Origin of the sequence: Bradyrhizobium sp. SZCCHNR2028 (assembly GCF_032380995.1) — a bacterium.
Taxonomy (GTDB): Bacteria; Pseudomonadota; Alphaproteobacteria; order Rhizobiales; family Xanthobacteraceae; genus Bradyrhizobium.
Genome location: NZ_JAUHJF010000014.1, coordinates 1 through 113,867 on the forward strand (window position 1 = coordinate 1; position 113,867 = coordinate 113,867).

The following is a 113,867-nucleotide window of genomic DNA, read 5'->3' on the forward strand; positions in this document are numbered from 1 at the left end:
TGAACGGCCGATTCGTCATGCCCCCAAATCTTACCGTGAACACTGAGTTCTTGCCCAGCCTCGTCGGGCAAATCAGGGTCGATGCGCCCGCACGATGGTCCGTTCATGGCCTTCGATCGCCTGCAGACGACGTGTGCGGAAACGCTTGTTTTGGGCGAGGCTTCAACGCATTGCCCCGGTCCGGCCCGCCGGGCCGAAAAATTCTTCTTTCTCTTTTTCAGAATTCATGATTGTCTACGCGCATCCCGCCTCATGAAGAGGGGCGTATCGCGGTCGTCACGACACGTGGAGGCGGGGAGTGATGGGCGAGCCGGTTTGCAGCGTGGTCATTCGCGCAGACGAACAACACCGGCTCGTACGGTCAAGTCGCGTGGTCCTGATACTCCGATGCCGGTATCAAGCCTGCGCCGGCGCTGACAGCGCCGCGTGGGTGACGGTGACCAACAAGCCCGGCGCACCGGGGAGAACGCGAAGCAGCCGTGAAAACCATCGCGCAGGGAGGGCCGGATCGTTCCGGCTGGACCTGTGGTACCTGCCGCCTGCATTTTTTGAGCAGGCGGGCCACGGGCCTCAGTCGAGGTCCGGCCTTCCCTGCCCCCTCTCGTTTGAAGAGGGTGAGACCACTGTATCACTCGGACGCCTGGGGCGCCGCGAGGCTATGGACGCACATCCCCATATGTCGCTCAGAATTGTTGATCACGACGGCGCAACAGGCGCGGTGCCCACCCTTCCCTGGAGGGGGCCTGGAGGGGGGATGGAGGGGGAGCGCCTCGGCGTCCCCCGCATCCGGTCTCGAGTCTTACTTGTTCGCCGCGCGGGCGCGCGACTTGGCGGCCGCCTTGGCGCGGATCCGCGAGATCTGGCCGCGCGGCAGGGTGACGAAGATCTCGCCGATCCAATCCAGCTTGACGCCGACGATCGGCTTGGCGTTGAAGCTCTTCAAATTGACCACGGACGGCGATTTGCCGCGCTCGATCGTCTTCAGGTAGCGCTCGCCGGACTTGAGGCGCACCACCGCCTCCTCGCCGTAGAAGCTCGACAGCGGGTGGCGCTGCTCGCGGTAGACGACGATCACGTCGCCATTCTCATATTTCGGCAGCATCGAATCACCGGAGACCTCGAAGGCGATGGTCTCCTCGGAGATCGGGAAGGGCAGGGCGACCTCGCCGAGGCCCTCGACCGGCACCTGCTCGTAATCCGGCTCGATCACCGAGCCGGCGCCGACCCGTCCCATGACGGGGACCGAATTGAGCTCGAGATACTCCGTAATGAGCGGAATCTCGGCCGCCTTGATCAGGCGCTGGCCGCCGAGGATCTCGGAGACCGCCCCCGGCCGCACGCCCATGGCGCGGGCCAACCCTCCTTTCGTCTTTCCTGGCTTCTCGAGTGCACGCTCGATCATGGCGACGTCCAACATGGCTTTGACCTCTTTTGCGAATCTCGGAAGGGATTATATGTTTCGAATAATCAGAACTCAAGCTTGACTTTTTGTTCGGAATATCGGAAGATTTGGCCGTCGGGTGGAGCCGGCGGGTCCGGCGGCCCCGACCCAGAAGGAAGAGCGAGAATGCAATCCACCGATTGGCCAGACCAACATTCCAAAATGCTGTGCGAGCTTCATGCCCAGGGGCGGTCCTATGCCGAGATCGCGCGCGCCCTCAATGCGCAGTTCGGAACCGCCTATACGCGGAACGCGACGCTTGGCCGCGGCAAGCGGATCGGGCTGGTGGCGCCGGGCGGGCCGAAAGCCGCTCGATCCGAGCCCCGGCCGATGTCCGCAGCGACCCGAACCCGGCGGCGAAGCCCGGACGCGGCGGCGTGGCCGATACCGTCCCCGCCGAAGCCTGCCGCGCCGGTCAGGCTGCGCTGCGTCGGCCTCAGCCCGCGCCTGCTGTCCCTCGACCAGCTCGAACGCAACGATTGCCGCTACCCTTATGGAGGCGACCGGGACGACGATCCCATCACTTTCTGCGGTCATCCGCGCCAGCCCGGCTCCTGCTACTGCACGCCGCATTACCATCTCACGCGGCTTCCGCCCGAGGAGACCGCCGTGCGCTCCGCCGGCCCTTTGATCCTGCGGCTGGTCGCCGCCGCGTAGAGCGCGGCAAACCCGACCCGAACTGACCCCATCTATTTTCCGGAGACGAGACATGGCGCGCCCCAGACGCAGCAAGCCCCATCGCATGTCCAAGACCCACGACCGGAGAGCTCACGACCTGCCGCGAAATGCAGACGTGATTCCCGTAGAGATCGACGATCCGCTGGCGCTCGAGCCCGGCGAAAAGATCGTCGCGTTGCGATCGGTCCGCAGCGACCCGCTCGGCCGGCTGCACGCGCACAAACAGCTGGATGACGCCCAATACCGGGCCGGACGGGCGTTCCAGAATGATTGGGAGCGGGCCGAGCGGGGCCCGCAGGCGATCGATCCCTCGCGCGAGCACGTCGACGGCGCCCGTGGGCGCGAGCCGGTCACCGAAGGCCAGAGGCAGGCGGTGCTGCGGCTCAACCGCGCCGAGCGCGAGCTCGGCGCCGACGGGGGGGCGATCACCCATGACGTGCTGGTGCACGGCCTGACCATGGAGCAGGTCGGACACAAGCGGGGGCTCGCCAGCCAGCGCTGGAATGATTATTTCGCCCGGCGCTTCAAGGAGTGCCTGGACCGGCTGGCCGTGGTCTACGGGTTTTCCACCGACAGGATCGCCAGGAAATGCGATGGGGCCGTGCGATCGGGCCGTCGGGGCGAGAGCTAACGGCCGGCACGACCGGCGCTCGTACCGTCGTCGACGGGGTACGAGCGCCGGTCGGACAATCGTTTTCCCTCAGGGATGCGGCGTCACGACATAAGTGGTGCTGTAGGGCTCGACGCGCAGCGAGGCATGCGACAGCAAACCGATCTTGGCCGAAGGCGTCATCTGCAGCTCGCCGTTCGCGCCGCGATGAACGTTGTACTGCCAGGCCGCGAGGTCGCCTTTCTGCGCCAGTGCGCGCGCAACGGCGCTGGCATCGCTGCCGCCGATCGTCGCCAACTCGTCGCTATTGAGACCGATGACGATCTCGTCCTTGACGGTCACCACCTTGAACAGCGAGGTCGCGCTGTCGCCGGCCTTCGCCATCGAGGCAGCGAGCGACAGTGTGGCGAGGGTGATGAAGATCGGGCGTGTCAGTCTGGAAGGCATGAGGACTCCTGTTGCCGATGGCATGATGGACGGCGTCGGTGTGCAGCCATTGGTTCCCGACGGGCGGCCATCGGTTCGCAGAAATCGATGCGGCGGTGGGTTGAACCAGGGGGCGTGACGTCGCGTCTAAGCGCGATTGCGGGATGCGTACGTGCCGCCGGATGGCCGGGTTGGTCCTGAGTTGACACAGGTCAAGCTGCACGCCCGGACATGTTGTATCTGGGAACGAGTGAAGTGAAGGGTGATGCCATGTTCAGCGGGAAATATCGATCTCCTTCGGCCGGTGGAAAAATCGCGATTGCGGCCGTCGCGGCCATCGCCGTGGTGGCGAGCGCGCCGGCGCCAGCCCATGCGGGGGCGGCGGGTCCGGCCAACAACAAGTCGGCGGTCGCGACGGCGACAGCCGGCGATTTGACCGATCTCAGCGCTCGCCGGCGCTATCGCCGCGTCTACAGGGGCAATCCAGCCGCCGGCTTGGCCATCATGGGGGCAATGATCGGTACTATCGGCGCAATCGCCGCGCATCAGCACGACGACTACTATTACTATGGGCCCGGCTATTATCCCGGACCCGGCTATTACGGGCCGCCGCGGGTGTACTACGCACCGCGGCCATATTATGTTCGCCCGTATTACGGCCCGCCCGGTTACTACTACAGTCCGTACTGACGTGACGCGGCGCTCCGTCCATGTTGCGGTGTCGGCTCAGAAGCCGCCGGCGCTGAAACGGAGTGGCTGCACGACGTCGTACGCCGCCTTGCTGATCGGGACCGCATAGTCGACCGTGAGCGGTCCGAATGGCGATGCCCAGGTCATGCCGACGCCGACCGAGGAGCGCAGCACGTTCCTGTTCGCCACCTGGACATTCTGGGTCGGGCCGCGATAGCCGAACACGGTTCCTGCGTCGACGAAGGCCGATGCACGCAGGCCGTATTCCTGCGGCAATCCAGGAATGTTGCCCTGCAGCTCCGCCGTGGTCGCCCAAAACAGGCTGCCGCCGACATTGTCCATCGTCGATCCTGGCGTCAGATCGCGCGGCCCAAAGCCGCCCGGCGCGAAGCCGCGCACCATGGTGGGACCGCCGAAGAAGCTGTTGAGCAGCGGCGCCTGCTGGCCGCCCCATCCGGTGATATAGCCGCCTTGCGCGCGCACCATGCCGGTCAGGTCGCTGTTGATGGACCGATAGTAGCGGACGTCGCCCGTGGTCCGCAAAAAGCGAACGTCGCCGCCGAGGCCGGCGAGATCCTGCGTCAACTGTGAACGAATGCCGCTGGTCGGCACCTTGTTGTTGTCGAGCGAGCTGTAGGTGACGGTATTGCCGAGCGAGGACACCGTCTGCCGTCCGGCTGCGACCGCCTGGCGGACCGGGAGGGACACCGCTGCCGGCGAGATCCCCGGCGCGAGCACCACCCTTTGGTCGTAGAGCGAATAGCGCCACAGCATGGCAGTCTGCTCGCTGACCGGCATGCCCAGGGTGAGGGCACCGCCATAGGTGTTGCTGCCGAACGATTGGAATGTGCTGACCATGCTCTGTCGAGCGAACAGCTCCATGCCAGGTGTCGTTCGACCGAGGGCGTAGGGCGAGGTGAAGGACAGGCTGGCGCCGCGCGCGAACTGGCCGTAGGTGAAGGTGGCCTGCGCAGTGTTGCCGGTGCCGAGCACGTTGCGGTCACCGATCTTCACCTCGGCGAGCAATCCGTCCGTGGACGAATAGCCGCCCGAGACGTTGAAGTCGCCGGTCGCCTGATCGACTGCCTCGACATCCAGCACCACGCGATCCCTGGCCGAGCCCGGCCGCGTCGAGATCTTGACGGTCTTGAAGTAGTTGAGGTTGCGCAGGCGACGTTCGGCGCGGTCGATCAGCGTCCTGTTGTAGGCATCGCCTTCGCTGACGTCGAACTCGCGCCGGATCACGTCGTCGTGCGTGCGCGTGTTGCCGTGGATCTCGATGCGCTCGACATAGCTGCGTCGTCCCTGCTCGATCTGGAAGTTGACGTCGGCCAGCCGATCCGGCGCATGCCGATTGATCCTGGGCTCGACCTGCGCAAACGGAAAGCCGAGCTTGCCAAGTTCAGCCGCCAGGAGTTCGGAGATCTTGTCGATCTTGCTCTGGTCGAACGTGTCGCCCTGCTGCACCAGCAAGGATGTGCGCAGGCGGTCGCAGGCCAGCCCCTGCACGTTGCAGGAGACGTCGACTGCGGCGAATTTATAGAGTCCGCCTTCCTCGATCGCAAAGGTGAGGTTGTAGCCGCTATTTGCCGCGTCATAGTCGACGCTCACATTGGAAACCTCGGCATCGGCGTAGCCGTGGTTACGATAATATTGTCGCAGCAGCTCGCGGTCCTCGTTGACGCGATCTGCGTCGTAGACGTTGCCGCCAGTCACGAAGCTCAGCACGTTGGTGGCCGAGGTCTTGATCACCGCGTGCAATTGTCGGGCGCCATAGGCGCGATTGCCTGTGAAGTTGATCGCCCTGACCGGCGTCTTCTTGCCTTCGGTGATGGTGAAGACGAGATCGACGCGGTCGTTGCCGCGATCGATGATCTCCGGGACGACGCGGATGTCGTCGCGTCCAGCGCGATGGTACGTCTGGATGATGCGGGCGACGTCGCCCTGGACGGTTGCGCGCTGCAGGCCGGCTCGCGGCTTTGATAGCACCGCGCCCGTGAGCTCCGCATCCTTCACCTTCTTGTTACCTTCGAAGGCGACGCGATCGAGCACTTTTGCTTCCGAGACACGGACCACGGTCCGTCCGTCGGCGCGGCTGATCTTCGCGTCGTCGAACAGCCCGGTCGCAACCAGCGCCTTCAGGCCGGCGTCGAGCGCGGCGGCGTCGTAGCGCCCGTTGGCGTCAGTGTGGAAATAGGATCGCACGGTGTCGGCATCGACGCGCCGATTGCCCTGTACTACAAGGGCTTCGGCCGCCACGGCCGGCGGCGCGGACGTCACCACCAACAGCGTCGCAACGATCAATGCGACATGTCGCGATCTGCTGTCTCCACGGTGACGGCTGTCTCGGGCGGTCAACATGCGCGCATCTGCCTGCTCGTCATGCCGGGATGCAAGAGCCGGTGGGCGGCCAAATCATGTCGAAGCCGTGGAGACTTGGCGGCCTGCGATCACGCCTGCGAAGGGCGACCGGCAGGGAATCGAGCGCGGCCGCAGAATCGACGCAGAGTCGATTCAAACGGCGTGCAGCATCGTCCTCATCCGTACGCGCCAGCAGATGCTGATGCGGCGAACGTTTGTCGGGAGCAGACCATGCGCGCGATCGCCTTGGCCCTCATCGCTTGCACTTTCGTTCAATCAGCCCTTGCTGCTGCGGTCGTCCCAGAGATCGACCCACGCGCGTCGCTCGGTGTCGTCCAGAATTGGATCTACAACTATCGCACCAAACCCGACTACGCCCATGTGCCGGCGGCGGTGCGGGTGCTGTTTCACTCGCAGACGTTCAAGGAGCCGGAGAACGCGGGCATCTATCTCGGCTTCATTGCGGGGGCGATCGGCTCCAATCCGGCCAAGGCGGAACAACTGGTCAACAGCTTCTTTCCCGTGCCTCCCGAGGAGGAGTGGGTGGTCGTGCGGGCCATCGCCTATTCGGGTCTGCCGGACTGGCGCAATCTCATGCGCAAGGTCGCGCCGAAGATGCCGGGCCGCCGCGTGATGATCGACGGTTATCTCAGCGGCGCACAGCCGACCTTGATGGACATCCCATTGGAGGAATCGAAGCCTGGCGTGATGGACAAGCTGCGTGGCGCATTGACGCAGAATCCGTTCAAGAAGGAGGAACGCAAGCTCGACACGCGGCTCAGCTACGCGACCCACCAGGATCTGCTCGACATCCTCTGGGGTTATTACTTCGCGACCGGCTCGCGCGTGCCGATCCAGCGCATCGTGCAGATGCTGCCATGGTCGAAGAGCCGCGACACGATCGACAAGCTGACCATCGGTAGCATGGCGCGCTATACGCTTGCCAGCTACTCGGTGCGCGATGCCAGCCTGCGCGACTATCTCCGGGAGGAGCTGGCGCGGCAGTCGAGACCGGTCAAGGAGCCGCTCAGGGAGGTGGTTGAGGCCGCCGATACGGTGCAGCTCGGCGCCGTCCGCAAGGATGCCGTCGCCGCGGTCGAGGAGCTGAAGACCAAGGGCTCTGACGCCCGCCGCAACATGGATTTCTGGGGACAGCTCGGCGTCGGTGCCCTTGCGCTCGGCTGCGTCTCGGCTGCGGCGCTGGGGCAGGTCGCCGTCGGCATCCCCTGCGTGATCGGCGGCTCGGCCTCGCAGGGCCTGCTCTCGTTCTGGGAGAAGCAGCAATAGGCCGTCGGTGACGCAGCGGTGGCGTTCGTTGGCGACCGAGGGAAGGGGAGAGCCGGTCGAGCGGAGCGGCGGGGGGCTGACACTCAGGGCGCTCTTGATGCCGAAGCGGCCTGATCGCGCGCCAAACATACACACTCAAGGGTTGTTCGGCTTTTCGTTTCCTCTACGAAAAGTAGAAAAAGTAGTCGGCGCGCAGTCTCTGCTGGCACGCCTATGAAAAAATCAGGACAGGCTGGCCTTCACTGCAGCCGGATAAACCGGCTCACGGTGAACCTCCGCGCCAGATTCGTCGACGACGACGATGGACAGCCTGCGGTCGGTGATGCGCGGGTCGTGCCGGAGTCGCCGGGCCAAATCCCGGCTGTGCTCGATCGCCCCCGCACTCGTCGCAAATTCCAGGCCGGTCCGGTCTCTGGTCGGAATGCCATCCTTCATATCGAAATAATAAGTGCGCATGGTCTTCCTGCAGCCGCTGTGTGGCGGGAGTGGGCACGGAGCCCGAGCGGGATCCGCAACCCATTCTTCCCCCAAAGCAAACTATAGAAGACCTCTAATGTGGAGGACAAGCTTACCGCTGCCGTAATCCCCGCGCATTGTTCGGTAAACGACCGTTTCCACTGGTATCGTCAGCCAGAAACTGCCAGAAGACCCAAATTGTGACGCCGAAATCAACCCACCGGTCAGTTCGGCTTGCTGCGAGAGTTGTTCCCTGGCATACTTTCAACCTCATCGGGTTCCGCACGGTCGATTTCCAGGCGGGCCATCCTGAGGATCAGGGTCGCAGTCGTCAGACCGAGACTTTCAGCCTCGATTGCTGCAGTATCTACCTTGCGTGCAAGGCCTTCACGTTTGCTAAGGACTGGCATTACCGTTTCCTGCCAAAGGTGCGAGATGAAGAATTCAACATTCATCGCGGAGCTGCACACGAAGCTCGGAGCCCCATCGAGCGAAGCCGTGGAAAGCCTTCGTCTGCTGAAGGCGTTCCTGAAGCTGGCTCCGGGCCAGCGCATCGAGGTGATCGAGATAGTCGAGCGGTTGACCGCAGACGCCCTTTCGGAGACCGACCGCCCTCTGTCCTGACCTCATCCCTCCCGATTGCATGCAATGGTTGCGGGTGGCCGCGTGGCGATCGCGTAGATTGCATCATCCAGCGCTTCCGATTCGTGCAGCGTCCCGGCCGGCAACAGGATCTTGTCGCCGGCGGTACAGATGCGCTCGCCGCCTTCCCAACGAAACGTGAGCCGTCCCTTGATCACGACGAGGATTTCGTCGACGGGGTGGGTATGGAAGGCGTGAACCTTGCCGGCTGCATCGTGCTGCAGCTCGATGCAGCCCTGCGTCGGCAACAGCGCCAGGATGTCGGGATCGATCGCGAAGCTGGTCTTGGTTCCAGCGATGATCTGGGTCATGCAGCCTGCTCCTTGTCTGTAATGGACGATGGCTTGGTCTGCGCCAGCTTGTGGAAGGGACAGGCCGGCGGCGGCTGGTTGTCGTCGTAGAGGAAGTACTGTTTGAACTCCCGGCCCTCCGGATTGCCGTAGCGTCCGAGCTGGGGCGAAGGCGCCGTCGTGTCGAACGGGACCAGCCGTTTGCGCACCTCGCCGAAGGCCTTGGCCGCCGCCTCGTCCGTGCCGAGCATCCGTTCGAACACCCAGCGCGGCTGGAAGGTCAGCATGAATGCGCTCGATCGGCGGCTTTGCCGCATCACATGTGCGGGCGTGCTGCAGACGACGAAGATCGGCTCCCCGGCGAACGAGAACTCCCACATCGGATGATCGACGGTCTCGGGAATTTCGGCGGGCCACGGCTGGCTGTCGACGCGCGCCAACTGATCGAGGATGTGCCAGAATTTCTTGTAGTAGGAGTCGATGGTCTGGACCGGGCGCGGGCGCGTGAACAGCACCAGCGAGGTGTTGGGCCCGTGCGAGCGGCTCTCCGAGACGAACAGGGCGAGCTGCTGGCCGAGCACGTCGATGTCGATGGGGTCGAGAAACAGATAACGAAGCTGATCGTGACGATAGCCCGCGACGCCGAATACGCACGGAAAGGGTCTTGCTTCGCTGCTCATCTGAGCCTCGAATTCCGAAAACAGGACGCTCTGCCAGGTGCCGGCCTGATGGCCGGATCGGACTTCGTCCCTTCTCAAATACAAACGCGACATACTGACCCTCTCTGTTCTTATGCTTAAGTACGAAGTATCAATTCGCGCCTCATCATCAGCGGCCCAAGGAGTCCAGGAAGCGACATCAGGAGAAGAATCTCGATCAGGGCTGCGTAGCCGGAATCGCTGGCGGCACTGCGCAGGCTTGATCCGATGTCGGGGTCGAGGCCGCTTGCAGTCACCATGGCAAAGGCGATCGCCGGCTGAGCCAGCCCGGCAAAAATGCCGGCGGCTGTCGTATTGATCGATGCGCCGACGCCGATGCGCTCCGCCGTGTAGAGATGCTTCGTGCTTTTCAGGATCAGCGGCACGGTGCCCCCGGCCACCAGACCGAGCACGGCGAACACCGCGCCGACATAGAAGAAGCCGAAGCTGTGCGCCAGTGCCGGCAACAGCATCACGACGAGCAGCATGCGCAGCAGGGTGATGGAAATCAGGGCTGCATTGAGCGACTGCATCCGATCGGCGGCATGGCCGAGAAAGATCGATCCGATGGCGTTGCCGACCATGAAGGCGAGCAGAGGGCCGCCGGCCGCTGACGGCGAGATGCCGAAATAATGCGCGACCATCGGGATGCCCCACACCCCGGCGAGCGTGGTCACGACCGCGAAATGCGCAGCGAAGCTCATGGCGCAGCCCCAGGTCGCGGCCGATCCGAGCGCATGCCAGCTTGTGACGAGGACGCTCTTCAGCGTCCGGCTGGTGTAGTTCGCAGGTGCGGATTTCAAGGTCGCGGACGCGCAGGCCAAGTTCGCGACGCCGACGCAGGCGATGAAGAGAAAACAGGCGCGCCAGCCGAAGCCGCTGACCGCAGCGGCGAGCGGGGTCGTGGCGAGGACGCCGCCGACATAGCCCGACACCTGGGAGATGCCGGACATCAGGCCAAAACGCTGGTCGGAAAAGTTCTGCGCGACGAGCTTCAGCAGCGCCGTGAACACCAGCGCGTCGCCGCACGCCACGACCACGCGTGCGACGAAGACGTCGAACAGGGTAGGCGACAGCGCGAAGGCGGCGCTGCCGAGCACCGACGCCGTCATGCTGCACAGGACGACGCGCTTCACACCGTAGCGGTCGACCAGAACGCCCGCGGGGATCTGCATCAAGGTGTAGCCCCAGAAGTAGCTGGAGGCGAGCATCGCGACGCCGGAGGCGTCGGTGCCGAAGTCGCGCATGAAGTCGAGGCCCACGGTCTGCGGCGACATCCGCTGCAGGAAGGCGACGGCGTAGGCAAACGCGACCGTTCCCCACGCAACATAGGCGCGATCGAAGAACCGGACCGGAGAGGACGCGACCGCTTGTTGTCCGAGCGCCGCCATCACACCCTCGCATAGCCGACGGAGAACAGGGCGTCGGCGGAATCCGGGATGATCCGCGACATCGCGGTCTCGACCAGCGAGGCCCTGCCGTGATAGTCTTGTCTGATGTGCTGGATGTGTCCGTAGGCGCCGCGCATGATCATGCGGGGCACCTCGAGCGGCTTGCCCGGATAGATCGTCGCGCACATCTCGACGCAGGCGGCCTGCAACTCCGCATCCGGCGCCTCATCGAGCAGCGACGGCGCGACCCTCTCGCAGATCTTGGCGTTGGCAGCCCACACGATCGGGTTGCGCGTACGCCATCCGTAAAGAATTTCTTCGCCGGGCGTGGCCGACCCAGGATGCTTGAGGATCTGCGACGTAAAGAACCCATACAGGCCACGACCCTGATGTGCGGGTAGTACTTCGGTCCCACTGCGATAGATGGCCAGCCGCTGCGCGATGGTCATCACGCGATAGACCGAGAACGCGACCAGTCCGATGTGATCGTAGACTAGAACAAGGCCGTATTTGCTGTTGAATGGCGATGAAGCCGCGGTCCAATGGGGTTCGATTGCTTTCCAGTTAATGGCAATGATCGAATTCATCGCATCCATGATCGGCTGCCGATCAGGCAGCTCGATCTCCGACGCGTCGGAAAAGCTGTAGACGGTGTAGTCGTCCCATGGCGAGGCGATCGTCTTGTATCGGCCGTCCAGGTTGCGCGACATCACGTGAGCTCCAGCACTGCAAGGTCGAGCTATACAGGCGGTCCTCCGATGGCTTAAAGGACAATATGCCCTCGAATCCTGCCAACTCTCCCCGGCGTGCTGCGGTGCGTCGAGATGGTGCCGAAAGGCGGCTCGCCATCTTTGCCTTTCCCGGAGTGACGCTGCTCGACGTTTCCGGCCCGGCGCAGGTGTTCGCCGAGCTCAGCGAGATCGAGCTGCCGGGGCCGGGCTATGCGCTCAGCTACGTGTCCAAGGAGGGCGGACTGGTGCCGACCGATGTCGGCCTGATGATCGACACCGCGCCGCTCTCGTCCGTGAAGCCGGAGGAGGTCGACACGCTGTTGATCCCCGGGGGGCCGGGCATCTGGAAGCTGCGGCAGGACGAGACGGTGATGCGGTGGATCGGCGAGGTGCTCCCGGGCGCCCGGCGGATCGCATCCGTCTGCCTCGGCGCCTTTGCGCTGGCCTGGGTCGGCGCGCTGGAGGGCAGGCGGGCCGCGACGCATTGGCGCTACTGCCCCCGCCTGCAGGACAGTTTTCCGAACGTGAAGGTCGAGCCCGACGCGATCTTCGTGCAGGACGGCCGGGTCTGGTCATCCGCAGGCGTGAGCGCCGGCATCGATCTGGCGCTGGCGATGATCGAGGAGGATTTCGGTCATACGATCGCGCTCGACGTGGCGCGCCGGCTCGTCGTCTTCCTGAAGCGTCCTGGCGGCCAGAGTCAGTTTTCGACCGTCCTGGCGGCGCAGGCGTCCGACGTCGAGGGTCGGTTCAGTGCGCTGCATGCCTGGATCATCGAGAACATCGCGAGCGACCTGCGCGTCGAGGCGCTGGCCGCGAGAGCCGGCATGACGCCGCGCACCTTTGCCCGCACCTATGTCAGCCGCACCGGGATGACCCCGGCACAGGGAGTCGAGGCGCTCAGGGTCGAGACGGCGCGCCTCCTACTCGAAAGCCGCCAGGTCGAAAACGTGGTCGAAGTCGCCAAACGGGCGGGCTTTGGCGACGACGAGCGCATGCGGCGGGCGTTCCTGCGGCATCTCGGCGTGTCGCCATCGGAGTATCGGCGCCGCTTCTCGGGCTGAGCGGCGCTTGCCGCAACCGGGGCTGACAAGATTCGCCGGAGTCGACGCCTTTTTCTTTGCTTTCGGGTTAGTCTCGCCGTTCGCGTTGAGGCCAGAGCGGCCAGGCCTTATGCGATCGCTCAAAGGCTTCCGTAAAAGGCCACGTGTATAACGCTGAAAATTTGATGCAGGTCCGCCTCTGCGGACGGGAAAGGCCAATGACCAACATCGTTCCCTTTCGCACAAGGACACTCTCTCCTCAGGCCGCCTTTGCGACGGCTGAAGAGAAGGCCGCGGTTGTGGTGGCCGGTGCCGGCCACATGGACACCGTGCGAGCCGGTGCATTCGGTGTCAGGGAGGATGCGAGAAGAACTGTCCTCCTCCTCGATCTTGCCCTGCAGCATGCGCGAGAGCTCTCAGGCCTCGTTACGGACCGAGCGCGCGCGGCGGACCTATGATCGTCACCTCGCTTCGATCGAATACGCGCTGCAGATTACGCGCCAACGTATGGCCGCACTCTGACAGGCGCTGGCAGCTTTCTTCCGCATCTATTTGTACGGCGACGCAGGGAGTCGGATGTGGTAGTTGGATCTGTCGTGGAGGACGCAACGATGACCCAAACCAAACTGGAAGTGCCCGCTGAACTGCGGGACCTGGCCGAAAAGACCATCTCGCAGGCGGAAAAGGCGTTCGAGATGTTCTTCGACGCAGCCGGAAAATCGATCGGCACGGTTCCCGGACCTGCCGCCGACATGTCCAAGCAGGCGCTCACTCTCACCGAGCAGAACATCAAGACGGCTTTCGAACACGCTCGAAAGCTCGTTCACGCCACCGAGCTCGAGGAGGCGATGCGGATCCAGTCCGAGTTCCTGCGCAGCCAGTTCACCAACGCCGGTGAGCACATGAAGACGATCACGTCGAGCATCATGTCCGCCGCGAGCAAGGCTACTGAACCCAAGAGCTGAAGCGCGAGCCTCGCCGTCGCAGGAGCGACGGTCTGCATGGACGAACTCGGCGGCAGCGCTGCCGCCGAATGGACGCGGGCGGACGAGACGGGCGAAAGAGCCCAGCCCTATTTTCGCAGGCTGCCGATATAGGCGGCGATGTCGGCCGCCTCCAGCCGGTTGAGCGGAAAGCTTGGCATCTTCGGATGCGGGTCGAGCAGGAAAAACGCGACCTTCTCTGGCGTGAAATCCGTTTTCTGAGCAATCTGAGCGAACGTGGGAACGTCCGCGCTGGCCTGCTTCTGCGTCCCTTCGATGAGGTGGCATGAGGCGCACCAGCGACGGGCCAGATCCCCGCCGTGATCCGGATCGGCGGCCCATGCCGGTGTCGACGCCGCAGCCGCGATCGCGATCGCCATAACTCTCATCACCGAGGCGTGCATCAAGGAGCTCCTGATCATTGTCTGTTGAGTGGTGGCATACCTCGCCGGAGTGACGGCGGGTGGCTCACGAAGGAATGTTTCGCCCCTGGAGCGGAGCGATCTTGGCGGCTCCGCCTCGCAGGCACGCGCGGCGCGTCGATGAATCTCGACGTCAATTACAGCATGATTTGGGAAAATGGGACAGGTCGATCCGGCTGACGATTGCCTTCAGGAGCGCGCCGGCGCGGCGCAGCCAAGACATATCGGCCGAGCGAGACACATCGGTCGAGGCGGTGATCGTCAGCTCTTCCGCAACGTAGGACATGTCGAGCCCTCCCTGTCGCTCAGCATCTTTCCGCTCAGCCTGTTGACGAGGTGCGTACCGCCGCATGCTGGGCATGCGGCGGCCTCATAGGCATCGAACTGGTCGGCAAGAGCCGGTGCGGCCAAGCCGATCTGAACGTTCGATCCCGTCTGGGAGCAGCGAAAAATGAGAGTTTCCATCGCCTGAACATGACAAATGCCGGCATCGATGCCTTGATCTGTCTCAACAGGCGATGACCGGTCCGGCGCGCCGGACCGCCGGAGAGAGAGAAAGTCAGGTCAGGCCATGCGATGCGGCCTTCGCCATCTCGATCCGTTCGGCGACATTCACCGTGGACACGGAACCCGTTTGGGCCGCACGGAGCGCCGCATCGATCTTCGACTTCACGCGCCGGGCCGCGAGCGCGGCGAGTCTGGTCTGGGTGCGTCCGGTCTTGATCTGATCGCCGAACTCGTACCGCCATTCCCACATGTCCGGTTCAGCAGTCGCCACGACCGTATATTGGACACCTCGGTGGATCACGGAACCCCCCTGTCAACATTTCCACTGCAAGTCAACGTCTAAGCAATCTACAATCAATCCGGGCAAATACGGGACTGGAACAATTGCCAGTCCGACGGTGGTGAGATGCTTAACACCACCATGCCGACAATGTTCCACGGGCACCCGGTTTCCGTGCACACTTTTCGAGTACGGATATCGGCCGTGCACAATCGGCTGAAATGACGGGGGCAGCCTGAAGACGCAGACGGGGGGCTGCGCTCAATGGCCAACCTCGAAATCTGCCGGAAGGGTGGACGACGCGTGCGGCGGATTCGAGTTCCGATCGATGACCGGCAGGAGATATTAAGGCACAACATGCATGCCGGAGTCGATGTTGGTCGGCCATCCCGAGACGAGGTCCATCTTGTTTGCCGATGATCAAGAGCTGGCGAGGACGGATAGCGTGGCAGCCGGCAACGGCAACGGAGCTCGTGACCTCCGGGTCGACGCGTTCCGGGGGCTCGCCCTCTGGTTCATCTTCATCGATCATGTTCCGGACAATTCGCTGGCGTGGCTGACGCTGCGCAACTACGGCTTCAGCGACACCTCCGAGGTGTTCGTCTTCGTCTCCGGCTACACCTGCATGCTCGCCTATGGCGGAGCGCTGCCGAAGCAGGGCTGGGCGACCACGGTGGTGCGGGCGCTGCGGCGCGCCTGGGAGATCTATGCGGCGTTCCTGGTGCTGCTGCTCGCCTATGCGGCGCTGGTCTGGGTGATCGGCGGCGGCACGCGCTTCGTCGACGAGACCAACACCGGCTTCTTCTTTCGCGAGCCCGGGCCCACGCTGGTGCATGTGGCGCTGCTGCAATTCGCGCCCGTCAACACCGACATCCTGCTGACGTTTGCAATCCTGCACATCTGCTTTCCCGTCATCCTGTGGCTGATGATCACCAGCGCGACGTTGACGCTGGTGCTTTCATTCCTGCTCTACATGATGGTTCAGCTGTTCAGCTGGCAGGCGCCGGCGTGGCCGAGCGGCGAGCTGTATTTCAATCCGTTCGCCTGGCAGTTCCTGTTCGTGATCGGCGCCTGGTACGGCTGTGCCGGCGCCACACGCCTGCGTCCGCTCCTCGACTCGCGAACGCTGTTGATCGTGGCGATCGGCTATCTCGCGTTCAGCCTGTTGATGGCGCTCAGCTGGGAGTTCAAGAGTCTCGAGAACCTGATCCCGTCGGCCATCAGCGGCCTGATCTATCCGATCTACAAGAGCCACCTGGCGCCGGTGCGGTTGTTGCACTTCCTGGCGCTTGCCTTCGTGGTGTCGCGGCTGGCTCCGCGGGACTGGAAGGGGCCAATCCGTCCGCTGATGACGGCCATGATCAGGTGCGGCGAGAACTCGCTCCCGATCTATTGCCAGGGTGTGCTGCTGGCCTTCCTCGGCCAGGTCGTGCTGACCGACGTGGCGAGCGGGTTGGCGATGCAGCTGCTGATCAGTGTCGCCGGGATTGCGATCATGACCATCGCGGCCACGCTGCTGACATGGGAATCGCAGCTCGACCGGCGCGGGCCGCGGCTGTTCTGACCGCCGTTCCTCAACGCCGGCGTGCGACGGTGACCCCGAGCAGGAAGGCGACGAACAGGCTCGCGAGCGGCGCCTCGCGGGTGATCGCGCTGATGGTCGACAGGGCGGTCCCGGGCCGCCGCGCGTCCCTTGCCGCTTCGCTCAGCCGGTCCACGGCCGCACTCAGGGTACCCACCACTTCGCCGAGTGCATGCGACATGTCCGTCGCGGTGTCGAGCGCGCGTTCGGCGACGCCCGGCTGCGGAGGTGTTTCGAACGTTTCGCTGCTCACTGTCGTTGCCTTCTTGCCGCGGCTCGTCGGATTGGCACCCTCGTGCCGACGCGATTCGGCCGAGGGGCGCATGTAACGCTCGTGGGAAATGCCGGCTGATGCGATTGGTTCCCTGGGACCGAGACGCATCGCCGGCGAAGCGCGCGGTGCAAAATCGCGCTACGCTGGGCGCCCGGCCGTCGATGAAAGGATTCCGTCTTGGCTTCTCCAGACCTTAAGGCGCCACATCGCATCGCCGTCCTTGGTGCTCCGATCGATCTCGGCGCGTCGGTCCGCGGCACGCTGATGGGGCCTGCTGCGCTGCGCACCGCAGGTCTCATCACTGTGCTGGAAAGCCTCGGGCTCGACGTCACCGACTACGGCGATGTCGGCATCGCCGACATGACGGAGCCCGGTGACGAGCCGCCGGTGAAGGCCAAGCACTATCGCCAGATCCAGCGCTGGTCGCGGGTGCTGGCGCGTCGCAGTCACGAGCTGGCGCAGACCGGCGCCATCCCGATGTTTCTCGGCGGCGACCATTCGCTGTCGATGGGGTCGGTGAACGGGATCGCGCGCCATTGCCGCGAGATCGGGCGGGAGCTGTTCGTGCTCTGGCTCGACGCACATGCCGACTACAACACGCCCGAAACCACCATCACAGCGAACATGCACGGCATGTCCGCCGCGTTCCTGTGTGGCGAGCCGGGTCTCGACGGCCTGCTCGGCGACGAGGCGCGCACGCCCATCACTCCAGATCAGTTGCAGCTGTTCGGCATCCGCTCGATCGACAGGGCGGAAAAGGAGCTGCTGCGTCTCCGTCGTATCAGCATCGCCGACATGCGCGCCATCGACGAGTTCGGCGTCGGCGTACTGACGCGCCGGATCCTCGACAAGGTTCGTGCGCGGAACGGCGTCCTGCATGTGAGCTTCGATGTCGACTTCCTCGATCCCGAGGTGGCCCCCGGCGTCGGCACGACCGTACCTGGCGGCGCGACCTATCGCGAGGCTCATCTCATCATGGAGATGCTGCACGATTCCGGGCTGGTGCGTTCGGTCGATATCGTCGAGCTCAACCCGTTCCTGGACGAGCGCGGCAAGACCGCGCGGGTCGCAGTCGAACTGATCGCCAGCCTGTTCGGCCAGCAGATTACCGATCGGCCAACGCCCACGAACGCGATCGTGCCGGACCAATAGGCGGATGCCTCCTCGCTCGCCGCTGGTGAGCTCGAGGCATCCGAGGGCGTCGAGCTCAGTAGCGGGCGTCGTACATCTTCGACTCGACGAAGCCGAGCAGATCGTTCGGCGCCGGCCCCGTGGCGAGCCCGTTCTGATAGGCAACGCCGGCCACCGCGGCGCCGATCTGGGCAGACACCTCGCGGATGCGCGGCAGCGCCGGATACAGGCTGCCCTGCTCGAGATCGGCGCCGGTGACGCAGTTCGCCAGGGTGTGCGCGGCAGCCATGAACATCTCGTTCGTCACCAGCCGCGCGCCGCTGGCGATGACGCCAAGGCCGACACCGGGGAAGATGTAGGAGTTGTTGCCCTGGCGCGGCACGAAGGTCTTGCCGTCGAGCTTGACCGGATCGTAGGGGCTGCCGCAGGCGAACAGCGCGCGGCCCTGGGTGTAGCGATAGGCCGACTCCGCCGAGCATTCCGCCTTCGAGGTCGGATTTGAGAGCGCAAAGATGATGGGGCGCTCGTTCAGCTCGGCCATGGCCTGCAGCACTTCCGGCGTGAAGGCGCCGCCGACCGCTGCCACGCCGATGATCGCCGTCGGCTTGAGCGTCCTGATCGCGGTGAGGAAGTCTGCGATCGGGGCCTGGTCGTGCGCATAGCGCAGCTTGTGGCCGTGCAAGTTCTCTCGCCCCTTGATGACGAGGCCGCGCGAGTCCGTCAGCCAGTTGCGCCGCAGCGCCTCGGCTTCGGACAGGCCCTCGGCCATCATGGCGGAGACGACGAGATCCGCGATGCCGGTGGCCGCCTCGCCGGCGCCGAGGAACAGCACGGTCTGGTCGCGCAGTTTGCCGCCAGTGATACGCTGCGCCGAGAACAGGCCGGCGAGCGCCACGGCTGCGGTGCCCTGGATGTCGTCGTTGAAGACGCAGGTGTCGTCGCGATATTTGTGCAGCAGCTTGAACGCGGCGTGGTTGGCGAAATCCTCGAACTGGATCAGCACGCCGGGGAAGGCGGCGCGCGCGGCCTTCATGAACTCGTCGACGAACGTGTCATAAGCTTCGCCCGTAAGGCGCTTCTGGCGCAGCCCAATGTAGTAGGGGTCGGCCAGAAGCTCTTCGTTGTTGGTGCCGACATCGAGCATGACCGGCAGGCACTCCTCCGGATGAATGCCGGCGCACGCCGAGTACAGCGACAGCTTGCCGACCGGAATGCCCATGCCGTTGGCGCCGAGATCGCCGAGCCCGAGAATGCGCTCACCGTCGGTGACGACGATCAGCTTGGCGCGATACGGCCAGTTGGCGAGGATCTCCGCGATCCGGCCGCGGTCATTGGCCGAGATGAACAGGCCGCGCGGACGCTGGAAGATCAGGCCGAATTTCTGGCAGGCGAGGCCGACGGTCGGCGTGTAGATCAGCGGCTGGATCTCGTCGATGTTGTCGCAGACCACCCGGAAGAACAGCGCTTCGTTGCGGTCGTGCAGTGCATTCAGTGCCACGTACTTCTCGAGGTCGCTGGACAGGCTGCGAAGATTGACTAGGATCCGCTCGGCCTGGGCCTGCATCGGCATCACGCCGGCGGGCAGGAAGCCGCGCAGGCCGAGCGCATCGCGCTCCTGCTCGGTGAAGCCGGTGCCCTTGTTGAGCAGCGGATCGCGCAGCAGCGCGAGTCCGCGCGGAGAATAGGGGGATAGCGTCGGTGCGCTCATGCGTTGCGGTTGGGTCAAGGCAGTCTCCGAGGTCCTTTGTTCGAGCACCGCCATACCGGAGCGCGCCCAGCGTTGATCGGCATCAATCGCGGCGGGATGGCGGGAACGGACTGTTAACACAGTTTACGTCCCGCGTTGCACCAATGACATTGTGCAACTGCGTTGCAGCCGACGCAGAGGGAAACGCGATGGTCGCTAGGCGCGGCCCGTGACGAATGACCACAGCAGGGCCAGCACGGCGATGGCCATGATACCTGTCCCGATCCATCCCAGGGCGATCAGCCAGGACCGTCCGCGGAAGCGGCCCATCAGCCCGGCATTGGACACGATCACCATCATCATCGCCATGATCGGCACGGCGGCGATGCCGTTGAGCACGGCGCTCCACACCAGCATGTGGATCGGGTCGATGCCGGTGAAGCCGAGCCCGAAGCCGATGATCGTGGCGGCAGCAATGATGCTGTAGAAGCCGACCGCCTCGTCCGGCTTGGCCTCCAGGGTCGCGTGCCAGCCGAAGGTCTCGGCGACGGCGTATGCCGCCGAGCCCGCCAGCACCGGGATCGCCAGCATGCCGGTCCCGATGATGCCGAGCGCGAACAACAGGAAGGTGAGGTCGCCCGCGAGCGGGCGCAGGGCTTCGGCCGCCTGCGTCGCCGAGTCGATCCTGGTGATGCCATGCGCGTGCAGCACCGTGGCGGTCGTCACGATGATGAAGAACGCGATTGCGTTCGAGAAGATCATGCCGATCGTGGTGTCGATCCTGATCCGTCGGAGGTCGGGGTGGTCCTTCTTCGACAGCTCGCGCAAGGGACGGTCGACCTTGCCCTGGTTCATCTCCTCGACCTCCTGCGAGGCCTGCCAGAAGAACAGGTAAGGGCTGATGGTGGTGCCGAGGACGGCCACCACCGTCAGCAGATAGTCGGCCTCCATCGAGGGGCTGGGCCATACCGCAGCGAGCAGCGCCGTGCTCCAGGGCACTTCGACCATCAAGGCGGTCGCGACGTAGGCGAACAGGCTGAGGGTCAGCACCTTGATGAAAGGTGCGTAGCGGCGATAGGGCAGGAATACCTGGAGCAGCGTTGACCCGGCGGCGAAGATCAGCGCGTGCTCATGGTTGAGACCGCCGATCACCAGCGACAGCGCCTCCGCCATCGCCGCGATGTCGGCTGCGATGTTGAAGGTGTTGGCGCCGACCAGGAGGGCGACGAGGCCGAAGACGATCCCGCGTGGCGCAAGCGCGGTGATGTTGGCCGCCAGCCCTTTGCCGGTGACACGGCCGATGCGCGCGCTCACCAGCTGGATCGCGATCATGAAAGGCGCGGTCAGAAAGACCGTCCACAACAGCCCGTAACCGAACTGCGCGCCGGCCTGGGAGTACGTCGCTATTCCCGACGGATCGTCGTCGGCGGCACCGGTCACGAGACCTGGACCCAACACCCGGAATACGCTCCAGGGCGACCGTTTCGGTTTGTTCGGTTCGGATGCAACGGTCGTGGCCATGGCAGCGCTCCCCCGGCGGTGTATGTCTCTCGAAGTCGCACGCCCTCTTTTCGTTCCCGGCTCCGGAACCGGAGGGGAGTACCAGCGTTCCAGATCACGTCGGATTTCGACCAAGGGGGACGCGTGCCGGACCAGCGGCAAACAGGGCATGATCAGGAGCTCGGCATGGCCGAGCGCGAGAGGCTTTTCGCCGGAGGCAGTGAGCTGGCCGGACTGATGTTGCGGTTCGATTGGGAGAGCACCTCGATCGGAACGCCGGAGCATTGGCCGCAGAGCCTGAAGACGGCCGTCAGGCTCATGCTGACATCCCAACAGCCGATCTGGATCGGTTGGGGAAGGGAGCTGATCTATCTCTACAATGATGCTTACAAGACCATCATCGGCGGTAAGCATCCCTGGGCTCTCGGTCGCCCGACGTCCGCGGTCTGGCACGAGATCTGGGAGGACATCGGTCCGCTGCTGGCAAAGGCCGGCGGCGGTGACCAGGGCACCTATGTCGAGGCGCAGCTCCTGATCATGGAGCGCAACGGCTTTCCCGAGGAGACCTACTACACGTTCTCCTACAGTCCCATACCGGACGACGATGGATCGCCCGGAGGAATCTTCTGCGCCAACACCGATGACACCCAGCGCGTGATCAGCGAGCGCCAGCTCTCGCTGCTGCGCGAGCTCGCAAATGCCGGGGCCGGGGCCCGCAGCATCGACCAGGCCTGCGCAAGCTGCGCGGACGCCTTGGCGCGGGAGTCGCGCGACCTTCCTTTCGCGATGATCTACATGACCGACCCGGACGGCGAGGCGGCGCGGCTGGAGGCCTTGACCGGCATCGACCGCGATCATCCCGCCGTTCAGCCGAGGCTGAGAATTCAGCCGGAAGGAACGTGGCCTCTGGCTGAAGCGCTGAGGCTGCAGGATGCGGTGCTGGTTCGCGATCTTCCGCGGCGGTTCGGCCTCAGCTTTCCGACCGGCGGATGGCGTCAGCCGCCACAGCACGCCGTTGTGCTTCCGCTGCCCGCGTCGGGGGAGGCCGGATGGGGCGGCTTCGTCATCGCAGGTCTCAATCCGTTCCGCCTCTACGACGAGAGCTATGCCCGCTTCCTGAACCTCGTCGCGGGGCAGATTGCAGCGGCCGTCAGCAATGGCGGGGCCTATCAGGCAGAGCGGCGCCGCGCGGAAGCGCTGGCCGAAATCGACCGCGCCAAGACGACGTTCTTTTCCAACATCAGCCACGAGTTTCGTACGCCGCTGACGCTGATGTTGAGCCCGCTGGAAGACCTGCTCGGCCGCGACGAGGCCCAACTCACCTCCGAAGCGCGATCAGTCCTCAGCCTGATCCACCGCAACGGCATTCGCCTGCTGAAGCTCGTGAACACGCTGCTCGACTTTTCGCGCATCGAGGCCGGCCGCATGACCGCGCACTTCGAGCCGATCGATCTTGCGGTCTTCACTGCCGAGCTCGTGTCCAACTTCCGTTCGGCGACGGATCCTGCCGGCCTGCGTCTCATCATCGCCCCCACGCCCCTGTCCGAGCCAGTGTATGTCGACCGCGACATGTGGGAGAAGATCGTTCTCAATCTGGTGTCGAACGCGTTCAAGTTCACCTTCGAAGGTGAAATCGCGGTGTCGATCGGCTTGTCCACCGACCGCAATCATGCCGAGCTCAAGGTTCGCGACACCGGCACCGGCATCCCGCCCAGTGAGCTGCCGCACCTGTTCGAACGGTTTCGTCGCATCGAAGGCGCGCGCGGCCGATCCTTCGAGGGCAGCGGCATCGGTCTCGCTCTCGTTCAGGAACTGGTGAGGCTTCACGGCGGGGAGATCGCTGTAGACAGCGCGCTCGGCCGCGGCTCGGTCTTCACCGTGCGAATTCCGCTTGGCTCGGCGCATCTGCCAGCGGACCAGATCGGACCTTCCCATGTCCTGACCGTTACCAACGTGCGGGCCGAGGCCTACATCGAGGAGGCGCTCGGGTGGCTGAACGGCGGTGTGCCGTTCGAGCTTCCTCACCCGTCATCATCCGACGACCTCGGAGTCCGCTCCGCGACGGCATCGGCCCGTGATCGCGTGGTGCTCGCTGACGACAATCCCGACATGCGCGACTACGTCCGCCGTCTGCTCGGCGAGGATTATGACGTGGAGGCGGTCAGCGACGGCATGGCGGCCCTCGAGGCGGTCCGACGGCGCCGCCCCGATCTGGTGCTGACCGACGTCATGATGCCGGGGCTCGACGGCTTCGGCCTGCTGAAAGCGCTGCGTAGCGATGCGCAGCTTCGCGACATTCCTGTGGTCATGCTGTCGGCGCGCGCCGGCGAGGAGGCCAAGGTCGAGGGGCTTGATGCCGGGGCGAGCGACTATCTCACCAAGCCGTTCAGCGCGCGCGAGCTGCTGGCGCGGGTGCGTGCCAATATCGATCTGTCGCGGGTGCGGCACGAGGCCGAGACCACGCTGCGTGAGCTGAACGAGCGCCTGGAGACGCAGGTCTCCGAGCGTACCGCGGAGCTGCAGGCCAAGGAGGCGCGGTTGCGGACGATCTTCGAGGCGAGCTACACGTTCCAAGCTCTGCTCTCGTCCGATGGGACGCTTCTGGATGCCAATGCGACCTCGCTCGAAGCGATCGCTGCGCCCCTGCACGAGGTCGCAGGGCTGCCATTCTGGGAGACGCCGTGGTTTGCGGGGACGCCCGGCACGCCCGAGCTGATCAGATCCCTGGTCGACGCCGTCGCTCGCGGCGACGGGGCCCGCCAGGAGTTGCAGCTCGAGCTGCCGGTCGGCGGCTCACGGTGGTTCGACTTCCAGATGCGGCCGGTGCGGGACGAGACCGGACAGGTGGTCGCCATCGTGCCCGAGGCGGTCGAGTTGACCGAACGGCGCAAGGCGGAGGAGGCGTTCCGCCAGGCCCAGAAGATGGAGGCGATCGGCCAGCTCACCGGCGGCGTCGCGCACGACTTCAACAATCTCCTGACCGTGATCCGGTCCTCGGCCGACCTGTTGCGCCGGCGCCAGCTGTCCCCGGAGCGCATGCGGCGCTACGTGGATGCGATCTCGGACACGGCGGATCGCGCCGCCAAGCTCACCGGACAGTTGCTCGCCTTCGCGCGGCGGACGCCGATGGAGCGCCGCGTCTTCGATGCCGCGGGGCATATCGAGCAGATCGAAGAGATGCTGCAGACCGTGCTCGGTGCGCCGGCCGCGATCGAGCTCGACCTGCAAGCGCGGCCGCTTCCGGTCGATGTCGACATCAACCAGTTCGACACGGCCCTCGTCAATCTCGTTGCCAATGCGCGGGACGCGATGGAAGGCCGGGGCGTCCTGACCATTCGCGGTCAGCTGCTGCCGCAGGACGGCCAGCCCGGGCGGCCGCAATTCGTCTCGATCGCCGTCAGCGACACTGGATGCGGCATTGCGCCCGATCAGATCGACCGCATCTTCGAGCCGTTCTTCACGACCAAGGGAGTCGGGCGCGGCACGGGTCTCGGCCTGTCCCAGGTCTACGGCTTCGTGCACCAGTCCGGCGGACGGGTGTTGGCGGAGAGCGAGGTCGGCAAGGGGACGACGCTGACCCTGCTGCTGCCGCGCACGCACAAGCCGTTGGAGCTGCGCGAGCGGACCGAGCACACTCCGGACATGGTCGTCGCGCGCTGGAACGTGCTGGTCGTCGAGGACAACCCGGAGATCGGCGAATTCTCGACCCAGCTGCTCGAGGATCTCGGCTATCGAACCGTGCTGGCGCGCAGCGCAAACGATGCGCTGCGCTTGATCGACGCGAATCCCGGTGGCTTCGATCTCGTGCTCAGCGACGTCGTGATGCCCGGAATGGACGGAGTCACGCTCGGCCGGGAAATCCGTCGCCGGCTCCCGATGATTCCGATCGTGCTCAACAGCGGCTACAGCCACGCCCTCGCCGACGGCGACCGCCACGGTTTCAGTCTCATCCAGAAGCCCTACTCGGTCGATGAGCTCTCGCGCGTGCTGCGTCAGGTCATGGCCGCACGCGAGGAAGGCGCCAAGTCGGCGTCGTCCTGACGACGCGCGCCGCGGCTTTCCCCTGACGTCGGCATCGCGCTCGTGATCCGCACTTGAAGGATGGTGCCCGGGCGGCGTATTTTCGGGCGCTGGGGGAGGTCTCATGGCAGACGTGGAATCGTTGCCGCGCGGGCGTTGCGTGCCGCGGCGCTCATTTGCTCTGGCCGCGTGTGCGGCGCTGGTCGTCTGCAGCAGCGCGTTTGCCAAGGACGATGATGCGGACGAGCCCGCATCGGGTCTCGCCAATGTCTACATCGACTTCCGGACGAACTATGCCTACGTGCCAGGGGGCACGTTGTCGACCGGCCTGGGCGACACGTCCCTGTTCGGAACCCTCTCGCAGCTCGCGACCTTGCGCAAGCTGCTTGACCGGCCGGCTTTGCCCGGACGGCCGCAACTTTCGGCCCCGACCAACCAGGGCCTTGGCGTCGACGTTCCGCTCACCGTCGATCTCGGCGACGCCTTGTCGCTTTGGGCCGGGTTCACCGGAAGCACCTCCTACAACGGCCTGTCCGGCTGGGCCGACGTGGCCATCACCAGCTGGTTCCTCGGCTTCCAGGCCGACGTCTATCAGCAGAACGGCGGCACGCTTCCGACGCTGACCTTGCAGTCGACGCTGACACGGTCGGTGCCGGACTCGCCATTGGCGACCACCTCGTTCAACACCGTCATCGAAGCCAAATACGCGCTCGATCCGGATGAGACGCGCGGCTGGCTCGCGGGCGTTCAATACACCCATGTCGAGGTCGATTCCGCGCTCGCGCATGTCGGGAGCACGACCGCCGGCTATATCGGCGGCTTCTACCAGTGGGAGAACAACTGGAAGGTCTCCGCGCGCGTCGGCATCCAGTCGTTCGGTGGCGCGCAGCTGCTCGCCATCACGCCGATCGCGTCCTACACGCAGCCGCTGGTCAGGCTCGATCTCGATCGCATGGATGACGATGACAACCGGCTGTTCGGCATCACCGCGCAAATCGCCTGGGCGCCGAAGCCGGTCTATCAGCTGACGGTGAGAACGCCACTCTACGCGATCAAGAACTGACGGGGTGATCGAAGCTGCGCGCCGGCCCGTCTCAGCGCATGCTCACGAACTTGGCCCAGAGGCCGGCGAGCAACGCGCCGGTCATCATGTAGTGCGGCTTGTCGCAGAACAGGCTGCCATATTGACAGACATCGGCGCCGACCGATCCCAGCTGGTGCTGACCCGCCGCGTAGAACAGGGCGGACAAGCCGGCCAGTACGACCGCAACGACATACATCGGAAGACCTCCTCCACCGGCCGCGCCCGACGGGCTGAAGTAGCATTGCCGATCGGCGCAACTATCTGCGCTTGACACGTCGGGCAAATCAGGCGCATTTTGACATCGTCGAAGAAACCATAAAGCCCGCGCCGCGAACTCGGCAGCGGGCTTTTTATTGGCTCGGCCCGGATTTGGAGCGGCGGTTATCGAAATCGCAAAGCCTGACCGCCGCATTTCGATCAAATTTGACATGTCGGGCAAATCACCGGCATAGTGTCATTATCGAATTTTCCGAACAAGATGATGCCGCGTTGTCCGCGGGCATTTTGACTTGAGCAGCGCAGCCCGGCATCGGCTGTCGACCACGATCGTCGGCTATTCATCGCGCGTCGTGCAGCGCGCAGACAACTTCGAACATCCGGATACTCGCCGGCCCGCGCGAACGGGCCGGTGCGTGGGCGTGGCGACCGTCGCTTCGCCCGCAGCGGTCCCTTGCTTGAGCCGAGGGATAGGGTTCGCGCCTGAAACGATCGCGCTTTCGGCTGCGATCTGCCGCGCTTTTCCTTCGCCCAGGAGAGAGGAAGATGACCGCCTACCTCATTGCGCTCGCCCTGATCGGCCTGGTGATGGTCGCAGCCGCCGATGCGATCTCGTGACGATCACCACCCTCGCATTCATCACCCATGATATCAGGGACGTGACCATGTCGAAGACGATCACCGAAATTCGCTCGATGGCCCGCAGCCACACCAAGACGGCGATCAACACGCTGGTTGGCGTGATGCGCTCACCGAAGGCGACACATGCCGCGCGCGTATCCGCCGCCAACGCCATCCTCGACCGCGGTTGGGGGAAGGCGCCTCAGGCGCTGCAGAACAGCGAGGACGGCGCCCTCGAGCTGATCCACCGCATCGAACGTGTCATCGTGCATCCGGATGAGCACGATGGGGAGCAGGTGGATGAGTGATCCCGGTGGTGGGTGAGGCGTGAGCGCCTCGCAGGATCGGGAGATCGGCTTTCAATTGGCGTGGCAGCTTGGTGTTCTCTCCCCGGCTCCTGGGACGGTGGCGAAATCAGATCGAGACATGCCGGCCGGAGACAATGAGCCGAGACGGACTCAGCGCCCAAACAGCCGCAAAAATCAGAGCCGGCGGACTTGACGTCGACGCTCGTTTGTTCGATCTTTGTTCTCGGTCTGGACGTCGTTCCTTGGGCAATCGCAATCTGGATATCTTCGGGTCATCAACATGATTGCATCAGCACGGTCACGGCCGGCGCGAGTCGTGAGTGTCTTGAAGCGGCTGCTTGCTCTCTGGCTGTTGCTCTTCGGATTATCGTGCCGCGCGGCTGTCGCAAGCGATGTCCTCATCAGCTATGCGGTTGAAGCCAAGGGAGAGACGGATAGCGGCAATCTCAACGATTGCGACGAGGTCGGCGTATGCCGCTTCCACGCTGCCGGTCTAGACGTTGAAGTCGTCCTCTATACAGAAGCAGGCGTTGCCATGCTGGAGATGATTGTCAAAGGACCGCCTGGCTGCTGTTATACCTTCGAGGCCAAAGAGCAATTTCGAGCGACCATTAAACCCGGCCTGACGCGGTTGGAGATCTACCAGCGCATGTGGTCACCGCACGATGATTTCGTCAGGACCCCGTTCTCCTGGAATCGACGGATTGGAACCATCTATCTCGCGTTCTCACAAAAGCGCTCCGCGAAGTAATCGGGCGCGTCATGATTAGGAAGGATTGGACATGGCCAGCGGACGAGATTTCGTAGAGCGGGCGCCACTGCCTCCGCCAGGGGCTCCGAAAATCGAGGAGGGTGACCGATCTCGTGTGTTCGGAGCAATTGGAAAACAGATCGACGGCATCGTGAACGGACCTGGGTCCTATTATCCTGAGGGGCACAAGAAGATCCGTCAATTGTCAATCCTGCCGGCGCAGGTTTTTTGTGGACCTCCGGGGTCGGTCAGGTCTTGGAAGCTCACGTTGCCTCGGGTCCCAAATCAACGGACCTCTGTTGACTGTGCCCCTGAGTTTCGCCGTGGTGTATTTGTTTGGCTGGGGAATGAGCGCATTTGGGAAAGTCTGGTCGCAGGCCACGCGCGACGCTGAGCGGGCCGACCGGGAGTAGGTCCGTCGCTTCTGTGTGTGCCTGATTGGATAATCGTGCGCTTACGCTGCTGAAGCGGCTCCAACCGAATGCAAGGCTCCGGCTGCATTTCGCGGCGTGTTGGGTCCGTCCTCCTTCGCCGCCGATCAAGTCGACGGAACACCTTTGGTCCGATCACTCACCTTGCCCCGCTTTGCTGGAGAAATCCGATGGCATCACGCTATTCTCAGCTGGCCGAGCCGTCGACTGGTACCCAAGATGGGTCAAGTCTCTGGGAACGCCTTAGATGGCCGGAGCATGGCCAAGGATTGCGCCTGCAGTAATAGTTCGAAAGCTCATCCGGAGGTAGACATGCGGCTGAATAGAGGTGGTCTTATCGCGTGCGCCGTCTACACGCTGTGCGCAGCCGGCCTTGTCGGCTCGGCATCCGTCACCGATGTTAAGACGAGCGTGATGCTGTCCTCTCTTGCGGTGTTTCCTGCCGGGATTTTCTGGTCCGTCTGGGCCGCGGTGTCCGGCTCGGAGCGTTTTCCTTTTTCCGTCGATTCCTGGTTGAATAGTTTACTCGCCTATTACCTCGAGTCGCTCTTGCTCATCTACCTGATCGGTTGGGCTGCGAGTGCGCGGACAGCGGCAGGAGCGCGCCTCCGCAACAAGGAAGTCCGGTTGCCTGATCGTCCTGACGTCGATTGATCGATTTCGTCTGGACGGCCGCAGCCATTGATCTGCCTCCAAGCGGAAAGCTGTAGTTCATTCGCACCATCTGGGCACGGGCGACACTCGTTGCGCGGGGGTAAGCCCGCGCGAAGGAGAAGCTCATACAAGGTCAACGCATATGGCATCTCGATACTCGCTGACCGTTCAAATCAATCCTGGTTTTCCGGGACATGCTGCAGTCGTCGTCAACGAGCCTGGGCGACAGACGTTTGCCGGGTTCGGACCAAGCACCCATGGGGTTCCGTTGAGCCACGGGAAATTTGACGTTCATACGCTCCGTCCGGGCGAAACTCCTCCGCCTGATTTCTCCAGCGTCGTCGACGATGGTCAGTACCGCTCGTTTACCGTTCCCATCACGCCAGAACAGGCGGCAAGCGCGCTGAACGAAATCGGTCGGATCCGAAACGCGGGCGAAACTTACAACGGTCTCAAAAGTTACAGCCCGAACGTTTGCACAACGATCGTGAATCGGATTATGGGGGCTGCCGGTCTGGGCGGGAACAGTCTCCCACGCGTGCTGCCGTCGCAAAGCGGCGAGTACCTCGCGAATATCGAGAGAGAGCTGTCCTCCAACAGGAAAGCGAATGTGACCTTCGATGGCGGCGGTTTCGCCAATCGGATTCCCGACGCGCTTCGTGACATCCAGAGCGATTATGCATTTGTCGGTGGTGGCTACGATACACCGTCGGAGCGAACCGGCCGCCTCCCTAGGCAAGCGTCGAACCTGTACGAGACAGTGCCGCCACCCGACGATGCGGTGGGAATGGACCGCGGGTCCGGCCGATATCTGCGGAGTCGTCGGGCGGACTCGGCGACTGCAACGATGTTCGACAGCGGCACGAATCCCATACCGTACATCCCGCGAGTCCTGCTGGGACCACAGGCGACGCGGTCAGGACGTATCTCTGGATCGCCGGACGAATCCGGGCCGGCCGAGCTGGGCTCTTCATATCGGCAGCTGTGGCCGCAGCCCGACGAAGGGGACACCACGCCGAGTGATTTCAACGATTGGTACACGCGCTGGGTCAAGCCGCTCCGGGAGCCATAGCTGGCAACCGAGACGGGGCCGCGGACGCGAGGTGAACGGCCGGTAAGAGCAGGTGATCATTGTCCACCCTCAAGATCCCCACCGCGAAAGTGTTTGAGCCGCTGCTCGCGCCCGCCCGCTACAAGGGCGCGTTCGGCGGGCGCGGCTCGGGCAAGTCGCACTTTTTTGGCGAGCTTCTGGTCGAGACCTGCCAGGCCGAGCGCGGCACGCTCGCCGTCTGCATTCGCGAGGCACAGCGTACCCTGGCGCAATCATCCAAGCGGCTGATCGAGGACAAGATCGCGGCGCTCGGCCTCGGCCAGGGCTTCCGGTCGTTCAGCGACCGCATCGCGGCTCCCGGCGACGGGCTCATCATCTTTCGGGGCATGCAGGATCACACCGCAGAGTCGATCAAGTCACTGGAAGGATTTCGCATCGCCTGGATCGACGAGGCACAGACCTTGAGTGCGCGTTCGCTGTCGCTGCTGCGGCCCACCATACGTGCGCCTCGCTCGGAGCTGTGGGCGAGTTGGAATCCGCGCCGCAAGTCGGATGCCGTGGACGATTTTCTGCGCAGTCGCAAACCGGAAGGCGCCGCCGTGGTCAAGGCGAGCTGGCGCGACAATCCGTGGTTTCCGGCGGTGCTGGAGGAAGAGCGGCAGCTCGACCTCGCGCTCTATCCGGACCGCTACGAGCATATCTGGGAGGGGGACTACGTGCGCGCGTTCGAAGGTGCTTATTTTGCCGATCTGCTGGCGCAGGCGAAACGCGAGGGACGGATCGGCAAGGTGTCCGCGGACCCGCTGTTGCCGTTGCGGGCGTTCGTCGACATCGGCGGGGCCGGCGCCACGGCGGACGCCTTCACGATCTGGATCGTGCAATGGGTCGGCAACGAGATTCGCGTGCTCGACTATTACGAGTCGGTCGGCCAGGTGCTGGCGTTTCACGTCAACTGGCTGCGCGCGCGGGGCTATCAGAACGCGATCCTGTACCTTCCGCACGATGGACTCGCGACCAATGCAGTGACCGGCAAGCGCTACGCCGATCATCTGCGCGAGGCCGGCTTTGCGGTCGAGCCGCCGATCACGAACCAGGGCCGGGGCGCGGCGATGATGCGGATCGAGGCGCTGCGCCGGCTCGGTCCGGAGCTCTGGTTCAACGAGACGACAACCGAAGCCGGGCGCGAGGCGCTCGGCTTCTATCACGAGCGCAAGGACGAGACCCGCAACGTCGGGCTCGGCCCCGAGCATGACTGGTCGTCGCACGCGGCTGACGCGCTGGGCCTGATGGCGATCTGCCACGAGGCGCCGGGGCGGGTGGCGAGCTTCCATCGTCCGATCCGATATCAAGATGCCGGGTGGAGCTAGCGCTCTTGACAACGACAGGGCATTCTGATGTTCTTTTTTTGTTCCGACGTGTTTACAATGGAAGCTGCAGCGCAAGTGGCTCTGTCCGTTACGGGTGTTGTCGCCCGCGACATCAGAAAGTTGGCGATCGCGAGATCGGCCTTGGGTGTCGGCGATCGGCCGGCTCGCCGTCGTGCGACAGGTCTGAACGGACGGCGCAAGGGAGCGTGTCAGTGAGACTGAACAAGGGAGGGCTGATCGTCTCGGCCATCTACATCGTCCACTTCCTGGTGTTCAGCTGCTTTTCCTACTTCGCCGGCTTGAAAGCCAGCGTCTTGCTCGCCGAATTCGCGGTGCTTCCGGCGGGATTGATCCTGGGCTCGATTTGGCCGCTGCTCGGTCTTCATGATCCGCCATTCGACGCGGACTCATGGATGAACAGCTATGTGTTCTATTTTCCCGTGAGCCTGTTCATCTCCTACATGGTGGGCTGGGCTCTGCATGCCTTCTGGCGGCTTCTTGCCAGATACGTCGCTCCTCGGCTGGACCGGCTGGACGAGCGCCTGGTCAGGCGCTTCCATCGCGACTAGCGCTGCGCGTTGATGTTCGGACAGCGTTCGTCAGAGCGAACATCAGAAGCCCGTACGAGCAACATCTGACGCAAAGTCCGCGTCGCATCCAACATCGTCAAACGAGACGCGAGGTGCCGAGACCAAATGAGCTGTCCGTGGAGGACGGCGGTGACGTCGCCACGCTGTCTGAAACAAATGATCGAGGCCGAGAGCATCACACGTCTGGCGTGATCGACATTGACAACCACGAGGTGTTGTAGTTCGTTGTTTGTTCCCGGCGCTGCCGCTGGATTGGAGCCGCCGCTCGACGTCCCGAGCAGACTCCGGGCGCCGTCATTCTCGGAAAGTAGCGACTGATGCCGACGAGATGGGACCAGCACCGCATCGCCTCCTTCTCACTCATCGTTGGCTGTGTATCCCAGATCATCTGGGTGACGCTGACCGATATTCTTGTCTACATTGCCAGCCCTCACGGACTCCCCTTGGATTATCCGGAGTTCGTGGTGCACGTCATCTGGCTCGCCCCGATCCCGGCCTTGTGGATTCTCCGTCGCTCGCCCTCCGCGACCATCCTGTACGCGCTGTCATTGTCCGCGATACTGGCGTCGCGACTTTACGAATACCTGCAGGTGGCGATGTATGGCCCTTCAGTTTTGCGAAAAATGACCGAGGCCGATCTCGCGGCCACCGTGATCGGTGGCCTTTCTCTTGCTGTCATTTTCTTCTGGTCAGCACATTTGCTGACGAACCTCGTTTTCATTGCCGTACAGCGGATTGTCGGAGTACTCAAAAATGGCTAAGGGCTATTCTATCACGTTGGTCGTCGGTCCCGGGTTTCCCGGCCATGCGGCGATTGCCGTCAGATCTCCAATCCAGATTCTACGCTCTCGCCCCGCAGATCAGATGTCGTCCGCGACAGGCATGCCTGCACCGATCGGGACCGTGCCGAATTAGCAGCCTCAGATGAATCGATTGCTGTCCTTCGATGATCTGTTCGGAAGCCGGGCATCGATGAGGAATGCGACCGCGCCGCTCTCGCCCTATCAGCAATTCTCGCCGATCCCGGAGCTTGCAGGTTTGCTCGGTGCGCGCGAGCGCGAGGCAATGCCGGACTATCCTTCGAGCTTCCCGCGTATGGAGAATTGACGCCGGGTTTGGAGGAGTGGGCTTCGCTTCGGCGCCAGCGCTCGCCATGGGATTCGGCGCGCTGATCGCTGCGGCTTTGAACGGCGTAGCAGCCCAATGGATGGTCAGGCCGACTTGTCTCCGTCTGTCTCGCGGAGAGATGGCGCCTGAGGCGGGTTGCCGAACACTGCTGAAAAAAATCTGGCGAGGTGAATCGCCAGGAATGATGCGATGCCGGCCAGGATTCCCTTGTCTCCAAACAGGAAATACCAGGCGCCGCACATGAATGCGAGAATGAGGACATTGACCATCATGGATGTCAAACAGCCTCGCACGGCGCTCTTTTGAGTGTCTGCCAGCTGATTGTCTGTCGGCGTCATGGGACTCGTCAGGTGCTCGCGTGAACGACGAATTCAAGGGAGTATATGATGGCTGCCGAAAAACTCATTGCCAAGCTCATCAACATGATTGCGCAGAGTCAAGCGAAGAAGGAGACGCTATCGCGATATGCCGCGCCGCGTCGAGATGATGTTCTCCACGATGGGATGGTCGGATCGGGAGAAACCTGGGGCGGAATCCTGGGCGCAACATTGGGAGGAATAGGGGGAGAGATGGTCGGTGGTCTGCCCGGAGCCGTCGCGGGGTCCGTGGCGCTCGGAACGGGTGGATCGCTGGCCGGCGGGTGGGCAGCCCATGGCGCTTACCGTGAGGGGCAGCTCATCCGAGAGATCCTGTCGAACCCCCAGGACTGGACCGTAGATGCGGCAGGCGCAATCGTGCCGGTGATGCCGCCCGCGGATCGCGATGCCGCACCTCGGCAAGGCGCGGCCCGGCCATCACGGATGGTCGACAATTCAAGTTCACTGCCCTGGTGGGCGCAGCCGGATTTGGAGACTCGATCCGCCAGCGGTGCGGCCGCCGGTCGTCCCGGCAGCTTTCCCGGTCTGATCGCGGGCACCAGCAACACCAGCGCGATGGATCCGGCAAGCCTGCAATCGCCGGCAGGCGGCCTGCTTGGGATGATCCAGGACTACATGCGCACGCATCCGGTCGACGATCGTGCTGCGGTTTCCGCGTGGCCTCCCCGATGAGCCTCGGTCTCGCACAAGGGTTCCGAAACCTGACAATTGCGTTCTCAACGACGTGGATCTGACCATGCCAAAAATGTCGAACTCCGATCTCAAGACGATGCTCGCTGCCGAAAAGGCCGATGCGCTCGCCGCCATCTCGGCGGCACGGCTGGCAGAGGAGCGGGCCGATGCGATGGACTACTATCTCGGCAACATGAAGAAGGACATGCCGGCGCAGGAGGGACGCTCGCGGGCCGTCTCGACCGATGTCGCCGATACGGTCGAAGGCCTGATGCCGCACCTGATGGACATCTTCGCCGGCTCCGACGAGGTCGTGCGGTTCGAGCCCGTCGGGCCGGAGGACGAGGCCGCCGCAGCGCAGGAGACGGACTACGTCAATCACGTCTTTATGCAGCAGAACCCCGGCTTCATGATCCTGTATTCCTTCATCAAGGATGCTCTTCTCTCGAAGGTCGGCATCGTCAAGGTGTGGTGGGAAGAGCGCGAGGAGGAGAGCCGCGAAACCTATTACGACCTCACCGAGGATCAATTCGCGCTGCTGGCGCAGTCGGTGATGGACTCGGACGGCGCGATGCGGATCGTCGCGCATTCGAGGCGATCAGGACTCAGTCCGAAGCCTCTTCCGTGACTCCGACCTGGAGCGGCTCCTGACTTCGTCCGGAAGAGAGGGGCAAGGCGTCGCGCACGCGGCAAAAATACGAACGCTCAAGGTTAGCAGCGCGTTCGGTCCGACGGCACGCAAGTCGGTCGAAGTGGTGTCTGCGATACTGAACACCGAGAAGCCAATCACACCTTCCGTGTTCGTTCAAAGGAGCGTCGACTTCTTCGTTTGGATGCTCAGCTCAGCGCGCCCAAGATCATCACGATGAGAAAGCCCACGGTCAGCCATACCCATATTACTCGCTCGTGCCGGATCGCGAGCTTCAGGCGTTCTCGACCTGGCTCTGTTAGTTTCGCAGGATCCATTGCCGAGAAGCGAAACCCGAAAAACAGCCATGTTTTATAATAGCCCGGCTTCATGTAGCGCATGTCTGAGGCGCTTGGCGCGATGTGATTGTGAATGACGCGAAGATCATTCAGCCATAGTGCCCACAGCGGCAGGCCCGCGACCGTCCAAACGAGAAGAATGCCGATTGTCGGGTAGGACATGTTTGCAGCGCCGGCAAGGGTATCGATCACGGCCGATCGATTCATTCCAGTTGATGAAGGTAATCTAATGTCGGTGAATGAGAAAGGCAATCTGCGCCCGGACGGGATCTCTCTCGAGCTGCCGTGGTTCGGGCTCGGAGGGACGTACTATTGGAATCCGGGGGCGCCGACCGCGCCGAGTTTCACTTTGACAGGAGGTTTGGGTAAGGGAGGGGGCGGGTTGCACCTCATCCACCTCAGAAAAGGTATGTCATCCGAAGATACTCTTAGGTTCGGTGCGTCAGTTAACGTGCCGTCGTTCAGTGTCAACGCGAGCATTCCGGACGAAGCCGGCATTCCTCTGCCTTGGAAAGCAAAAGTGTCTTCGATCGGAGTAGGAGCCGCCATTCCCGGCGTTGGCATGAACTATACGGCCACGCCGGCGCAGATCGCCGCTTTCATCAGGAAATACGTTCTGAACCCAGTCATGGGTTCGGAAGATCAGCCTTCGGCGCCTGGCCGCATTGCCCAGAGCGCGCCGGTCCGATTGGAGCCCGGCGCTGAACGACCGATACCTTATGCTGGACCGTGGTCCGGCAGGGAGCCATTTGGTCCAGGGATCTCTCCGTGGTGGTCCGACTACATCGGCGGGCGTCGCGAGCCGTCAGCTCGCATCTTTTCGGGCAGCCACGCCGATCGTGCATTTTCCGACGGTGCCACGCCCGTTCCTTACATCGGAGACGGGTGGGCAACTCCCGGAGGTCCTTCGGACATGACTGCTTCCGTTATGGGGGGTGGCTCGGGAGCCGGCGGACAGGTGGGGTCTTCCGGCGGCCTTCTCGGCATGATCCAGGATTATCTCCTGACCGACGCGGCTCGAAGCGGCAGCCGTTAGACGCTCCGATTTGTCTCTCCATAACCGAACGAGCCTATCGCCATGAACATACCTCTTCAGTGCGCGCCGCTGCAACCGGTGCCGCAACCGATCACGCACGACGTTACCATCGTCACCACACGAAAACTCGCCCATGCGCGGGTGATGGGCGTGCCGCCGGAGGAGTTCGGGATCGAGCGCGGCGCGCGCTCGATCCGTGACTGCAACTACTGTTTCCACGAGATCGTCACCAAGACCGAGGCCCAGCTGATTGCCGAAGGGTTCGACCCTGCGCAGATCAAGTCGCTCGGCGACTACACCGGGACGACGCAGGTCGAAACGCTCGCGCGCGATACGGTCGACGAGCATTCGCGGGCATCGTCGAGCGCGGCCAATTCAGGCACCAGGCTCGTGCGCATCACCGAGCACTACGTTCGGATCGACTATGAAGGCGACGGCCGACCGTGCCTGTACCAGATCATCACCGGCGGGGACCAGAGTGAGATCCTGCGCAAGGACGGCCAGGACTGCATCTCGCCGTTCGATGCGATCCCGTTCGCCGCGACCACGCCGGTGCCGATGACGCACCGCTTCTTTGGCCGTTCGATCGCAGACCTGGTGATGCCGCTGCAGCGCGAGAAGACCGCGCTGAAGCGCGGTGCGCTGGACAATCTCTATCTGCACAACAATCCGCGCGTCGAGGTGGCCGAGCAGAACGCGGGGCCGAACACGCTGGACGATCTTCTGGTCTCGCGTCCCGGCGGCGTCGTTCGAACAAAGACCGCAGGCGGCCTGAACTGGCAGGTGGTGCCCGACATTACCAGTTCGATCTACCCGATGCTGCAATACATCGATGCCGAGCTCGAGAGCCGTTCGGGGCTATCGAAGCAGGCGCAGGGCATCGATGCCAATGCGCTGCAAAATCAATCGGCGACGGCGGTGGCGCAGGTTTTCTCCGCCTCGCAGATGCGCATCAAGCTGATCGCGCGGATCATGGCTGAAGGGGTCCGCGACATGTTCGGTCTGCTGCATGCCACCATCCGTAAGCACGGTCAGCAGCGCCAGACCGTGCGGCTGCGTAATGCCTGGGTCCAAATCGATCCGCGCAGCTGGAAGACGCGCGACGACATGACGATCGAGGTTGGGCTCGGCTCCGGCGGCAAGGCGCAGCAGTTCGCGCAGACCATGGCGATCGCCAACGTGCAGAAGGAGCTGGCGATGGCCGGCAAGATCAACCTGGTCGGCGATCGCGAACTCTACAACACGGCGGCCGAGCTGACACGGATCATGGGGCACAAGAATCCCGGACGCTTCTTCAACGATCCGGCCGCGGTGGATCCGCAGACCGGACGGCTGCTGCACCCGCCGCAGGCGCCGCAGCAGCCGCCGCCGGACCCGAAGCTGCTTGCGGCGCAGGCGCGGGTGCAGACCGAGCAGGCGATCGCCGCGCACAAGGCGCAATTGGCGCAGCAGCAGGCTCACAACGACCTCATCCATCAGCAGGTCAAGGTGCAGGCCGAAATCGAGCTGGCCAAGATCAGGGCCGGGCTGGACGCGAAGATTGCGTTGCTCGACGCGCACCTCAAGACGGTGGAAGAGGTGCAGAAGCGCGAGCAGGCGCAGGTTGCTCACGAGATGAAGATCGCCGAAATGGCGATCGGCATGGCCGCACCGTCGGGCCGGGCCGAAAGGGAGACGCATGGCAAGATGGAGCGGCGCGATGATTGATGAGAGCCTCCTGCAACAGACCGCCGCGCGCGGCACCCGCGCCAAAGCGCTGCTCGACGACCAACTGCTTGCCGGCGCGTTCGATGCGCTCGAGGCGAGCTACAGCTCCGCCTGGCGGCAGACGCTGATCGACGACGTTGCCGGCCGCGAGAAGCTGTTTCTCGCCATCAACATCGTCGGCAAGGTGCGCGACCATCTCGGCGCGATGGTCGCCCATGGCAAGCTGGCGCAAGCGGAGCTGAAGGAGCTGGCGCAAACGGCGGAGCGCAGGAAACGGTTCGGTCTGCTGTGAGCCGTCTCGACATCTCTGCGAGAACAATCAAAAGGCGTATTGACTTGTTCATTGTTTGTTCTAAGATCGACAAGAGAGATTTTCGGCCCAGTTTCGCAGGAATCGTCGGCTTGCGCTCGTTGAAGCGGAGGGCAGATTTCGCACGTCTCGAAGCTGATTGGCTTGAGGACGACGCTCTTGTCGACACCAGCGACTAACAGCGGGGGAAAAGAGGGAATGTGGATCCGAGCTGCGAGATGCATTCTGTCGCGTGACTTATTACATCCATTTTCGATAGGTGCGCTCGTTGTCAGGTTGGGCACGGTGACAGGAGTGGTGGTTGGCATCCTTTCTGTCGTGGGCTCCGTATCGAGCGAAGCTGTTGCACAGAAGGCTTCTTCTACCAAGTTGAGCCTCGTATGGAGTTCGTCTCTCCCCGGCATTCCCCAGTTCTGTTCCGGGGCGGAGCCGGCCGTTGTTTATATGGAGTATGATCCTGCGCGAAAGACGACCTCGATCTTCAAGAGCACCTTGAGAGGCGAGGAGAAGCTTCTCGCCGAGGTTCCCGGCAATGCCGACGTGAGATCGTTGTCCTGCTCGCAGAATGGCCGGACGATCGTCGCCTACGACTCCGACCCGCCGATGCTCTTCCTATTGCGAGACTCGCAACTGGCGACGTATCGGCTGTCGGGCTATCGACCATTCGCGAGGGCGGGCCTGTACTCTTTCTTGTCGCCGGATGGACAAAGCATCAAGCTTCCGGAAAAGCCGGTCCTGGTCAGTGGTCCGGATCTCATGGCCGACATTTCCGTGTTTCCCGACGAGCGACATAACGTGTTCTTCATGGAAGGGCACGTCTATGTCGATGATGCGATCAGCATCCAGAAATACGTTCCGGCGGATGGCGGTTGGACCAAAGCGGGTCATGAGATCAAGCTGCCCAAGGACTTCAGCTCGACGGAGATCGTCCGGTGCGGCGACCATGAAGTTGCGTCTCTAGTCGGGGTCGAGACATCCCGCTACATGGTGCTCGGTGACCGCTCCAGCCCACAGGACTGGCTGGCCGATATCGGTGTTCGAAGGCTGTTTCGAAGATACAACGAGCCGTTCCTGATCAGTGGTGACTACGGAACCTGCGCGTTTCCTCTGCTCGATCATAAGCGCTGGCACACGACACTCGGAATTGCGCGCATCGAGAGTGCCGGCGTGCGAACATTCTCGCTACCGTATCCAGAATTCCGGATTGCCAACGACAACCTCTCCTTCAGCAAGGACGGCTGTTACCTGCTGCTTCAGGGAACATGGTCGGGAGGGGTAGTTCCGGGAAACACACATCTTCTGGCCGTCCAGAGTCCAGAATGCAAACGATGAGAAGCGACAATGCCAAGATATGAGTACCCAGGTTATGGCCCATCTGGCGATGGCTGGTTGACGAAGCGCCCCGGCACCAAGGGGGGATATCACGGGGGTACGGACAATCCGGCCCAACCAAATACTCCCGTGTATGCCGAATACAGCGGCAAGATCTTCAGAAGTGGCGTGATCGCCGGCTATGGCCGAGCGGTTGTTGTCGAGTCGGTCGCGCCGGACGGAACGACGTTTCGCGCTCTCTATGGCCATTTGGGGCCGGGAGACTTGCCGGAGCCCGGCACTCCGGTTGCAGCAGGACAGCCAATCCCGGGCGCTGTGATCGGAACCAAGGATTACGTGCAGTCGATGGGCGGTTTGTCGACTGGCCCTCATCTGCATCGAGAGATCATCTCTGGAAACGTACGTCTCAATGCCGACGGTCCGTTTGGGATATACTCAAGCGAGGTCGACCACAAAGCCGATCCTGATACGTTCGACATCAGTCATCCATTTTTTCCTTATGAGCAGCAAGGTCAGCAATCGGCGCCTCGGCCAAGGTCGAAGAACGATGCATCGAAGCGAGCGCCTGGAAGTCGCACAATTGTTATCTCGCCTCCGATCGCCCCGTCGGACTCTCTCATGCCAGGCATGCCGATCCCCGGCGCAGAGGGGCCAACTTCCATCGGTGGTCCGGGTGGACCGCAGCCGGTTGTCCCACCACGTTCGTCGTTGCCATCGACGCATTCGCGGGGATCGTGGAAAAATGGTGGCGTGCTAGGGCCACTCGATCTCGGTCCAGAGCCGCTGGCGGCAGCCGGCCTTCCTCTGCCTTGGGGGACGCCGCCGGCAGACCTTTCGCCTGTGCAACAGCAAGTCGTACGTTACTTCACCGCTCCGTTTTCGCCCGCCGGAGCAGAAGACGCTGGACAGCCCATAGACGGGCGCGCGCCCCTCTCGCCGGTAGGCAGTTCCGGAGAGCTGTTGTCTGGAGCCCAGCCGGAGCAAACCTACCCGGTAAGGCGGCTGATAGGCCGTATTGCCCGACAGTGAGTGAATTTCATGTCTTGGATGTATCGGCCACTTCCGAACAAGCTCAACATGAGAGTTGGCAACGCTGGTGGCCAACGCATGTACCAGAGGCCGGTTGATCGGTTCGATCCAGGAGAACCGGTCGGAAGGACGGCATAGTCGGGGGCGCCGGTTGAAACGTCGATCCGCGTCGACAGCGGGGATGGATCACTGATGATGCAGGGCTTGTTGACAACAATGCTACGTTCGATAGGAGGCTCGTCGCCGGTCATTTTGGCATGCGGGATGCTGAATCTGTCTCGATTGGTCGTCCCCGTCCTTCTCCTTTTGTACCCTCACAATCTCGCGGCCCAGAACGTAACGCTGGATCCAGAAGCTTATCGTCGCGCCGTCGACTATTGTCGTGGCGACGTGCCGCAGCCGACGGCGATCAGCCCTGACCGGACGATCGTCTGCTTCAGCGACCAGACCGACCGCGATGTCGACATGTCCACGGTCAATCCAAGATACCACGTCTTCTTCAAGACGAAGATCATCTATGAATCCTATCCCGAAAGCCAAGACGAGGTCGACGCGCTCGTCGCGCGGGTCGTCTCGGGCGGGTGATCCATGATCCGTGATCGGATCAGGCGGCCATCAACTGATCAACAAGAATACGGAAGCGCGGCGTCAAGCCTATCGTTGCTTACTTGTGGAGTCACGAAATGAAGGACCTGTTTGAGATTCTAAAGATGATGCCGTCGGTTCGTGGTTGGATTTCCATCGAAAATGGCCCGGCCATCAATGGGCTCGGAGAGATTCCAGCGATCAATCAATTTACGGACGGTGACAAGTCAGGGCTTCGATCGTGGTTTCCGTCCGCTCCCCTTGGCCCGCTGCCAGCCGGGCGCGATCCGTTTGGACCGATACCGCATGCGCCAAACAACCAGGGGTCGCCGACTAAAATTGAGCCGCTGATGGTTCCCGATCAGCCGGGGCTTCCGCAATGGATTCCGTCCGGCCCGATGGCCGCTTCCAGCCGGACCCAAACCCTTCGGGCCGGTCCCCGACAGACCACGCATCGAGCGGTGGCCGATCGATGTAGATCCTCCGTCTCGTCCTCCCGAATGGATGTTCGGTCCACCTGAGCTTGCCGAAGCGCTGACACAGTCAGCTTTGCGTCATGCGGCAAGACACGGTGATGTGTTCAATTATCCTGATCCACGCTCGAAGGCCGTCGAGGCGCTCTCATCAGAACTCGCGGCACGTCGACAAGTCGTCCCTACGAGGCGACTTGTCAGTCGTCTGGCAAAGTAGCGCTGCTCGCGGGCAAGAAACGTGACGCCCAGGGACATCGTGAACGTATCGACGCGGGCAGCGCCGGAGTCTGATTTCGATTGAGCTCGCAACAATCGTCATTGACACGTCGGGCAAATCAGCTCCATAAAGGCAACATCGCAAGACTTGCACGAGCCCGCGCCGGACACACCGTCGCGGGCTTTTTCGTGAGCCGTGACTTGGTCCGGCTCACGGCCAATGTGCCGTGCTGTTGGTCGTCACCGCGCCAAACAAGGTGCGGTTTATGACAGGCGGTTCTGCCGACCCCGTTCATCACGGGCGCCACGGCATCGACGTCTCGCAGAAGCCGAACCGGGAGTGATCTCTCGCGCCATCGCGCCAGCGGGACCTGAAAGTGTCAGACCATCTCCAGATCTGCGCAGCGTCGATCGGCGCAACGCGCGGTCGTGACCTCCAAGCGGCGGCACGATCGCGGCGAACGCCGCGTGCCGTGCAAGCCAACATCAAGGATCATCGATGACCACACCCACGTCCACTTTCGTCACCTACCAGGCGGTCGGCAACCGCGAAGATCTCAGCGACATGATCTATCGCATCGATCCGGTCGACACGCCGTTCATGAGCGGCGTCGACAAGGAGAAGGCGACCGCCGTCAATCACGAATGGCAGACCCAGGCGCTGGCGCCCGCCGACGGCACCAATGCCCAGCTCGAAGGCGACGACCCCAACACCAATGTGACCACGCCGACCGTTCGTCTCGGCAACCAGTGCCAGATCTCCTACAAGGTCGCCCGCGTCTCCGGCACCCAGCAGGCGGTCGACCATGCCGGCCGCGACAACGAGCTCGCCTATCAGGAAATGCTGAAAGGCCTCGAGCTCAAGCGCGATCTCGAGACCATTCTTTGCGGTACCAACCAGGCCAAGCTGATCGGCAATACGACGACGCCGCGCAAGACGGCTTCGATCCTGTCATGGATCGTCTCCAACACGTCGAAGGGCAGCGCCGGCGGCGCGGCCGATCCGGCCGCGGCCGATGGCTCTGGCACGCGGACGGACGGCACCCAGATCGCCTTCACCGAGGCGCGGCTGAAGACGGTGCTGTCGTCAATCTGGATCAACGGCGGCAAGCCGGGCACGATCCTGACCGGCGCGTTCAACAAGCAGGTGTTTTCGACCTTCACCGGCCGCTCGACGGCGATCGAGGAGGCGAAGTCGAAGAAGATCGTGGCCTCCGTCGATGCCTATGAATCCGATTTCGGCAAGCTCAAGGTGGTCGCCAGCCGCTTCCAGCGTGCGCGTGACGTGCTCGTGCTCGAGATGGACAAGTGGGCCGTGGCCTATCTCAACGGTCGCAACATGATCTCGATCCCGCTCGCCAAGACCGGCGATTCCGATCGACGCCAGATCCTCGCCGAATACGCGTTGGTCGCGCGCAACGAGAAGGCCAGCGGCGGCATCTTCGACAACACCACCGCATAGCCCGATCTATCATCACCCTGATCTGCAGGCGGCTCTCGGGCCGCCTGTTTCTTTTGGAGGTTCATTCATGCCGCTTCCCGACAATCGTCCCCTGAACACGGCCGATCTGACGGCCTACACGCCTTCCTGCGGCGCGAATCCTGTCGCCGCCTATGTCCGCGCGCCGTTCCGCGGTCGGCTGCTCAAGGTGGCCGGTATCCTCGGCGGCGCCATCACCACGGCCGACGGCACCGTCACCGTCACCGTAAACGCCGCGCCGGTCGCAAGCTTCACTGTGCCGCAATCAGGCTCCGCGGCGGGGCAGCTGTTCTCAGTCGTTCCGGCCTCGCCGGTCTACCTCAACGAGGACGATGTCGTCGCACTGACACCCTCCGGCGCGTCGGGAACCTCAGTGCCGATGCATTTTTCGCTTGCAGTCAGGGGAGCCTGAGATGTCGTTCTTTCCCAAACAGCCATCATCCCGGATCGGCAGCACGCAGACCATCGCCTATGACGGCAGCGTCGGGGCCACCAACAAGTTCGGTCCGGGCACGTTCCAGCTTCGGCTCGCCGCGAGTTCGGCCTGCTGCTACCGGATCGGCGACGGCGCTCAGGCCGCGACCACGGCCGACGTCTTTCTCCCCGCCAACACGGTCGAATACGTCACCGTGACACCCGGACAGAACATCGCGGCCATCAAGGCCGCCAGCAACGGCCTGGTCACGGCGACGGCCGGCACGCTGTGGGTCACGGAGCTGTCGTGATGGATGGGCTGACCATTCGCCCGCATCTCGATCGCGATGGCTCTGGTCTCGTGATCGAGCATCTCCAGGATGTCGCGCCCATCCTGGAGTGGAACAGCGAAGCGCGCCGCGACGAGCAGCACAGCGACTGGGGCCGCCACGTCGCGCGCATTCCGAACGTCATCTACGTCAAATGGCTGAACGAGGAATATGCCAGGGGCAACACCCGGCTTCGCCTGTTCACGTCCGAGTTCGACGCGATCGTGCAGACGAAGCTGAATGATCCGGATTGGGCCTATCTGCGCACCGACAAGCCTGCGCTGCAGAGCGGATGGAGGGCGAAGACGTCATGCCGCTGATCTCGAACTATTCATCGTTGCAGTCCGCAGTGACCGAATACCTGGCGCGCGACCAGGACACGACCTTGGTGGCTCGGATACCGAGCTTCATCCAGCTCGCCGAAGCCAAGTTCAACCGGCAGCTGTTCGTGCGGCAGATGGAACAGCGGGCGATTGCGGTCGTCGATCTCGGCGCCAGAGAGCCGGAGTTCATCGCGTTGCCGTCCGACTTTCAGTCGATGCGGCGGATACGGCTGACCAGCGTGCGCGGCCAGCCTGCGCTGGAGTTCAGGTCCGGAGTGCAACTCGACGAGTATCGCTCTCGTGTCTCGGACGTCGCGGGCCAGCCGCGTTACTTCTCGGTTTTCGGCGACCAGATCGAGCTCGCGCCGCGGCCTGACGCGGCCTACACGATCGAGATGGTCTACCGACGGACCATTCCGCCGCTGGCATCGAACGATTCAAACTGGCTGCTCACGCTGGCACCCGATCTCTATCTTTACGGCGCTCTCCTCGAGTCGGCGCCGTATCTCAAAGAGGACGGGCGGATTCAGACCTGGGGTCTCGGCTTCACCAGCGCTCTCGCCGATCTCAATGCTCTTGGCCTGACGTCGACCTTCAACGCCGGTCCGATGACGATGCGGCTCTCCGGCCAGGTCGTCTGAGACGCTGTCCAACACAGAGGATCACATGGCTGCCTTCAACAAATTCAATTGTTTCGTTCAGGATGTCGCACATGCCCTGCACGACATGCTCACCGGGACATCGCATGTCTACAGGATCTATCTCACCAGCACGGCGCCGGTCGCAACCAATACCGTCTACAACACGCCGGCCGACCTGGCGACGGGGAATGGCTACACGGCAGGTGGCGTCTCGATCGGCGCGATCACCGGCGGACAGACCTCCGGCACCTTCCGCTTCATCGGCGGCAGCGATCCGTCGTGGACCGCGGCCGGCGGCTCGATCGGGCCTTTTCAGTATGCCGTGCTCTACAACGCGACATCGGCGACCAAGCCACTGATCGGCTGGTGGGACTACGGCACCTCGATCACGCTTACCAACGGCAACACGTTCACGGTCGACCTCGACCAGGTGAACGGCATCCTGACGATCACCTGACATGGCAGCTTTTCTCGACATATGCAGGTTCCTGCCGGCCGCCGGCGGCACGACGGACTGGACCTATGCCGCGGCCGTCCAGGGCTATCAGAGCCCAGTCGCGGCCGGCGCGGTCAATGGCCGGCTCTACAAATACAGGGCCGAGAGTGCCGACCTGACGCAATGGGAAGTCGGCGAGGGCGCCTACACCTCGTCCACTGGCACACTGGCTCGGACGTCGATCCTGTTCACCTCGGCCGGCACGACAGCGAAGGTCAATTTTGCCGCCGCGCCGCAGGTCGCCATCGTCGCGCTGAAGGAGGATCTCGTTTCGATCGAGGAGGCGAACGCCTTCACCAGCACGCAGCAGGCGCAGGCGCGGAGCAATATCGCCGCGGCAGCAGCGCCCGGCAACTGGACGCGCACCGTCCTGGCTTCAGGATCCGGCACCTACAATCTCAAAGCCGGATGCAAGGCGCTGCTGGTCCGCATGGTCGGTGGCGGGGGCGGTGGGGGCGGCGGGGGCACGACGGGAGCCACATTTGGTGGTGTCGGCGGTGACACGACGTTCGGCTCGTCGTTCCTGACTGCCTCGGGAGGAGCAAACGGCGGCCCGTACGGCAACGCTTACGCGAGTGGTGGAGGCGCGGCGGGCGGTGACCTCAATATCAGAGGTAGTCACAGCACGCCGACCGATGGTGCGGGCGGTTCGACAGGCGCGGTGCTTCAAGGAAGGAATGGCGCTAACTCTGCATTCGGCGGCTGTGGAGCAGGCGGATGGATTGGCTCTGCAGGAAGTGCCGCGGCGACAAATAGCGGCAGCGGCGGCGGAGGAGGCGGAGGCACTGACGGCGGTTCGGGCGGGCGCGGTGCTGCCGGCGGCGGCGCCGGAGGATACGTGGAGAAGTACATTGCCGCTCCGGCCGCGACATACGCGTATTCGGTCGGCGCAGCGGGCAGCGGCGGTTCTGCGGGGGCGAACGGCACGACTGGCGGCGCCGGTGGCTCCGGCATCATCATCATCGACGAGTACTACTGATGTCACTGCTCGGATTCGACGCCGTCGGTAGTCTGGCGATCGCGCAACTCCCGCGCGGCTCCGCAACGAATACGATCTTCCTCGCGAGTCCGGCCGCCGTCACGCTTGCAGGTCGAGCAACCAGCTTCCAGTCTGCGCTCACTCAGATCACCGCGGCGCTCGTCTATGCCGGCGGCTCGGCGGTTGCGCGCATCGGTCTTCTCAGTGCGCAGAACGGCTGGCTGACGGCGGGCACTACGGTCCTGTATTCGTTCGGTGCTTTCGCCGCCCGCGGCGATTTCGTCGCGGCGGGGAACTCCATCACGACGGTCGGCAAGACGCAGGCCGCGGGGCGGACTCATATCGTCAGCGGCCAATCATCGGCCTTCGTCGGCGCAATGACCGGCGACAAGTCCTCATATCAGCTCGTCGGATACGACGTCGGCTACGGTCGCGGCTTCGAGGCCTGGTATCCTCTCGGCACCGGGACAATCGGCTGGAGCGGCAGCAGCGCTCCTGAGCAGTCCTGGTCGCCGCAGCCAAGTATAGCCGACCATTGGCTGGGTGTCCCGGCATTGCCATTTTCGTGGAATGCGGTGTCTCCATCGACGCCGCCCTGGACGAGCGATTGATGTCCTCGTCGTGGCCATCATCTGTTCGAGCCTGATGCGCGCGGCCGTTTGAAGGCCCGGGCACCATCGACGTTGTCGATCTTTTCTGTTTCCTCTTGACCGCGGCGGAGGTCCGCCGGCGGCAATCGATGATTGGAGGTGACATGCCTCTTCTTGCCTTTGGCGAATATCGGCCCGACGTGAGCGACTACGAAGGTCAGGCTACCCGGAACATTCAGAACGTCGTGCCACGTGGCGACGGCTATGGCCCCTTTCCAGCCTTCTCGGCCTACACATCGGCTCTGCCGGAGCCGTGTCGCGGTGCGTTCTACGCCTTGAAATCGGACGGCACCGTCGTGACCTTCGCCGCGACCGCGACGAAGCTCTACCGCCTCAACAACACGGACTTCACCTGGCTGGATGTCTCGAGGGGCGGCGCCAGCTATTCGCAGCTCTCCGCGGCAGCGCAGTGGCAGTTCGCACAGACCGGTAATCTCGTGTTCGCCACGCAGGCGAATGCGCTGCTGCAGGTGTTCGATCTGACGTCGTCGACCGCGTTCGACAATGCCCTGGGCTCGCCGCCGCAGGCCGCCTATATCAGCGTGGTCGGACGCTTCCTGGTGCTCTCCGGCCTGCTGTCGACGCCCTATCGCATCCAATGGTCGGGTCTCAACAACTTCAATTCGGCGACGTCCTGGGATGGCCTCACGGCAGGGTCCGATCATCAGGACTTTCCGGACGGCGGCATCGTCCGCGGCGTTGCCGGCGGGGAAGCCGGGATCATCTTCCAGGATCAGGCGATCCGGCGCATGTCCTACGTCCCGGGATCGCCGATCATCTTCCAGATCGATCGCATCACCCAGGACAAGGGTCTCTATGCGCCGTACTCGATCATCCGTGCCGGCGAGCGGATCTTCTTCTATGCCGGCCAGGGCTTTCACAAGATCGAGCCCGGCGGCCTGCCGCAGCCGATCGGCCGCGAGAAGGTCGACCGCACATTCCTTGCCGATCTCGACAAGGGCAATCTGCAATTGCTGATCGGGGCGGCAGATCCGCGCTCGACGCGGGTGTTCTGGTCCTACAGGTCGATTTCCGGCGCGATCGGCACCTATGACAAGCTGTTGGGCTACGATTTCCTGCTCGACCGCTTCTTTTCGATCGCGGCAACCGGCGAATACCTGCTCGGCATGTCGCAGACGGGCCTCACGCTCGAGAATCTCGACAGCATCTCGTCGTCGATCGACGCGATGACCTTGAGCCTCGACGCCTACGCGACGGCCGTCCAGCCGGAGATCGCGCAGTTCTCCGCAAATCACGTGCTGGGCTTCTTCCGTGGCAACAATCTCGAGGCGACGATGGAGAGCGCCGAGCAGGGTACTGACGAGAACCGCATCATGATCCGCGGCTTTCGGCCGGTGACCGATGCGACGACGCTGTTCGGATCGGTCTCCTCGCGTGACAAGCCATCGGCTGCCGCTGTCGCGGGGACAGAGGTCTCGGTCAACACGCGGACGGGTCGCTGCGACCTTCGCAAGGACACGCGCTATGCCCGCTTCAAGGTCCGGATTCCGGCCGACGCGTCATGGAGCTTCTGTGCAGGCGTCGTGCCTGACCTCACCCCGAGCGGCACGCTATGACAGCCTACGTCCCCGGCATCACGGAAACCGATCTCAAGAAGATCATCCTGGCGCTGCAGCAGCTCGCCGCCGGGCGATCCAACGCTGTCGGCAGCGTCACCCTATTGCCGGGGGTCGCGACCACCGTGGTTGCCGACATGAACTGCTCTGCCGCGTCGACCCCGATTCTGACGGCGGCGAGCCCCGGCGCCGCGGTGGAGCTCGGCAACGGCACCATCCATGTCAGCGCCGTGACCAACGGATCGTTCACGCTCACGCACGCCAACAGCGCGGCGGCGCGGACGTTTCTCTATGCATTGCTCGGCTGAACTCGCCTGCGTCGATCCCGGTCAGGTTGGACTTATCTGGCCCAAGGTCGCGCCGCGGCTGCGGCGGGCGATCCTGCGGACCGGTCTGTCTGCCTTCGCCGATGTGGAGCGCGACGTTCTCGACGGCCGCGCGCTGTTGTGGCTGGCGCTGAGCCAGGAGGGCGACATAATCGCGATCGATGCGGTGGCCACGACACGGCTCGAACTGACGGACGCCGGCAAAGTGTGCGTCATCGTCGCCTGTGAGGGCAGGGGGCGATACCGTTGGCTCCCGCTGATCGGCGGCATCGAAACTTACGCGAAGACAGAAAGCTGTCGCGGCATGCGCATCTACGGCCGTAAAGGCTGGCTGCGCGCGCTCGCCGACTATCGGCACACGCATGTGATTATCCAGAAGGAGTTGAGGTGACAATCAGCGTTGATGGTCTCGATAGCGCTTTTCATACGCTGATCAGACAAGATGATCCTATCACGGATAAAATCAGCTCTGCCCCCGGCACGCGCAAAGGCGACCTTTGCACTTGACAGGATGTTCTTGATATGTTCCTTTTTAATTCAGAGGGCATGTTGCGTCCCCAAATTGCGCAGTTGCCGGACAAAACGCATGTTTTATCAGACAAGTGCAGATCGCACCAAAACAGCAAGAGTCTTAGCAGGCTTTGTGCAGTCGGGAGCAAAAGCCGCTCTCGTGGCGCTGGCACTCACGATGAGAATGGACTCGACTCGTGCCGAGCAGATTGACTTCAGCCCTTATCGCGCTGCTGCAGAATACTGCGCTCGCGAAGTCGCGGGTCCGCTGGCACTTTCGCCGGATCAGCGGATTCTTTGCTTTGACGGCCATCTCTATGCCCATCAGGATCTGTCGCTCGTCGACGAATTGCAAGTCGGCGGACTAGTCGTTATCCGCAGTTTTGGTGGTGACGACGTTGCAATGATGGAGCTTGCGGAGCGCCTACGTGGTCGGAATGCGACCGTCGTAGTTCGTAGCTACTGCTTGCTTGGGTGCGCCAGTTATATCGTGGTTGCCTCCGGGATGACGATTATACTGAAAGATGCGTTGGTTGCATGGGGACCTTTGGTGGTGGACGGATTCTGCTTAGGTCTTCGGAATGCACTCGACGAAGGTCTGCCACGCCTTGACATCGGCCCCTGTGGGAAACCGCTTCTGCGGACGCCAGGTCCAATCTATGAACTGAGGCTGGGATTCATGAGCGTACGGCGCGTCAATGATAATTTCGAGGAACCGCCGGAGAGTACATTTATCAGGAGAGCTCTAAGGAATATCGATTGGAAAAGGGCGACCGAGACAACTGGTCTGATGTGGACATGGCATCCTCGCTATCAACAAAGTTCAGTCAAGACCAAGATCGTTTACGAACGCTATCCCGATAGCCAGGAGGAAGTTGCGGCTCTTGCCGAGCGATTGCGGCTCCGTGCTCGAGTTGTTTACGATCCATGAGGGCTCTTTCCGAAATGTCAGCCGAGCTGTTCTGACACCCGAAAAAGCCTTGATAGTTGACGGCGCGCTGACGTGGCGCGCTTTTTTTTACCTCGGGGAATGAAGATATGGTGGGAAATCCAAGAGAGAAATCAAGTGATTGGCCAAATATAGTGCGTGAGGGGATCGAGCCAGAAGTATTGCGTGTGCCTGATTGGAGACGTTATCTTGATGGCAGAGATTATACCCGTCCTTTCCAGGGTATTCCGCTGCCAGGGTCGAGGACGCCAAGCTCGCCACCAAGATTGCCCTCCTGGTTCGAAGATCCATCACAGCCGGGCCTGCCGCCATCGTTGAAATATCCGGCACCCGGCAATCCTAGCCCGGGTTTTCCTCCTATTCCGGCACCAGTTCCCGCACCGTCACCCATCCCTGGAAGGCCGATCCGCGACTGGCTGTTTGATTATCTGCTCGGAAACAATCTTCTGGACCAACGGCCATTTCAGCAGACCTCACAGTCGGCATTGAGAAAAGATGCCAGTCGCACCGGACTTGATCCGGACATGAGACTTGCTGCCGCACAGCAGGCCGATCAGGGTCATCCGACCCGGGCATCGCAAACGGGTTCAAGCGAAGAACCATCGAAGCCGCAGAAGCGCTTCTTGAGATCGCGCGTTGAGTAACGTTGATCTGCACGAGGACGACTGAACTCTCCGTGTGCCGCTGCCTCCTCCGGACGGATCGCAGACTTGCTCACGGCGACGCCTTGTTCGAGGACTGCGATCTTGCAGTTGCGCCAACTCTTAGCATTGTCAAATCAAGGAACGTGCCCAATGGGCGGACAATCATCCAGCACCCAGACTCAACAATCCCAGACGCAGCCGTGGCAGCCGGCGCAGCCGATGTTGCAGAACATCCTGTCTCAGGTCGGCAACGGCCTGAACAATACCGTGCTGACCAGCGCCGAGACCGGCGCGCTCGATACGCTCAAGCAGAATGCGGCGTTGGGCAATCCCTATGCCGGCGGTATCGGGGCCTATGCGCAGTCGCTGCTCAATGGCGGCAACGCACAGGCGCAGGCGCCGGCTGCCCAGGCCAATCTGCAGACGTTGCAGGGCCAGCTGACGCCCTACGCCAATGGCAGCATGATCGGCAACAATCCTGCGCTGGCGGCGCAACTGGCGCAGCTCCAGAACGACGTCGGCACCTCCATCAACGGCCAGTTCGCGGCCGCCGGACGCGATTTCAGCGGCGCCAACCAGATGGCGTATGGCCGCGGCGTGGCGGCGGCGGAAGCGCCTGTGATCGCGGCCCAGTACAATCAGGACGTCCAGAACCAGCTGAGCGCGGCCAATGCGCTGTACGGCGCCGGCAACACGACGGCCAACATGCTGGGCGGCATGCAGCAGCAGTACCTCGCCAACCAGGGGCAGGGGCTGACGGCGTCACAGGCCGCGCTCGATGCGCAGAATTATGGCGCCAATGCCACGTTGGCGGAGGAGGCGCAGCGTCGCGGCATCCCGGTGCAGGCGCTCGGACTGCTGGCGCAGATCGGAACGCCGATCGCACAGCTCGGTCAGCAGACCAACGGCACCATGACGGGAACACAGGAGATGTCCGGTGCCGACCAGTTTGCGAAGATCGCCGGCGGCATCGGCAGTCTTCTCCAGCCGTTCAGCGGCGCGTTCGGCAAGAAGTAGTTCGGTGCAGCGTCTCGAGGGAGCGGTCGTGAATGTCAGATGAATCAGAGCATCTCGTGACGGGTGCAGCATTCGAGCTGGAGAATGCCGGCTATCGGCCGATGCCGGATCCGGAGGAGCGGCCGGAGCGCGAGGCGCTCGGCGGCGACGTTGCGTCGCTGCGCGACGCTGCCGAGCAGCGCACCGATCCCCGTCCGCCGGTGATGGTCCGGGAGTATGTCGACGAAGCCGGCAACCTGGTCGATCGCGGCGAGTCGGTCACGCTCGAACGCGCGGCGCGTGATCACGCGCGCGTCCGGGCCGCTGAGGTGGGTGAGGCATCTCGCGGGACGCCGGATTCCGATTCGAGCGACCACTTGGGTTCGCCGGCAAATGGTGAGCCCGACGGTTTCGAGTCGGCTTCGGGCGAAGCCGAGTCCACTGCCGAGACCGGCTCGACGCAGCACGATGCTTCGTCGCGGCTTGCGCCGGAGTTGGAGAAAGCCCTGCAGCATCCGCAGGTGCTGCAGGCGATCGAGGAGAAGATCGGCGAAGCAGAGCAGGCCCGCCAATCCTACCGAGAAGGCCTGGCATCGGCCGTCCAGATTGCCCAGGCGAGCTTCCTCAGCCAGTTTCCTGAATTTGCCGGCATGTCTGCCGGGCGAGTCCCCGCCGCGCTCGAACGGATGTCGCGCGAGGATCCCGGAAGGTTCGGGCGCATCCAGGCGGCTGTCGCGATGTCGGATCAGTTGTTGGCACAGCAGGCCGAGGCGCAGCGCCAGCACGCCGAAGTGGCTCAGCGGAGCTTCCAGTCCTTCGCGCAGGAGCAGGACGACCGGCTCGAGGGCCTGCTGAAGAGCGAGCCGCGCGCCATGCGCCAGGCCGTTGCCGCAGAGATCGTGGCGTCGGCAAAGGAGAGCGGGATTCCGGCGTCCGAACTCAACCGGCTGTTCCAGACCGAGCCGTTGATGCGCCATGCCACGTTCCAGCGGATGATGTACGACGCCGCGCGATATCGACTGATGATGCGGGCAAAGGATGCTGCGGTGACGAAGGCTGTCCCGCCCGTGGTGCGGCCAGGCGTGTCGGTCTCGTCGGGGGAGCGGGGACGGACGGATCTGCGGGCGCTCAACGCCCGCCTGACATCGTCGGGTGATCTGAAGGACGCGGTTGCCCTCTATCAGGCCCGCATGTCCAGGCGGCCGTGAGGCCGGTCGATGACAAACCCCGTTCTGGCTGCGCTTGCCGAGGCGCGCAGGCAGCGCGCTCCGCTGTTCGCACGCTGGTGTGAGCGGGAGCACGAGACGTTCTGCCCGGCCTCGCCGGCGGCGGTCGCCCGCTTCGCCCGCGAGCACGCCGGCATGGGTGCCGAGCAGGTCTGGGAGGCGATTCTCGACATCTCCAGAACTCACGCCTCGTTGGGGCTGGCTGATCCCACAGTGGCAGAGCCGGTCGCGATCGTCCTCGACGACATCGCGAACCTATCGCCCCCGCAATCCTGGCCGGGTCCCTGGAAGGAGCGCTTCAGGCTTTTGCCGCACGATCTGAAGCGCTTCATCGCGGACCACGAGACGAGGCGCGAGAAGAGCTTGAGACGCACGCAGCACGCTCTCGCGCATGCAAACAAGATACTCGCACGGCTCCGATCCGCGGAGCGTACGATGAAGGAGGATCAGACCGATGAAGCAGAATCGCAGCAATCCGACCATCGAAGACAGGATTCAGGAGCTTCGGGGTGAGATCGAGCGCGTCGTGCAGACTCGTGTCGACGCGATCGCAAGAGAGAGCCCCGGAGTGCCCAAGGGGGTGATCCGCAATCTGCTGATCGCCAGGACGCCGTCCTGTGCCTGCGAGCAATATTTGACGCTTCGGCGAGAAACTTAGCCATGCACACGTGATCGATCATCGGGCACGAGCCACGATGCGCCCGCATCGACGAGCCAGAACCAAGTCCCCGGCAGCCCCGCGTGGCTGCCATTTTCATGTGAGGAGCAGAATGACACTCTATCGATGGTCGCAGACCGCCTCGGCCGATGCCACGGCCGATCCGACGATCAACTGGTCCGAAGGACAGGTCCCGTCGAGCATCAACGATTCCGCTCGGGCCATGATGGCTGCGACCGCAAAATATCGCGACGACATCGCGGGGGCGATCGCAACGAGCGGCACGAGCACCGCCTACGCCGTAACGAGCAACCAACAATTCGATTCGCTGCCGCATCTCAACGGCCAGATCATCGCGTTCACGCCGCACGTCACCAACTCCGGCACGTGCACTTTAAACGTCGATAACCTTGGTACGAAAGCACTGAGATCCGCACCGAATATCGAGCTGCCGGCTGGCACAATCATCCAGGGCACTCCATATGTGGCCGTTTACAACAACAGTGATGGCGCCTTCTACTTGCATGGGTTCTTCGGTAACCCTTACAATATCCCGATAGGAGCGAGCCTAGAGTTTTGGGGCTCCAGCGCGCCCAACAGCTCATTCGTTTTTCCATATGGGCAATCGATTAGCCGCACGACTTATTCCGTCTTGTTCTCACTTATGGGAACATCGTTTGGAACGGGGGACGGATCGACGACATTCAATCTTCCCGATCTACGAGGGCGCGTGACGGCGTGCGTGGATAACATGGGCGGAACGACGGCTAATCGTCTTGCAAGTGGCGGTCTTGCCAGCGTACGCCACAGCATCGGCGGATTTGGCGGCGAAGACGCGCACATCCTCGTCAATAATGAAATGCCGAGCCATACTCACGGCGTGAGCGATCCCGGTCATAGTCACACGGTTCAGAGTTATGCACCCGGTGGCAATGTCAACGCTGTTGCAGGCAACTTCGCAAGTTTGGCTAACTTGACAACAAGTTCTGTATCTACCGGAATTAGTATTCAGAACGCAGGCGGTGGAGCGGCGCACAACATCATGCAGCCAACGATTTTGTGCAATCGCATCCTGCGGGTGATCTAATCGTACGCCAGACGATACCTGCGCGCTTTTGGCAGATAAAGGAAGTGATTGGTTTGAATATCGGTGCACTGAGAATTCGCGAGAACGAACGCAGTCGCGGCGAGCACGACAGTCTGTGGAGGATGAAATCATGCTCAATAGCAACTGGCTTGCTTCCGAAAGCGCTGGTCCACCATCGTTTGAGGTCGGTCGACGAATGGTAGAAAACGTCCGTTTCGAGCTGATTCAGCATAAAGTCGGCCCACGCACGAGCTGATTTGCCCTCGCGATAATAGCCGAAGCCCAACCGATGACAGATCACGAGATAGACCTTGGCTAGGTCACGGTGCATTCGATGTACGAAATAGACACCTACATGACCTTCAAACCACGCCGCCTTCGATGGGAATAGAGCAATAAACACTCCACCTGGTTTTAGGACGCGTGCGATCTCCGCCAGGGCAGCTGGCGGATCAGCCACGTGTTCAAAAACTTGGTTCGAGACTACCACGTCGAAAAACGCATCGTCGAACTGGATGCGCGTCCCATCAAGCGGCTGAAAATGGCTAGGACGTTCCGAAGCAGGAGCATCACGGTCGACCCCGAAGAACTCATACCCCATCGAGCGGCCAAAGGTCACTACCTCTCCGCGGCCACAGCCGTAGTCCAGGACTTTCGGGCTAGCGGTTCCTGAGGCTGAGACCGCGCGATCAAACACATAACGATAATTCGGGTTCATAGGTCTCATCTCAAAGCTGTAGTGCGTACCGGGAGACAATCACGCAACCCGTTCAATCGCAAGATTACCCGATCAAATTTTTCGGATCTCAGAATGGCCGACATCAGAACGCTAACCACGACAAACGCCAAAAAATGGCAGGTCGCAAGGCTTACCCGCAACATCGACGCTACGGCCCAACGCCTCATTGCTGCCAAAGCTCGGTATCAGGCCGTTTCGAGGCGTACCGGCGTCCCCTGGCCGATCATCGCCGTCATCCACGAGCGCGAATCGTCGCAGAGCTGGGCCCGGTCGCTGGCGCAGGGGGATCCCTGGGACCGAGTGTCCGTCCACGTGCCTGCGGGACGAGGACCGTTCGCCTCGTGGGAGGACGCCGCAGTCGACGCGCTCGTCAATTGCGCGCCGCATGCGGCGCGGTGGCGGGACTGGTCGATTGGCGGCGCGTTGACGCTTCTCGAGCAGTATAATGGGCTGGGCTACGCGCGCCGGGGCGTGCCGTCTCCCTATGTCTGGGCCGGGACCGATCAATATCGTGCCGGCAAGTATGTCCGTGACGGAGTCTACGATCCCCAGGCGGTCGACCGGCAGCCGGGTTGCGCCGGGCTGCTCAAGACCATGATGCAGATCGATGCGACCATCAGCTTCCCGACCGGCCTTGTGGAGACGGAGCGGCCGCCCGACACCTGGCCTCCGGCGCCGACTCCCGCATCCATCAGGCATCCGGCAAAGGGCTCCATTGGGGCCCTTTTTGCTGCCCTGGTGAAACGCCTTCTGGGCAATCGCTGACCGGCGCAGCCTCGTGCTCCTGGCCGGCGTACCGACGGACGGTCGATCTCGGCCAAGACACAACGATCTGCGGGGCACCGAGCGCGGCTCGCGAGAGCCGGCGGCGCGTCTGCGCAATTTTTTGGAAAGGATTCATCATGTGGACGAAAGTCAAGGCTGCGTGTCGTCATTCGCTGACGATCGCCTGGGGTTACGTGCTGGCGGTCGTCGGGTTTCTGATGTCGATCGTCGACAACGTCAGCGACGCTCTCGGGGACCCGAGCCTGAAGGATCAGATCAGCGCCGCCGTCGGCGATACCCGTGCCGTCGGCCGGATTTTTCTCGCGATCTCGCTGATCACGATTCTCGCACGGCTGCGTTCGCTCAAGAGGGCATCGTGACATGTGGATGAGCATTCTGGGCTTTCTGGGCGGGCCCGTGATCAAGGGGCTGATCGACGCCTACCAGACGAAGCTGAGGGCGGGCAACGCGGATGCCAAGATCGCGGCAGACCTCGCGGCGACGGAGATCGCCGCGCAGGTCTCGGAAAGCGATGCGCAGCTTCGGCTGCGTGCGGCGGAAATCGGCTGCTGGTACGAGCCGGACAAGCTCATCGGCTACTGCGTCTCGATCTACTTTGCCAAGCTGCTGGTGTGGGACAAAGTGCTCGGGCTCGGCTCGACGGATCCGCTCGCGGGCTTCGCGTCGACGACCGCGAATCTCGTCATCTCCTTCTATTTTGCCAAACGCGGCTTCGAAAATGTAGCGAGGATCATCAGGCGATGAACATCAGCCATGACGAAATCACGGCCGTCGTCGCCGAGACCCTGGCCAAGCAGAGCCAGCTTCAGCGCGACGAGATCGATGCCGTCGTGATGAGAGCGATCGCGACCATTCTCACCTCGTTCGGCATCGAGGAGGAGGATCGGAAGGAGCTGAGAGCCGATTTCCAGCACCTGCGGCGCTGGCGCAAGAGCGTGGAGCAGGCCCAGAGCTATACGTTCAAGGCCGTCATCACGGTCATCGCGACCGGTCTGATCGGTGCGATCTGGCTCGGCATCAAAGTCGTGCTCGGAAGGTGATGCCGTGCCAGCCTGGATCTTGCGGCGAGGCCGCCGCTTCCGCATCAGAGAGGTCGACGCTTGCGAGCCTGACGTCCTCGACACCTTGAAGGAGCTCCATGCGCGCACATTCCTCGATTGCGCACCTCTGCCCGATTTCGAGAGCGGACAATGGTGGATATCGACCGAGCTCGGACGGCCCGTCGCCTTTGCCGGAATGATGCCGTCATCCCTCGGCAAGGGCATAGCCTATCTTTCGAGGGTTGGCGTTCTCCAAGAGCGGTGTGGTTACGGCCTGCAGCGACGGCTGATGCGTGTGATCGAGCAGCGCGCGCGTCGCTCGGGCCTGGATTGCATCGTTTCGGATACGACTTGCAACATCGTATCCGCGAACAATTTCATTCGGTGTGGATATGTGTTGTTCCAACCGGTCCGGCCCTGGGCCTGGGTGAACTCGCTCTATTGGCGCAAGATGATCGGGCGGTGAGCTGTCGATCGATGCCTCATGCAGATTGCATTGCGCTGCAGCAGAATTGGGCCGGCTCGACAGCTCCGACCCGGGCTTTTTTTGCGGCTGCCGTTGAGTTAACCATGCATTGTCGGACGTTGGAGACAATGCCACGCCGGGCAGTCAATGGAAGATCGCTTCAGACGATCAGAGCAGCGGGAAGGACTCTGGGATGCCGGCCGAGGTCACCCTGCCAGAGCGTGCGCCACGGCCGCCTGACGCGCCAACCGCGCTGGCTGGTCTGCTGGTGATCGATTTCACGCGGGTCGTCGCAGGGCCGGCGTGCACACAGACGCTGGCCGATTTCGGCGCCGAGGTGATCAAGATCGAGCAGCCGCTCACGGGAGACGATACCCGCGCATACGAGCACGCCGAGCTCGGCGGAGAGAGCGCAGCGTTCCTCAGTCTCAATCGGAACAAGCGCGGCATGGTGTTGGATCTCACGATACCGCAGGCCAGAGACGCCGCGCGTGCGCTGATCGCCAAGGCCGACATCGTCGTGGAGAATTTCTCGTCGTCCGTCATGGAGAGGTTCGGGCTGGACTATCAGACACTGTCCAGCACCAATCCCGGGCTGATCTATTGCTCGATCTCGGCCTACGGACGCTCCGGTCCATTCGCGTGGCGATCAGGGTTCGATCCAATCACCCAGGCGGAAAGCGGGTTCATGTCCCTCAACGGTTTCGCCGATGGTCCGCCGGTGCGGACCGGTCCTCCGATCGTTGATCTGGCCACCGGCATGTCCGCCTGCAATGCCATCCTATTGGCACTCGCCGCCCGGCAGCGGCTCGGTCGCGGGCAGCACGTCGAGGTGGCGCTGTTTGACATCGCCTTGGCGATGACCGGCTTCTCCGGAATGGCGTATTTGATGAACGGCGTGAACCCCACGCGGACGGGCAATTCGCCGAACGACTCTCCGACGGTCGGCGTCTTTGAAGCGTCAGATGGTCCGCTCTACATCGCATGTGCCAACGATCGGCTCTACCGCCGGCTGGCTACGGAGGTGCTTGGTCGTCCGGATCTCCTGAGCGATCCCCGCTTCGCCACGCGAAGGGCGAGATGGGTCAACCGTACGCAACTGCGCGGCCTCATCGCCGACATCCTCGCCACGGAACGGATGGATGTCTGGACCTCTCGGATGAACCAGGCTGGAGTTCCGGTTGGACACGTTCGTACGGTCGAGCAGGCGTTCAACGCGGCCGAGGTCCGGATGCGCGACCGCACCTGTCGTATTCCGCACCCGACGGCAGGCTCGATACCCAACATCGAGCCGGCAATCGCCATGAAGCTCACGCCGACCGTCGAGCCGACGGCGGCGCCGCGGCTCGGTGAGCACACGACCGCGATCCTGCGCCACAGGCTTGGGTACACTGAGCAGGAGATCGAAGCCCTGCGTCGGGCGGGGGCGTTCGGACGCAACAATCCGGGAACCTAGGGCATCGTCACTGGTGCCGGACACGAGGCAGGAAGAGCGGCAGCGTCCTCAGCAGCCATCAGCCGGCTTTGGCCATCTCGTCGTCTTCCGGTGAGTTCAGGTACATGCCCGACATGGTGTCAACCCAGCACAGATGATCATGCACCTTCTTGACACCAGAGATGTTCTCGGTGGCAACGATTGCCGCCTGCCGCGAGCGCTCTTCGGTAATGACGCCGCTCAGATGAACGATGCCGTCCTTGACGATGACGGACAATCCGAACGGGCACCAGTCGTTCTTCTCGAGAGCGTCGATCACACGGTTGCGGATGTGATCGTCATCCGCCGTCGGATCCGGGACCTGCCGCCCGAGCGCGGCGACCGCTTGCAGCAGGTTCGCCCGTGACACGATGCCGATGACCCGGTCTCCCTTGACCACGGGCAACCGCTTCACGTGGTTCTTTTCCATCAGTTCCACGATCTCCGCCAGCGCGGCGTCTTCGGTGATCGTCAGGGGAGACTTGGTCATTACCTCTGACACTTTGCGACCATGCTCGTGGACGAAGTCGGCGGCCGACTTCCCGGGCCCGAGAATGAAGCGCAGCCAACGGCCGCGCTTACGCCCTGTGCCGATCTCGGATCGGCGGATGAAATCGCCTTCCGAGACGACGCCCACGAGCTTTCCGCCGGAATCGACCACGGGAAGGCCGCTGACGTGCCGTTGAAGCATGATATTTGCCGCATCCACGATGGAAGTGTCAGGGGTGACGGTGATGACGGGACGGGTCATGATCTGGTGGGCGCGCATGGCGAACTCCAATGTCAAAGGCTGAGAAAACGTAATCCGCCGCCACGGTCTTGAATTGACGCAGGTCAAAGGAGGTGCCGCCGCGTCATTGACGCAGCTCAAGGTCCTGGCATTGAATTGCAGCTATAAGGCATTTTGATCTAGCGAGAGGAGAAGGTGCCCATGTCCGAGTTCTCCGGGACCAAGGTCCTGGCCGACGAAACGGCCGAACTGTCCGAACGTGTCGCTCTCTCCAACAAGCACGCACTCGAGCTGCTCGTTGGTTCCCAGCAGATCGTCATGGAGGAGGTTCTGTTTGCCAGCAACGAAGTGCTGGATCGCGCGCGTACGGAGACGCATCTGCTGGCTGAGTTTGTGTCGAAGCTGGCTGGCGTGCATTCCGTGAAGGGAATCCAGGCGATGGTCCAGGAATGTGGACGGCATCAGATTGATTTCGTCAGGCGGGATTGCGATCGACTCTTCAAGCACGGGCAGCGCCTGATTGATGCTAGCGTGAATCTCATGGGGCAACGGTGGCGAAACTGAAGAGTGCGGGGGCGTCGCGTCCCGATCGACGGGAACGCGAGGGAACGATCGTTAACGACCGGAGCAGTGCCGTTGTCTCTGCAGAGACCTCTTTGAAGCCGGAGGGTGCGCTCGCCGCACCCGACGCAAAGTTGCTCTCCCGAGAAGCCGACGCGACCTCCGGGGAGCTTCGACGCGAGGATCACGAGCTGGACAGGGCCTTCAGCGCGATGCTGGCTCGGCTCACCGGTGGAATTTCCCCGGCCGCTCTATCAATGGCGTATCTGGATTGGGCTTGTCATCTGGCCGCTGCACCTCAGCGTCAGATCGAAATCGTCCGAGATGCTTGGCACGGCGCTAAGCAGGTCGCTGAACGGTCATTGCAGTTTGCAGACCCGAATCGCAGTCCTTGGGACCTGATCAAACCGCAGGCCAACGATCATCGCTTTTCCAAGCCGCAATGGGCGACGCACCCGTTCAACTTGTTCGCCCAGGCGTTTTTGCTCGGGGAAGATTGGTGGCACAAGGCGACGACCGGCATTCGTGGTGTCGACCCTGCCAACGAAGCCGTCGTCGACTTTTCAATTCGTCAACTGCTCGACATCTTCGCGCCATCGAACTTTGCAGCGACCAACCCGGAAGTGTTGGAGAAGACGTTTCAAAGCGGTGGCGAGAACCTGATCTTCGGCTGGCAGAACTGGCTCGCCGATCTCATGCAGGTGATGCAGCCGGGGAAGATACCGATCAATGGCGAGTTCGTCGTCGGCAAGACCGTCGCGGCCGCGCCGGGCAAGGTTGTGCTTCGCAATCAGTTGATCGAGCTGATTCAATACGCGCCGACGACCGAGAAGGTGAGACCAGAGCCGGTCCTGATCGTACCGGCTTGGATCATGAAATATTACATCCTGGATCTGTCGCCGCACAATTCGCTGGTCCGATACCTGACCGACCAGGGCTTTACGGTTTTCATGATCTCCTGGCGAAACCCCGGAGCGGAAGACCGGGATCTTGCGTTTGACGACTACCGCTCGCTGGGCGTCATGGCTGCCCTGGACATGATCGGAAGGATCATTCCGAATACGCTGGTCCATGCCGCAGGCTATTGTCTCGGGGGAACGCTTCTTTCGATCACGGCGGCGGCCATGGCACGCGATGGCGACCAGCGCCTGAAGACAATCACGCTGTTTGCGGCCCAGACCGATTTCACGGAAGCGGGAGAGCTGACGCTCTTCATCAATGAAAGCCAGGTCGCCTTTCTCGAAGACATGATGTGGGAGCGTGGATATCTCGACACCACCCAGATGGCGGGCGCATTTCAATTGCTGCGCTCCAACGATCTGATCTGGTCTCGTGTCTCGCGCGACTATCTTCTCGGCGAGCGCGCAAACCCGAGCGACTTGATGGCATGGAACGCAGATGCGACGCGGCTACCGTATCGGATGCACTCCGAATATCTGCGCAAGCTGTTCCTGAACAACGATCTCGCCGAGGGGCGGTATCGGGTCGAAGGGAAGCCTGTTTCGCTCTCGGATATCCACACGCCGATGTTCGTCGTCGGGACGCTGCGTGATCACGTTGCGCCTTGGAAGTCGACGTACAAGGTCCACTACGAGGTTGATGCTGACGTCACTTTCGTGCTCGCCAGCGGCGGCCATAATGCCGGCATCGTGGCGCCGCCGGGCGAGCAGGGGCACTCCCATCAGTTGCGAACCAAGGCTGCCGACGCTCCATATCTCGGACCCGACGAGTGGCAGGGCACATCGCCAAAGCTGGAGGGATCGTGGTGGCCGGCCTGGACAGAGTGGCTCGGACAGCAATCGGGAGCGCCGGGCGCACCGCCGCAACTCGGGACAGATCGTTCGAATGATCTCGGAGACGCGCCGGGCGACTACGTGCACACGTGATCGCCGCGCGTTGCGGCCAGGGGGCCATCCCACCGGACTCAGGCGCTGATCCGGAGCAATGAAAGGCTTCGCTCCAATGTCGTCTCAGCCGTGCCTGACGCATCGACCTGGAGCCAATCCAGAGCGCCGATGTCGTAGCGTTCCTGATCCTCGGTAACTCCGATCGTTGCATCGGACGCATCGGCGACTCGATGGTGAATTCGCTCCTGCCGGCTGCGCAAATCTGCGACGAGGAAGAGGCCGGCAAAGGGCGCCTTCAGCCGCTTCGCGAGATCATGGATCTCCTGTCGTTCATCCGGACGTGCAAACACGGCGTCGACGATCACCGTGAAGCCTTGTGAGAGCACGCGGCCGGCCAGCGTCGTCAACTCTCGATAGACCCGAGCACTCGATTCCGGCGTATAGGCCGCAGCTGGGAGGCGTTCGGTTTCCTTCACGCCAGACAGTTGCTTGCGCAGCACGTCGCTGCGCAACACGATTGCTCCCGGTGGAGGCACCAAGAGAGGAGCGAGAGCCCGGGCGAGCGCAGATTTTCCCGTTCCCGACAGGCCTCCGACCGCGATCATCCTCGGCTCTGCCGGCCGGATCAGGCTGCGTGCAAGTTGAAAGTAGCTCTCTGCGGTCTCGATCGTTGCGGAGCGATCAGCGTCCGAGTGTTCGGCATCACCGCGGTCGCGCCTTGCGACAAAGACTTGCGCACGGATGGCGGCCCGGATCGCCATGAACAGAGGCAGAGCAGCCAATCCTCCGGTCTGGTCAGGCGCTGCGGTCGAGAGGTAGCGGTTCAAGAGACGGTTGGCGGCGACCGGCTGCTCGAAGTGCAAGAGGTCCATCAGTGGAAAGGCGAGATCGTAGAGGACGTCGATCGTGGCTATCCGGTCGTCGAACTCGATGGCGTCGAACAGCACCGGCTTGTCGTCAATGAGGACGATGTTGGCCAGATGGAGGTCGCCATGGCAGCGTTTCACGTGCCCCTCATTTGCACGTTGCTCGAGCAGGGGCCGGAGACGCGCGAAGGCCGAGTGGCAAAGGACGCGGAGTTCTTCGACCTCCGTTTCGCCAAATCGCGAGACTGTCCGAAAGCTGGCGACGAATGCGTCGATCCAAATCGGAATGGACTCCGTCCATCCATGGGAGGAGCTCCGAACGGCGACTGCATGCGACGCTGCGATCGTCTCTGCCAGACGCTCGCCCAATCCGGCGTCCAGCTGCTGGCGGCGAGAAAGATGATCAAGCGTCTGGCTGTCATCGAAGCGACGCATCTCGACGGCATATTCGACCGGAGTGCCGGATCCACCGACATCGAATGACCCGTCTGGCGCCTTGGTGATGGCGACGACACGCAGATAGATGTCCGGAGCAAACGGGTGATTGATCTCGATTTCCTTTGCGCACGCGGCCTTGCGCTGATCGAGCGTCGAATAGTCCAAAAATGGCAGCCGAACGGCGCGCTTGATCTTCAGGGCGCGGTCACCGATCAGAAACACGGAAGCCGCGTGCGTGTCGATCCGGCGGACACCTGGATGTCGGGTGGTATTGCCCAAGAAGGAGAAGACCAGTTCCTGATCGGATGGTGATGCCATGGGCGGTGTTGCCACGTTCACTTCAAAAGTCCGGGATAAGCACCGCCGCGCCGACGACGTCACCCCGCCTCAGGCGGGCCAGAACGTCATTTGCGTCGGACAGCGGATAGGGCGTCGTATGGGTCCGTATTTGAGCCTGCTGCGCGACCCGCAGGAAATCGAGACCGTCTTGTCGCGTCAGGTTGGCGACAGACACCACCTGGCGTTCCCCCCAGAGGAGGGAATACGGGAACGTCGGAATGTCGCTCATATGAATACCTGCGCAGACCACCCGGCCACCCTTCCGAACAGCCTGCAGAGCGGCCGGAACAAGCTCGCCAGCCGGCGCGTAGATGATGGCCGCGTCCAGAGCAACATCGGGACGCTGGCCCGCCGCTCCGGCCCATGTGGCGCCAAGTTGGCGCGCGAAATCCTGCGCAGCTTGGTCGTGCTCGCGGGTGAACGCATAGATCTGGCGCCCCTGCCAGCGGGCCACCTGGGCAACGATGTGACCGGCCGCGCCGAATCCGTAGATGCCAAGCCTCTCGGCTTTCCCTGCCATGACCAGAGACCGCCAGCCGATCAGGCCGGCGCACAGCAACGGAGCGATGGCAATGTCATCCTCCAAACCGTCGAGCGGGAATGCGAAATTTGCGTCCACGACGGCGTGGGTTGCATAGCCGCCGTTGCGTGTGTAGCCGGTAAACGTGGGCTGGTCGCAGAGATTTTCCATACCTCGTGCGCAGAACATGCAATGGCCGCACGTATGCCCCAGCCATGGAATTCCGACGCGCGCGCCGAGCTTGTGCGTCGTCACACCAGGACCAATCTGGTCGACATGACCGACGATCTCGTGTCCGGGGACGATCGGATACCGAATGTCGGGAAGCTCACCGTCGTACACATGCAGGTCAGTGCGACACACGCCGCATGCCCTGACCTTGACGCGGATCTCACCGGGACCAGGATCGGGGTCCGCGAGCGTCTCGGGCTGCAGAGGCGCTCCAGGCTTTCGCAGAACCATCGCTCGCATCGGAGAGCCTCCCGGACGAAGTTGCAGGGTAATAAGATAATCAGCCCGGCAATCGTTTGATGCTCATCAAGGACTTGGTACGAATACTGCGGCCTACCGAGCAGAGCCGGCAGGTGCAGTCAGGGAACGGAGCGGTATCGCCTCCGTGACTATGCTGGGATGATAAGTCGCGCTAGACCCGCTGCGGATTGAAACTAAGATCAATCCTCGGGATTCACCCGCCTTTCACCAACTGATGTTGGACGTGCAAATGTCGACCTACCGATTGCGGAACCTGCTTTTGCCACGCTCCATCGCTCTGATCGGAGGGAGTCCGCGACCGAACTCGGTAGGGAAGGCCATTCTCGACAATATCGTCAAGGCGCGGTTCGAGGGCAAGCTTGGCCTGGTCAATTCTCGCTATCGGGAGATATCCAATATCGCAGCCGTTGGCAGTCTCGCCGAACTGGCGTTCGTGCCGGAACTGGTGGTGATCACGACGCCCCCCCCTTCGATCCCGGCTCTCATCGATCGCGCAGGCGCGTTGGGGACGGCAGGAGCTCTGATCATTACCTCGGGTCTGGGACACGGAGAGGGGTCGCTTGCCGACCAGACCGAGAAGGCAGCGCAGAAATACGGCATGCGTCTCATTGGACCGAACTGTCTCGGCATCATGATGCCGACCATCAAGCTCAATGCGAGCTTTTCGGCGCACATGCCGGTTGTAGGCAGCCTGGCGCTCATTTCACAGTCCGGCGCTATCGCGGCGGGGATGGTAGATTGGGCTGCTCAGCGCGGTGTTGGGTTTTCCGGAATCGTCTCGATCGGCGACCAGTTGGACGTCGATCTCGCAGATCTTCTGGACCATTTCGCGTTGGACGGTGGGACCCGCGCGATCCTGCTCTACATCGAAGCCGTCAAGGACGCTCGAAAGTTCATGTCCGCGGCGCGAGCGGCGGCAAGGGTCAAGCCGGTTGTGGTGGTGAAATCGGGCCGCGGTGCCGTCGGTGCGCGAGCTGCGGCGACACATACGGGCGCGCTGGCGGGAGCGGATGCCGTCTACGACGCGGCTTTTCGCCGGGCCGGCGTTCTGCGGGTCTCCGATCTGCGCGAGCTGTTCGACTGCGCCGAAACGCTGGGGCGGGTGGAGTCGCCCATGGGCAAGAGGCTCGCCATTCTCACGAATGGCGGCGGGATCGGCGTGCTCGCCGTGGATCGACTGGTCGAGCTCGGAGGCGTGCCTGCCGCACTTTCGCCGGTCGTCCACGACAAACTCGATGCCATCCTGCCGCCGACCTGGTCCGGATCCAACCCGGTCGACATCGTCGGCGATGCCGATGCCACACGCTACACGCTCGCGCTCGAGGCGCTGCTCGCCGATCAAGCCAACGATGCAGTTCTCGTCATGAACGTTCAGACCGCGATTGCATCCGCGAGCGCCATTGCCACGGCTGTCACCGAGTTCGTCAGGACCTATCGAAAGCAGCACCAGCGCTGGGCAAAGCCGGTTCTGGCGGCATGGGTCGGTGCGGAGCAGCCGGTCATCGAAACCTTGAGCGGGGCAGGAATTCCGAACTACCCAACCGAGGATGATGCCGTTCGTGGCTTCATGCATCTCGTTCGTCATCGGGAGGTGGTCGAATCGCTTGCCGCTGTCCCGCCGGCCATGCCGAGCTCTTTTGCGCCCGACGTCGAGGCAGCCCGCAAAATTGTAGCGACGGCCCTCGCCGACGGGAGAACTTGGCTCGATCCGGTCGAGATCAGTCGCCTGCTGGAGGCCTACGATATTGCGATGGTGCCGACGTTCGCGGCGTCTTCGGTCGACGAGGCGGTCGGCTATGCGGAGCAGTTGTTCGCTCAGGGCACAACTGTCGTGCTCAAGATTTTGTCGAGAGACATCATTCACAAGTCCGACGTCGGCGGTGTCGTGCTCAATCTGACCACGGCCGAGGCCGTGCGTAACGCGGCGAACGAGATCATGGCCCGCGCGAGGGCCGTTCGGCCCGACGCACGGATTTCCGGCGTGATCGTGCAAGCCATGATCGTCCGCGCCAAGGCGCGCGAGCTGATCATGGGCATTGCCGACGATCCAACCTTCGGAACCGTGATCGTGTTCGGCAGGGGCGGTACCGCCGTCGAGATCATCAACGACAAAGCGCTCGGTCTGCCTCCGCTCGATCTCCATCTGGCGCGCAACCTCATCGAGCGGACGCGCGTCTCACGATTGCTGCACGCCTATCGTGATGTCCCGGCAGTCAAGCCCGATGCAGTCGCACTGGTGCTGGTCAAGCTTGCGCAGCTTGCAGCAGACGTTCCCGAGATTCGCGAGCTCGATATCAATCCGCTGCTCGCGGACGAGAGCGGCGTCATGGCCGTCGATGCGCGCGTCGCCGTCGGCAGGGTTCCGCCGAAATTCAAAGGCTCTGGTCCGTCGAATTTCGCCGTTCGGCCGTATCCGAGCCAATGGGAACGGCATCTCCAGGTCAAGGACGGCTGGCGAATCCTTGCGCGACCGATCCGACCCGAGGATGAGCCAACCATTCATGAGTTCCTCAAGCATGTCACCGCGGAAGACCTGCGTCTTCGATTCTTTGCCCCCATGAAGGAGTTCACGCACGAGTTCATCGCGCGCCTGACACAGCTCGACTATGCGCGCGCGATGGCTTTTGTGGCTCTCGATGAAGCGACCAACGAGCTGGTCGGCGTCGTGAGGATTCACTCCGACTCGGTTTACGAGAGCGGGGAGTACGCGATCCTGTTGCGGTCGGATCTCAAGGGACGCGGACTCGGCTGGGCGTTGATGCAGCTGATCATCGAATACGCCAAGGCCGAAGGCCTGAAGATGATTTCCGGCGACGTGCTGCAGGAGAATGTCGTCATGCTGGAGATGTGCAGGAACCTCGGTTTCGAGGTCAAAACCGATCCGACCGAACGCGACCTCTGCAACGTCAAGCTCAGGCTTTGAGCTCAGGCTTCGATTGCCTCTCACCTGATTCAGCAGGATGGGTTCAAGTCGCACGGCGGTCGTTGGGCGGCGGGCTCGCTGCCTCGCCTTCGGAGCCGCCATGCGAGCGGAGAGTTCTGATGATCATCGTCGCAATGGGAACGATGAGCAGTGGAATGAGGCTGTTGAGCGGATGGTTGACCACGCTCGAGATCTGGGCTTGCAAAGCTCGTGCTTCCAACTGCAGCGAGTCCATGGACGAGGAGTGAATCTCGTTGGCTAGTTCGAGTTCCCTGCCGGACGGTGCACGGGATGCGATGATCAGCAGGATCGCCGCAATCGCGACATTGCAGGCTCCGAGTGCTGCGGCTGCCACCACCGCGGAGGTGATCTGGACCAATGCAAGATAGGCCGCCAGCTCGAACATCAGGAGGCCAAAGACGGCAATCAGCGCCGCAAAGGCCCGGAGGCCGAGCCCGACGAGCAGGTGCCGGAGCCTGATGTCGGCAATGACCCGGTCCGTCCGCCAGAGAAGGCGCAAATGTTTAACGACATTCTCGGTATCCACTTAAGTTCTCCGCAGTAGGAGGCCAACGGCAAGACCGAGGGCGAAGGCCGAAGCTGTCGCCACGATCGGACGGTCCCTGATCATCCGCTCCACCTGAACGTCTGTCTCACTTAGACGCATGTCCAGCGCCTCGATCGCTGCAGCGAGCATTCCGGCGGCTGGTTGCGCGTCCGGGTTGCCACGCGGCGCCCCCGTGCCCCGCAGCAGCTGGCTTAGCTCACGCGTCAGGCTGTCCAACTCGGTCCTGAGCGTCGTCGGGTCGATAGCCATGTTTTGTCCTCGCGCCAAAATCACTGTAGAACGCAGTCCGGCGCGATGCTTGATTTCGCTCAACCCGTTGCGCTGACGGCATTGACGCAGATCAAGCGAGGCAGATCGGCCGGATCTAGGAACGGGTGTGCCTCGGCACGCCGACTGAGGGAGACATCCAATTGCGTGCTCATCCGGGACTGACGGCCGCGACGACGGAGGATGTGCTTGAGCTTCGTCCGAGCGGATCATGGGTGTCCCTCAACGTGGCGGAGCTCGAGAGTTTGACCAGCTCTGCCGGCACCAGGGTCAACAGCGCGAAAGCCGTGAAGCTTGATCTCGGTGCCGTGAGCGAGATCGATACCGTCGGTGCCTGGTTGCTCGAGAAGCTCAGCCGCCGTGCCGCCGCTGGCGGTCGTCGGGTCGAGATGACCGGGGTGGCAGAAAACTACATCGGCCTGGTCGAGGAGGTCCGGCAGGTCAATCGACGAGCGGTCGAGCCGGCACCGAGACTGGATCCGGTCCTCGCCAAACTCACGGACCTCGGTCGTTCGAGTCTGGGGGCAGCCCAGGACGTCAAAGTGTTCCTGGACATGTTGGCCGCGCTGTCCTTTGCTCTGCTGCGGACGCTACGCCGGCCGCAATCTTTGCGCGTGACCTCCCTCGTCTATCAGATGTACCGCATCGGATGGCAGGCTATTCCGATCGTGGCGTTGATCACTTTCCTGATCGGCGCCATCATCGCCCAGCAGGGGATCTTCCATTTTCGACGTTTTGGTGCCGAATCCTACGTGGTCGATATGGTGGGAATTCTGGTCCTGCGCGAGCTTGGCGTTCTGATCGTCGCGATCATGGTGGCAGGGCGATCGGGAAGCGCCTACACGGCAGAACTTGGATCGATGAAGATGCGCGAGGAGATCGATGCGCTGGTGACGATGGGGCTGGATCCCGTCGAGGTGCTGATCCTGCCCCGCATCGTTGCGTTGATCTTGACCTTGCCAATTCTCGCCTTCATCGGCTCGATGGCTGGCCTGTATGGGGGAGGGCTGGTGGCCCAGCTCTATGGTGGCATGGGACCGGCAATCTTCATCGCCCGGCTACACGATGCCATCTCGGTCACCCATTTCGAAGTGGGAATATTGAAGGCCCCGTTCATGGCCTTGGTGATCGGCATTGTTGCCTGCAGTGAAGGACTTCGTGTGAAAGGTAGTGCCGAATCGCTGGGGCAACAAACCACGACATCCGTGGTGAAATCCATTTTCCTGGTCATCGTGCTCGATGGTCTGTTCGCCGTGTTTTTTGCGTCCATTGGAATGTAGCAATGGATGATCTTGGAGTGTCCAGCGCGATCCGCGTGACCGATCTCGTCGTCGGGTTCGGCCGGCAGCTCGTTCTGAACGATCTTTCGCTCGACGTTCGTCGCGGTGAGATTCTCGGTTTGGTTGGCGCGTCAGGCGGCGGGAAATCCGTCCTGATGCGGACGATCATCGGCCTCATTCCTCGGCGCAGCGGGACCATCGAGGTCATGGGGACACCCCTTGGTGGCGCCGAAGAGCGGACGACACAGGCTGCGGCGAGGCGTTGGGGAATTCTGTTCCAGCAGGGAGCTCTGTTCTCGTCTCTGACGGTCAAACAGAACGTTCAATTTCCGCTGCGCGAGAGCCTGCAGATGTCGCAGGGCTTGATGGATGAGATCGCGATAGCCAAGCTCGAAATGGTCGGCCTTCGCGCAGAGGACGGTGATAAATTCCCAGCCGAACTATCCGGCGGCATGACGAAGCGCGCCGCGCTGGCGCGGGCGCTCGCTCTCGATCCGGCGATCGTATTTCTTGACGAGCCGACCTCCGGCCTCGATCCGATTTCCGCCGGCGATTTCGACGCCCTGATCAAGACGCTCCAACTGACGTTGGGATTGACGGTGTTCATGGTGACGCACGATCTCGCCAGTCTGAACACGGTCTGCGACCGGGTCGCTGCTTTGGCCGACGGCAAGATCGTGGCAATTGGCCCTATGAGCGATCTCCTTCGATCAGAACACCCTTGGGTCAGAGCCTATTTTCACGGCAAGCGATCCCAGATGCTGCAACCAAAAGCGAGTTGAAAGATGGAAACCCGTGCGCCTTTCGCTGTCATCGGCGGCTTCGTGCTGGCGGCCATCGTCGCGATCTTTGGCTTCGTTTACTGGCTCAACAACACCGGAGGACTCGGGCCTCGCACGACCTATCACGTGCAGTTCGAGGGCTCAGTGCCCGGCCTGCTGGTCGGGGCTGCCGTTCTGTTCAACGGAATTCGGGTCGGCGAGGTGACTGAGCTGGGCCTGGCGCCGAACGATCCGCGTCGGGTCAACGCAACGATTTCCGTGGCGTCGACGACTCCCGTGCGCGCCGACACGAAGGTGGGTCTGGAATTCCAGGGGCTGACAGGAGTGCCGGTGATCGCGCTGGAGGGCGGCTCGTCGGCAGGAGCGGCGAGTGCCATATCGACACTGATTGCAGAACCGGGCGCCGGACAAAGCATGACGCAGGCCGCCCGGGACGCCCTGCGGCGCGTCGACGCAGTGCTTGCGGAGAATGCCGGGCCGCTCAAAGACACGATCGCCAACCTCAAGACATTCTCGGACGGCCTTGCGCGGAATACCGGCAAGCTCGATGGAATCGTCTCGGGTCTGGAAAAAATGACGGGAGGCGGCGCTCCAGCACAGAAGGTCACCTATGATCTGAGCGCGCCGCGAGAACTGGGGCCGGTCAACAAGACCATCAAGGGTCAGCTCGCGATTCCTGAGCCCACGGCCGTGGCGATGCTGCAGACTCAGCGCATGTTGTTCACGCCGACAAAGGACTACCCGGGGTTCGGTGATTTCCTCTGGGCTGACAGCATCCCCAAGTTATTGCAGTCACGTCTGATCGATGCCTTCGAGAATTACGATGTGGCCCACGCTCCGCTGCGGACATCCGATCTCGGCCAGCCGGATTTTCAGCTGCTGATCGATGTCCGCCGTTTCCGGATCAATGGCGACACCGCCGCGGCGGAGATTGGTCTGTCGGCTCGCCTCGTCGACGGGAACGGCAAGGTCATCGCGTCACGGCTGTTTGACGAAAACCAGCCCGTTGCCCGGCTTGATCCTGCTGGCGCCGTGTCCGCCTTCGACGAGGCCTTCGGCCGGGTTGTCAAATCGATTCTGACCTGGACGATACAGGCGCTCTGAATCGACGGGGCTATTCCAAGCTCTTCAAATACGAGAGCAGATCGTGGATCTGCGGCGGCGCAAGCTGGAATTGGGGCATGGCCGGGTGACCAGTCACGATCCCCTCCGCGAGCGCTTCGCCCAGTGATTCGATCGGGTAGCGGAGATGCAGGTTTCGGAACGGGGGTGCCGGTTCGAAGGGACTCTCTCCCGTTCGACCGATGGCATGACATCGTGCGCAGTGGGCCTTCGCGAAGGCCTGCCCACGTTGCTGCGACGTCGACGCCGCGTAGGAGGGGGGCGCCAACGCTATCGCGGCGAGAAGGTGGCACAGAACAAGCCGCTGCATTCACAATGTCCGTTGGCGCTGGCAATGGAGGCCACGATAGGGCCCGGATTGTTGGTTCGTTTGATTTGAATCAATCGGAACTTCGAGCGTCCGTTAGAATGCAATCATTATATCCTTGCGCTTGGCCCAGCGGAGCCCCGTATGAAGACGTCTCTTGTTGCAGTCGATTTCCATGGGCAGGCCTGTGCCGATTGTGCCGTGCGGGGATTCAGTGTCTGTGCGTCGCTCGACCAGTTCGAAATGCGTGAATTCGAGCAGCTCAGCCGCCGGACCCATTTTGCGACCTGCGAGACGGTTTTCGCGCAAGAAGATACGTCGTCCTGCTTTTACAATTTATTGGATGGGGTCATGAGGCTCTACAAGCTTCTCCCCGACGGACGCAGGCAGATCGTCGGATTTGCGCTGCCTGGCGACTTCGTCGGCATGACGACGGAGGAACGGCATGGATTTTCGGCCGACGCAATCGGTCCCGTCACCGTCTGCCAGTTCGCAAAGGGACCGTTCGGACGCTTTGCCGAGGACAAGCCGAACCTGCTGCGGCGGATGAACGAACTGGCCGTGCAGGAGCTGAATCAGGCGCGTGATCACATGGTACTTCTCGGACGCCGATCAGCCGAGGAGAAGGTCGCGACATTCCTCGTTGGCTGGAGGGACCGGCTGGTGGAGCTTCGGGGACCCTCTAACATGGTACCGTTGCCGATGAGTCGGCAGGATATCGCCGACTATCTCGGGCTCACCATCGAGACCGTCAGTCGAACGTTCACGAAGCTCGAACGGGAGGGCATCATCGCGATCCTGCCCGGGGGCGTCTCGCTTCGAGATTCGGCGCGAGCTGAAGCTATGGCTGCTGCCTGACGTCGCTGGCGAAACCCGCATTGCATTGATCTGGATCAAGGACTGCCGCGCAGCCGATAGGGAACTGTGTCTCAAACTCGAACAGGGGAGAGAGACATGCCGCTCGACGCTATGATGGTCAGCTTTGCAGTTGTGGGGGTTTTTGTCGGGTTCGCTGCGGTCCTGCTTTGGGCTGATTCACAGACAAGACATCGGGTGTGAGGTACAGGCTGCCCTTGGGCTGCGGCATCTTGCGCTCAGAAGAGTAGCGCTGCTGGTCCGACGGGCGGCTGGACGACTCTCACGCGCTGCACAATGTATGCCGGGCCGCCTCTCGGGGGCGGAAACGCCTCCGGCGTCGATTGGCAGATGGCTTCGCCTTGAGCGTTCGCCGCATTTTCCTGGACAATCCGCCGATCTGCCGTATTCCGAAGTGCAATGAAATCGAGGATCGGTGGTCGCAAGTCCGAGGGATCGTCTTTGCTGGTGGCTGTAGGCGTGTCCATAGTCCCCTGACATCCGCGGGGGCCTTGGCCACCGGCTTTGGACAGCTCCCTTGGGCGGCGGTATTCGGACGCCTGGGAGATGCGGTGTGACTGAGGAAAAGCGGGCGAGCGTCCGACCTACCAACAACGGCAAACTGTCGGTGCTACGTCAGCATCCGATTTTTCGTGAACTCGAGGCCGATGCGGTCGATCAGCTCTGCCGCTACGCCAAGCCGACATCGCTCAAGCGCGGTTCAACCATCTTCTCAAAAGGCGATCCTGGCTCAAGCTTGTATGCCGTGATCAGTGGCACCGTCAAAATCAGTGTCTCGTCGCCCGACGGCCGCAATGCCATCCTGAACCTGATCAGCGCGGGTGAGATATTCGGCGAAGTCGCCGTGCTCGACGGCCGAGAACGCACAGCCGACGCAACGGCCAATACGAACTGCGAGATTCTGGTCATCGATCGGCGCGAATTCCTGCCGTTCGTGAAGAGCCAGCCGGTGCTGGCAATGAAATTCATCGAGCTGCTTTGCGATCGGCTGCGCTGGACCAGCGACCAGGTCGAGCAGGTCATCCTTCAGGATCTCCCCCGCCGCCTTGCCAGTGCGCTGCTCGGCCTGACCGACAAGCGCAAGCTGGATACCGCAAGCCGCACCATCGCCATCACTCAGCAGGAGATCAGCGAAATGGTCGGCATGACGCGGGAGAGCATCAACAAGCAGTTGCGTGCATGGGCCGCGCGGGACTGGGTCCGCCTCGAGCACGGGGCGATCGTGCTTCTGAATCCCGAGCCGTTACGCGGATTGGCGGAGGCCGGTCAAGACGAAGACGAGTAGAGGCGGCGAGGCATTTTCCGACGTCCTACCTAGCCGGTGATGGCCGTATCCCGCCGACGGCGAGCTGGATTTCCCCGGGGGGCGGACATGAACAGCGCGCTGATCGAGATCGTCTCGCCGGCCGCGAGCGCGTGAAGGACGGCGTTTATGGTTTGGTGGCACCAGCACAACAGGACGGCCATCGCTTCGGGTCAGGAAGCCGCGCTGTTCAGGACGTAGCGGGTGAAGACCGCCCAAGTGATGACGGCTGAGATCAGCATGAGCGCCGTTACGCCCACGATGACGCAAGCGGGATACAGCGCATCCATCGCCCGGCGATAGAGTCCGGCCATCGTAAGCCTCTTGATCGTCCGAACCGAGCGTGCGGTCTATGCGATGTCCTGAATGCGCTTGATCATTTCTTGGTACTTCGGACCGTATTTGTCCCAGACCGGCTTCACGGCCTTTTGGAACGGCGCCTTGTTGGCGATTTCGACGATCTCGGAGCCACCGGCCTTGGCCTTCTCAATCGCTTCCCGCTCGTAGGCCTTCCAGAGTTCGCGCTCCTCCATCTGCGCTTCGCGCGCGAACTTCTTGATCAAGGTCTGGTCGTCGGTCGACAGGTTTGCCCAGGACCGCTTCGAGAACACGAGGATTTCCGGAATGACGAGATGCTGGGTGAGCGAATAGTACTTCGCTGCCGTGTAATGATTGCTGAAGACGTAGCTCGGCGGATTGTTTTCGGCCCCGTCGATCACGCCGGTCTGCAGCGCGCTGAAGACCTGATCGTAGCCCATCGCGACGCCGTTGCCGCCAAGCGCGTTCATCATGTCGATGAAGATGGGATTGCCGATCACACGGATCTTCAGCCCCTTGACGTCCTCGACCGTCCTGATGGGCTTCCTGGTGTTGTAGATGCTGCGCGCGCCCGAATTCATCCAGCAGAGTGCGACGAGATTTGCGCTGGCATTGGCGCTGACGCGGTCCAGAAGGTCCTGACCGATCGGACCGTCCATCATCTTTTCAGAATGTTCGATGCTCTTGAACAGGAAGGGCATGTTGACGACGTTGACGTCGTCGACGATCGGGCCGAGCGCGCCGGCGCTGACCCGCAGCATCTGGATCGCCCCGATCTGGGTCTGCTCGATGGTCTCTTTCTCGCCGCCGAGCTGAGCGGAGGGATACATCTGGATCGACAGCCTGCCGTTGGTTGCCGTTGCAAGCTTTTTGCCGAGGTTTTCTGTTGCTGCAACCGTCGGATAACCCGGCGGCTGAACGTCGGATGCCTTGAACACCGCCTTCGATTGCCCAAGGGCGGCCGAGATCGGCGGCAGCGTTGCAACGCCCGCAAAGCCCACGCTCAATCTGATGAAATCGCGTCTTTTCATGGCGTCTCTCCGACGGAATGATCGTGTCGCCGCAAGGTTCGATGCGATCATCTCGTTAGCTTGGTTGATCGAAATACTCTGGATTCTTGGTCTGAATTTCAGAGATGTCGTCGAGCAGGCGTTCCAGATGACTCGCCATGGCAGCCCGGGCACGATCCGGATCGCGCCGCTCGATGGCCTGAAGGATTGGTTCGTGCTCTGCGATCACTTCGGCCATCCGTCCGATCTGCGGCAGGGTCAGTCGACGATAGCGGTCGACGTGAACCTTGACCTGAACGATCAGTTTCCAGATCCCGGGATAGCCCGCGACCTCGGCGATGCCAGCGTGAAACATCTCGTCTGCCTGATGGAAGGCTTCGCGATCCTTTGCGGCACAGGCCTCGCGCTGACGTTCGAGGGTCGCATGAAGGTTGAGCAACTGGCTCGATGTCGCATGCTCGGCGGCCATCCGAGCGGTGGTCTCTTCGAGAGACTTTCGGATGATGATGGTCTCGGGGAGTGCTGCGACCGGAATGCGCGAGACGAAGATGCCGGACTGCGGAAAGATCTCGACCAACCCTTCATCCGAGAGTTTCAGAATGGCCTCGCGGACCGGTGTCCTGCTGACACCATAGGTCGTCGCAATCTGCGCTTCCGAGATCGGCTCCCCCGGCAGGCGCACGAGCGACACGAGTTCGGACCTGAGATCGGTGTAGATGCGTGACGCTGCTGTCGCGCCGCGGGGCCGACCATTGCGGCGCATGCGGGCAACCACAGGCCGTGGCGCTGGGGCCATTTTCCTCGGGGCTCGACTGGACATGTGCGTTTCCTCAACTGATATATTAATATATGAAGCTGGCTTTGCAATCGAAATTGCCGGTCAGCTGAGGGCTGGGCATGGTGCGCTGCGACGTAGATCGTTCGCAGGTGAGCGCCCCCGAGCGCGCAACAGAAGCCTATCGTCTTTTGATGCAGTCTTCACCTTGCCCCTGGCGGCGGATCGGTTGTTGTCGATGGTGACTTGCCGCGTCCAGAAACAGGCCCAACGTTTGCGGTGGAGCAGACACGCACGAATCTTGTTCATGCGAATGCCTCGCGAATGCTCTCGGCGGACGCATTCTTTGGTGCTACGAATCGGGCATGAACCAGCAGACTCGGGTCGACATCCGCCATTCCACCTGCCCGCACGATTGTCCGTCGGCCTGCGCGCTCGACGTCGAGGTGCTCGATCGAAAGACGATCGGCCGCGTTCGCGGCTCGAAACGGCAGACCTATACGGCTGGCGTGGTTTGCGCCAAGGTCGCGAGATATGCCGAGCGGATTCATCATCCTGAGAGGCTGATGCATCCGATGCGTCGCGTCGGCCCGAAAGGCTCAGGGCAATTTGCACGCATCTCCTGGGACGAGGCGTTGGACGTGATCGCCGAGCGGTTTCTCCAGGTGGAGCGCGACTTTGGCGCTCAGTCGGTCTGGCCATATTATTACGCGGGCACGATGGGTCTCGTGATGCGCGATGGCCTCAACCGTCTCACCCATGTGAAGAAGTACTCGCGGTTCTACTCGACGATCTGCGCCAATGTCGCGCGCATCGGCTTTGCCATCGGCACCGGGAAGATTGCCGGCGTCGATCCGCGGGAGATGGCGCTCTCGGATCTGGTCGTGATCTGGGGCACGAACCCGGTGAACACGCAGGTCAATGTCATGACTCATGCGGCGCGCGCCCGGAAGGAACGAGGCGCCAAGATCGCGGCGATCGATGTCTACGACAATGAGACCATGAAGCAGGCCGACATCAAGGTCATCCTGCGACCTGGGACCGACGGCGCATTTGCCTGCGGCGTGATGCACGTGCTGTTTCGCGATGGCTATGCCGACCGCGCCTATATGGAGAAGTACACGGATTGTCCTGCCGAACTCGAAGCGCATCTGGAGACCCGGACGCCGCAATGGGCATCGCAAATCTCTGGCGTTCCCGTGGCCGAAATCGAGGCGTTCGCCCGTCTGGTCGGAGAGACGAAGCGGACCTTCTTCCGACTGGGTTATGGTTTCACTCGCAGCAGGAACGGCGCGACGCAGATGCATGCGGCATCGTGCATTCCCGCGGTGACCGGCGCCTGGCAGTATGAGGGAGGCGGAGCCTTCTTCAACAACGCGGCGCTGTGGCATTTCGATGAATCGATCATCGAGGGCCGTGATGCCGTCGATCATTCCACCCGCTTTCTCGATCAGTCGCAGATTGGGCGTATCCTCACCGGGGATCGAGCAGCGTTGTGCGGCGGTCCGCCGGTCAAGGCGATGCTGATCCAGAACACCAATCCGATGACGGTGGCGCCCGAGCAGGAGCTGGTTCGCAACGGATTTGCGCGCGAGGATCTTTTCGTCGCGGTCCACGAGCAGTTCATGACCGAGACGGCGCAGATGGCGGATATCGTGCTGCCCGCCACGATGTTCATGGAGCATGACGATCTCTATTACGGCGGCGGCCATCAGCACATTTCGATCGGACCGAAGCTGATCGACCCGCCCGGCGAGTGCCGGTCCAATCATGAGGTGCTGCAGGGCCTGGCGCGCCGGCTGCGGGCGGTGCATCCGGGCTTCGAGATGTCGCCGCGCGAGCTGATCGATGCGACGTTGAAGAAGAGCGGCCATGGCGATATCGCCGGGCTCGAGGCCGATGTCTGGCGCGACCTTCAGCCGGACTTCCGCACCTCGCACTATCTCGACGGCTTCGCGCACAGCGACGGGAAATTTCACTTCAAGGCCGACTGGGCGCATCCACTATTCGGCCGCGTCATGGGCAATCCTGAACGCATGCCGTCGTTGCCCGACCATTGGGCGGTGACCGAAGAGGTCGATCAGCAGCATCCGTTTCGGCTTGCGACCAGCCCCGCGCGCTCGTTCCTCAACACCTCCTTCAACGAGACGCCATCGTCGCAGGCGCGGGAAGGGGGACCCTCCGTCATGATCCATCCGCTCGATGCAGCCCCGCTTGGCATTGTCGACGGCGATATCGTCACGCTCGGCAATGAGCGTGGCCAGACCTCGCTTGCGGCCCGGCTGTTCGACGGAGTCCGGCGCGGGGTGCTGATCGCCGAATCCATCCATCCCAATCGCGCCCATGTCGGGGGGCGGGGCATCAACGTGCTCACCGCTGCCGACACCGTCGCGCCGATCGGGGGCGCGGCCTTTCACGACAACAAGGTCTGGCTGCGCAAATCGGCCGGGTGACGCCGACCTGGACGGGTCATCGAAAATATTTTTTAGAATCAATGGCTTGATGTCATGCTTTGGTGTGCTGGCCGCGGCCGGGAAGACTTCGTTTACCCAATCGCTCCGCCTTACCGAATCCTCTTGAGCGTCGCTCATTTTTGCGATATCTATTTTGAGCGTTGCTCAAAATAGAAGGAGTGATCCCATGCAGGTTCTCAGCTTTCGCGGTCCGCAGCTTTTTCCCGTCGTCGATCTCCAGCCGTTGCTGAACGGTTTGGCTCGGGCTGCGTCTCACCTTGTGGCGGCACGCGTTGAGCGCATCGCCAACGCCTGTGACGTTGCCGGCCTGCTGGCCGCGCGGCGCGCAAGGCGGGTGCCCGGAGACCGGCTTTTTCGCGCAGCTGTTCGCGAGGGACGCCGGCCTCGCCGCGGCGGCCTGTTCGGCTGCTTCCACTACCTGAGTGAGCTGAGCTGACCACGGCTCAAATCCCCGGCTCAAACGCAAGGAAGCGGTCACCATGTCCTCGCGTCCCATAACCTCCGTCCAGCTGCCCTCGGTCTGGATAAGCCTTTTGCACACGACCTTCGGGCTACTCTTCGTGCTGGTCGGCGGCCAACAACAGAACGGCAGACCGCATGACCGCGTCTAACAGGGTGCGTCACCGGCATCACCTCATTTCATCACCAACCTTCAAGACTCTTGTCATCCTTGCGGCCGAGCCGCCGCAGCACACCAGGAAACGACCATGATCAAGCAGTTGATGTCGTCGCGCCGTTTTGCCCCGCTGTTCTGGGCGCAATTCTCCTCGGCGCTGAACGACAACGTCCTGAAGAATGCGCTCGTCATCATGCTGCTCTATGGCGCCATGGCCGTGCATGGCGATGCGCTGGTGACCGTGGCCGGTGCGGTGTTCATCTTCCCATTCTTCATTCTTTCGGGACTCGGCGGCGAGTTGGCCGACAGGTACGTCAAGGGCATCGTCGCGCGCAGGCTGAAGTTCGCCGAGATATTCGCTGCCGGCTTCGCGGCGCTGGGTTTCTTCATGCATTCGATCCCGCTGCTGTTCGTCGCCCTCGGCATGTTCGGTGTCATCGCCGCGCTGTTCGGCCCGGTGAAATACGCCATGCTGCCGGACCAGCTGACGGTCGGCGAGCTCGCCACCGGCAATGCGCTAGTGGAAGGTGCGACCTTCATGGCCATCCTGATTGGCACCATCGCCGGCGGCCAGCTTGTCTCCGGCTCCTCGCACATGGGCTGGGTCGCTCTCGCGGTGATCGGCCTTGCCGTCATCTCCTGGGCCTCCGCCTCGCGCATCCCGCACACGGTGCCGTCCGCGCCGGATCTACGGATCACAGCCAACCCCTGGACCTCGACCTTGCACCTTCTGAAGTCGTTACATGCCGCGCCCCGGCTGTGGGACGGCATGGTGATCGTGTCCTGGTTCTGGCTGGTGGGTGCCGTCGTGCTGTCGCTGCTGCCGGCCCTGGTCAAGGACGTCGTCGGCGGTACCGAGGGCGTCGTCACCCTGTGTCTCGCCATCTTTGCGGTCGGCATCGCGATCGGCTCGCTGTTCGCCGCGCATCTTAGCCACGTCAGGCCGAACCTCGCGCTGGTGCCGATCGGCGCCATCATCATGGGCGTGCTCGGCCTCGACTTGTCCTGGGCGATCGGCACGACGGAGATCGCGAAGGGAATCACGCCGCTGGGATTCATCGGCTCCTGGTCAGGCTCGCGCATGCTGTTCGATTTCGCCTTGTTCGCCTTCGGCGGCGGCCTCTTCGTGGTTCCTGCGTTCGCCGCTGTGCAGGCGTGGTCGGAGCCCACCGAGCGCGCCCGGGTCATCGCCGCCGGCAACGTGCTGCAGGCCGCTTTCATGGTGGTCGGCTCGCTGGGCGTGGCTGGCCTGCAGGCTGCAGGCGTCTCGATCGCCTGGATCTTCTTCGGTCTGGCCTTGGCGAGCTTCGGCGCCGTCTGGTTCGTGCTCACCAAATGGGGCAGAGAGGGCGTGCGCGACTTCGGCGCGATGCTGTTTCGGGCCTTGTTCCGCACCGAGGTGCGCGGGCTGGAGAACCTGCCGCCGGCCGGCACCCGCATGCTGATCGCGCCGAACCATGTCAGCCTGATCGACGGCCCGCTGCTCCACGCGGTGCTGCCGATCGATGCGACCTTCGCCGTCGACACCGGGATCTCCAAGGCCTGGTGGGCGAAGGTCTTCCTGAAACTTGTGAGCCACATCACGATCGACCCGACCAAGCCGCTCGGTGCTCGCGATCTGATCAAGCTGGTCGCCAGCCAGGAGCCGGTGGTGATCTTCCCGGAGGGCCGCATCACGGTGTCGGGCTCGCTGATGAAGGTCTATGACGGCACCGCGATGATCGCCGACAAGGCCGACGCCGTCGTGGTGCCGGTCCGCATCGAGGGCGCGCAGCGCTCGCATCTCAGCTATCTCAAGGATGGCCAGATCAAGCGCTCGTGGTTTCCCAAGGTGACGGTGACGATCCTGCCGCCGGTGAAGCTCACCATCGATGCGGCTCTCAAGGGCAAGACCCGCCGCAATGCAGCTGGCGCTGCGCTGCAGGACGTGATGATCGAAGCCATGGTCAAGAACGCCATGCTGGATCGGACGCTGTTCGAGGCGCTCGCCCATGCCCATCGCGACCACGATACCGGCAAGGTGATGATCGAGGATCCGCTCGGCACCAAGCTGACCTATCGCAAGCTGCTGCTTGGCTCGCAGGTGCTCAGCCGCAAGCTCGAGCAGGGCACGATGGTGGGCGAGAACATCGGCCTGTTGCTGCCGAACTCCGCCGGCGTCGCCGTCGTCTTCATGGCGCTGCAGTCGATCGGCCGCGTGCCGGCAATGCTGAACTTCTCCGCCGGCCCGGTGAACGTGCTGGCGGCGATGAAGGCGGCGCAGGTCACGACCGTTCTGACGTCGCGGGCCTTCATCGAGAAGGGCAAGCTCGACAAGCTGATCGCGGCGATCGAGGGGCAGGCCCGTCTGGTCTATCTCGAGGACGTCAAGGCCTCCGTCAGCTTTGCCGACAAGATCAAGGGTATGATCGACGGCACCAAGCCGCGCGTCGGCCGCAATGCCGACCACCCCGCCGTGATTCTGTTCACGTCCGGCTCCGAAGGCACGCCGAAGGGCGTTGTCCTGTCCCATCGCAACATTCTGGCGAATGCTGCGCAGGCATTGGCGAGGGTTGACGCCAACGCTAACGATCTTGTGTTCAATGTTTTGCCGGTGTTCCACTCCTTCGGCCTCACCGGCGGCATGATGATGCCCATGTTGGCGGGCATCCCCATCTATATGTACCCGTCGCCGCTGCACTACCGGATCGTGCCCGAACTGATCTACCAGACCGGCGCCACCATCTTGTTCGGCACCGACACCTTCCTGACTGGTTACGCGCGCTCCGCCCACGCCTATGATTTCCGTACCCTGCGGCTGGTCATCGCCGGCGCCGAGCCGGTCAAGGACCGGACACGGCAGATCTACATGGAGCGTTATGGCATCCGCGTTCTCGAAGGCTATGGCGTCACGGAGACCGCGCCGGTGCTGGCGATGAACACGCCGATGGCCAACCGTGTCGGCACCGTCGGCCGCCTGTCGCCGCTGATGGAGTACCGGCTCGACAAGGTGCCGGGCATCGAGGAGGGCGGACGCCTCTCGGTCCGCGGCCCCAACGTCATGCTCGGCTATGTCAGAGCCGAAAATCCGGGTGTGCTGGAGGCATTGCCGGAGGGCTGGCACGACACTGGCGACATCGTCACCATCGACGCGCAAGGCTTCATCACGATCAAGGGCCGCGCCAAGCGCTTTGCCAAGATCGCCGGTGAGATGGTGTCGCTGACGGTGGTTGAGCAGATTGCCGCGACGCTATGGCCGCAAGCGGCATCGGTCGCAGTCTCGATTCCCGACCAGCGCAAGGGCGAGCGCATCGTGCTGATCACGACGCAGAAGGATGCCGAGCGCTCCGCGATGCAGCGCCAGGCCAAGGCGCAAGGCGCGCCGGAGCTGGCGGTGCCGGCCGTCGTGATGGTGGTCGACAAGATCCCGCTGCTCGGTTCTGGCAAGACCGACTATGTCGGCGCCAAGGCGCTCGCCGAGGCGAGTGCGGCAACAGCCACGGTCGAGCGTGAGCCGGAAGAGCGGGAAGTCGCGTGATTGCATCGCTGCGCCGGCGTTCTCAGCACATTGGCCCCCGCGACGCGGGGGTCGTCCTGCTGCATGGAATCGCCGGCCGATCATTGATGCTGCGTCCGCTGGAAAAGCGGCTGCAGCGAGCTGGTTTTGCGACGTTGAACCTCGACTATGAAAGCCGCAAGAAGCCGCTCGAGTTTCTTGCCGAGGACATCCGTCCGGCGATCGCCGATTTTGCCGCCGGGATCGACGGCCCGATCCACTTCGTCACCCATTCGATGGGCGGCCTGCTGGCACGGGTCGCGATCGCGAAGCATCGGCCGGCGCGGCTCGGCCGTGTCGTCATGCTGGGAACGCCCAATGGCGGCAGCGAGCTCGCCGACCGGCTGCAGAATGTCGGGCTCTATCGCACCTATTTCGGTCCGGCCGGCCTGCAGCTGGTGACGGCGAAAGACGTCACGCTCGCCTCTCTGCCGCCCGCCGATTACGAGATTGGTGTGATCGCCGGAAACCGTTTCCTCGATCCGATCGCCGGCCTGTTCCTGCTGCCATGGCCGAACGACGGCCGTGTCTCGGTCGAGAGCTGCAAGCTCGCCGAGATGACGGACTACACCGTGATCAAGGCCTCGCATATGGGCCTGCTGGTGCATCCGACGTCGTTCCGGCAGACCATCGCTTTCCTGCACACCGGACAGTTCGATCCAGCGCGTCCGCGGCTGCACGGTGTCATCGCCGAGATCGGCCGCCGCGCGGCCAGCTGACGCAAGTTTTCCTTGCCCGCGGCGGCTATCCCGCGACAATCTCGCATCCAACATCAAGCAACGGGCAAGGCGATGACCGACGACAGCGTGATTCTCGACAAGCGCGGCCAGGCCCTCTGGATCACCATCAATCGTCCAGAGAAGCGCAACGTCCTCAATGGCGACGTCATCGCCGGGATCTCGCGCGGCTATCGCCAGGCGCATGACGATCCGCAGGTTCGCGTGATCGTGCTGACCGGCGCGGGGGACAAGGCGTTCTGCGCCGGCGCTGACCTGCAGAACTCGGGCGCGGCCTTTGCGATGGATTTCTCCCGCCCCAATGTCGACTACGCCGATCTGCTCAGGCTGTCGCAGAATGCCACCAAGCCTGCGATCGCGCGCCTTGGCGGCGTCTGCATGGCCGGTGGCATGGGGCTGTTGTGCATGACCGACATGGCGGTCGCGGCCGATCACGTCATCTTCGGCCTGCCGGAGGTCAAGGTCGGCGTGTTCCCGATGCAGGTGCTGAGCCTGTTGCAGAGCATCGCGCCACCGCGACTCGTCAACGAATGGGCGCTGACGGGCGAGCCGTTCGATGCCAAGGCTGCACAGGCTGCGGGGTTGCTCAACCATGTCGTTCCCGCCGCCGAGCTCGATGCCAAGATCGAGTGGCTGATCGGCCGCATCGTCGACAAGTCGCCGACCGCCATCCGCCGCGGCAAATACGCCATGCGCGCCATCGCGTCGATGTCGTTCGACGAGGCGATCGCCTATCTCGAAAGCCAGATCGCGCTCTTGGCGATGACCGAGGACGCCAAGGAAGGCCTGAAGGCGTTCGCCGAGAAGCGCAAGCCGGTGTGGCCGGGGAAGTAGCGCGCGGCAGGTGGATCGCTTGACGGCGGCTCTGTTGTTCCAGCTGTCATGCTCCGCGAAGGCGGAGCATCGCTCGTTCCTCGGCTAGCGCGCAGCTTTACGCGCGCCTCGGGGACCCAATTCCCGGCGCTCGTTCATGCACAGGCCAAGCGCTCTGAGCGGGATCCATCGGATCGTGGGTGACGAGATCAAGGATCTCGTTGTTGGCGAAGCCGATCGCCATTGGTCGTATCACGTCTGGCACCACGCCCAGATCGTAGAATTCGGCTACCGCCCCATCAATCCGAAACCAGTTTTCGCAGACACCGGTGTCGAGATTGATCAATTGGATTCCGCACCACGGTTCGGAATCGGTTTCGGCCAACCTGCGATCCAGTGCGAGACCCTCGAAACGCTCATAGCGAGGTTTCGACAAGCCAACGAAGGCATAGTTGCCGAAGAACGCGAGCCCGCGCACGAAGCCGGGACAGAATGCCAGAACGTGGAACGTCGCGCCGGCTGCTGAACGCTCGATCCACCCGATCTCCCCTGTGCCCGAGTTGAGCACCCACAATCTCCCGCGATAGAGCCGAGGGGAATGAGGCATCGAGAGACCATCGATCACTATCTCATTGGAGTGCACGTCGATGACGATGCCGCCATCGGAACGACGGTCGCGCCAGCCGTCGACGGTGTCCGATCTGCTGATCGCCGTAACGTAGCGCGGGGCGCCGTCTTCGATGGCAAGTCCGTTCAGATGACATCGGTCCTCCTTGACGATCTTCGAAATGAAGGAAGGCTTCCACAGCGGCGTGAAGCTGTGCCGTTCCGATGTAGAGGCAAGACAATTGTAAAGCGTGTTGACGAAGACGATGCGGCCGTCGCTCAGCATCCCCACGTCATGAACATCGAGCTCGCCAGTGGTGAAGATCTGGCGCGGGACATAACAGGCATCGTGCAGATCGTTGATCTGCTGCCCGGGCGCAAGTACGTTCCTGAATCTCAAGATCTGGAACATCGTGGCGAGCAGGATCGTATCGCTGTCCACGACGCAGATTCCCATGGCCTTGTGAAAGAGGCGCTCGTGGACCAAGAGCCCGCCGTCGGCATTCTGACCCAGGAAATAGAATTTGCCGGATTGATAGGACGAACCCGCGATGGCGATGCGCTGAGAACCAAGAAAGCCGGGCAGTCCGGGTGACATGGAATACCGAACCGCTTCACTGCCGGCCTGGCCAACCTGTTCCGCGGGAAGGCGTACGCAAGTTCGATCGGCTGGCAGAATCTCGTTTGATTCGAATGTCGGTACGTCGTCACGACGGCCCATGGATGCTTCTCCAAACGGCGGTGAATCCGACAAGAGGCAGGCCTCTTCAGCGCGGCCTAGGAGAGTGCCTCGAAAGACGGGAACGGCTTAAGACTTTTTGGTCGATGTGCCATCATCTTCTGGTTGTCCAGTAATTCTTGACATATAAAGGTTGAGTTTCCCAGCCCAAAGGAGGAGGGCGGCGCTTGTCCGACAGGTTTCCATGCCGGCAGTTGGTGCTGTCGTCTTCGATGCTGGTGGGCGCAGTTTTCGGCTATAGCCGCCGGATCTACGCTGCTTGCGCCAATGTGGGCGGTTCCAATTGGGAATGCTCGGCGGCCAGCACCGCCCAGACGATTTCGGGCGCCAACGCTCACGTGACTGCGCTATCGGGATTCCGCATTACGACGGTCTCCTCGAATGCTCTGACGATCACCGGCGCCGGCAACCTTTCATACACCGATACGAACTTCTCTCCGTTTACTGCGACCGCCGGCAACGGACTCAATATGACGACGACAGCCGGCGTTCCGGGCAGCATCACAGTGAATACCAACGGTGATATCACCGCCCTCAACTACGGCATTCGGGGCCGCAACCAGGGCACCGGCGCGCTCAGCATCACGACCAACGGCGATGTCGTAAGCACGGGCACAACCTCGGTATCGCGGGGAATCGTGGCGATCAATTTCGGCACTGATCTGACCGTGACAACCGGCGCAGGCTCCAACGTCCGCGGCGCGCGCTACGGAATTCTGAGCCGCAACTACGGCACTGGATCGACGACCGTGACGGTCAACGGTGACGTCACGGCCGCCGGCACGACCGGCAGCGATTTCGCTCTTCTCGCGAGAGGGAACGCAGATGTCACGGTGACCACAGCCGCCGGAACTACCGTGAGCGGCCAGGAGAGCGGCATCTTCGCGCGGAGCGATGGCAATGGCGCGGTAAAGATCGCCGTCGCTGGCGACGTCACAGGAACCAATACGACGGGCATATATGCGAGAAGCGGAACGAGCGGATCAATTGCGATTACGATCGGCGCCGGAAGCCACGTGACCTCGAATGGTACGGGAGCGGATAGTTTCGCCATTGATACATCGAGCTTCGTCGTCAGCCCTACCACTCTCACTGTGGCCGGTACGCTAGATGGCGGTGCGGGCGGCGCCGTTCGGTTTCATGGTTCGACGAACCGGCTTGAGCTTTATCCAACCGCTGCGATCAACGGCAACGTTTTCGGCGGCGGCAGCGACACCCTTGCACTGGGCGGCACTGGTACAGCGAGCTTCAACGTCGCAACAATCGGTGCCGGCCTGCAATACCAGGGCTTCGGGACGTTTCTCAAGGAGGGCAGCAGCCACTGGACGCTTACCGGCACCACTCCGCTCATCTCCAGCTTTACCGTGAATGGCGGCCTGCTCGAGGTCGACGGAAACATGCCAAGCACCTCAGTCACAGTGAATAGCGGCGCACTGCAACTCGGGAATGGCGGCAGCGCCGGCTCGATCGGCGGCAACGTCAACGACAATGGCATCTTCGCGATCAATCGTTCCGACAGCTACACGTTCGGCGGCATCATTTCGGGCACCGGGACATTCCAACAGCTTGGCTCCGGCACCACCATCTTCTCCGGTGCGAACACTTATACCGGCGGCACCATCGTCAGCGCGGGCACACTGCAACTCGGCAATGGCGGTACCAGCGGCTCGATCGTCGGCGACGTGATCGACAACGGAATCTTGGCCTTCAATCATTCCGACGGTTACACCTTCGGTGGAACGATCTCAGGCTCTGGTGCCCTCGAGCAAAACGGCAGTGGCACGCTCGTCCTGAGCGGGCATAGTAGCTACACAGGCCCGACGTTCATCAACAGCGGGATACTGGACGTCACAGGGGAGCTCGCATCGACCGTGTTCGTCAACTCCGGGGCCCGGCTCATGGGCAATGGCACGATCGGCGGCCTCGCTGTCGCGAGCAGGGGAGTCGTTTCTCCAGGCAATGCGATCGGGACGCTTAATGTCTCTGGCGACGTATCCTTTGCCTCTGGCTCCACCTACGAAGTCGAGACCAACGCGTCCGGGGCGGCAGACCGGATCGTGGCGACCGGCACGGCAAGACTCAATGGCAATGTCGTCGTCCTGCCGCAGAACGGTGCCTATGCCTTCCGTACCACCTACAGTATCCTCAATGCCGCCGATGGCATCAGTGGTGCCTTCTCTGGGGTGAGCAGCAACTCTGCGTTCCTGTTTCCCAGCCTGAGTTATGATGCCAACAACGTGTTCCTCTCGTTGACTCAGTCGACGTTCTTTCCGAGCGTCGCGCGGACGGCAAACCAGCTGGCCGTAGCCACCGCTCTCCAGGAGAGCTCGCCGGATAGCCGGCTCTTCGGCAGCGTGATCTTCCAGACAGCGCCCGGCGCGCAACAGGCGTTCGACGCGCTGTCGGGCGAACTTCATGCCAGCGCACGGACGTCCCTCGTCGAAGACGGTTATTTCGCCCGGGACGCCGTCCTCGGACGCTTGCGTCAAACTTCCTTTGAGGACCGTTTTGGGCCGTTTGCGAGTTTCGGCTCCGGTGGTCCAGCCGTGATCTACGGCGATGTCGATCTATCCTCGCCGAAGCATCTGGCCTACGCCGCCGATACGGACAGGCGCATTCTCCACACCGGCAGCATTCCGTCGTCGGCCAACGCGTCCACATCGCGGGATATTGGCTGGTGGGCTCAGGGAGTGGGGGCTTGGGGCATGGCTCATGGTGACGACAATGCTGCTGGTATGAGCCGACGCCTGAGCGGTTTCTTCAGCGGAGTAGATGGGCGGCTGGGCGACAACTGGCGGGCAGGCGTCGCGGTCGGCTACACCAATTCGAGGACGAGCATCGATGCCCGTGCGAGCTCGGCCGATATCGATAGCGCATATCTAGCCGTCTATACTGGCTTTGACGTGGGTGCCTGGAACGTCCGCTCGGGGGCACTTCTGAGCTTCAGCACGATTGGGAACGCTCGCTCGATCAGCTATCCGGGTTTTTTCGAACGGGCGACCGGGCGTTATGGCGCGTTCAGCTCACAACTATTTGGTGAGATTGGTTATGATCTGAACCTCGCGGATGCTCTTGTGGAGCCATTTGCAGGTTGGTCCTGGATCCATCTCCATACCAATGGCTTCGATGAGGCCGGTGACGTCGCCGCACTTTCCGGCTCATCGCGCGAGGAGGACGTAGGTTATACGACGATCGGAGCGCGCGCGTCGGCGCTGATTGCATTATCGGACGGAATGGCGCTCAAGCCGTCAGCATCGCTCGCTTGGCAACACGGTTTCGGCCAGCTCAAGCCGGAAGACCACCTGCTTTTCAGAAGCACCGGCGCTGCATTTGACATTGCAGGGCTGCCGCTCGCTCGGGATGCCGCCCTGGTGCAGACCGCCCTGGATCTGCGCACAAGCGCCAATATTGTCATGGGAGTGTCCTATCGCGGCAATCTTTCGAAGAGCAGCCAGGATCATTCGATCGAGGGGCACATCAAAGTTCAATTCTAGCTCTATCTGGGGAAAGATATCCGGACAGCGGATGCGCGAGGCGATCAGCGTCTCATCGAGACCTGCCTATCATTTGGCTGCGAATGCGCAGCGCACTTTGAGTACCGCCTGGCTTGTCCTTGCAGCAGATGAACAGCGTGCTTGGACGATCATCATTCGAGACTGAAACCTCACAGCAGTATTGGCCACGTAGGTTGCCCTGAGGTTCGCGCGGCGTCATGATTGACGGATGGTGCGGCATTCGGATCGAGGGGAACATGACACGACCCGCCGGACATCCCGACGCTGATGGCCTGCACATCCGGCCGATGCGGCCGGACGAGATCGGGCTCGCGATCGACTGGGCGGCAGCCGAGGGGTGGAATCCCGGATTGTCCGATGCGACGTGCTTCGCAGAGGTCGACCCCGACGGCTTCCTCGTCGCCGAGCGCGACGGCGTGCCGGTCGCGACCGTGTCCTGCGTGAACTATGACGACCGGTTCGCCTTTCTCGGATTCTACATGGTGCGTCCCGAGCTGCGCGGGCGCGGCTACGGCTTGCGGCTCTGGCAGGCGGCGATGGCGCATGCGGGATCGCGCATTGTCGGACTCGATGGCGTGGTCGCGCAGCAGGACAACTATCGGAAATCCGGCTTCAGCTACGCGTATGCCAATATCCGCTACGGGGGACGATCCGCCGCCTTGCTGCAATCGGCGGATCGATCAGGTATCGTCGCTCTTGCCGATGTGCCGCTTTCCGACATCGAAGCGTCAGATGCGACCGTATTTCCCGCCCCGCGCCGGGCATTCCTGCGGGCCTGGATCGACACGCCCGGTCATGTCGGCCGGGCGCTGATCCGCGACGGTACGCTAGCCGCCTGGGGTGTGATCCGTCCGTGCCGTGCGGGCTACAAAATCGGTCCGCTGATTGCGGAAAAGCGTGCCGATGCCGAGGCCGTGGTGTCGGCGCTGCTGAGCGCAGCCGGCGACTCCGAGGTGTTCCTCGACGTGCCCGCGATCAATCCGGAGGCGGTGGCGCTCGCCGAGAGCCTCGGCCTGAAGCCGGTGTTCGAGACCGCGCGCATGTACACCGGGCCGATCCCGCCGCTCCGGATCGACCGGGTGTTCGGTGTCACCACCTTCGAACTCGGCTAACTCACCGTCCGAGCGGCCGCGCGAAGCTCAGTTCGTGGCCGTCGGGATCGGTGAGGTGGAAATAGCGCTCGCCCCATTCGGCATTGCAGGGCGTGGTCGAGGGGGCAAAGCCAGCGGCCAGCGCCTTGGCGTAGACGGCGTCGACATCGGCGACGTGGAAGATGATGCGGCCCCACCAGCTCCACTGCTTCTCCCTGGACATGGCGATCAGGTTGAGGAAGCCGGAGCCCACACGGAAGCTCGTGAACGACGTGTGGGCGCCGCCATGGGCGATGTCGTCGAAGCCGAGCGCGCGATAGAACGCGACCGCGCGCGTCATGTCGTGGGTGGCAATCGTAATCGCGCTGATGCTCTCGATGGTCATGGAGGCGCTCCTCGCCGTGTGGAAGCCGCGCCATAGAGAAGCTCAGATCACAGTTGGCACGCAAGGGCGGCCGGGTCGTGACGAATTCAGCGCCAGCGCCGCCGGCTCATCACAGCGCCCAGCGCGAAGAACACCGCCGCGCCGAGCGCAATGGTCGCCGCGCGCGCGACATCCCCCGGCACGAGCATCGCCCGCTGCGCCGCGCCCTGGCTGAAGGAGCCGCGGGTGCGGTGTAGGCGCGTCACGGGACGGTCGAGATTGTCGGTGCGATCGGGCACCAGTGGTACGTCGGTCTGTTGCCCGGCGATCGCCTTGGCAGCGAGGTAGCGGTCGAGCAAAGCGGGCGCGACGGCGTTACCGAGGATCGTGAGCAGTGTCGGCCAGCCGATCCAATATTCGCGGAAGCCGCCGTCGGCGACGCGATAGACGGCGTCCGCGATCACCTCGGGCTCCACCGGCCGGCCCATTGGTCGTGGCGTATGCGCAAGGTGCGCGCGAGCCCAGTCGAATTGCGGTGTGTTCACCGCGGGCAGGTCGACGATGCTGAGCGTGATGCCTGAGCGCTCGTGCATCAGCTCGGCCCGCAGCGAGTCGGTGAAGCCCCGGATCGCATGTTTGGCGCCGCAATAGGCCGCCTGCAGCGGAATGCCACGATAGGCGAGCGCCGAGCCGATCTGAATGATGCGGCCTTCGCCGTGCCGGCGCATCGAGCGCAGCGCCGCCATCGTGCCGTGCACGAAGCCGAGATAGGTGACCTCGGTGACGCGGCGGAACTCCTCCGGCGTGATGTCGGCCACGGTCGAGAACACCGTCTCCATGGCGTCATTGATCCAGATGTCGACCGGACCCAGGCGCTGCTCGAGCCGTTCGGCGGCCTCGAACAGCGCCTGCGCGTCGGCGACATCGACCGCCTCGTATTCGGCATGGGCAAACCGCGCCTGCAGCTCGCGCTGGACGTCGCGCAGCGCATCCTCGTCACGCGCGATCAGGCCGACGCGGTCGCCGGCCTCGCCGAAGCGTTTTGCGATGGCGCGGCCGACGCCGGCGGAGGCGCCCGTGATGATGATGGTGCGAGCTGGTCTGCGAGGCATGTCCGGTTCTCCACGCGCCCCGTCGTACAAACGTGCTGCGGCCGGCAATGTTTCGGGCCGGTCAAGCCGGCCGAATGAATTCTCCGTCAGCCGTTATCGGAGCCGTGGACTTCGACGCGCGATCCATCAGGCTCCGAGAGGGCAGGCCAGCCCCCCCGGAGATTGTGGGACAGAAAAGCTCGCTGAGCCTTGCCGGTGCGACCGGAGCTCAGCCCGGATTGGCCTTGAGGCCGGCGGCTTCGATGCCGGCGACGGCGCAGATCTCGTCATTGTCCGAAGTGTCGCCGGAGACGCCGACGGCGCCGACGAGCGTCGTGCCGTCCATGATCAGCACGCCGCCGGGCACCGGGACCATGCGGCCCTGGGCCAGCGTGTTCACGGCGTCGATGAAATAGGCCTGCTCCTGGGCGCGCTGGAACAGGGCGCGGGAGCCGAGGCCGAGGGCGAGTGCGCCGTAGGCCTTGCCGTGCGCGACCTCGGCCCGCATCAGGCTGGTGCCGTCCTGCGCGGCGGCGGCCTTCAGGCAGCCGCGCGCGTCGAGCACCATCACAGCGAGCGGCTTGAACTTCTTCTCGATGCCCTTCGCGAGCGTGGCGTCGAGGATCTTGCGGGCGGTGTCGAGCGAGAGATCGGCCATGTCGGTGTCCTTGTGCTTTGTGATGCCAAGTTGGCTAGGTCATCCGTCATTGCGAGCGAAGCGAAGCAATCCAGGGTGAAAGAAAAGGTCTGGATTGCTTCGTCGCTTCGCTCCTCGCAATGACGAACATTGAGATCATGCTCCGCGGCGTTCCGACCTCGTGAATCAAGAACGCATCTGCGTCCGCTCCAGGCTCATCGCCAGGAGCTGCGCAGCGTGCACGGCGCCGCGACCGGCGCCGTCTTGGATCTGGTGGCGGCAGGAGGTGCCGTTGGCGACGATGAAGGTCGAAGCTTCTGCCTTGCGTACCGCAGGCAGCAGCGACGCCTCCGCCATCTGCAGCGAGACCTCGTAGGTCTCCGCGCCATAGCCGAACGCGCCGGCCATACCGCAGCAGGAGGATTCGATGGTCTCGACCGTGAGCTCCGGAATGAGTCGCAGCACCTGCTCGACAGGCTTGAAGGCGGCGAAGGATTTCTGATGGCAATGGCCGTGCAGCAGCGCCTTGCCGGGCAGGGGGGCGAGCGGCAGCGCGAGCCGTCCGGCCTCTGCCTCGCGCGCCAGAAACTCTTCCAGCAGCAGCGCGTGCGCGCTGATCGTCTTCGCGGCGGTATCGTCGCGTAGCGACAGCAGTTCGTCGCGCAGCGTCAGCAGGCAGCTCGGCTCGAGGCCAATGATCGGCACGCCGCGCAAGGCGAACGGCGCGTAGGTCTCGACCAGGCGCTGCAGCTCGGACTTGGCTTCGTCGACCAGACCGGCGGACAGGAACGTCCGGCCGCAGCACAGCGCCCGGCCGCCATCGGCGGGCTTGGGAACGTAGACGCGGTAGCCGCCCGCGATCAGCACGCACAGCGCGGCGTCGAGATTTTCGCGCTCATAGACGCGGTTGAAGGTGTCGCCGAACAGCACGACCTCACGGCCATCAGCCGGACCGAACGCGTCGGCCTCGACGCGGAAGGTGTCGGTGCGGAAGGCCGGCAGCTTGCGCTTGGCGCTGATGCCCGCAACGCGCTCCATCAGCACGCGCAGGGGCGCAACATGATTGCGCAGGTTCACGAGCGGCGCGACGCGGGCGACGAGATCGGCGTAGCGCGGCAGGTAGGCGACGAGCCGGTCACGCAGCGTAAGACCATGCGTCGTTGCCCGCGCTGCCAGCACCTCGATCTTCATCTTGGCCATGTCGACGCCGGTCGGACACTCGCGGCGACAGGCCTTGCAGGACACGCACAGCTTCAGCGTTTCCATCATCTCGTCAGACGACAGCGCGCCGGGACCGAGCTGGCCGGAGATCGCGAGCCGCAGCGTATTGGCGCGGCCGCGCGTGACATCCTTCTCGTCGCGGGTGGCGCGATAGGACGGGCACATCACGCCGCCGTCGAGCTTGCGGCAGGCGCCGTTGTTGTTGCACATCTCGACCGCGCCCTGGAAACCGCCGGCGGCGCCGGGATAGGCCGACCAGTCGAGCACGGTCTTGAGATCATCGATGCGATAGTCCGGCGGATAGCGGAACAGCGAGCGGTCGTCCATCTTGGGCGGATCGACGATGCGGCCGGGATTGAGCACATTGCCGGGGTCGAAGCGCTGCTTGACCTCCTTGAAGTCGGCGACGATGCGGCTGCCGAACATCTGTTCGTGGAATTCCGAGCGCACGATGCCGTCGCCGTGCTCGCCGGAATGCGATCCCTTGTACTCGCGCACCATGGCGAAGGCTTCCTCGGCGATGGCCCGCATCGCCTTGACGTCCTTCTCCAGCTTCAGGTTCAGCACCGGGCGAACGTGCAGACAGCCTTCGGAGGCGTGCGCATACATGGTGCCGCGCGTGCCGTGCTTCGCGAACACATCGTTGAGCCGTGCGGTGTAGTCGGCGAGATGCGGCAGCGGCACCGCGCAGTCCTCGACGAACGACACCGGCTTGCCGGCCTCCTTCATCGACATCATCACGTTGAGGCCGGCGGCGCGGAAGTCGGCGACCGCGGTCTGCAGGGCAGGGTCGGTGATCTCGACCACGCCGCCCCATTTGCGCGGCTCGTTGCTCCAGGCGAAGCCGAGGTCGCCCATCAACTCGGAGAGCTGCTTCAGCTTGGCGAGGTTCTCGTCCGTTGTCTCCTCGGCGAACTCCACCACCAGGATGGCGTCGGGGTCGCCGCGCACGGCGGCGGCGATCACTGGCTGGAACATCGCGATGTCGCGTCCAAGCCCGATCATGGTGCGGTCCACCAGTTCGACCGCGATCGGCTTCAGCTTCACAAGGTGCTGAGCCGCGTCCATCGCCTCATAGAAGCTGCCGAAATGGCAGACGCCGAGCACCTTGGTCCGGATCAGGGGCCACAGCTTGAGCTCGATGCGGGTGGAGAAGGCGAGGGTGCCTTCGGAGCCGACGAGCAGATGGGCCAGGTTGTTGGCGGCGTTGCGCGGCGTCAGCGCATCCAGATTGTAGCCGCCGACGCGGCGCTGCACCTTGGGAAACTTGTCGGCGATCTCCGCGGCCTCGCGCTCGCCCAGCGCAAGCATGTCGCGAAACAGCGCGTGAGCGCTGTCCGGCGCGCTGACGTCACGAAGGTCTCGCGGCACCTCGCCAAAATGCGCCAGCGTGCCGTCGGCGAGCGCCGCGTCGATCGCGATGGTGTTGTCGCGCATCGTGCCGTAGCGCAGCGAGCGGCCGCCGCAGGAATTGTTGCCGGCCATGCCTCCGATCGTGGCACGCGACGCCGTCGAGACGTCGACGGGAAACCACAGGCCGTGCTGCTTGAGCTGGCGATTGAGGTCGTCGAGCACGATGCCCGGCTCGACCACGCAGGTCCGAGCCTCGACGTCGAGCGAGACGATGCGGTTCAGGTGCTTGGAGAAGTCGACGACGATCCCCTCGTTGACGGTCTGGCCGCATTGCGAGGTGCCGCCGCCGCGCGGGGTGACGATGCGGCCGTCGTCGCGGGCGAGGGCGAGCGTACGCAGTGCCTCGTCCATCGTGCGCGGCACGACCACGCCGGCCGGGATGACCTGGTAGAACGAGGCGTCGGTGGCGTAGCGGCCACGGCTGAAGCGGTCGAAGAAGACGCCGCCTGCAATCTCGGCGCGGAGCTTCTGTTCGAGCCTGGACGGACCGGCTTTGGCGTTCGGCATGGTGATCCCTGGTCGGGCCCGGCTGTCGTCTGGCGGGCCCTCTTGAGCCCCGTGTCATTCATTTCTGCAAATGCGTCAATCTGATTGCATGCAAATTTGCGCAATCCTGGGCGTCATTCGACCTTGTCCGGCTTACTTCCCGCCGTTGGCGGCTGACTCTCGCCGAAGTAGGCGATCGCGGCCGCGCCCTTGTTGCGCAGATGTTGAAACAGAATGTCGGACAGCTCGCTTCCGGCGCGCCGGCGCAGGGCGTCGAGGATCATCTCATGCTCGCGCATGGCCTCGCTCCAGCGTTCGCGCTTGCGGGCGAAATTGGCCGAGAAGCGCACCCGCCGGATGCGGCCCGCCAGGCTCTCATAGGTCGCATGAAGGGTGGCGTTGGCGGCGGCATCCACGATCGCGCGGTGGATGAGCTGGTTCATGCGGAAATAGCCCTGCATGTCCTGCCGCATGTAAAACCCGTACATATCATGATGAAACTGCTCGATTTTTCCGATCGCTTCATCCGAAATCTTCTCGCAGGCGAGGCGGCCGGCGAGCCCTTCCAGGCCTCCCATCAGGTCGAATAATTCGTGGATGTCGGCGGCGCTGAGCGGGCGCACCCGAGCGCCGCGATTGGGCAGCAGCTCGACCAGGCCTTCGGCCGCGAGCACCTTGAGCGCTTCGCGCAAGGGAGTGCGGGACACCCCCAGCATTTCGCAAAGCTGGCGCTCGGACAGGCGTCCGCCGTCGGCGACGTGGCCCTCGACGATGTAGTCGCGCAGCCGTGCCAGGATCTCGTCATGCAGCGAGGTCTCGTCCCGCGCAGGCGCAGGTCGACCACTTGGATCTGCCAATGGTGGCGTCTCGATATCGGGAATCGTGGAATTCATTTCACCTCATTGTAGCGATAGTTACAGATGTGGTCGACCTTGTGTGTGAATACGTTTAATCTCTTGCATGCTGAATAATTGAATGCAATCATAGGTGCCAGAATGCCGTCGTCGCCCGGAGCTCTGTCGTGACCCGTCCCCAAGGCCGTCATTTCTTGCATATTCCGGGCCCAAGTCCGGTGCCCGAGCGGGTGCTGCGGGCGATGGACATGCCGGTGATCGATCACCGCAGCGCCGAGTTCGCCGAACTCGGCAAGGCGGTGCTCGGTGGCTCGCAGGCGATCTTCAAGGCCACGAGCCCGGTAGTCATCTATCCGTCCTCGGGCACCGGCGCCTGGGAGGCCGCCATCGTCAACACGCTGTCGCCGGGCGACAAGGTGCTGATGGTCGAGACCGGCCACTTCGCCACGCTGTGGCGGCAGATGGCGGCGCGGTGGGGAATCGAGGTCGATTTCATTCCCGGCGACTGGCGCCGTGGCGTCGATCCTGCCGTCATCGAGGAGAAGCTGGTTGCCGACGCCGGTCATCGGCTCAAGGCGGTGATGGTCGTGCACAACGAAACCTCGACCGGTGCGACCAGCCGGATCGGCGAGGTGCGCGCCGCGATCGACCGCGCCAAGCATCCGGCGCTGCTGATGGTCGACACGATTTCTGGTCTCGCCTCGGCCGACTTCCGATTCGACGAGTGGAAGGTCGACGTCGCCGTGTCGTGCTCCCAGAAGGGCTTCATGCTGCCGCCGGGGCTCGGCTTCAACGCCATCTCGGACAAGGCGCGCCTTGTTGCCAAGGCCAACAAGATGCCGCGCTCGTTCTGGGACTGGGAAGACATGCTGAAGCTGAACGCGAACGGCTTCTTCCCCTACACGCCGGCGACGAACCTGCTCTACGGTCTGCGTGAAGCGATTGCGATGCTGCTCGAGGAGGGTCTCGATCAGGTGTTCGCGCGCCACCTCAGGCTTGCGGCCGCGACCCGCGCCGCCGTCGAGCATTGGGGCCTGGAGGTGCTGTGCCAGGAGCCGAAGGATTTCTCTCCGGTGCTGACCGCCGTGCTGATGCCGCCGGGCCATGACGCGGATCAGTTCCGTCAGGTCGTGCTCGACAACTACAACATGTCGCTCGGTTCGGGCCTGTCCAAGGTCGCGGGCAAGGTGTTCCGCATCGGCCATCTCGGCGAGTGCAACGCGCTGACCCTGATGGCTGCGCTGAGCGGTGTCGAGATGGGGCTGCGTGCGGCCGGCGTGCCGCATCGTGCCGGCGGCGTCGATGCCGCGATGGCGCTGCTTGAAGAGCCATTGGAGGGCAATGCGCCGCGCCATCTGGCTGCGGTGAAATGAGGCCAAATCGCGTGCAGCAAGCTGGGACGTCCCGCTATGCCGCACTGCACAGGAGAAGGGGATTCGTGTGCATCTGAGGGATGTCAGCCCGAAGCGATCGGTGCTTGCGTCTTCTTTGTTGACGCCAGCGGTCTGGCGGGAGAAAAGCGCGGCCAGCGCGTGGGATGCCACGCCCGCGCACCAACCAAATGACCGGGGACGGACGCCAATGACTGTGCACACAGGACGGCATTTTCTTCAGATTCCGGGGCCGACCAACGTGCCCGACCGCGTGCTGCGCGCGATGGATATGCCGACGCTGGACCATCGCGGTCCCGAGTTCGCCGAGCTCGGCTTCGCCGTGCTGACTGCATCGCAGCGAATCTTCCGCACCAAGCAGCCGGTGATCATCTATCCGTCGTCGGGCACCGGCGCGTGGGAAGCCGCGATCGTCAACACGCTCGCGCCTGGCGACAAGGTGCTGATGGCCGAGACCGGCCAGTTCGCGGTGCTGTGGCGTGGCATCGCCGACAAGTTCAAGCTCGACGTCGACTTCATCCCCGGCGACTGGCGCCATGGCGCCGACATTGCGGCGATCGAGCAGCGTCTGGTCGATGACAAGGCGCACAAGATCAAGGCCGTCTGCGTCGTGCACAACGAGACCTCGACCGGCTGCCTGACGCCGCCGCTCGAGGTGCGCAAGGCGCTCGACCGGGCCGGCCACCCGGCGCTCCTGATGGTCGACACCATCTCTGGCCTCGGCTCGATGGAGTATGAGCACGACGCGTGGGGCGTCGACGTCTCCGTCGCTGGCTCGCAGAAGGGCCTGATGCTGCCGCCGGGCCTCGGCTTCAACGCCGTCTCGGAGAAGGCGCTCGCCGCCGCCAAGGCCAATCCCGGCATGCGCTCCTACTGGGACTGGCAGGAGATCATCACCTTCAACAAGCTTGGTACCTTCCCCTATACGCCGGCGTGCAATCTGCTGATGGGCCTCAACGAGGCGCTGAAGATGCTGGAGGAGGAAGGCCACGACAACGTGTTTGCGCGTCATCGCCGCCACAGCCTTGCGACGCGGGCTGCCGTCAAGGCCTGGGGCCTGGATACGCAGTGTCAGGATCCGCAGGCGCATTCGCCGGCGCTGACCGGCGTGGTCATGCCCGAGGGCCATGACGCCGATCAGTTCCGCAAGACGGTGCTGGAAAACTTCGACATGTCGCTCGGCACCGGCCTCAACAAGATCAAGGGCAAGGTCTTCCGCATCGGTCATATCGGTCACTTCAACGACTTGATGCTGATGGGCACGCTTGCAGGCGTCGAGATGGGCCTTGCGCTCGCTGGCGTGCCGCATCGTGCAGGTGGCGTGCTCGCGGCGATGGATGTCCTGAAGGCGCGCGAGGCAGCGCCGATTCCGAAGGTGGCCTGATGAACGCACCTGTGACCGGCTCCGACGATCTGATCTATGCCGTCGACGACGGCATCGCCAAGATCACCTTCAACCGGCCGCAGGCGCGCAACGCGATGACGTTCGCGATGTACGACCGGATGGCCTCTATCTGCGAGGCCATCAACGCCGATCGGTCGATCAAGGCGCTGATTCTGACTGGCGCGGGCGACAAGGCCTTCGCCTCCGGCACCGACATCTCCCAGTTTCGTGCCTTCAAGACCGCGCAGGATGCGCTCGACTACGAGGCGCGGATCGACCGCGTGCTCGGCACGCTCGAACTGTGCCGTGTGCCGGTGATTGCGGCGATCGCGGGCGCCTGCACCGGCGGCGGTGCCGGCATTGCCGCCTGCTGCGACATTCGCATCGGCACCGAGACGACACGTATCGGTTTCCCGATCGCGCGCACGCTCGGCAACTGCCTGTCGATGTCGAACATCTCACGCGTGGTCTCCCTGATCGGACCGGCGCGCACCAAGGACCTGATCTTCAAGGCCCGGCTGGTCGAGGCGCCGGAGGCGCTCGCGCTCGGTCTGCTCAACGAGATCGTGCCTGACGTCGAGACGCTGCAGGCACGCGCGCTGGAGACCGCGAGGCTCGTCGCCTCGCACGCGCCGATCACCCTCGAGGTCACCAAGGAGGCCGTGCGCCGCATCCGCCGGACCCTGTCGCGGGACGAGGGCGAGGATTTGATCCTGCGCGCCTATATGAGCGAGGATTTCCGCGAAGGCATGGAGGCGTTCCTCAACAAGCGGACGCCGAACTGGAAAGGCAAGTAGTCCGATGCCGTGCTTGCGACCTTATGCCGAGGAACATGAGGCCGCATCATGCTTGTGTTCTTGAACTGACCACAATAAGCCAGCAGTATCCTGGTAGGATGCAAGCTGGGGCTTCGAACGGGGAAGAAAGCACGTGCGCAAACTCATCAAGATCGCGGCCGCGACGGCGGCCTTTTTCGCAACTGCGCCGGCCTTTGCCGGCTGGGAGCCGACCAAGCCGGTCGAGATCGTCGTCGCCGCGGGCGCCGGGGGTGCATCCGACCAGATGGCGCGGATGATGCAGGCTGCCATTCAGAAGAACAATCTGCTGAAGCAGCCGGTGGTCGTGTCGCTGAAGGGCGGCGCGTCCGGGGCCGAGGCGCTGATGTACATGAAGTCCAGCGACGGCGATCCGAACAAGGTCCTGATCGCCTATTCGCTGATCTACATGCTGCCGCTGTCGGCCAAGCTGCCGTTCGACTGGCGCGAACTGTCGCCGGTCGCGGTAATCGCACTCGATCAGTTCGTGCTGTGGGACAACGTCAACGGCCCGAAGACGGTGAAGGAGTTCGTCGAAGCCGCCAAGGCGTCGAGTTCTCCGTTCAAGTTGGGCGGCACCGGTTCCAAGCGGGAGGATCACGTGCTCACGGTCTTCATGGAGAAGAAGACCGGCGCCAAGTTCTCCTATCTGCCCTACAAGTCGGGGGGCGAGGCCGCGACCCAACTGGTTGGCGGGCACACCGAAGCGAACGTCAACAATCCTTCCGAGAATCTCGAAGTCTGGCGCGCCGGCCAGGTGCGTCCGCTCTGCGTGTTCGACAAGGAGCGCATCTCCTACACGACCAAGGTTACGGAGACGCAGTCCTGGAACGACATTCCGACCTGCAAGGAGCAGGGGCTGGACGTGCAATACCTGATGCTGCGCGGCATGTTCCTGCCGGGCAAGGTGACCCAGGAGCAGCAGGAGTTCTACATCGACCTGTTCAGCAAGCTGGTGCAGACGCCGGAATACAAGGACTACATGGAGAAGCAGGCGCTGAAGCCGATCTTCCTCACCGGCAAGGACATGCTGCAGTTTCTCGAAGAGGACGGCTCGCTCAACAAGCAGCTGATGACGGAAGCCGGCTTCGTCGCCAAGTGAGGCTGGGCGGGGCGAGGGGATGAGGAGGATCGATGTCCAACGCTGAGCTCGAGATCGCCGTCGACGATCCGACCGCGCCAGAGGAGGATTCTCCGGCCGTCACCTCCACCCGGACCGTCGACGTCGCGGTGTCGCTGCTGCTGCTCGCGCTCGCGGTCGTGCTCGCCTGGGACAATTGGCGGACCGGCGCGTCCTGGGACTCGACCGGTCCGGAGCCCGGCTACTTCCCGTTCTATCTGTCGGTGATCCTCGGCGGCGCCAGCCTTTACGGGATCGGCGCCGCCTTCGTGTCGAGAAAGGAAGCGGTCGAGACCTTCGTGACGCGCGCGCAACTGCGGCGCGTGATGGCGGTATTCGTGCCGACGCTGCTGTTCTGCATCGCGATGCAGTTTCTCGGCATCTACGTCGCGAGCTTCCTGCTGATCGCCGGGTTCATGCGCCTCGTCGGCAAGATCGCGATCTGGAAATCGCTGCTCACGGCGTTGCTGTTCAGCGCCGTGATGTTCGTGACTTTCGACGTCGTGTTCGACGTGATCATGCCGAAGGGCCCACTCGAAGCGGCGTTCGGGTACTGACACCGGTCTCTCCCCCGTCATTGCGAGGAGCAACGCGACGACGCAATCAAGGGCTGCGCACTCGACTCTGGATTGCTTTGCTGCGCTCGCAATGACGAGGAAACAGTTGGAATGAAATCATGGAAGCCTTGGGTCTGCTGCTGCACGGGTTCGCGGTCCTCCTGACCTGGAAGACGCTGCTGCTGATGATGGTTGGGCTCGTGCTCGGCGTCTTCGTCGGCGTGCTGCCCGGGCTGGGGGGGCCCAACGGTGTCGCCATCCTGCTGCCGCTGACCTTCTCGATGGACCCGACCTCGGCCATCGTGATGCTGTCCTGCATCTACTGGGGCGCGTTGTTCGGCGGCGCCATCACCTCGATCCTGTTCAACATTCCCGGCGAGGCGTGGTCGGTGGCGACCACCTTCGACGGCTATCCGATGGCGCAGCAGGGCAAGGCGGCGGAGGCGCTGACAGCCGCCTTCACCTCGTCGTTCATCGGCTCGCTGGTCGCGGTGATGCTGATCACCTTCCTGGCGCCCTGGATCTCGTCCTTCGCGCTGAGGTTCGGTCCGCCCGAGTTCTTCGCGGTCTATCTGCTTACCTTCTGCTCGTTCGTCGGGCTGGGGCGTGAGGACAAGCACAAGACTGTCATCGCGATGGCGCTCGGCCTGCTGCTCGCCGGCGTCGGCATGGACACCGTGTCCGGTCAGTTGCGGATGACCTTCGGCTCGACCGATCTGCTGCGCGGCATCAACTTCCTAGTCGCGGTCATCGGCCTGTTCGGCATCAGCGAGATCCTGCTGACGATGGAGGAACGCCTGGCGCTGCGCGGCCACGCCGCGTCGATCTCGCTGCGCACCGTACTCGCGGTGTGGAAGGACCTGCCGAAATATTGGATGACCCTGCTGCGCTCCTCGGTGATCGGCTGCTGGCTCGGCATCACGCCGGGCGGCGCGATTGCCGCCTCCTTCATGGGCTACAACCTCGCCAAGCGCTTCTCGAAGGATCCGGACAGTTTTGGCAAGGGCCGCATCGAGGGCGTGTTCGCGCCTGAGACGGCGGCGCATGCCTCGGGCACCGCGGCGCTGCTGCCGATGCTGGCGCTCGGCATCCCCGGCTCCGGCACCGCGGCGATCCTGCTCGGCGGCCTGATGGTGTGGGGCCTCAATCCCGGCCCGCTGCTGTTCGTGGAGCACAAGGATTTCGTCTGGGGCCTGATCGCCTCGATGTATCTCGGCAATGTCGTTGGCCTCGTGCTCGTGCTTTCCACCGTGCCGATCTTCGCCTCGATCCTGCGCGTGCCGTTCGCGGCCGTCGCGCCGATGATCGTGGTGTCCTGCGCCATCGGCGCCTACGCGATCCAGAATGCGATGTTCGACGTCTGGCTGATGCTCGGCTTCGGTGTCGTCGGCTATGTCTTCAAGAAGATCAAGATCCCGCTGGCGCCGTTCACCTTGGCGCTGGTGCTCGGCAGCCGTGCCGAGGACGCGTTCCGGCAGTCGATGATCATCTCCGGCGGCAACATGAAGGTGTTCTGGGCGAACGGGCTGGTGGGCACCATAACGACGCTGGCGATCGTGCTGCTGTTCTGGCCGCTGATCGATCGTGTGATCGCGAGCTTCAGCAAGTCGGGAGCGCCGGCCGCGAAGGCCGAGGCTTAGTACGGTTTGTCGCTGATCACCCGTGCCCTGCCAGCTGGACGCCTGCGCTCGATCGGCTACGCCGCTCCTACCACGTGTAGCGCACGCTGCCCTTGCCGGCATAGGAACGGGTGACGCTCGAGAACTCGCCTTCGAACGTCGCCAAGGCGCTCCAGCCGTTCTGCCAGCTCATCTCGACCGAGGTCGTCGTCAGCGCGGAGTCGCGCGCCTGCGCGGCGCCGTTGACGACGAAGCTTGCGCCCGGCAGCGTCTGGAACGTCGCCGCGACCGAACGATCGGGATTGAAGTCGTGCGCCCAGGCGAGGCGGCCGCGCAAGGTGAGGGCGCCGTCTGCCAGCGCATAGGACTTGTCGGTGCGCAGGCCGAACTCGGTACGTGTGTCGGTGACGGTCTTGCCGGTGTAGCTCAGCGCGAAGGTCGACGTGCCGGAGATGGCCTGCTCCACATAGGCCGGTAGGCGCAGGCTCGTCACCTGCGCAGCCGCGTAAGGCGTGAGGCCGATGCCGCCTATGGGAGCGACGAAGCGCGTGCCGCCCTCGATGCGGCCGATCCAGGCATTGGCTTGATAGGTCGCGCGCAGCCGGTCGGCACCGGAGATGGTGACGGTGCGATCCGCGGTGACGTCCTGCCAGCCATAGGCCAAGGCCGCTCTCAGATAGCTCGGGCCGATATGATGATGCAGATAGGCGCCGGCCTGGAACAGATCGGAGCGGCCGGAGCCGAGGCCGTTGACGCTGAAGCTGGTGCCGCCGCCGCCGAGCGCGAAGCCCGCAATCGTGCGCGGTGCGATCCGGTAGTCGGCGCCGACGGCGGTGCCGGCGATGCGGCTGGTGGTATCGTTGGAACCGACGACTGCATTGCCGCTGGTCGTTTGCGAGCCGCCGAAGCCCGCCGCCCAGACATTCCAGCGCTGCGCAAAGTCGGCCGGCCTGTCGTCAGTCAGCATCGCGAAAGCATCGGTGCGCTTGCGGGATGTGTCAGCATAGCTGATCGCGCCCCCGCCGCTGGCTTGACGTTGTGCGAAGGGATCGGTCAGCAGGCTGGCGAACTGGCTCATGGCGTTGAACGTGGTCTGTTGCACGCCGGTGGCGCTCTCGCCGGACGCCTGCGTAAGGCCCGCCTGGTTCAACTTGCCGAACACGACGGGAATATCGCCGGTGCGATCGAAGAACGCCGACAGCGTATCGCCGACCGTCTTCTGATTGCCGTTGAGTCCGCCGGGCACGGCGAAGGCGAGGATCAGATCGAGATAGACGTTGTTGGCGTCGTAGCTCAGGCTGGTCTTGAAGCCGGAGGGCAGGTTGGTCTTCACCACCGATCCGAAGCCGCCCGAGATGCCGCCGCTCGTCGTCAGGATGGTGTAGCGCTTGTCGATATAACCGCCGCCGGTGCCGAACACGGCGTTGACGGTGGCTCCGCCGAGGGTGGCCGATCCGGTGACGCTCGCGAATGAGGCCGTGGTCGGATCGAGCTGCACCAGATAGTACGCACCGGACTGGAAGGCGAGATTGCCGACGATGGTCATCGACGAGCCGGCGGTGCCATTGCCGGGCGCCAGCGTGCCGCCGGCATTGATGCCGACCGTCATCGGCGGATCGACGAGACCCGCACCCGTCAGGGTGCCGCCGGCATTCACGGTCACCCCAGAGGTGTTCATGATCGCACCTTCGACGTCGAGCACGCCGCCGTTGATGGTCGTCGCCCCGGTGTAGCTGCTGGTGCCTGACAAGGTCAGGATGCCCACGCCGACCTTGGTGAGCCCGCCCGTGCCCGAAATCGTCCCGCCGAGTGTCGCGTTGTTGCCGTTGGTATCGAACGTGCCGCCGCCGGCATTGAGGGTCACGGTCCGGCTGGAGCTGAAGCCGGCGAGATATTGCAGCGTGCCGCCACCGAACGACACGCTGCCGGAAGCATCGCCGAGATTGGCATCTGATGACACCGCGAGCGCGCCCTGGTTGATGCTCCACGGCGTAACCTCGGTCGTCGTGCCGGTCAGCGTCCAGGTCGCGGTGCCCGTCTTCACGAAACTCGAGAAGCCCTGGAATTGCGCGGTCGCACCGATCGTGGAAACGTCGAAGCTGCCGTTCGCGGCGCCACCGAGCCGGAACGTATCGGTGCCGGTGCCGACGACATTGCCATTGATGATCGAGCTCGCCCAGATCTCCAGCACGTTGCTGCCGCCGGTGAAGCTGATGGCGGCGGGGGCCACGAAGAATCCGAAGCCGTTACCGCGCGAGATCGTGCCGCTGTTGATGATCGCGAGATTGGCGCCGATGACGCCCGCACCGGCCCTTCCAGCCGTGCCGGAGCGACTAGTATCCGTCGCGCCGGCCACGCCTGCGTCGCCGCCGGTGATGGTGCCGGAGTTGATCAGCGTGCCGTCCGCGGCGAAGGCGACGCCGGCGGCACCACTACCACCGTCGCCACTCGCATTCGGTTGGGTGCTGGATGGCGCCTCACCACCATTTCCGCCGCCACCGCCTTTGATGGTGCCGGCGTTGTTCAGCACGACGCCGCTTCCCGTCAGAAAGATACCGTAACCGCCCTGGCCGCCATTGCCACCCCAGCCATTCACGACGACATTTAGCGAGGCAGCCGCGCCGCCATTGCCGCCCTTGCCTCCCGTGATGCTGCTGCCATTGCTGTAGGTGAGCCCGTTGCCATCGACGACCACCCCGTATCCGCCGGCGCCGCCGCCGCCACCGCCGAAATCCCCGGTGGTGGCGCCGCCACGTCCACCATTGCCGCCCGACACCGCTGCAGAGTTGCTCGTGTCCGTGGTTACGACGGCGCCATGTGCGCCACCACCACCTCCGCCTCCGCTGTGAATCGAGAAGCCGCTTTGACCGCTTATTCCGTTGGCGCCCGGACCGATCCCGCCGCTGCCACCCGGTGCGGCACCGGTCGAATCGCTGCCGCCGGCCCCGCCGAGTGTGCCGGCGCCGCCACCGCCGCCGCCTCGGGTAGGAATAGGTGCATTGGCGCCGACATTTCCAACGGCCGTGGCCGAGCTGGCACCGCCATTGGCGAAGGTGTCCTGGCCGCTGCCGCCGGCGCCGCCTCTGGTGGCCTGCGCAATGGCTGGCGCCGCCGCAAGCACCGGGGTGACCAGCGCGGCCGCTGACAACCAGCACAACCGCCTCGACCGCGAGACCGTATGGGGACCGGATCGGTTTGCGATCAGCACGTCGGCCTTTGCATCTTCGCGATTGAATCCATGTCATGCAGACGCCGTCAGGCGCCTCCAATCGTGCCAGACGGCATTTCGTCAAGAGCAGCCAAGATCGCCTTGGCGGGTACTGTGATTTTTTGGGTGGATTTCGAGATGGCCTAAGTTCGTCGCTGCCTGTGACCGTCGTGCAACACTCGATACGAACCAGCCTTCGCTCCCGGTTGTGCGTGGTCGTTCCGCAATCGAATGGCGCGCATGCGGCGGGCCATGTGCAGCATGGGCTGTGGCATCAGCGATCCTGCCTCAAACGCTGCGGATAGACCGCGACGAGCACCTGAATTGCCCAGATTCTCCCTGCGCGTCAGCCTCGCGGACCGAGCAGACCAAACGCGGCGGGTGAACAGGCCACGCTGAGGCTCCAACGACCATCGGCATCAGTTGCGAGTTTCTGATTGGGACCATGCCGTAATTGGTTTGCGGATTGTGGTGGATAGAGCTTGGCTGGGAACACCAAAACAATCGTACCGATGTTCGAAGCCGTCCGGCGCTTCTCCAGAGGTTGTGTCTTTGCGATGACAGCTTTTTAGGCAGGAGAGTGGTAGGCTTCATTCATGGGCAGTTCTGAACTGCTCACGCGCGGTGCCTGATCTCTGGTCATCGCGCCCTGATGTTTCCTCCCGAGACGATCCCTTGCCCGGCGCTTGCGTCGGGCTTTTTTTGCGTTCGGTGGATCAGAGTTCGCAGCTCATCCCGGTTGCGCCTCGAAATGAAAAAGCCTCCGTCCGGCTTCTCGGAAGGAGGCTTTGGGCAAAGGCGATGTAGGAAAGAGAGCGCGCGAACCCGAGGAAGGTCAGCTTCAGTTGGCCTTCTCGGCCACCGGCATGTGGTACCAGTCGGACTCGTTGTCGAGCATCGTCTCGTCGAACGGCAGAGCGCCGGGGTGATTCAAAGCGGCTCCGTTGACGTCGCGCACGATGTTCATCGCCGTCAGAAACTCGTTCAACTCGGATGCGCTCATGATCCGCTACTCCTCACACGCACGGGCCCCGAGGGGGTCCGCGATCAACTGATGCGAAGAGATTAACCCGATCTTGCCTTGGCCTCAATCCGGCCAAGTCTGAAGTTCCAACGTGGTGACATCTGGGCCACAGCGGCGGGATGCCGCAGCTTGGACATATTGCACCTGCTCACACGACGCGATGCAGTCGGAGATCGGCGATCTCGCCGTCGGTGAAGCCGAATTCGGACAGGATCTCCTCGGTCTGCTCGCCGAATTCCGGCGGCCGCGCCGCCATCCGGCTGGGCGTGCGCGACAGGGTGAAGGGCTGCGCCACCAGCGTGATGTGGCGGCCGTCGTCGTTCGGCACCGGCTGCGCCATGCCGAGATGCTTGACCTGCGGGTCCTCGAACATCTGATCGATGGCGTAGATCGGCCCGCACGGCACGCCCGCGGCATTCAGCTCGGCGACCCATTGCTCGCTCGTCTTGGCGAGCGTGCGTGCGTTGATCTCGGCATTGAGCGCGTCGCGGTTCTTCGAACGCGCCGGTGCCGTCGCGTAGTCCGGATTGTCGATCCATTGGGAGGCACCGAGCGTCTGGCACAGCCGCTCCCAGATTCGGCCGCCGGTCGCGGCGATATTGATGTAGCCGTCGGAGGTCTTGAACACGCCGGTCGGGATGCTGGTCGGATGATTGTTGCCGGCCTGCGGCGCGACCTCCTTCTCCATCAGCCAGCGGGCGGCCTGGAAGTCGAGCATGAAGATCTGCGCCTGCAGCAGCGAGGTCTGGACCCACTGGCCCTCGCCGGAGACCTCGCGCTCGAGCAGCGCCGTGAGGATACCCATCGCGCAAGAGAGCCCTGCCGAGAGATCTGCGATCGGGATGCCCGCGCGCATCGGACCCTCGCCAGGTGCCCCGGTGATCGACATCAGCCCGCCCATGCCCTGCGCGATCTGGTCGAAACCGGGCCGCTTGGCATAGGGACCATCCTGGCCGAAGCCGGAGATGCTGCCATAGACGATGCGCGGATTGACCTTGCGCACCGCCTCATAGTCGATGCCGAGCTTGGTCTTGACGTCGGGCCGGTAGTTCTCGATCACGACGTCGGCTTTTTCGGCGAGCCGCATGAACACGTCGACGCCCTTCGGATCCTTCAGATTGAGCGTCATCGCGCGCTTGTTGCGATGCAGGTTCTGGAAGTCGGCGCCGCGGCGCGGGCCGCCAAGCGCTTCGCCGCCATCCTCCATCATGGCGTCGATCTTGATGACGTTGGCGCCCCAATCGGCGAACTGCCGCGCGCAGGTCGGGCCGGCGCGCACCCGCGTCAAATCGAGGACAGTGAAGCGGGACAGGGCTTTGGATGCGCGCGGGAAGGCCATGCGGACGAACTCCGAGAGAGGCGACATGGCTGTATAGGAGAGCGCGCGCAGCGCGACAATTGCGCGGACAGCGGTGCGTGCCGCGCTGCTCATGCCGCTGGTGCAGGGCTTCTACTTGAGCGGAACTTGCGCGCGCTCACCGCTCGTCGGCGATCACTTTGCCATCGTTGGGCAGCGTGCCTGGCGCGACCAGCTCGACTTGGCCGCTGAGCTTGGTGACGCTGCGCAGGCTGGCGGCCAGCGCCTCTTGCAGGTCGGCTGCGGGCGCCGCGCACTCGGCCTTCAAGGTCATCGCGTCGGTCTCGCCGGCACGGGTTACGACCAGGCGGAGGCGGCCGAGCTCCGGGTGGCGCTTGCCGATCTCGGCGACCTGCTCGGGGCGCACGAACATGCCCTTGATCTTGGTGGTCTGGTCGGCGCGCCCCATCCAGCCCTTGATCCGCATGTTGGTGCGGCCACACGGACTGAGACCCGGGAGAGCGGCGGTGAGATCGCCGAGTGCCAGGCGAATCCAAGGATGGTGGGGATCGAGCGAGGTGACGACGATCTCGCCGACATCGCCCTCTTGGACCGGATCGCCGGTGCCGGGCCGGGCGATTTCGAAGATCAGGTCCTCGTTGACCACCATGCCCTCGCGCGCGGCGGTCTCGTAGGCGACGATGCCGAGATCGGCGGTGCCGAACGCCTGATAGGCGTCGATGCCGCGGCCCTTGATCTCGGCCTGCAGCGATGGCGGGAACGCCGCGCCCGACACCAGCGCGCGCTTGATCGAGGAGACGTCGCGACCGGCGCTGGCGGCGCCGTCGAGCAGGATCTTCAGGAAGTCCGGCGTGCCGCTGTAGCCGATCGGCCGGTAGGCCTCGATCAGCTCGAACTGCGCCTCGGTGTTCCCTGGCCCCGCCGGGATCACCGCGCAGCCGAGCGCGCGCGCCGAGGCGTCGAAGATGAAGCCGCCGGGCGTGAGGTGATAGCTGAAGGTGTTCAGCACGACGTCGCCGGGACGGAAGCCGGAGGCAAACAGCGCGCGGGCGCCGCGCCAGGGATCGTTGTGAGCTGCTTCCGGCTCGAAGATCGGCCCGGGAGACGTGAACAGGCGCGAGAACGCGCCGGGCGCCTGCGCGACGAAGCCGCCGAATGGCGGCGCCGCCTTGTGCAGCGCCGGCAGCTCCGACTTGCGCAGCACCGGCAACTGCGCGAGCGCGGCGCGTGTCGTGATGTCCTGGGGATCGATCCCCTGCAGCAGCGCGGCATAGGCCGGCGCCTTCATCGCCGCGTGCAGCACGTCGGGCAGGCGGCCGAACAGATCCTGCTCGCGGGCTGCGGGATCACGGGTTTCGAGGGCGTCGTAGTGGGTCATCGTACCCAGTCCTTGAATCTTGCGGTCGTCATGCCCGGGCTTGTCCCGGGCATCCACGTCGTTCGTCGTTGCGGCTCGCGCGTGGATGGCCGGGTCAAGCCCGGCCATGACGAGGAGAGAGTTCGGCTACAGCCACCGCTTCCGCCGCTTGAAGCTCTTCAGGTTCTTGAAGCTCTTGCGCTGGTCGCCGGCGCCGCCAAGGTAGAACTCCTTGACGTCCTCATTGTCGCGCAAGGCATCTGCGGTGCCGTCGAGCACCACCTTGCCCTGTTCCATGATGTAGCCGTGGCTGGCGACCGACAGCGCCGCGCGCGCGTTCTGTTCGACCAGCAGGATGGTGACGCCGAGATCGCGGTTGATCTCCTTGATGATCGCGAACACCTCCTTGACCAGCAGCGGCGACAGACCCATCGACGGCTCGTCCATCAGGATCATCTTTGGCCGCGCCATCAGCGCGCGCCCGATCGCCAGCATCTGCTGCTCGCCGCCGGAGAGATAGCCCGCGAGGCCGGTGCGCTCCTTCAGCCGCGGGAAATAGTTGAACACCATCTCGATGTCGCTGTTGACCTCGCGATCGCTGCGCGTGAAGGCGCCGAGCTTGAGGTTCTCCAGCGAGGTCATGTCGGAGACGATGCGGCGTCCTTCCATCACCTGGAAGATGCCGCGGCGGACGATCTTCTCCGGATCGATGCCGTCGATGCGCGCGCCGTCGAACATGATCTCGCCGCGCGTCACCTCGCCGTCCTCGGTCTTCAAGAGTCCGGAGATCGCCTTCAGCGTCGTCGACTTGCCGGCGCCGTTCGCGCCGAGCAGCGCGACGATCGCGCCCTTGGGCACGTCGAGGCTCAGCCCGCGCAGCACCAGGATGACGTCGTCATAGACGACCTCGATGTTGCGGACGGAGAGCAGGGGGGCGGGTGCCCCAGCAGTTGCGGCCGTCCGCAGATTTTCCAGTGTATCGGTCATGGCGACACTCTATCCGTCGTCATGCCCGGGCTTGACCCGGGCATCCACGCCTATCAGCGTGTGAAGCAAGACGTGGATGGCCGGGAGATTGTGCAAAGACGCGCTTCGCGCTTCTGCCCGGCCATGACGCTGGTGTAAGGAACTACCACCCAGCCCATTCGGCTTTGCGCGGCAGCTCGATGGTCTTGACCTTCTCGAGCTTGATCACGCCCTTGGCCATGAGGTCGTTGAGGTCGCCATCCGTCGGACCCGTCACGCGCGCGCGATAGAGGTCGACCTTCATGGTGCCGCGGTGGTCCTTCTCGGTCCAGGTCGAGGGGCTGCAGACGCCTTCCATCCCTGCGGGCACCCAGTCCTTCTTCTGGTAGAAGCCCTTGGCGACGTTCTCGCCGGTGGCGCCGCCGTTCTTCGCAGCCCACTCGATCGCCTCCTTCATGTAGAGCGACGAGCAGACTGCGGCGACGTAGTGCACCGGGCGGTAGACCTTGCCGGTCGGGTCGGACATCTTCGAGATCTCCTGCACCGTCTTCATGCCCGGCGCATCGCCGCCCCAGGCCACCGAGGTGCGCAGCGGAAAGACGACGCCGTTGGCGGCATCGCCCGCGGTCTTGGCGGCGTTCTCGTCCATGCCCCAGACGTTGGACAGGAACTGCACCTCGACGCCGGCATTCTTGCAGGCCTTCATCACCGAGATGTTGGACGCCGCGGTGTTGCCCAGATAGGCGTAGTTCGCGCCCGAGCTCTTCAGGCTCAGGCACTGCGCGCTGTAGTCGCCGGGCGCGAGCGCGAACACCAGCGGCGGCAGCACCTCGAAGCCGAGCTCGGTGGCGAGCGCTTCGCCCGCAGCCTTCGGCGCGTTGGGATAGGGGTGGTTGGCGCCCATGTGGACGAATTTCGGCTTGCCCGGCTTGCCCTTGGCCTTCCAGTCCTCGGCCGCCCAGGTCAGCTCGGCGCGCAGCGCGTCCGAGTAGCTCGGGCCGTAGAAAAAGTTATACGGGGCGGGCTTGGCCTTGCCGCTGGTGCCTTCGGGGTCGGTCAGCGCGGCGGCGTAGGAGCCCGACATGTCAGGGATCTTGTCGTTGGCGAGGAAGCCGGTCAGCGCCTCGGTGTCAGCCGTGCCCCAGCCCATGATCGCCGCGACCTTGTTGTCCGGCGCCGACCACTTCTTGTACAGTGCGATCGCGCGCGGCACCTGGTAGCCATAGTCGTTGCTATCGACCGCGAGCTGCTTGCCGCCGATGCCGCCGTTCTTGTTGACCCAGGCGAAGCTGTCGACGACGGCCTGGCCATAGGGTGTACCGACGTCGGACGTGCCGCCCGACAGATCCTGCAGATGGCCGATCGCGATCTGCTGCGCCTGCGCCGTTGAAGCGAAGGCGCCTGCGAGCAGCGCGAGAGCCGCCGAGCCCAGCAATGATTTCATCGTCATAGTGCTTCCTCCTGTGGTGCGTTCGGGCCGGATTGTCGCCGGTCCCTGTTGGTTGAGTTCAATGTGAGAACGGATAAAGCTTCCAGTATGTCTTGATCTGTCGCCAGCGATGCGCCAGCCCGTCCGGCTCGAACATCAGGAAGGCGATGATGATCAGGCCGATTGCGATCTCGCGCAAAAAAGTGATGTTGTTGTTGAGCGCGAGCGCCTTGTCGATGGCACTGCCCTTCAGATTGTGGCTGAGCCACTCCATCGATTCCGGCAGCAGCACGACGAACGCGGTCCCCATCAATGTGC

The 113,867-nt window shown here is 63.2% G+C and carries 111 protein-coding genes (1 of these 111 running past the window's edge); 71 read left to right on the forward strand and 40 right to left on the reverse strand.

The annotated features are described in order from the left end of the window. Window positions 1–799: 799 nt before the first annotated feature. On the reverse strand, window positions 800–1,417 hold the full coding sequence (locus QX121_RS21070; protein ID WP_315739119.1) for a helix-turn-helix transcriptional regulator: 618 nt from the start codon (window positions 1,415–1,417) through the stop codon (window positions 800–802). Window positions 1,418–1,567: 150 nt separating this feature from the next. Between QX121_RS21070 and QX121_RS21075 the strand changes: the two genes are divergently transcribed. Beyond that, entirely contained in the window at window positions 1,568–2,098 is a 531-nt protein-coding gene (locus QX121_RS21075) for a GcrA family cell cycle regulator (RefSeq protein ID WP_315812931.1), read from the forward strand. A 52-nt stretch (window positions 2,099–2,150) separates the two neighbouring features. Further along, window positions 2,151–2,750 carry a DUF6456 domain-containing protein gene (locus QX121_RS21080; protein WP_315812932.1) on the forward strand — a complete coding sequence of 200 codons (600 nt, stop codon included), beginning with the start codon at window positions 2,151–2,153 and terminating at the stop codon, window positions 2,748–2,750. A 69-nt stretch (window positions 2,751–2,819) separates the two neighbouring features. Here the strand turns inward: QX121_RS21080 and QX121_RS21085 are convergent, their stop codons facing one another. Then, complete coding sequence (locus QX121_RS21085) at window positions 2,820–3,176, reverse strand: hypothetical protein (protein ID WP_315812933.1); 357 nt, start codon at window positions 3,174–3,176, stop codon at window positions 2,820–2,822. A 249-nt stretch (window positions 3,177–3,425) separates the two neighbouring features. Here QX121_RS21085 and QX121_RS21090 point away from each other — a divergent pair, with 249 nt between their 5' ends. Then, window positions 3,426–3,845, forward strand: a complete 420-nt coding sequence (locus tag QX121_RS21090; RefSeq protein ID WP_315813011.1) for a hypothetical protein — start codon at window positions 3,426–3,428, stop codon at window positions 3,843–3,845. A gap of 36 nt (window positions 3,846–3,881) precedes the next feature. On the opposite strand, the gene bamA is transcribed toward QX121_RS21090, so the two are convergent. Further along, the gene (bamA, locus tag QX121_RS21095; RefSeq protein WP_315812934.1) at window positions 3,882–6,206 is read right to left on the reverse strand and encodes an outer membrane protein assembly factor BamA; all 2,325 of its coding nucleotides are present in this window, start codon (window positions 6,204–6,206) and stop codon (window positions 3,882–3,884) included. Window positions 6,207–6,437: 231 nt separating this feature from the next. Between bamA and QX121_RS21100 the strand changes: the two genes are divergently transcribed. After that, complete coding sequence (locus tag QX121_RS21100; RefSeq protein ID WP_315812935.1) at window positions 6,438–7,493, forward strand: hypothetical protein; 1,056 nt, start codon at window positions 6,438–6,440, stop codon at window positions 7,491–7,493. 222 nt (window positions 7,494–7,715) lie between these two features. Here QX121_RS21100 and QX121_RS21105 read toward each other — a convergent pair whose 3' ends face one another. Together QX121_RS21105 and QX121_RS21110 are read right to left on the reverse strand one after the other, a co-directional pair. Further along, the gene (locus QX121_RS21105; RefSeq protein WP_315712992.1) at window positions 7,716–7,949 is read right to left on the reverse strand and encodes a DUF6894 family protein; all 234 of its coding nucleotides are present in this window, start codon (window positions 7,947–7,949) and stop codon (window positions 7,716–7,718) included. A gap of 224 nt (window positions 7,950–8,173) precedes the next feature. Then, window positions 8,174–8,404, reverse strand: a complete 231-nt coding sequence (locus QX121_RS21110; RefSeq protein WP_315739109.1) for a hypothetical protein — start codon at window positions 8,402–8,404, stop codon at window positions 8,174–8,176. Between QX121_RS21110 and QX121_RS21115 the strand changes: the two genes are divergently transcribed. Then, window positions 8,385–8,573: a hypothetical protein gene (locus QX121_RS21115; protein WP_315782872.1), complete on the forward strand. Its 189-nt coding sequence runs from the start codon at window positions 8,385–8,387 to the stop codon at window positions 8,571–8,573. The two genes, QX121_RS21110 and QX121_RS21115, sit on opposite strands and share 20 nt — an antisense overlap. A gap of 2 nt (window positions 8,574–8,575) precedes the next feature. On the opposite strand, the gene QX121_RS21120 is transcribed toward QX121_RS21115, so the two are convergent. The 4 genes from QX121_RS21120 to QX121_RS21135 form a co-directional block, all read right to left on the reverse strand. Continuing rightward, window positions 8,576–8,902 (reverse strand): cupin domain-containing protein, encoded by a 327-nt coding sequence (locus QX121_RS21120; protein WP_315796523.1) that lies wholly within the window; start codon window positions 8,900–8,902, stop codon window positions 8,576–8,578. Further along, window positions 8,899–9,561 carry a YqcI/YcgG family protein gene (locus QX121_RS21125; protein WP_315782868.1) on the reverse strand — a complete coding sequence of 221 codons (663 nt, stop codon included), beginning with the start codon at window positions 9,559–9,561 and terminating at the stop codon, window positions 8,899–8,901. The genes QX121_RS21120 and QX121_RS21125 overlap by 4 nt, the downstream gene beginning before the upstream one ends. A 116-nt stretch (window positions 9,562–9,677) precedes the next feature. Further along, entirely contained in the window at window positions 9,678–10,970 is a 1,293-nt protein-coding gene (locus QX121_RS21130) for an MFS transporter (RefSeq protein WP_315812936.1), read from the reverse strand. Beyond that, window positions 10,970–11,680, reverse strand: a complete 711-nt coding sequence (locus QX121_RS21135; protein ID WP_315812937.1) for a hypothetical protein — start codon at window positions 11,678–11,680, stop codon at window positions 10,970–10,972. The genes QX121_RS21130 and QX121_RS21135 overlap by 1 nt, the downstream gene beginning before the upstream one ends. 65 nt (window positions 11,681–11,745) lie before the next feature. Between QX121_RS21135 and QX121_RS21140 the strand changes: the two genes are divergently transcribed. From QX121_RS21140 to QX121_RS21150, 3 genes are all read left to right on the forward strand, one after another. After that, window positions 11,746–12,765: a GlxA family transcriptional regulator gene (locus tag QX121_RS21140; RefSeq protein ID WP_315756162.1), complete on the forward strand. Its 1,020-nt coding sequence runs from the start codon at window positions 11,746–11,748 to the stop codon at window positions 12,763–12,765. Window positions 12,766–12,962: 197 nt separating this feature from the next. Next, on the forward strand, window positions 12,963–13,202 hold the full coding sequence (locus QX121_RS21145; RefSeq protein WP_315812938.1) for a hypothetical protein: 240 nt from the start codon (window positions 12,963–12,965) through the stop codon (window positions 13,200–13,202). A gap of 153 nt (window positions 13,203–13,355) precedes the next feature. Beyond that, window positions 13,356–13,709: a phasin gene (locus tag QX121_RS21150; protein WP_315739142.1), complete on the forward strand. Its 354-nt coding sequence runs from the start codon at window positions 13,356–13,358 to the stop codon at window positions 13,707–13,709. A 107-nt stretch (window positions 13,710–13,816) separates the two neighbouring features. Here QX121_RS21150 and QX121_RS21155 read toward each other — a convergent pair whose 3' ends face one another. The 3 genes from QX121_RS21155 to QX121_RS21165 all read right to left on the reverse strand — a co-directional run bounded on the left by QX121_RS21155 (window position 13,817) and on the right by QX121_RS21165 (window position 14,957). Then, a complete protein-coding gene (locus QX121_RS21155) occupies window positions 13,817–14,131 on the reverse strand; it encodes a c-type cytochrome (RefSeq protein ID WP_315739101.1) in 315 nt (104 codons plus the stop codon). A gap of 151 nt (window positions 14,132–14,282) precedes the next feature. Further along, entirely contained in the window at window positions 14,283–14,435 is a 153-nt protein-coding gene (locus QX121_RS21160; protein ID WP_315739100.1) for a hypothetical protein, read from the reverse strand. A 273-nt stretch (window positions 14,436–14,708) separates the two neighbouring features. After that, the gene (locus QX121_RS21165; protein WP_315739099.1) at window positions 14,709–14,957 is read right to left on the reverse strand and encodes a hypothetical protein; all 249 of its coding nucleotides are present in this window, start codon (window positions 14,955–14,957) and stop codon (window positions 14,709–14,711) included. 385 nt (window positions 14,958–15,342) lie between these two features. Between QX121_RS21165 and QX121_RS21170 the strand changes: the two genes are divergently transcribed. Continuing rightward, a complete protein-coding gene (locus QX121_RS21170; RefSeq protein ID WP_315812939.1) occupies window positions 15,343–16,500 on the forward strand; it encodes an OpgC domain-containing protein in 1,158 nt (385 codons plus the stop codon). Between the two features lie 10 nt (window positions 16,501–16,510). Here the strand turns inward: QX121_RS21170 and QX121_RS21175 are convergent, their stop codons facing one another. Beyond that, window positions 16,511–16,771, reverse strand: coding sequence for a hypothetical protein (locus QX121_RS21175; protein ID WP_315739141.1), 261 nt, complete (start codon window positions 16,769–16,771; stop codon window positions 16,511–16,513). Window positions 16,772–16,969: 198 nt separating this feature from the next. Between QX121_RS21175 and rocF the strand changes: the two genes are divergently transcribed. After that, the gene (rocF, locus tag QX121_RS21180) at window positions 16,970–17,944 is read left to right on the forward strand and encodes an arginase (protein ID WP_315756160.1); all 975 of its coding nucleotides are present in this window, start codon (window positions 16,970–16,972) and stop codon (window positions 17,942–17,944) included. Between the two features lie 55 nt (window positions 17,945–17,999). Here the strand turns inward: rocF and QX121_RS21185 are convergent, their stop codons facing one another. Both QX121_RS21185 and QX121_RS21190 read right to left on the reverse strand, forming a co-directional pair. Continuing rightward, entirely contained in the window at window positions 18,000–19,631 is a 1,632-nt protein-coding gene (locus QX121_RS21185; protein WP_315813012.1) for an NAD-dependent malic enzyme, read from the reverse strand. 195 nt (window positions 19,632–19,826) lie between these two features. Next, window positions 19,827–21,131, reverse strand: a complete 1,305-nt coding sequence (locus QX121_RS21190; RefSeq protein ID WP_315812940.1) for a divalent metal cation transporter — start codon at window positions 21,129–21,131, stop codon at window positions 19,827–19,829. A gap of 165 nt (window positions 21,132–21,296) precedes the next feature. Between QX121_RS21190 and QX121_RS21195 the strand changes: the two genes are divergently transcribed. Together QX121_RS21195 and QX121_RS21200 are read left to right on the forward strand one after the other, a co-directional pair. Then, a complete protein-coding gene (locus QX121_RS21195) occupies window positions 21,297–25,151 on the forward strand; it encodes an ATP-binding protein (RefSeq protein WP_315812941.1) in 3,855 nt (1,284 codons plus the stop codon). A gap of 103 nt (window positions 25,152–25,254) precedes the next feature. Continuing rightward, on the forward strand, window positions 25,255–26,193 hold the full coding sequence (locus QX121_RS21200; RefSeq protein WP_315739093.1) for a hypothetical protein: 939 nt from the start codon (window positions 25,255–25,257) through the stop codon (window positions 26,191–26,193). Window positions 26,194–26,224: 31 nt separating this feature from the next. On the opposite strand, the gene QX121_RS21205 is transcribed toward QX121_RS21200, so the two are convergent. Beyond that, entirely contained in the window at window positions 26,225–26,410 is a 186-nt protein-coding gene (locus QX121_RS21205; protein WP_315739092.1) for a hypothetical protein, read from the reverse strand. Between the two features lie 685 nt (window positions 26,411–27,095). Here QX121_RS21205 and QX121_RS21210 point away from each other — a divergent pair. The 8 genes from QX121_RS21210 to QX121_RS21245 all read left to right on the forward strand — a co-directional run bounded on the left by QX121_RS21210 (window position 27,096) and on the right by QX121_RS21245 (window position 33,310). Beyond that, a complete protein-coding gene (locus QX121_RS21210) occupies window positions 27,096–27,359 on the forward strand; it encodes a hypothetical protein (protein WP_315796627.1) in 264 nt (87 codons plus the stop codon). 325 nt (window positions 27,360–27,684) lie between these two features. Beyond that, window positions 27,685–28,110 (forward strand): hypothetical protein, encoded by a 426-nt coding sequence (locus QX121_RS21215; RefSeq protein WP_315739090.1) that lies wholly within the window; start codon window positions 27,685–27,687, stop codon window positions 28,108–28,110. 743 nt (window positions 28,111–28,853) lie between these two features. Then, window positions 28,854–29,195: a hypothetical protein gene (locus QX121_RS21220; RefSeq protein ID WP_315771499.1), complete on the forward strand. Its 342-nt coding sequence runs from the start codon at window positions 28,854–28,856 to the stop codon at window positions 29,193–29,195. Window positions 29,196–29,337: 142 nt separating this feature from the next. Then, window positions 29,338–30,267 carry a hypothetical protein gene (locus tag QX121_RS21225; protein ID WP_315812942.1) on the forward strand — a complete coding sequence of 310 codons (930 nt, stop codon included), beginning with the start codon at window positions 29,338–29,340 and terminating at the stop codon, window positions 30,265–30,267. Window positions 30,268–30,326: 59 nt separating this feature from the next. After that, the gene (locus QX121_RS21230; protein WP_315739084.1) at window positions 30,327–31,613 is read left to right on the forward strand and encodes a PBSX family phage terminase large subunit; all 1,287 of its coding nucleotides are present in this window, start codon (window positions 30,327–30,329) and stop codon (window positions 31,611–31,613) included. A 212-nt stretch (window positions 31,614–31,825) separates the two neighbouring features. Next, window positions 31,826–32,182: a hypothetical protein gene (locus QX121_RS21235; RefSeq protein ID WP_315812943.1), complete on the forward strand. Its 357-nt coding sequence runs from the start codon at window positions 31,826–31,828 to the stop codon at window positions 32,180–32,182. Between the two features lie 338 nt (window positions 32,183–32,520). Then, complete coding sequence (locus QX121_RS21240) at window positions 32,521–32,964, forward strand: hypothetical protein (RefSeq protein ID WP_315812944.1); 444 nt, start codon at window positions 32,521–32,523, stop codon at window positions 32,962–32,964. Between the two features lie 163 nt (window positions 32,965–33,127). Then, the gene (locus QX121_RS21245) at window positions 33,128–33,310 is read left to right on the forward strand and encodes a hypothetical protein (RefSeq protein ID WP_315812945.1); all 183 of its coding nucleotides are present in this window, start codon (window positions 33,128–33,130) and stop codon (window positions 33,308–33,310) included. Between the two features lie 104 nt (window positions 33,311–33,414). On the opposite strand, the gene QX121_RS21250 is transcribed toward QX121_RS21245, so the two are convergent. Next, window positions 33,415–33,669 (reverse strand): hypothetical protein, encoded by a 255-nt coding sequence (locus tag QX121_RS21250; protein WP_315812946.1) that lies wholly within the window; start codon window positions 33,667–33,669, stop codon window positions 33,415–33,417. 48 nt (window positions 33,670–33,717) lie between these two features. Between QX121_RS21250 and QX121_RS21255 the strand changes: the two genes are divergently transcribed. Together QX121_RS21255 and QX121_RS21260 are read left to right on the forward strand one after the other, a co-directional pair. Beyond that, window positions 33,718–34,380: a hypothetical protein gene (locus QX121_RS21255; protein WP_315739079.1), complete on the forward strand. Its 663-nt coding sequence runs from the start codon at window positions 33,718–33,720 to the stop codon at window positions 34,378–34,380. 64 nt (window positions 34,381–34,444) lie between these two features. Beyond that, window positions 34,445–35,008: a hypothetical protein gene (locus QX121_RS21260; protein ID WP_315756145.1), complete on the forward strand. Its 564-nt coding sequence runs from the start codon at window positions 34,445–34,447 to the stop codon at window positions 35,006–35,008. A gap of 209 nt (window positions 35,009–35,217) precedes the next feature. Here the strand turns inward: QX121_RS21260 and QX121_RS21265 are convergent, their stop codons facing one another. Continuing rightward, window positions 35,218–35,559 carry a hypothetical protein gene (locus QX121_RS21265; RefSeq protein WP_315739077.1) on the reverse strand — a complete coding sequence of 114 codons (342 nt, stop codon included), beginning with the start codon at window positions 35,557–35,559 and terminating at the stop codon, window positions 35,218–35,220. Window positions 35,560–36,445: 886 nt separating this feature from the next. On the opposite strand from QX121_RS21265, the gene QX121_RS21270 reads away from it, so the two are divergent. From QX121_RS21270 to QX121_RS21370, 22 genes are all read left to right on the forward strand, one after another. Then, window positions 36,446–38,110, forward strand: a complete 1,665-nt coding sequence (locus QX121_RS21270; RefSeq protein ID WP_315812947.1) for a hypothetical protein — start codon at window positions 36,446–36,448, stop codon at window positions 38,108–38,110. After that, complete coding sequence (locus tag QX121_RS21275; RefSeq protein ID WP_315812948.1) at window positions 38,103–38,402, forward strand: hypothetical protein; 300 nt, start codon at window positions 38,103–38,105, stop codon at window positions 38,400–38,402. Before QX121_RS21270 ends, QX121_RS21275 begins: the two co-directional genes overlap by 8 nt. A gap of 312 nt (window positions 38,403–38,714) precedes the next feature. Then, window positions 38,715–39,752 carry a hypothetical protein gene (locus tag QX121_RS21280; protein ID WP_315812949.1) on the forward strand — a complete coding sequence of 346 codons (1,038 nt, stop codon included), beginning with the start codon at window positions 38,715–38,717 and terminating at the stop codon, window positions 39,750–39,752. A 9-nt stretch (window positions 39,753–39,761) separates the two neighbouring features. Then, entirely contained in the window at window positions 39,762–40,781 is a 1,020-nt protein-coding gene (locus QX121_RS31665) for a M23 family metallopeptidase (protein WP_409999358.1), read from the forward strand. A 264-nt stretch (window positions 40,782–41,045) separates the two neighbouring features. After that, window positions 41,046–41,366 carry a hypothetical protein gene (locus QX121_RS21285; RefSeq protein WP_315812950.1) on the forward strand — a complete coding sequence of 107 codons (321 nt, stop codon included), beginning with the start codon at window positions 41,046–41,048 and terminating at the stop codon, window positions 41,364–41,366. Between the two features lie 98 nt (window positions 41,367–41,464). After that, a complete protein-coding gene (locus tag QX121_RS21290; RefSeq protein ID WP_315812951.1) occupies window positions 41,465–41,887 on the forward strand; it encodes a hypothetical protein in 423 nt (140 codons plus the stop codon). A gap of 667 nt (window positions 41,888–42,554) precedes the next feature. Next, window positions 42,555–43,517 (forward strand): DUF5309 domain-containing protein, encoded by a 963-nt coding sequence (locus QX121_RS21295; RefSeq protein WP_315739071.1) that lies wholly within the window; start codon window positions 42,555–42,557, stop codon window positions 43,515–43,517. A 67-nt stretch (window positions 43,518–43,584) separates the two neighbouring features. After that, on the forward strand, window positions 43,585–43,947 hold the full coding sequence (locus tag QX121_RS21300; RefSeq protein WP_315739069.1) for a hypothetical protein: 363 nt from the start codon (window positions 43,585–43,587) through the stop codon (window positions 43,945–43,947). 1 nt (window position 43,948) lies between these two features. Then, window positions 43,949–44,260, forward strand: a complete 312-nt coding sequence (locus QX121_RS21305; RefSeq protein WP_315812952.1) for a hypothetical protein — start codon at window positions 43,949–43,951, stop codon at window positions 44,258–44,260. Then, the gene (locus tag QX121_RS21310) at window positions 44,260–44,598 is read left to right on the forward strand and encodes a hypothetical protein (RefSeq protein WP_315739067.1); all 339 of its coding nucleotides are present in this window, start codon (window positions 44,260–44,262) and stop codon (window positions 44,596–44,598) included. Before QX121_RS21305 ends, QX121_RS21310 begins: the two co-directional genes overlap by 1 nt. Beyond that, window positions 44,571–45,242, forward strand: coding sequence for a hypothetical protein (locus QX121_RS21315; RefSeq protein ID WP_315812953.1), 672 nt, complete (start codon window positions 44,571–44,573; stop codon window positions 45,240–45,242). Before QX121_RS21310 ends, QX121_RS21315 begins: the two co-directional genes overlap by 28 nt. Window positions 45,243–45,267: 25 nt before the next feature. Then, entirely contained in the window at window positions 45,268–45,699 is a 432-nt protein-coding gene (locus tag QX121_RS21320; protein WP_315739065.1) for a hypothetical protein, read from the forward strand. A 1-nt stretch (window position 45,700) separates the two neighbouring features. After that, window positions 45,701–46,717 carry a hypothetical protein gene (locus tag QX121_RS21325; RefSeq protein ID WP_315812954.1) on the forward strand — a complete coding sequence of 339 codons (1,017 nt, stop codon included), beginning with the start codon at window positions 45,701–45,703 and terminating at the stop codon, window positions 46,715–46,717. Then, the gene (locus tag QX121_RS21330; protein WP_315812955.1) at window positions 46,717–47,328 is read left to right on the forward strand and encodes a hypothetical protein; all 612 of its coding nucleotides are present in this window, start codon (window positions 46,717–46,719) and stop codon (window positions 47,326–47,328) included. Before QX121_RS21325 ends, QX121_RS21330 begins: the two co-directional genes overlap by 1 nt. A gap of 143 nt (window positions 47,329–47,471) precedes the next feature. Next, window positions 47,472–48,944, forward strand: a complete 1,473-nt coding sequence (locus QX121_RS21335) for a hypothetical protein (protein WP_315812956.1) — start codon at window positions 47,472–47,474, stop codon at window positions 48,942–48,944. Further along, window positions 48,941–49,252, forward strand: a complete 312-nt coding sequence (locus QX121_RS21340; protein ID WP_315739060.1) for a hypothetical protein — start codon at window positions 48,941–48,943, stop codon at window positions 49,250–49,252. Before QX121_RS21335 ends, QX121_RS21340 begins: the two co-directional genes overlap by 4 nt. Further along, window positions 49,236–49,661, forward strand: coding sequence for a hypothetical protein (locus QX121_RS21345; RefSeq protein WP_315739059.1), 426 nt, complete (start codon window positions 49,236–49,238; stop codon window positions 49,659–49,661). The genes QX121_RS21340 and QX121_RS21345 overlap by 17 nt, the downstream gene beginning before the upstream one ends. 195 nt (window positions 49,662–49,856) lie before the next feature. Then, the gene (locus QX121_RS21350) at window positions 49,857–50,711 is read left to right on the forward strand and encodes a hypothetical protein (RefSeq protein WP_315739058.1); all 855 of its coding nucleotides are present in this window, start codon (window positions 49,857–49,859) and stop codon (window positions 50,709–50,711) included. 881 nt (window positions 50,712–51,592) lie between these two features. Then, entirely contained in the window at window positions 51,593–52,390 is a 798-nt protein-coding gene (locus QX121_RS21355; RefSeq protein WP_315812957.1) for a tail fiber domain-containing protein, read from the forward strand. A gap of 101 nt (window positions 52,391–52,491) precedes the next feature. Continuing rightward, the gene (locus tag QX121_RS21360; protein WP_315812958.1) at window positions 52,492–53,577 is read left to right on the forward strand and encodes a hypothetical protein; all 1,086 of its coding nucleotides are present in this window, start codon (window positions 52,492–52,494) and stop codon (window positions 53,575–53,577) included. Between the two features lie 153 nt (window positions 53,578–53,730). Beyond that, window positions 53,731–54,108, forward strand: coding sequence for a hypothetical protein (locus tag QX121_RS21365; RefSeq protein ID WP_315812959.1), 378 nt, complete (start codon window positions 53,731–53,733; stop codon window positions 54,106–54,108). Between the two features lie 257 nt (window positions 54,109–54,365). Next, the gene (locus QX121_RS21370) at window positions 54,366–55,340 is read left to right on the forward strand and encodes a phage tail protein (RefSeq protein ID WP_315812960.1); all 975 of its coding nucleotides are present in this window, start codon (window positions 54,366–54,368) and stop codon (window positions 55,338–55,340) included. Here the strand turns inward: QX121_RS21370 and QX121_RS21375 are convergent. After that, complete coding sequence (locus QX121_RS21375; protein ID WP_315812961.1) at window positions 55,294–56,067, reverse strand: class I SAM-dependent methyltransferase; 774 nt, start codon at window positions 56,065–56,067, stop codon at window positions 55,294–55,296. The genes QX121_RS21370 and QX121_RS21375 overlap by 47 nt on opposite strands. Before the next feature lie 84 nt (window positions 56,068–56,151). Between QX121_RS21375 and QX121_RS21380 the strand changes: the two genes are divergently transcribed. The 6 genes from QX121_RS21380 (at window position 56,152) to QX121_RS21405 (ending at window position 59,827) form a co-directional block, all read left to right on the forward strand. Beyond that, on the forward strand, window positions 56,152–56,844 hold the full coding sequence (locus tag QX121_RS21380; protein WP_315812962.1) for a hypothetical protein: 693 nt from the start codon (window positions 56,152–56,154) through the stop codon (window positions 56,842–56,844). 137 nt (window positions 56,845–56,981) lie between these two features. Then, complete coding sequence (locus QX121_RS21385; RefSeq protein WP_315812963.1) at window positions 56,982–57,224, forward strand: hypothetical protein; 243 nt, start codon at window positions 56,982–56,984, stop codon at window positions 57,222–57,224. Window position 57,225: 1 nt separating this feature from the next. Then, the gene (locus QX121_RS21390) at window positions 57,226–57,609 is read left to right on the forward strand and encodes a hypothetical protein (RefSeq protein WP_315812964.1); all 384 of its coding nucleotides are present in this window, start codon (window positions 57,226–57,228) and stop codon (window positions 57,607–57,609) included. Next, entirely contained in the window at window positions 57,606–57,905 is a 300-nt protein-coding gene (locus tag QX121_RS21395) for a hypothetical protein (RefSeq protein WP_315739047.1), read from the forward strand. Before QX121_RS21390 ends, QX121_RS21395 begins: the two co-directional genes overlap by 4 nt. Window positions 57,906–57,909: 4 nt before the next feature. After that, window positions 57,910–58,371 carry a GNAT family N-acetyltransferase gene (locus QX121_RS21400; protein ID WP_315813013.1) on the forward strand — a complete coding sequence of 154 codons (462 nt, stop codon included), beginning with the start codon at window positions 57,910–57,912 and terminating at the stop codon, window positions 58,369–58,371. A 193-nt stretch (window positions 58,372–58,564) separates the two neighbouring features. Further along, a complete protein-coding gene (locus QX121_RS21405; protein WP_315812965.1) occupies window positions 58,565–59,827 on the forward strand; it encodes a CoA transferase in 1,263 nt (420 codons plus the stop codon). 58 nt (window positions 59,828–59,885) lie between these two features. On the opposite strand, the gene QX121_RS21410 is transcribed toward QX121_RS21405, so the two are convergent. After that, window positions 59,886–60,614 carry a CBS domain-containing protein gene (locus tag QX121_RS21410; RefSeq protein WP_315777046.1) on the reverse strand — a complete coding sequence of 243 codons (729 nt, stop codon included), beginning with the start codon at window positions 60,612–60,614 and terminating at the stop codon, window positions 59,886–59,888. A gap of 162 nt (window positions 60,615–60,776) precedes the next feature. Here QX121_RS21410 and QX121_RS21415 point away from each other — a divergent pair, with 162 nt between their 5' ends. Both QX121_RS21415 and QX121_RS21420 read left to right on the forward strand, forming a co-directional pair. Then, on the forward strand, window positions 60,777–61,139 hold the full coding sequence (locus QX121_RS21415) for a hypothetical protein (RefSeq protein ID WP_315739043.1): 363 nt from the start codon (window positions 60,777–60,779) through the stop codon (window positions 61,137–61,139). 209 nt (window positions 61,140–61,348) lie between these two features. Next, a complete protein-coding gene (locus QX121_RS21420; protein ID WP_409998113.1) occupies window positions 61,349–63,022 on the forward strand; it encodes a PHA/PHB synthase family protein in 1,674 nt (557 codons plus the stop codon). A gap of 38 nt (window positions 63,023–63,060) precedes the next feature. Here QX121_RS21420 and QX121_RS21425 read toward each other — a convergent pair whose 3' ends face one another. Together QX121_RS21425 and QX121_RS21430 are read right to left on the reverse strand one after the other, a co-directional pair. After that, a complete protein-coding gene (locus QX121_RS21425) occupies window positions 63,061–64,605 on the reverse strand; it encodes an AAA family ATPase (RefSeq protein ID WP_315777047.1) in 1,545 nt (514 codons plus the stop codon). Window positions 64,606–64,627: 22 nt separating this feature from the next. Next, the gene (locus tag QX121_RS21430) at window positions 64,628–65,617 is read right to left on the reverse strand and encodes a zinc-dependent alcohol dehydrogenase family protein (protein WP_315777048.1); all 990 of its coding nucleotides are present in this window, start codon (window positions 65,615–65,617) and stop codon (window positions 64,628–64,630) included. A 250-nt stretch (window positions 65,618–65,867) separates the two neighbouring features. Between QX121_RS21430 and QX121_RS21435 the strand changes: the two genes are divergently transcribed. Continuing rightward, a complete protein-coding gene (locus QX121_RS21435; RefSeq protein WP_315812966.1) occupies window positions 65,868–68,561 on the forward strand; it encodes a bifunctional acetate--CoA ligase family protein/GNAT family N-acetyltransferase in 2,694 nt (897 codons plus the stop codon). 43 nt (window positions 68,562–68,604) lie between these two features. Here QX121_RS21435 and QX121_RS21440 read toward each other — a convergent pair whose 3' ends face one another. Further along, a complete protein-coding gene (locus QX121_RS21440) occupies window positions 68,605–69,108 on the reverse strand; it encodes a phage holin family protein (RefSeq protein ID WP_315739039.1) in 504 nt (167 codons plus the stop codon). Between the two features lie 431 nt (window positions 69,109–69,539). Here QX121_RS21440 and QX121_RS21445 point away from each other — a divergent pair, with 431 nt between their 5' ends. Genes QX121_RS21445 through QX121_RS21455 form a run of 3 tightly spaced genes read left to right on the forward strand, consistent with a single transcriptional unit; the run spans window position 69,540 to window position 72,562 of the window. Further along, window positions 69,540–70,676 carry an MlaE family lipid ABC transporter permease subunit gene (locus tag QX121_RS21445; RefSeq protein ID WP_315812967.1) on the forward strand — a complete coding sequence of 379 codons (1,137 nt, stop codon included), beginning with the start codon at window positions 69,540–69,542 and terminating at the stop codon, window positions 70,674–70,676. A 2-nt stretch (window positions 70,677–70,678) separates the two neighbouring features. Then, a complete protein-coding gene (locus QX121_RS21450; RefSeq protein WP_315739035.1) occupies window positions 70,679–71,458 on the forward strand; it encodes an ABC transporter ATP-binding protein in 780 nt (259 codons plus the stop codon). A 3-nt stretch (window positions 71,459–71,461) separates the two neighbouring features. Then, the gene (locus QX121_RS21455) at window positions 71,462–72,562 is read left to right on the forward strand and encodes an ABC-type transport auxiliary lipoprotein family protein (RefSeq protein ID WP_315812968.1); all 1,101 of its coding nucleotides are present in this window, start codon (window positions 71,462–71,464) and stop codon (window positions 72,560–72,562) included. A 10-nt stretch (window positions 72,563–72,572) separates the two neighbouring features. Here QX121_RS21455 and QX121_RS21460 read toward each other — a convergent pair whose 3' ends face one another. Beyond that, window positions 72,573–72,890 carry a cytochrome c gene (locus QX121_RS21460; protein WP_315739033.1) on the reverse strand — a complete coding sequence of 106 codons (318 nt, stop codon included), beginning with the start codon at window positions 72,888–72,890 and terminating at the stop codon, window positions 72,573–72,575. Window positions 72,891–73,031: 141 nt separating this feature from the next. Between QX121_RS21460 and QX121_RS21465 the strand changes: the two genes are divergently transcribed. Together QX121_RS21465 and QX121_RS21470 are read left to right on the forward strand one after the other, a co-directional pair. After that, on the forward strand, window positions 73,032–73,745 hold the full coding sequence (locus QX121_RS21465; protein WP_315739032.1) for a helix-turn-helix domain-containing protein: 714 nt from the start codon (window positions 73,032–73,034) through the stop codon (window positions 73,743–73,745). A gap of 571 nt (window positions 73,746–74,316) precedes the next feature. Beyond that, entirely contained in the window at window positions 74,317–75,048 is a 732-nt protein-coding gene (locus QX121_RS21470; RefSeq protein ID WP_315739031.1) for a Crp/Fnr family transcriptional regulator, read from the forward strand. Window positions 75,049–75,239: 191 nt separating this feature from the next. Here the strand turns inward: QX121_RS21470 and QX121_RS21475 are convergent, their stop codons facing one another. Genes QX121_RS21475 through QX121_RS21485 form a run of 3 tightly spaced genes read right to left on the reverse strand, consistent with a single transcriptional unit; the run spans window position 75,240 to window position 77,157 of the window. Next, a complete protein-coding gene (locus QX121_RS21475) occupies window positions 75,240–75,380 on the reverse strand; it encodes a hypothetical protein (protein ID WP_315739030.1) in 141 nt (46 codons plus the stop codon). 36 nt (window positions 75,381–75,416) lie between these two features. Next, on the reverse strand, window positions 75,417–76,415 hold the full coding sequence (locus QX121_RS21480; RefSeq protein WP_315812969.1) for a TRAP transporter substrate-binding protein: 999 nt from the start codon (window positions 76,413–76,415) through the stop codon (window positions 75,417–75,419). 55 nt (window positions 76,416–76,470) lie between these two features. Beyond that, window positions 76,471–77,157, reverse strand: a complete 687-nt coding sequence (locus QX121_RS21485) for a GntR family transcriptional regulator (protein ID WP_315756124.1) — start codon at window positions 77,155–77,157, stop codon at window positions 76,471–76,473. 377 nt (window positions 77,158–77,534) lie between these two features. Between QX121_RS21485 and QX121_RS21490 the strand changes: the two genes are divergently transcribed. From QX121_RS21490 to QX121_RS21510, 5 genes are all read left to right on the forward strand, one after another. Next, window positions 77,535–79,622 carry a molybdopterin oxidoreductase family protein gene (locus QX121_RS21490; protein ID WP_315812970.1) on the forward strand — a complete coding sequence of 696 codons (2,088 nt, stop codon included), beginning with the start codon at window positions 77,535–77,537 and terminating at the stop codon, window positions 79,620–79,622. A gap of 187 nt (window positions 79,623–79,809) precedes the next feature. Next, window positions 79,810–80,079, forward strand: a complete 270-nt coding sequence (locus QX121_RS21495; protein WP_315812971.1) for a hypothetical protein — start codon at window positions 79,810–79,812, stop codon at window positions 80,077–80,079. Window positions 80,080–80,350: 271 nt separating this feature from the next. Further along, window positions 80,351–83,776: an acyl-[ACP]--phospholipid O-acyltransferase gene (locus QX121_RS21500; RefSeq protein WP_315812972.1), complete on the forward strand. Its 3,426-nt coding sequence runs from the start codon at window positions 80,351–80,353 to the stop codon at window positions 83,774–83,776. Continuing rightward, window positions 83,776–84,513, forward strand: coding sequence for an esterase/lipase family protein (locus QX121_RS21505; protein ID WP_315782895.1), 738 nt, complete (start codon window positions 83,776–83,778; stop codon window positions 84,511–84,513). Before QX121_RS21500 ends, QX121_RS21505 begins: the two co-directional genes overlap by 1 nt. Window positions 84,514–84,585: 72 nt before the next feature. Next, window positions 84,586–85,365: an enoyl-CoA hydratase/isomerase family protein gene (locus QX121_RS21510; RefSeq protein ID WP_315812973.1), complete on the forward strand. Its 780-nt coding sequence runs from the start codon at window positions 84,586–84,588 to the stop codon at window positions 85,363–85,365. 97 nt (window positions 85,366–85,462) lie between these two features. On the opposite strand, the gene QX121_RS21515 is transcribed toward QX121_RS21510, so the two are convergent. Further along, the gene (locus tag QX121_RS21515; RefSeq protein ID WP_315812974.1) at window positions 85,463–86,671 is read right to left on the reverse strand and encodes a TIGR03032 family protein; all 1,209 of its coding nucleotides are present in this window, start codon (window positions 86,669–86,671) and stop codon (window positions 85,463–85,465) included. A gap of 185 nt (window positions 86,672–86,856) precedes the next feature. On the opposite strand from QX121_RS21515, the gene QX121_RS21520 reads away from it, so the two are divergent. Both QX121_RS21520 and QX121_RS21525 read left to right on the forward strand, forming a co-directional pair. After that, window positions 86,857–90,183 carry an autotransporter domain-containing protein gene (locus QX121_RS21520; protein ID WP_315812975.1) on the forward strand — a complete coding sequence of 1,109 codons (3,327 nt, stop codon included), beginning with the start codon at window positions 86,857–86,859 and terminating at the stop codon, window positions 90,181–90,183. Between the two features lie 257 nt (window positions 90,184–90,440). Beyond that, entirely contained in the window at window positions 90,441–91,316 is an 876-nt protein-coding gene (locus QX121_RS21525; RefSeq protein WP_315796569.1) for a GNAT family N-acetyltransferase, read from the forward strand. Between the two features lies 1 nt (window position 91,317). Here QX121_RS21525 and QX121_RS21530 read toward each other — a convergent pair whose 3' ends face one another. The 5 genes from QX121_RS21530 to QX121_RS21550 all read right to left on the reverse strand — a co-directional run bounded on the left by QX121_RS21530 (window position 91,318) and on the right by QX121_RS21550 (window position 97,400). Continuing rightward, a complete protein-coding gene (locus QX121_RS21530) occupies window positions 91,318–91,680 on the reverse strand; it encodes a VOC family protein (protein WP_315756116.1) in 363 nt (120 codons plus the stop codon). A gap of 86 nt (window positions 91,681–91,766) precedes the next feature. Beyond that, window positions 91,767–92,771, reverse strand: a complete 1,005-nt coding sequence (locus tag QX121_RS21535; RefSeq protein ID WP_315739019.1) for an SDR family oxidoreductase — start codon at window positions 92,769–92,771, stop codon at window positions 91,767–91,769. 208 nt (window positions 92,772–92,979) lie between these two features. Further along, window positions 92,980–93,408, reverse strand: coding sequence for a GlcG/HbpS family heme-binding protein (locus QX121_RS21540; RefSeq protein WP_315777060.1), 429 nt, complete (start codon window positions 93,406–93,408; stop codon window positions 92,980–92,982). 165 nt (window positions 93,409–93,573) lie between these two features. Further along, window positions 93,574–96,528, reverse strand: coding sequence for an FAD-binding and (Fe-S)-binding domain-containing protein (locus tag QX121_RS21545; protein WP_315812976.1), 2,955 nt, complete (start codon window positions 96,526–96,528; stop codon window positions 93,574–93,576). A gap of 113 nt (window positions 96,529–96,641) precedes the next feature. Continuing rightward, on the reverse strand, window positions 96,642–97,400 hold the full coding sequence (locus QX121_RS21550; RefSeq protein ID WP_315812977.1) for a GntR family transcriptional regulator: 759 nt from the start codon (window positions 97,398–97,400) through the stop codon (window positions 96,642–96,644). Window positions 97,401–97,528: 128 nt separating this feature from the next. Between QX121_RS21550 and QX121_RS21555 the strand changes: the two genes are divergently transcribed. The 6 genes from QX121_RS21555 to QX121_RS21580 all read left to right on the forward strand — a co-directional run bounded on the left by QX121_RS21555 (window position 97,529) and on the right by QX121_RS21580 (window position 104,268). After that, window positions 97,529–98,734 carry an alanine--glyoxylate aminotransferase family protein gene (locus QX121_RS21555; protein WP_315756111.1) on the forward strand — a complete coding sequence of 402 codons (1,206 nt, stop codon included), beginning with the start codon at window positions 97,529–97,531 and terminating at the stop codon, window positions 98,732–98,734. A 208-nt stretch (window positions 98,735–98,942) separates the two neighbouring features. Next, window positions 98,943–100,136, forward strand: coding sequence for a pyridoxal-phosphate-dependent aminotransferase family protein (locus QX121_RS21560; RefSeq protein ID WP_315739013.1), 1,194 nt, complete (start codon window positions 98,943–98,945; stop codon window positions 100,134–100,136). Next, window positions 100,136–100,933 carry an enoyl-CoA hydratase/isomerase family protein gene (locus QX121_RS21565; protein WP_315812978.1) on the forward strand — a complete coding sequence of 266 codons (798 nt, stop codon included), beginning with the start codon at window positions 100,136–100,138 and terminating at the stop codon, window positions 100,931–100,933. Before QX121_RS21560 ends, QX121_RS21565 begins: the two co-directional genes overlap by 1 nt. Before the next feature lie 133 nt (window positions 100,934–101,066). Continuing rightward, the gene (locus tag QX121_RS21570) at window positions 101,067–102,053 is read left to right on the forward strand and encodes a tripartite tricarboxylate transporter substrate binding protein (RefSeq protein ID WP_315796572.1); all 987 of its coding nucleotides are present in this window, start codon (window positions 101,067–101,069) and stop codon (window positions 102,051–102,053) included. 32 nt (window positions 102,054–102,085) lie between these two features. Beyond that, window positions 102,086–102,628: a tripartite tricarboxylate transporter TctB family protein gene (locus tag QX121_RS21575; RefSeq protein WP_315739010.1), complete on the forward strand. Its 543-nt coding sequence runs from the start codon at window positions 102,086–102,088 to the stop codon at window positions 102,626–102,628. Between the two features lie 119 nt (window positions 102,629–102,747). Beyond that, on the forward strand, window positions 102,748–104,268 hold the full coding sequence (locus QX121_RS21580) for a tripartite tricarboxylate transporter permease (protein ID WP_315739008.1): 1,521 nt from the start codon (window positions 102,748–102,750) through the stop codon (window positions 104,266–104,268). 67 nt (window positions 104,269–104,335) lie between these two features. Here the strand turns inward: QX121_RS21580 and QX121_RS21585 are convergent, their stop codons facing one another. The 7 genes from QX121_RS21585 to QX121_RS21615 all read right to left on the reverse strand — a co-directional run. Beyond that, a complete protein-coding gene (locus tag QX121_RS21585; RefSeq protein ID WP_315812979.1) occupies window positions 104,336–107,395 on the reverse strand; it encodes an autotransporter domain-containing protein in 3,060 nt (1,019 codons plus the stop codon). 901 nt (window positions 107,396–108,296) lie between these two features. Next, the gene (locus tag QX121_RS21590; protein WP_315739007.1) at window positions 108,297–108,458 is read right to left on the reverse strand and encodes a hypothetical protein; all 162 of its coding nucleotides are present in this window, start codon (window positions 108,456–108,458) and stop codon (window positions 108,297–108,299) included. A 169-nt stretch (window positions 108,459–108,627) separates the two neighbouring features. Then, a complete protein-coding gene (locus QX121_RS21595; RefSeq protein ID WP_315777064.1) occupies window positions 108,628–109,818 on the reverse strand; it encodes a CoA transferase in 1,191 nt (396 codons plus the stop codon). 136 nt (window positions 109,819–109,954) lie between these two features. Continuing rightward, window positions 109,955–111,175 (reverse strand): phenylacetate--CoA ligase family protein, encoded by a 1,221-nt coding sequence (locus QX121_RS21600; protein WP_315812980.1) that lies wholly within the window; start codon window positions 111,173–111,175, stop codon window positions 109,955–109,957. Between the two features lie 126 nt (window positions 111,176–111,301). After that, complete coding sequence (locus QX121_RS21605) at window positions 111,302–112,141, reverse strand: ABC transporter ATP-binding protein (protein ID WP_315759165.1); 840 nt, start codon at window positions 112,139–112,141, stop codon at window positions 111,302–111,304. 142 nt (window positions 112,142–112,283) lie between these two features. Next, entirely contained in the window at window positions 112,284–113,570 is a 1,287-nt protein-coding gene (locus tag QX121_RS21610; RefSeq protein WP_315812981.1) for an ABC transporter substrate-binding protein, read from the reverse strand. Between the two features lie 58 nt (window positions 113,571–113,628). Further along, window positions 113,629–113,867 carry the 3' portion of a branched-chain amino acid ABC transporter permease gene (locus QX121_RS21615; protein ID WP_315777067.1) on the reverse strand. It continues 835 nt past the right edge of the window, so 239 of the gene's 1,074 nt are visible here — the last part of the coding sequence; its start codon lies off the right edge, out of view — the gene reads right to left on this strand; the stop codon is at window positions 113,629–113,631.

Coding starts and splice junctions, on each gene's coding strand:
- QX121_RS21380 (WP_315812962.1), top strand. CDS start 56,152: ATGGCCGACATCAGAACGCTAACCACGACAAACGCCAAAAAATGGCAG.
- QX121_RS21220 (WP_315771499.1), top strand. CDS start 28,854: ATGCGGCTGAATAGAGGTGGTCTTATCGCGTGCGCCGTCTACACGCTG.
- QX121_RS21155 (WP_315739101.1), bottom strand. CDS start 14,131: ATGCACGCCTCGGTGATGAGAGTTATGGCGATCGCGATCGCGGCTGCG.
- QX121_RS21500 (WP_315812972.1), top strand. CDS start 80,351: ATGATCAAGCAGTTGATGTCGTCGCGCCGTTTTGCCCCGCTGTTCTGG.
- QX121_RS21375 (WP_315812961.1), bottom strand. CDS start 56,067: ATGAGACCTATGAACCCGAATTATCGTTATGTGTTTGATCGCGCGGTC.
- QX121_RS21120 (WP_315796523.1), bottom strand. CDS start 8,902: ATGACCCAGATCATCGCTGGAACCAAGACCAGCTTCGCGATCGATCCC.
- QX121_RS21305 (WP_315812952.1), top strand. CDS start 43,949: ATGTCGTTCTTTCCCAAACAGCCATCATCCCGGATCGGCAGCACGCAG.
- QX121_RS21385 (WP_315812963.1), top strand. CDS start 56,982: ATGTGGACGAAAGTCAAGGCTGCGTGTCGTCATTCGCTGACGATCGCC.
- QX121_RS21450 (WP_315739035.1), top strand. CDS start 70,679: ATGGATGATCTTGGAGTGTCCAGCGCGATCCGCGTGACCGATCTCGTC.
- QX121_RS21100 (WP_315812935.1), top strand. CDS start 6,438: ATGCGCGCGATCGCCTTGGCCCTCATCGCTTGCACTTTCGTTCAATCA.
- QX121_RS31665 (WP_409999358.1), top strand. CDS start 39,762: ATGCCAAGATATGAGTACCCAGGTTATGGCCCATCTGGCGATGGCTGG.
- QX121_RS21485 (WP_315756124.1), bottom strand. CDS start 77,157: ATGCGCCGCAATGGTCGGCCCCGCGGCGCGACAGCAGCGTCACGCATC.
- QX121_RS21365 (WP_315812959.1), top strand. CDS start 53,731: ATGGGTGCCGAGCAGGTCTGGGAGGCGATTCTCGACATCTCCAGAACT.
- QX121_RS21145 (WP_315812938.1), top strand. CDS start 12,963: ATGACCAACATCGTTCCCTTTCGCACAAGGACACTCTCTCCTCAGGCC.
- QX121_RS21270 (WP_315812947.1), top strand. CDS start 36,446: ATGAACATACCTCTTCAGTGCGCGCCGCTGCAACCGGTGCCGCAACCG.
- QX121_RS21575 (WP_315739010.1), top strand. CDS start 102,086: ATGTCCAACGCTGAGCTCGAGATCGCCGTCGACGATCCGACCGCGCCA.
- QX121_RS21605 (WP_315759165.1), bottom strand. CDS start 112,141: ATGACCGATACACTGGAAAATCTGCGGACGGCCGCAACTGCTGGGGCA.
- QX121_RS21160 (WP_315739100.1), bottom strand. CDS start 14,435: ATGTCCTACGTTGCGGAAGAGCTGACGATCACCGCCTCGACCGATGTG.
- QX121_RS21495 (WP_315812971.1), top strand. CDS start 79,810: ATGCAGGTTCTCAGCTTTCGCGGTCCGCAGCTTTTTCCCGTCGTCGAT.
- QX121_RS21370 (WP_315812960.1), top strand. CDS start 54,366: ATGACACTCTATCGATGGTCGCAGACCGCCTCGGCCGATGCCACGGCC.
- QX121_RS21245 (WP_315812945.1), top strand. CDS start 33,128: ATGAATCGATTGCTGTCCTTCGATGATCTGTTCGGAAGCCGGGCATCG.
- QX121_RS21510 (WP_315812973.1), top strand. CDS start 84,586: ATGACCGACGACAGCGTGATTCTCGACAAGCGCGGCCAGGCCCTCTGG.
- QX121_RS21420 (WP_409998113.1), top strand. CDS start 61,349: ATGCTGGCTCGGCTCACCGGTGGAATTTCCCCGGCCGCTCTATCAATG.
- QX121_RS21455 (WP_315812968.1), top strand. CDS start 71,462: ATGGAAACCCGTGCGCCTTTCGCTGTCATCGGCGGCTTCGTGCTGGCG.
- QX121_RS21135 (WP_315812937.1), bottom strand. CDS start 11,680: ATGTCGCGCAACCTGGACGGCCGATACAAGACGATCGCCTCGCCATGG.
- QX121_RS21395 (WP_315739047.1), top strand. CDS start 57,606: ATGAACATCAGCCATGACGAAATCACGGCCGTCGTCGCCGAGACCCTG.
- QX121_RS21540 (WP_315777060.1), bottom strand. CDS start 93,408: ATGGCCGATCTCTCGCTCGACACCGCCCGCAAGATCCTCGACGCCACG.
- QX121_RS21535 (WP_315739019.1), bottom strand. CDS start 92,771: ATGCCTCGCAGACCAGCTCGCACCATCATCATCACGGGCGCCTCCGCC.
- QX121_RS21435 (WP_315812966.1), top strand. CDS start 65,868: ATGTCGACCTACCGATTGCGGAACCTGCTTTTGCCACGCTCCATCGCT.
- QX121_RS21360 (WP_315812958.1), top strand. CDS start 52,492: ATGCCGGATCCGGAGGAGCGGCCGGAGCGCGAGGCGCTCGGCGGCGAC.
- QX121_RS21190 (WP_315812940.1), bottom strand. CDS start 21,131: ATGGCCACGACCGTTGCATCCGAACCGAACAAACCGAAACGGTCGCCC.
- QX121_RS21475 (WP_315739030.1), bottom strand. CDS start 75,380: ATGGCCGGACTCTATCGCCGGGCGATGGATGCGCTGTATCCCGCTTGC.
- QX121_RS21105 (WP_315712992.1), bottom strand. CDS start 7,949: ATGCGCACTTATTATTTCGATATGAAGGATGGCATTCCGACCAGAGAC.
- QX121_RS21110 (WP_315739109.1), bottom strand. CDS start 8,404: ATGAATGTTGAATTCTTCATCTCGCACCTTTGGCAGGAAACGGTAATG.
- QX121_RS21460 (WP_315739033.1), bottom strand. CDS start 72,890: ATGCAGCGGCTTGTTCTGTGCCACCTTCTCGCCGCGATAGCGTTGGCG.
- QX121_RS21070 (WP_315739119.1), bottom strand. CDS start 1,417: ATGTTGGACGTCGCCATGATCGAGCGTGCACTCGAGAAGCCAGGAAAG.
- QX121_RS21340 (WP_315739060.1), top strand. CDS start 48,941: ATGACAGCCTACGTCCCCGGCATCACGGAAACCGATCTCAAGAAGATC.
- QX121_RS21610 (WP_315812981.1), bottom strand. CDS start 113,570: ATGACGATGAAATCATTGCTGGGCTCGGCGGCTCTCGCGCTGCTCGCA.
- QX121_RS21320 (WP_315739065.1), top strand. CDS start 45,268: ATGGCTGCCTTCAACAAATTCAATTGTTTCGTTCAGGATGTCGCACAT.
- QX121_RS21415 (WP_315739043.1), top strand. CDS start 60,777: ATGTCCGAGTTCTCCGGGACCAAGGTCCTGGCCGACGAAACGGCCGAA.
- QX121_RS21310 (WP_315739067.1), top strand. CDS start 44,260: ATGGATGGGCTGACCATTCGCCCGCATCTCGATCGCGATGGCTCTGGT.
- QX121_RS21515 (WP_315812974.1), bottom strand. CDS start 86,671: ATGGGCCGTCGTGACGACGTACCGACATTCGAATCAAACGAGATTCTG.
- QX121_RS21350 (WP_315739058.1), top strand. CDS start 49,857: ATGTTTTATCAGACAAGTGCAGATCGCACCAAAACAGCAAGAGTCTTA.
- QX121_RS21205 (WP_315739092.1), bottom strand. CDS start 26,410: ATGTATGTCGTTGCGGTCGTACTGGCCGGCTTGTCCGCCCTGTTCTAC.
- QX121_RS21430 (WP_315777048.1), bottom strand. CDS start 65,617: ATGCGAGCGATGGTTCTGCGAAAGCCTGGAGCGCCTCTGCAGCCCGAG.
- QX121_RS21545 (WP_315812976.1), bottom strand. CDS start 96,528: ATGCCGAACGCCAAAGCCGGTCCGTCCAGGCTCGAACAGAAGCTCCGC.
- QX121_RS21325 (WP_315812954.1), top strand. CDS start 45,701: ATGGCAGCTTTTCTCGACATATGCAGGTTCCTGCCGGCCGCCGGCGGC.
- QX121_RS21275 (WP_315812948.1), top strand. CDS start 38,103: ATGATTGATGAGAGCCTCCTGCAACAGACCGCCGCGCGCGGCACCCGC.
- QX121_RS21315 (WP_315812953.1), top strand. CDS start 44,571: ATGGAGGGCGAAGACGTCATGCCGCTGATCTCGAACTATTCATCGTTG.
- QX121_RS21480 (WP_315812969.1), bottom strand. CDS start 76,415: ATGAAAAGACGCGATTTCATCAGATTGAGCGTGGGCTTTGCGGGCGTT.
- QX121_RS21285 (WP_315812950.1), top strand. CDS start 41,046: ATGCTGAATCTGTCTCGATTGGTCGTCCCCGTCCTTCTCCTTTTGTAC.
- QX121_RS21580 (WP_315739008.1), top strand. CDS start 102,748: ATGGAAGCCTTGGGTCTGCTGCTGCACGGGTTCGCGGTCCTCCTGACC.
- QX121_RS21405 (WP_315812965.1), top strand. CDS start 58,565: ATGCCGGCCGAGGTCACCCTGCCAGAGCGTGCGCCACGGCCGCCTGAC.
- QX121_RS21240 (WP_315812944.1), top strand. CDS start 32,521: ATGCCGACGAGATGGGACCAGCACCGCATCGCCTCCTTCTCACTCATC.
- QX121_RS21255 (WP_315739079.1), top strand. CDS start 33,718: ATGGCTGCCGAAAAACTCATTGCCAAGCTCATCAACATGATTGCGCAG.
- QX121_RS21590 (WP_315739007.1), bottom strand. CDS start 108,458: ATGAGCGCATCCGAGTTGAACGAGTTTCTGACGGCGATGAACATCGTG.
- QX121_RS21345 (WP_315739059.1), top strand. CDS start 49,236: ATGCATTGCTCGGCTGAACTCGCCTGCGTCGATCCCGGTCAGGTTGGA.
- QX121_RS21330 (WP_315812955.1), top strand. CDS start 46,717: ATGTCACTGCTCGGATTCGACGCCGTCGGTAGTCTGGCGATCGCGCAA.
- QX121_RS21250 (WP_315812946.1), bottom strand. CDS start 33,669: ATGACGCCGACAGACAATCAGCTGGCAGACACTCAAAAGAGCGCCGTG.
- QX121_RS21355 (WP_315812957.1), top strand. CDS start 51,593: ATGTTGCAGAACATCCTGTCTCAGGTCGGCAACGGCCTGAACAATACC.
- QX121_RS21115 (WP_315782872.1), top strand. CDS start 8,385: ATGAAGAATTCAACATTCATCGCGGAGCTGCACACGAAGCTCGGAGCC.
- QX121_RS21085 (WP_315812933.1), bottom strand. CDS start 3,176: ATGCCTTCCAGACTGACACGCCCGATCTTCATCACCCTCGCCACACTG.
- QX121_RS21565 (WP_315812978.1), top strand. CDS start 100,136: ATGAACGCACCTGTGACCGGCTCCGACGATCTGATCTATGCCGTCGAC.
- QX121_RS21525 (WP_315796569.1), top strand. CDS start 90,441: ATGACACGACCCGCCGGACATCCCGACGCTGATGGCCTGCACATCCGG.
- QX121_RS21195 (WP_315812941.1), top strand. CDS start 21,297: ATGGCCGAGCGCGAGAGGCTTTTCGCCGGAGGCAGTGAGCTGGCCGGA.
- QX121_RS21490 (WP_315812970.1), top strand. CDS start 77,535: ATGAACCAGCAGACTCGGGTCGACATCCGCCATTCCACCTGCCCGCAC.
- QX121_RS21260 (WP_315756145.1), top strand. CDS start 34,445: ATGCCAAAAATGTCGAACTCCGATCTCAAGACGATGCTCGCTGCCGAA.
- QX121_RS21140 (WP_315756162.1), top strand. CDS start 11,746: ATGCCCTCGAATCCTGCCAACTCTCCCCGGCGTGCTGCGGTGCGTCGA.
- QX121_RS21390 (WP_315812964.1), top strand. CDS start 57,226: ATGTGGATGAGCATTCTGGGCTTTCTGGGCGGGCCCGTGATCAAGGGG.
- QX121_RS21090 (WP_315813011.1), top strand. CDS start 3,426: ATGTTCAGCGGGAAATATCGATCTCCTTCGGCCGGTGGAAAAATCGCG.
- bamA (WP_315812934.1), bottom strand. CDS start 6,206: ATGTTGACCGCCCGAGACAGCCGTCACCGTGGAGACAGCAGATCGCGA.
- QX121_RS21080 (WP_315812932.1), top strand. CDS start 2,151: ATGGCGCGCCCCAGACGCAGCAAGCCCCATCGCATGTCCAAGACCCAC.
- QX121_RS21185 (WP_315813012.1), bottom strand. CDS start 19,631: ATGAGCGCACCGACGCTATCCCCCTATTCTCCGCGCGGACTCGCGCTG.
- QX121_RS21465 (WP_315739032.1), top strand. CDS start 73,032: ATGAAGACGTCTCTTGTTGCAGTCGATTTCCATGGGCAGGCCTGTGCC.
- QX121_RS21225 (WP_315812942.1), top strand. CDS start 29,338: ATGGCATCTCGATACTCGCTGACCGTTCAAATCAATCCTGGTTTTCCG.
- QX121_RS21210 (WP_315796627.1), top strand. CDS start 27,096: ATGTCGAAGACGATCACCGAAATTCGCTCGATGGCCCGCAGCCACACC.
- QX121_RS21290 (WP_315812951.1), top strand. CDS start 41,465: ATGAAGGACCTGTTTGAGATTCTAAAGATGATGCCGTCGGTTCGTGGT.
- QX121_RS21425 (WP_315777047.1), bottom strand. CDS start 64,605: ATGGCATCACCATCCGATCAGGAACTGGTCTTCTCCTTCTTGGGCAAT.
- QX121_RS21560 (WP_315739013.1), top strand. CDS start 98,943: ATGACTGTGCACACAGGACGGCATTTTCTTCAGATTCCGGGGCCGACC.
- QX121_RS21200 (WP_315739093.1), top strand. CDS start 25,255: ATGGCAGACGTGGAATCGTTGCCGCGCGGGCGTTGCGTGCCGCGGCGC.
- QX121_RS21125 (WP_315782868.1), bottom strand. CDS start 9,561: ATGAGCAGCGAAGCAAGACCCTTTCCGTGCGTATTCGGCGTCGCGGGC.
- QX121_RS21595 (WP_315777064.1), bottom strand. CDS start 109,818: ATGGCCTTCCCGCGCGCATCCAAAGCCCTGTCCCGCTTCACTGTCCTC.
- QX121_RS21295 (WP_315739071.1), top strand. CDS start 42,555: ATGACCACACCCACGTCCACTTTCGTCACCTACCAGGCGGTCGGCAAC.
- QX121_RS21150 (WP_315739142.1), top strand. CDS start 13,356: ATGACCCAAACCAAACTGGAAGTGCCCGCTGAACTGCGGGACCTGGCC.
- QX121_RS21600 (WP_315812980.1), bottom strand. CDS start 111,175: ATGACCCACTACGACGCCCTCGAAACCCGTGATCCCGCAGCCCGCGAG.
- QX121_RS21410 (WP_315777046.1), bottom strand. CDS start 60,614: ATGCGCGCCCACCAGATCATGACCCGTCCCGTCATCACCGTCACCCCT.
- QX121_RS21300 (WP_315739069.1), top strand. CDS start 43,585: ATGCCGCTTCCCGACAATCGTCCCCTGAACACGGCCGATCTGACGGCC.
- QX121_RS21130 (WP_315812936.1), bottom strand. CDS start 10,970: ATGGCGGCGCTCGGACAACAAGCGGTCGCGTCCTCTCCGGTCCGGTTC.
- QX121_RS21550 (WP_315812977.1), bottom strand. CDS start 97,400: ATGAATTCCACGATTCCCGATATCGAGACGCCACCATTGGCAGATCCA.
- QX121_RS21335 (WP_315812956.1), top strand. CDS start 47,472: ATGCCTCTTCTTGCCTTTGGCGAATATCGGCCCGACGTGAGCGACTAC.
- QX121_RS21530 (WP_315756116.1), bottom strand. CDS start 91,680: ATGACCATCGAGAGCATCAGCGCGATTACGATTGCCACCCACGACATG.
- QX121_RS21075 (WP_315812931.1), top strand. CDS start 1,568: ATGCAATCCACCGATTGGCCAGACCAACATTCCAAAATGCTGTGCGAG.